The organism is Nitrosomonas limosa (assembly GCF_054188085.1).
Map to the genome: position 1 here is coordinate 1,672,474 of NZ_CM135180.1, position 115,343 is coordinate 1,787,816.

Here is a 115,343-nt window from a genome sequence, read left to right on the forward strand (position 1 = left end):
CTTCCAGCTTGGCTATCGGCCTACTTGCCAACAGTATCACGCTGACCCCCGGAACTGTATCGGCGCGTTTATCCGAGGATCGTCGTCATTTATTGGTTCATGCGCTCAGCGAAAACGATCCGGATAATCTGATTGTGGTCATTAAAGATCGCTATGAGCGTCCATTAAGGGAGATTTTCGAACAATGTTAGATTTCGCAATAACCGTGGCGCTTGGATTAGTGGCAATGGCTGTCGGCATGTGTTGCTGGCGTCTGTTGCGTGGTCCCAGCACGCCAGACCGGATTTTGGCGCTGGATACTTTATACGTGAATGCCATCGCATTATTGATGCTACTCGGCATTCATCTGGGCAGCGCATTATTTTTTGAAGCAGCCTTGTTGATCGCTCTAATGGGTTTTATCGGCACAGTCGCACTGTGCAAGTATTTATTACGCGGCGATATTATCGAGTAAGCCATGCTGGAATATTTTCTATCACTTTTGATCCTGACCGGCGCTATCTTCACTTTCATCGGTTCTCTAGGCCTTTTGCGGTTAAAGGATTTTTATATGCGCCTGCACGGACCGACTAAAGCAACAACCCTGGGAGTCGGCAGCCTTTTAATCGCATCAGCGGTGTTTTTCAGCAGCCGCGATGCCGGTATTAGCCTGCACGAAGTCCTGATTACATTATTCTTATTTATCACCGCACCGGTAAGCGCGCATTTGCTTGCGAAAGCAGCACTTCACCTGAATCTGCACTCTCACGCAAAAATACCTGTCAATTCGGCGCGCCCGGTAGAAGATAAAGATTCGGAAATTGTCGGTGCTGGCTCAGCCGCACCCGCGAAAGAAAACAGCTCAACTGATATGAGTTCGCCACATAAACCTGTCTGATTCAATCAAAATGACTGCAGATGAAAGCAGATCGGCAAGCAAGCACCCTGTTTTGTATGTAGCGCAATTTAACGCTGCAAGATAAGCCTGCCGATCAACTCATAGCGAAGGGATTTTTTCGACTGGATCGGATGGCCGGGATTTTGGCTCATCGTCAAACCAGCGGTAGAGCATCGGCATCACCACCATGGTCATCATGGTTGCGGTTGTCAAACCACAGATCACCACAATCGCAAGCGGTTTCTGAACTTCCGATCCCAATCCGGTAGCTGCGAGAAACGGCGCCAAGCCGAGCACCGTGGTAGCGGCGGTCATCATGACCGGACGGAAACGTTGCGCGCAAGCCTTTCGGACGGCATCTTCCACACTGAAGCCTTTCTCGCGCAATTCACGCACAAACGAGATCAGCACGACGCCATTCAGAATCGACGTACCCCACACGGCAATAAAACCCACCGATGCCGGAACGGACAGATACTGGCCGGTCACGAATAAACCGACCACGCCACCGACCGATGCAAACGGCAACACCAAATAAATCAGCACTGCTAGTTTGACCGAATTGAACAGCATGAACAACAGAAAAAATATCGCCGCCAAGGTAATCGGCACGATCACCCCAAGTGTCGCCATCGCACGTTGCATATTTTCGAATTGTCCACCCCAGACGAAATAATAACCGGATGGCAATTTAATTTCTTTTGCAGTCCGTTGCTGCAATTCTTCAACAAATCCGCCCATATCGCGGCCGTAAACGTTGGCGCCGACGACCACACGCCGTTTGGCGAATTCTCGCGAAATGATCGCGGGTCCGTCGACTACTTTGATGTCGGCCACCGCGCTGAGCGGTACCAGTGCGCCGCTTTGGAATGCACTACCATTTTGCGGACCGGAGTTCACCGGTCGCAATAACAAGTCCTTGATTGCTTCCACGTCATGCCGGAAATGCTCGGGAAACCGCAACAGCAACGTGAAACGGCGCTCGCCTTCAAAAACCTGCGTTACCGCTTTACCGCCGATTGCTGTCGCAATCAACTCGTTGACATCGGAAACGTTGATACCATGCCGAGCAATGGCGCGCCGGTCGATGTTGATCGTCAATTCTTGTTGCCCAGATAAGCGTTCGATGCGAATATCCCTGGCGCCCGGCGTCGATTTGACGATACGCGCGACTTGTTCGGAGAGCTTGCGTAATTGCTCCAGATCTTCGCCGAAAATCTTGATCGCCACTTGCGAACGAACACCCGTGACCATTTCGTCGACACGCTGCGCGATCGGCTGAGACAGCACGATATTCACGCCCGGTAATACGCTAAGCGCCTTGCGGATATCTTCTTCGATCTCTTCCTGAGTCCGACCCGATCCTTCCAAATCCAAATCGGCAATTGGATCGGATTCGTTTTGCGATGCCGGATCCGCAGGCGTTTCACCGCGCCCGAGTTTGGAAACCACTGATTTCACACCCGGCACGGCCGCAATCAGTTTCATCGCTTCGGTTTCCAGTTTAATGGCTTCTTCGAGAGAAATGGATGGCGCGCGAATGATCACTGGCGTGGTGGCGCCTTCTTTCATGATCGGAATAAAGGAAGTTCCCAGGAACGGAAAAATTGCAAACGCTCCTATTAAGCAGGAAATGGCGATAATCATGGTTTTTTTCTGATTATGCATCGCTAGATTGAACACGCGCAAATAAGCGCCTTTTAGCACGGCTACGATTTTGGTATCCTGCTCGCTGCCGCCTTTAAGGAGGTAATCGCTCAATACCGGGGACAACAGCAACGAAACAAACAGCGCCACCAACAGCGCAATGGCGATAGTAACCGCCAGCGGGCTGAAAGTTTTTCCTTCCATACCTTCCAGCGTCATCAGCGGCAGAAATACCAAGATAGTCACAAAGACACCGAAAATAACCGGTGTGCCCACTTCAGAAACCGCATCGACGATCACCTGAAATTTGGATTTACCGGTGTCTTTCGCTTCGCCAAGACGTTGGTAAATATTTTCCACTACAACCACAGTTGGATCAACCATCATACCCAACGCAATGGTTAGCCCCCCCAGCGACATCAAGTTGGCGGGCATGCCGTAATAATTCATCACCATGAAAGTGACCAGCGGCGTAATGATCAAGGTAAAACACACGACAATGCTGGTACGGACTGTGCCGAGAAAAATCGACAGCACCACGATCACCAGAATCAATGATTCCATTAACGTGCTTTGCACCGTCGACAAGGCGCCGTCGACCAAATCGGTGCGATCATAGAACGGTACGATTTGTAAGCCGTTTGGCAGTAAGCCGCGTTCGTTTATTTCGGTTACTTTTTCTTTGATGCGCCCGACAATCTCTTTGGCATTACCGCCGCGCAACATCATTACAATACCTGAAACAGATTCGGTATCACCGTTTTTAATACTGGCGCCTTGCCGTACCTCACCGCCAAAAGTCACTTCGGCGACATCGCGCACGTAAATCGGAACACCATCCATTTCGCGCAATACGATGTTACGGATATCGTCCAAGGTAGCGATGAGGCCGACGCCGCGGATCAGATATTGCTCGTAATGCAACGCCAGAATATTACCGCTGGCGTTGGCGTTGTTACTGGCCAAGGCGCGATCAACATCGGTCAAGGTCAAGTCGTAGTGCCGCAGCTTATTGGGGTCGGCATACACTTGATATTCCTTGACATGACCGCCGATCGAATTGATTTCCGCCACACCGCGGATCGAACGCAGCATCGGACGCACTACCCAATCTTGTATGGTGCGACGTTCCATCAACTCTTCGAATGTCAATTCACGTTTTCCATCACCCGGGTGCTCAATCGTATATTGATACACTTCGCCCAACCCCGTTGAAACCGGACCAAGAACCGGGGTAATGCCGGGAATCAGACGCGGCGTCACGTCGATAATACGCTCCATCACCAATTGGCGCGCGAAATAAACATCGGTTTGATCGGTGAAAACCAGCGTAATCAACGACAACCCGCTCTTGTTCATAGAACGCATTTCGACCAAACCCGGTAACCCGGTCATCGCGATCTCGACCGGAACCGTCACCAATCTTTCCATTTCTTCCGGACTGCGACCGATCGCTACGGTAGCGACTTGCACTTGAATATTGGTGACATCGGGAAATGCATCAACGGATAAGTTTTTCGCAGCAAAGCCACCGGCCACACAGAGAATAATTCCAATGATCAAAACCAGCAAGCGCTGGTTTAACATGGCTCTTACAATAGCGGACATGGTAATTATTCCAATTCAGCAAGCTTGCGCTCGCTATCTAAATGAAAAGCGTTTTCCAATACAATTTGATGGTGAATCGTCAATCCTGACAGCACCGGACGATAATCAGCAACCTCATGTCCGAGTTCAACAGGTATGCGCTGAAAATGATTGTCTCCGGTCGCAACAAAAACATAATCCTGATTTAACTCACGCACCACGGCTGCTTCCGGCACCACCAGGGTTTTATGCTGCGCATCGGTAATGTGCATGTTCGCCAACATATCCGGTTTTAACTTACGCTCCGGATTCTCTACCAAAACGCGCGTCATCACCGTACGTGTTAGCCGGTTAACCGTATCGGAGACAAAAATGATGATCCCGTCAAAATCGGCATCGCCGATTGCCGGCACATTGATTTCCACATGCTGATTCAACCGCACATCGCGCGCTATCTGCTCCGGCACATCGCCGACCACCCAGACATGCGACAAATCGGCAACCTGAAACAGCGGATCGGCGGGCTGCACCACTTGACCGACAATCACGTTACGGGCGATGACATAACCTTCCCGGGTTGCTTTGATATCCAGCCAAGGCAGTACTTTTCCCTTCCGCCGTAGCTCTTTCAATTCCACATCCCCCATCCCGAATAACCGCAGTTGATCGGCTGCTGCAGCCAATTCTGCCTGCGCAATCTCAGCATCGGATTGACGTCTCTCCACTTCTGCCAACGGAATGGCGTCAGCTGCCAACAGGTGGTTTGCCCGTTCCAAAGCTTTCGTAGTGACAACGACTCGAGATAACGCACGCAAAAAAGCCAATTGAGAATTCGTCAAATCCGGACTGGTAATCCGCGCCAGCGGCTGGCCAGGTTTGACATAGTCACCTAAGATAACAAATAGCTCAATGATCCGTCCGGTAACATATGAACCGATTTGCGCGGTTCTTTCTTCATCGACCTGAACCCGGCTGGGCACCAAAATCTTGTCGGTCAGATCAATCAAAAGCGGATTACCGATTTTTAACCGGCTAAGCAATTCCGGCCGCACTTCAATCGTATTGATGTCCCGCTCTTCGTCAGATTGACGGGAAACTTGTTCTTCGTCTTTTCCTCCGCAAGCGGATAGCAACAATGCCGCTAACAACGAGCCGATGATTATCGGGTTGATTTTCATTCTGGAACTAGCTCCTTAGGATAATGGGCGCGCAGGCGATCGATTTCGGCTGCTGCTGCGTGAAGATCAAAACGGGCTTGTAAAGCATCAAATAATATTCCTCTGAGTATCCGCTGCGAATCGAGAAACTCAATCAAACTGCGCTCACCGAATTTATACGCTGCTTCGGCGACTCGCACTGCATTTTCCGCTTCTTTGATCAAGCCGCCGTCAAACATCGCAACCCGTTGTACGGCAATTTGATAGGCTTGCCACGCCGCTTCGAACAATTGGCCGATTTCATAACGGCGATATTCAAGCGATTCGCGAATTCGTGCCGAATCGTGAATCGCGGTATCGATCTCACCTTTGCGGCGATACCAGATCGGAATCCTGACGCTCAAGCCGGCGGTGTTGGAGTGAAATTGTTGATCTTGATAATTGGAGTACATGACATTCACCGACGGCAGAATCGAGGCTCGCTCCTGGCTGATACGTTGATTGGCCCGTTCCTGCTCGGCTTCCAAACGCACTACATCGGGATTAACTTTGACGACTTGCTGGCGCAGGTCATCCAGCGATGGTAATTCAATCGGATCTTTGAGCGAACCTTTGACTTGAAAATTGGCGGGTAAAATTCCGGCGGTCAATTGCATCAAAAAAACCTTGGCGCGTTCTGCGTTCAGCCGCGCTGCTTCCTTGCGATTGGCCGCGCTCTGCAGCTCGGTATCGGCCCGAATCAGCTCAAAGCGGGCCACTTCGCCATGCTCCACATTGGCCGCAATACGCTGCCGGACAACGTTCAATAAATCGTAGATCGACTGCTCCAGCTCGGCTTGATCTTGCCGCAATAATAGCTCGTAAGCACGGACCCGCAGCAGCGCCGCCAGATCGGTGCTGACTTGACCCAAGCTGGCTCGGCTGGCGTCGACGATGGCTTCCGAAGCGGCGATACGGGCGTTACGCATGTACGGATTTTCGATTGGCTGAATCACCGTGACTGAGCGCTGATCATTGGAAGGTCCCGTCAATTCAACCGGCAGCCGTCGATCCATTGGTCCCATCATAAACATCACTTCGGGATTGAGATAAGCCGTGGCCGCTATGACGCCACCCTTTGCCATGCCCACTTGCGAGCGCGCCGCAAGCACCAGACCATTCGCTTGCAAGCCCATCCGCTGTATCTCCTCAATGGTATAGAGCACAACCGGCCCTTGCGGCTCACCCGCTGGCAACGGCACATCCGATTTAGGTAATTGATTTCTGAACGGCGCCATGGACGGCGCTGTTTCCCGGATGGCCGGTGATGACGACTCGGGTTGTCTTAATGAATCCGCTCCTAAAGGAAGGGGAGCCATCGGTTGTGCTAAAGTGATATTTGATGCGAGTGCTAAGATTGCACAGAATGACAAATACTTGAACGGGGAAATCTGCATAGAATCCTTTTAAATTTCGGGGAAGATTTACATTCTTTATCTGTGTCGCAATGAGTCTTTACAAGAAATGATTGGCAATCATATATGAAACTCATGGCAGGGTAATATTAAAATCGCACATAATTTAGTACTAAATCGTTGTTTTGGCGTAACAGCCGAGCTTATGAGTGCGCAAGATTAAAGCAAAAAAATCCTGAATGATTGCTGAACGGATACTTAAGCGGAAGTATTCGCGAGGATGCAATGAGAAAGGTGAAATGAATAGGCATGAAATGACAAATAGCACTTCATCATTCTGGCATACGATCCAATCTGATCAAATACTTAAATCACCGGAATGCAACGTGACCATGCGCTTCCTGCAACAGTCTCATTTTCCCCGAATGACTAGCTCATGAAGTTAGCACTTATTTCTTCAGCAGAACGAGCAGCAATGACCAAGATTCTTTCGAATTGAAGCCGAATTACGCTTTCTCGTCCGGTTTAGCGCTGAAAATGATGCTGACCTATGCGCTGACATCCCCGAATGCACTCGCTGATGAAGGCGGTGCAAGTTTTTGGTTGCCTGGACAATTCGGCAGCTTCGCCGCCAACCCGGCCCAACCCGGATGGTCGCTTGCATTGACTTACTATCATTCTTCCTTAAGTACAGGCGCGGGCAAGAGCTTTGAAATCGCAGGTAAAATCGAGACTGGTGTAACAGCACATTCCAATTGGTTATTTCTTACACCGACATATACGTTCAACAATTCCGTACTGGGAGGTCAGGCAGCAATCAGTGTAACCGGAACAGCTGGACACATGAGTAGTTCCGCCGATGCTACTTTGGTGGGACCGGGTGGGGCCGTACTGGCGCGTAATGAACGTGACACAATTGCTGGAGCAGGTGATATTTTTCCCATGGGATCGTTACGGTGGAATGAGGGCAATCACAATGTCAAAATTTACACCATGGCTGGTGCTCCAGTTGGTAATTATCAAGTGGGACATCTGGCAAACCTTGGCATCAACCATTGGTCAATCGACATCGGCAGCGGATACACTTACTACAATATACAGAGCGGCCGCGAATTTTCAATTGTCGCCGGCTTTACTCACAACTTCGAGAATCCCGGCACAAAGTACCGCAACGGCAATAACTTGCATTTTGATTGGGGCGCTTCTTGGCGACTTTAAATCGCGCATCGGGGGAATTGGCCCGCAGGTGGCTTACCAATTCAAGATAGGTAAACGGGAATATTATTTAAATCTTCGAGGCTATAAAGAATTCGGCGCCAAGAACCGGCCAGAAGGATGGAATGCCTGGGTTACACTAACAATACCCATTGAATCGCGAGACAATAGAAAATTGCAATCTACTGCAACGTCATTGACGAGATATTAGAGTTGATAACTCCACATTTTCCATTAGCTGAAATTCCTAAGGAAGCCATTTAAAAAAATATGGCTTTGTCATCGTTCAATAGCTTGTTTCCCTTAAGTTATCCGGTTTGCGTATAATGAATTTAATGATAAAGCATTTATTCTTATACGTTTGAATTCAGGCCCATGAACCATGTACGGAGTTTTTGGTGAATTTGCTCTTCTGCTACTGATGTCCGCTGCCGCGGGAGCTGTGTCATTATGGCTGCGTCAGCCGATGCTGATCGCGTACATCGTCATTGGTATCGTCGTGGGTCCCGCTGTGCTCGGTGTCGTTACAGCGCACGACCAGATCGACCTGCTGGCCCAGGTCGGCGTGGCAGTACTGTTGTTCGTTGTCGGTCTTAAACTCGAACTGCAACATATCCGCCATATCGGCCCGGTCGCGCTTGCCACCGGTTTGGGGCAGCTCGCTTTTACCATCATCATCGGCTTTCTCATTATCCTGGCGATGGGTAAGGGCTGGGTAGAGGCGCTCTATGTTGCTGTCGCGCTAACTTTCTCGAGCACCATCATCATCGTCAAGTTGCTTTCCGACAAGCGCGAGATCGACTCCCTGCACGGCCGTATTGCCGTCGGTTTCCTGATTGTTCAGGATCTCGCTGTCGTGATCGCCATGATGGTGATGAGCGCTCTGCGCAGCGATGGCGGTGAAGGATCGCTTATTGCCTTGGCCGGCTCTCTTGTCCTACGCCTTTTCATCGCAGTCGTCGGTATGTATTTGCTGATGCGCTATGTGTTACCCAAGGTTGTGGATCGTATGGCTCAGTCGCAGGAACTGCTACTCATTTTTGCCATCGCTTGGGGCACAGGACTCGCCGCACTTGGCGAATGGGCAGGGTTCTCCAAGGAGGCTGGTGCTTTTCTCGCCGGTTTTTCACTGGCGTCGACGCATTATCGAGATGCGATCAATGCCCGCTTGACTGGCATCCGTGATTTCCTGCTGCTATTTTTTTTCATCGATCTGGGTGCCAAGCTCGACTTCTCAACACTCGGCGGCGAGATCTGGCCGGCGGTGGCGCTGTCGTTGTTCGTACTAATCGGTAACCCGCTGATCGTCATGGCCATCATGGGGTATATGGGCTATCGCAAGCGTACCGGGTTTCTCTGCGGCCTGACAGTAGCACAGATCAGCGAGTTTTCGATCATCTTCATCGCTATGGGCATTTCGCTCGGTCATATCGACAACGGTGCATTGGGACTGACCACTCTAGTCGGATTGGTGACCATCGCACTGTCGACCTACATGATTCTCTATTCACATCCGCTCTACGAAAGGCTTGCCCCTTGGCTAGTTGTCTTTGAGCGTAAGCGTCCTTTTCGTGAACTGGCGATAGCAACGGAACGTCACGATCTGCATGAAGCCGATGTAATCGTGTTCGGTCTCGGACGTTATGGCAGCCGCTTGGCGCTGGGTCTGAAAGAAGCTGAACTCAAGGTGCTCGGTGTCGAATTTGATCCAGAAGTCGCGCGCAGTTTGCGGCGTCAAGGTCTACCGGTGCGATACGGCGATGGCATTGTCAGCGAATTCCTCGAGAGCCTGCCACTTAAGGATGCGCGCTGGGTAGTCAGCACCTTGCCGGATATGGCTTCGAACCGTGACCTGCTGCGCAGCCTGCGGGAACTTCATTTCGCGGGCGAAGTGGCAGTTGTTGCCCGCGATGAGTTCGACGGTGCCCCCTTGAAGAAGCTGGGTGCTCCAACCATTCTCTACCCAATGCGAAATGCCGTCGATTACGCCGTTGAAGCACTGACTGCGATCATCCGTCCCAAGGAGAACAAACCATGAAACCGCTCGCACGCATTCTTGCCGCCACAGATCTCTCTGCACCCGCTCGCCGTGCAGTGGCTCGCGCCTTCCGCCTCGCCGCATCTGGCGGCAGCGAACTACACATTCTGCACGCTTTGGAACTTGATGCCCTTGATGTGAGTCTGCGGGAAATGTTTATTGGCGATTCCTCAGCAATCAAGTCGGCGTTGACGGATGATGCTCGCGAGCATCTGGCTCGGCTGACCGCTGATCCGTCAATTCATCAAGGATTAGCCGCGTTGCCACGCGTTGTCGTTGGCAAACCGCTGACCGTGATCGCCGCCGAAGCTGATGCGCTGGATGCGAATCTGATAGTCCTGGGAGCACACGGAGAATCTTTTCTGCGTAACATCCTGCTCGGCACAACTGCAGCCCGCCTGCTGCGTAAATCAGCCCGGCACCCGGTGCTGGTGGTGAAACAAGTTCCGCATGAAACATATCGCTCCGTGCTGATTTCTGTGGATTTTTCACCCGCGTCGCTCCAGGCGATCCGCATGGCGAGGCAACTGGCACCAGATGCCGATCTTGTCCTGTTTCACGCCTTCGAACTGCCTTACGAGGGCAAACTGAGATTCGCGGGTGTCGATGAGCAAGTAATCCGTCAATATGTCAAAACCGGCTGTGAGAACTGCCGCAAGTGGCTGCACGATTTGGCAGCCGCTGCTGGATTGGCGCCGATGAAATACTCAGTACGGATCGTCCGCGGCGATCCAGCTCAGCAGATTGTCGCCATGGAACAAGAGGTTGATGCCGATCTAATTGTCGTCGGCAAACACGGCGTGCACATCACCGAAGAACTGTTGCTCGGCAGCGTAACCAATCATGTGCTGACGGAATCGCAATGCGATGTGCTCGTTATTTGCGATCCGCGCGGAGCGCCAGACCATTCGTCATAACCGTCTGATTTAATGCTCGGGTTACACTCACCATGCCGATTTTGATCCGGGCAATCTATAACGCAGTTCATTAAGGACTATTAGCAAAATGAATCAGCGGCAGATTATTTTTACGCCCGGAAAAAATCCGAAACCACCAGCCGATCAACATCGACGGCTGTTATGGCGTTCATTGCTGGAAGGTGTCCGCCGCGCCGAACCTGAAGTTGCGATGGATCTCAATCAGCATCGGGATTGTTTTCAATTGATTGCTTGGAACTACATTTATTATCAAGAACATAAGGACATCAGCAGCGAACTTGAGTGGATTGATGCATTAATCCATCAGCACGGCCCTACCGAAGCGGATATTCAAGAAGCGGAAGCTTGGCATCGCACACTGGATCGTTTCCTATATACCATTGTGGATCACGCGCCCTGCTTACTGCATTTGACTCCCGAAGCGCTGAGATCAGCTGCAAGCGAGACAACAAGATATTTCCATAATAACAATAATATTGCCAGCGAAATCCGCGAGTTGCTAAAACGGCAATTGCGCCCGCTATTAACCGATGGCGGTAAAGTTTTGCTGATCGGCCATAGTCTTGGCTCGGTCATTGCTTACGATACGCTTTGGGAGCTATCGCACCTTGAACAGCTACCAGGCAAAGTCGATTTGTTCCTGACCATCGGCAGTCCTCTGGGCATGAATTATGTTCAGAGGCGGCTGATGGGGAACAATCAACCAGGACCAAAGAAATATCCGATCAATATCCGCCGTTGGGTAAACATCGCTTCAGTGGGAGACATTACTGCGCTAGACAGGATTTTCGCCGATGATTTTGCGCCGATGCTGGCGCTGGGATTGATTGATTCAATCGAGGATCATTGCGATGGAATTTACAATTTTTACCGCAACAATGATGGGTTGAATTGCCATCGTTCCTATGGCTATCTGGTAAACCCCGCAGTCGGTACAGTCATCGCGGATTGGTGGCAGCAATCCACATGATTCTCAGCGCTGCAAACTGTAATTGCAAATGGGCAAGAAATTTTTAGTCCCGGCTCTCATCGGATTGGCGATTGCCTGGGCAATGACCGGGATCACGTCCCGGTTGTATGAATTACGTGATGCCGACCCGGATCGCGGTGCTGTTACAAAAGGCGCCGATAAATTCGGTGGCCGCTTTTCGCAGACGATCTACCTCGACCAAGGTTGGTCTGCCGCTGATAGCTTGTGGTTTTACAGCGTCACCCAAGGTTCCAATTTATTGCCTTATAGTTTTTTTCTAGCGCTTGAGCAAGCGGACTCTACGGCTTTGTTCCGCAGCAATGAAAATATGGATCGGTACGGTTATCTTCCGCAGCGGCCAACTGCCAGCAATCCGGACGGTCTCCCTGCCGGTATGGTACGTGACGGATATCAAGGCAAAGCCTATATGGGATTCACTTGCGCGGCTTGTCACACCACTCAAATCAATTTCCAGGGTACTGGAATACGTATCGATGGCGGACCGGCAAATTCCGATATGGAAACCTTCATGGTAGACCTGGCAGCCGCTCTTTACGTTACTCTGGAAAATCCTGAAAAACGGGATCGTTTTGTCGCGAATGTGTTGAAACGAGACCACTACGATAACGCCAGCGATATTTTGTCCGATCTCAAGAAATACGCCCAGCGCATTAAAACGTACACCATCATCAACTCACCGCGAGATAGCAAACGCCCGCTGACACGCTATGGTTATGCCCGGCTGGATGCATTCGGACGTATTTATAATCGTGTGTTGGAACATATTATGAGCGCGCAGCAACTACGCGAGTTGCTGGCTGACGTTCTGTCCGAGGATGAACTGGCAACAGTCCTGTCCAATATCGAACCGGTTTTGAGCAGCCAAGATCGCGATCACGTGATAGAAAAAACTCAAAATTTTTTAACCGACAAACAATTGATCCGGCTACGCAACAAAATCTATAACCCGGCCGATGCGCCTGTCAGTTACCCTTTTCTCTGGGATGTTCCGCAGCATGACTATATCCAATGGAATGGCCGGGTTGATAATAGCGGATTAGGACCCATGGCTCGCAACGCCGGGCAGGTCATTGGCGTTTTCGCGACATTGGATTGGCAGGAAAAGGACGGCTTCACTTTATCTTCGGTATTAGGCGGACAAGGATTCGGTTCTAAACATATCGACTTCCAGTCCTCAATCGATATCCGCAATCTGCGCCGGGTGGAAAATCATTTGCGCAAATTAACTTCCCCGTCATGGCCTGAGCATATCCTGCCGCACATCGACAAAACACGAATGGCTCGAGGCGCGGAAATTTATTCGGAGTACTGCGCCGTCTGCCATAGCCTTATCAATCGCACTGACCCGGAAAGGCGGATTGTCGCTCGAATGATCTCGGTTCATTCGGTTGGGACAGATTCAAAAATGGCCACAAACGCCATAGGTTTCGCCGGTTATAGCGGCATCCTAAAAAATCAGTATGTGAATGTCAGCACCGGAAATATTTTATTGCAGCAACAAGCACCCGCCGTGGCATTGCTCACTGCTGCAACCCGCAACGTCGTTACCACCCCCGATAGCGACAAATGGTTTATCCGGCGATGGCTCGAGCGATCGTTCGATTTCGCCTACACCTTTTTTGATAATGAGGTGCGATCATCTTTAAAGACTGGCAACTATACCCCCGACAGCACCGTATCCCCTTTTGCATCCGCAATGGCCTATAAGGCCCGGCCTCTGAACGGTATCTGGGCGACAGCGCCCTATTTGCATAACGGTTCTGTTCCAACGCTCTATGATTTGCTATTGCCTAAAAAGCGTCCCGGCGATCCTGATGACGGTGAATATCGGCCTGACGAATTTATGGTCGGTTCGCGTGAATTCGATCCCGAAAAAGTGGGTTTTAAGACAACGGGATATCAAGGATTTCTATTCCGCACCCATATTTGGGGCAATTATAACGAGGGCCATGAGTATGCATCCGGACGGACACCGCTACCTGACGGTTCCATGCTTCCAGCTCTGAATAAAGAACAACGATTGGATTTGATTGAGTTCCTTAAGTCGCTTTGAGAAATTTACAACATCGCGATGTTGCTTTTTTTCAGCGGGGTAAATTTTTGAACAGCGATCGCACTTTCCATTGATGCAGTAGCAACGCTAAGATCCAGTTTCCTAAAGACCATACGACTTCTGCTTGTTCGATAGTTTCTTCAACAGTGTCTTCGAGAGAAATACTTTTTCCAGCAGGAATAATTTTGAGCCGGTTATTGGCCGCAAAATCCATAATGAACTGATAATGCGTTTTGTTGATAATGCTTAACGAAGTTCGCACTCTAACAGCAATCTTGCCCTCGTAGATTACCGGTTGCGCGTAATCGGAATACTCCCAGCGCCCCTTCTCGTTATAGCTTGCAAGCGCTCCGCAAAGCCTTTCCGACCAATCACTGGGCCGGAATGTCCGGTCCTCGGAAGTGATTCCTAAAATCAGCCATTCTTCTGTCATTATTTTCATAGTCAATACACATAGCATCCAAGAAACTTGAAAGGAAACAGATTTACTTGAAATTTCCTTTTAAATACGGATATTTATTTCGGCAATATCGGTAAAATATTTATAGCGCTTAATAAGCGGAACTAAACTTGGAATTAATCAAGAAAAATAAAATCTGATAACCACCTTGCTACAAAATTGAGTGGGTGCGTTCCCCCGGTTGAGAAGAAATCTTGAAAAATAGCTAGAATGTCCCATTAAGATGTCGATTTTTTTAACTACATAGCATGTATACATCCATGAACGCGGTATTCCGAACCTTCACAAATTTCAGATTTGTCATGACCCTGACTTCCGTTACTTGGCTCAGTGCATGCGCGAATCTTCCTTATTATGCGCAAGCGATCGACGGACATCTGGAAGTTCTGCGCCGGGCGCAACCGATCAGCACTATTATCGAGAATCCGGATACCGATCAGAATTTGAAAAATTCGCTAACCAAAATTGTTCAATTGCGGAAATTTGCGAGCCATGAATTAAAATTGCCGGATAACCGGAGTTACACCAGTTATGCGAATTTAGAACGCCCCTTTGTTGTCTGGAATGTTTTCGCATCCCCGGAATTGTCGTTTCAGCTCAAAGAATGGTGCTTTCTGAAAGTCGGCTGTGTTAATTACCGCGGCTTTTTCTCTCAAGCCAAGGCGGAACGTTACGCTGAAGAACTCAGAAATGAAGGTTATGATGTCCATGTTGGCGGAGTCCGCGCCTATTCCACGTTGGGTTGGTTCAGTGACCCGGTGCTCAATACTTTCATAAGCTACTCTGAAATAAATCTCGCACGGTTGATTTTTCATGAGCTGGCGCATCAAGTTGTCTATGTGCCCGGCGATACCGTCTTTAACGAATCTTTTGCGACAGCGGTCGAACAAGAAGGCATTCAGCGCTGGTTCGCTCATAACGGCACTGTATTGCAACAATCAGCATTAAGTGCTCGTCGAGAACGGGAAACAATTTTCACCAATCTGATTTTCAAACATCGCAAACATTTGCAGGAATTATTCCAATCGGACCTCAGCGAAGCCGAAAAGCGCGCTGAAAAAGCACGGATATTCGATGAATTGCGAGCTGAATTTTCTGACTTGAAAACAAGTGATCCAGAGTTCAGCCTCTATGATTCATGGTTCTCCCAGTCATTGAATAATGCGCTGCTGGCCACGGTTTCGATTTACTCTCAATTGGTGCCGGCATTTCAGGCGATTCTTGTGCAAAACGACCGCGACATGAATAAATTTTTTGATGCGGTCACAAAAATCAGTAAACTTCCAAAAGAACAAAGAAATTCAGTTTTACAGAAAGCTTCTGAAGACCAGCGGCAATGGACGATCGTTGAACGTTAATCCCCGGCCAGTCGATACTCTATTCTGTTAGTTATTACACAACTCATTGTAGGAATCTAAATGTCTGAAACGACCCAACATGCCCCTGCCCCACCCGGGCCGGTATCATTTTGGGAGGCTTTCCGATACTGGCTTAAGCTTGGTTTCATCAGTTTCGGCGGGCCGGCCGGCCAAATCAGCCTGATGCATCAAGAGCTGGTCGAACGACGGCGTTGGATTTCTGAACAACGCTTCATGCATGCGTTGAACTATACGATGGTGCTACCCGGCCCGGAGGCTCAGCAGCTGGCGATTTATATCGGTTGGCTGATGCATGGCACTTGGGGCGGAATTGTTGCCGGCGTATTATTTGTATTACCGTCGCTGTTTATTTTGATAGCTCTGACATGGATCTACTTAATTTACAGCGAAATTCCAGCAGTTGCCGGAATTTTGTACGGCATCAAGCCAGCGGTAACTGCCATTGTCATTTTCGCAGCGTATCGTATCGGTTCCAGAGCCTTAAAGAACAATCTTCTACGCGTTATCGCAATTTCAGCTTTTGTCGCGATCTTTGTTTTTAATGTTCCCTTTCCTTACATCGTGTTGTCTGCTGGATTGATTGGCTATTTCGGTGCTCGTTTCATGCCGGATAAATTTCAGGCCGGCAAGCACGCCATCGATTCAAGCCATCGCTACGGCCCCGCAGTAATCGATAACGACACACCGGTTCCCGAACATGCTCGCTTTAAATGGAGCCGTTTTATTGCTTTTGCGATGATTGGACTCACTATCTGGTTTGCGGTAATGGCTTTGTTATCGGTTCAATATGGCTGGAACGGCACGCTGACACAAATGGGCTGGTTTTTCACCAAAGCTGCGCTAATGACGTTTGGAGGCGCTTATGCAGTTCTGCCCTATGTTTATCAAGGAGGCGTCGAGCATTACGCTTGGTTGAGCGCAACGCAAATGATCGATGGATTGGCTTTGGGTGAAACCACACCTGGCCCGCTCATCATGATCGTTGCTTTTGTGGGATTTGTCGGTGGCTGGACCAAAGCGCTTTTTGGAGCCGATCTGTTATATCTAGCAGGGATTGCCGGTGCAATGATCGCCACGCTCTTTACGTTTCTGCCTTCATTTATTTTTATCTTATTGGGCGCTCCTGCAGTCGAGGCTACCCGTCACGATGTCAAATTTACCGCGCCGCTGACAGGTATCACCGCAGCCGTGGTTGGCGTTATTGTAAATCTGGCGGTTTTTTTTGCTTACCATGTGCTCTGGCCAAACGGCTTTGGAGGACCATTTGAGTGGTTCTCAGCCGTGATTGGCGGCATCGCGTTTTACGCTTTGTTCAAATATAAAATTGGAATGGTTACGGTCATCGGCGCTTGCGCAGGCGCAGGACTGGGTTATTCCATTCTGATGACTCATTTTTTGAGTAATTAAACTCGTTGCATTCGCAATTATCTTTTCCGCATTTGCAGAATAAATTCCTGGAATATTGTGTCTCTTTTATAAGACACGCCATTGCTGCGCGATCGATGCCGGTGTATTGAGAAACTCTCAAATCTAAAGAAAACAAAATAACGTAACGTTAATTAGCAATATTTGTTATGTCACTATTAAGACAAAATGTCATTATCCATTAATACCAACTTGGGTGCGTTAAATACCTCACGGTATCTATCAGCAACCACCACGGATTTGAGTCGCTCCTTAGAGCGGCTATCATCCGGCATGCGTATTAATAGCGCCAGAGACGATGCAGCCGGTCTTGCAATTTCTGAACGAATGACCGCCCAGATACGTGGCTTGAATCAAGCTACCAGAAATGCCAATGATGGCATCTCTATGTTACAAACAGCTGATGGCGCATTGACTTCCATGACTTCCGCATTGCAACGTATCCGTGAATTATCCATCCAGGCCGCGAATTCAACCAATAGCCTTGCTGACAAGAAAGCGCTTCAGGAAGAAACCAATCAGTTAATTCAAGAACTAGAAAAGGTCTCGACAACCAGCACCTTCAACGGGGATAGTATTTTTGACTTTTCCGGAAGCAGCGTTCTCGGAGACTCTAACCAGCTGGCTGTCGTCTACGGTCTACAATACGGCTGGCTGGAAGAAGCGGAAAATATGATACAGCAGTATTTCGGAATTTCGGCGGATGGCGCTGATATGAATATCGAATTGACAACATTCACCGATGGCGCCGGTGGCACTGCGGCCCGGGTTGTTGGTTCGATACCAGGCACCTATACTGGCAAAGCAACGGACGTCAAACTCCAGATCGATATGAGCGATTTCACACCGGCCAATCTGCCAAACGGTGGTAATGCGCCATTTTACAATGATCGAATTATTGCGCATGAAATGGTACACGCCGTGATGTACCGCAGCATGAATATCGGCTCGATGTTCAATCCAACGGTTGATCAAACCTGGTTTCTGGAAGGTGCCGCCGAATTTATCCATGGCGCCGATGAGCGCTTGCAGGCTTCGATAAGCAGCGTCGGTATTGGCGGTGTTATGGCTAGAGCTGCGACTTTTGGTTCGGCAGGCGCATCGTGGGGAGGATCATCGGATGATTATTCTGCCGCTTATACAGCAGTCCGCTATCTGCATCAGGTCATTAAAGATAACGGTGGTTCGGGTATCAGAGATGTCATGGTTTATTTGAACCAGAATCAAAGCGCCACCTTAAATGATGCAATCAGCGCCGCTACCGGCGGCTTATATGCAAATGCCGATGCTTTTAATGCAGACTTTGTCGCAAATGGTGCGGCCTATATTTCAAGTATGAACCTTACAGACAGTGATACCGGAGCAATCGGCGGATCAAATGCCGATGGCGGCTCCGTTAAAACTGCCGAGAGCGTTGTCATCGATACCGGTTCGCGTGGCGGAACCAATCCGACCAGCGGATTCAATGAAATCTGGGAAGATATCGAAGCAGCAGCAGTCGGAAACAACAAGCGTCTGCAGGTCGGTGCAAATAAAGCCGAAACACTGGATATCAGCATGGGAGCGGTCAACACGGGCGCACTCAGCATCCAAGATCTGGATTTGATCAACAATGCCGGTTTTACGACTTTTAAAGTAGATCTGGCTCTCAATCACATTAACGAAGAGCGATCGAAAATCGGCGCACAATTGAACCGTTTGCAATCGGTCATTACCAACAATCAAACCAGCGTGGAATCCGCAACTGCCAGCAAATCACGAATACAAGATACCGATTATGCAGTTGAAACAACCTCACTTACAAAAACACAAATCATGCAGCAAGCTGCCACTGCGGTGCTGGCACAAGCGAATTCTTCCCCGCAAATGTTGTTAGCGCTCCTCTCTTAATCCACCGGTTTCGATTTCCGAGACCCTGATCCTGAACCTCAAAATTTTTTACACTCAATCACTTAAGCATAAAGTAGATTACTTGTCATGCTTGAACTGATACACTAATTCCAGTATCACAGATAAATTACGCATTGAATTGTTGATCGCGTACCGCTGCTATCTCTCTGATGGACGAGGAACTAATCATGACAAATTTCAATTATAAAAGACGTCAATTCCTACAATATGTAGCAGCAGGCACTTTTGCCGCAACAATCCCGGGATTGAGTTTTGCGAGACGACAGGGAAGTAACATGACGCCCAATCCTTCATTCAAGGCCGATGTAGAAATTGCATTGAATGCGCAGACTTCCGATGTTTCCATATTACCCGGTCCGCTCACGCATGTTTTTAAATACACTGGCAAACTGCTTAAAGGACCCCCATCTACGCTTAAAGAGTTGCCTGGCTATTTAGGTCCTGTTCTCAATTTTGAGCAAGGTCAGAAAGTTCGGATCTATTTCAACAATCAATTACCGGAGCCTTGCATTACGCACTGGCACGGCATGCATGTTCCCCAACCGATGGACGGACACCCGATGTATGCCATCCATCGGAACGAACAGTACTTATATGAATTCGAGGTAACCAATCCAGCCGGTACCAACTGGTATCATTCGCATACCCACGAGCTAACCGCGCCGCAAGTTTATCAAGGCTTAGCGGGACTTATCACGGTTTCCGATGAGAAAGAACGGAAATTAGGTCTGCCTAGCGGCGAATTCGATATCCCGCTGATTATTCAGGATCGCAGCTTCTCCAGCGGTAATCAGCTTCGCTACATACTAGGCATGCACCAAAGAATGCGGGGATTTCATGGAGATGTCATTCTCGTAAACGGACAGAAAGACTATTCCATTCCGGTAAAAACCAGAGCCTATCGCTTGCGCATCCTGAATGGATCAAATGCACGGATTTATAAACTCGCATGGAGTGACGGCACTCCGATCACTGCAATCGCAACCGATGGCGGATTACTGGAAAAGCCGCAAAACTTACCCTACGTGATGCTTGCCCCCGCTGAGCGCGTAGAATTGTGGATTGATTTCAGCGGCCGCAAACCAGGCTCTGACATTAGATTGCAAAGCCTGGCTTTTGGCGACTCCAATTCTCATATGGGAGGCGGCGGCATGCGAGGAGGGATGCGCCGTGGCATGGGAGGCGATGGAATGGGCATGATGGGTGCTCCCTTTGGCCAGGATGAAACAATCACCATCGCAAAATTCCAGATCGCCGAGCAGATCAGCGATTCACCGAAGTTACCGGAAACACTTATCCCCATACCGCGTTTAACGCTTCAGGACCTCACCCACCCTGACAAAGTCGTTCCAATCGCTATCGGCATGCGGCACATGTCGTTCCAGCTAAATGGCAGAACATTCGATATGTACGATTACATGGAATCCGAGCAAATTCCGGTTAATTCCATTCAAAGAATTAAGATATTTCATGATAATCGGGGAATGGGCGGTGGCATGCGCCGCGGTGGACGCGGTGGAGGCATGGGGATGATGATGTCGATGCCGCATCCCATCCATCTGCATGGCCAACAGTTTCAAATCCTATCCCGGACGCAAGCTCATCAGGATAGCGGATACGAAACTGTGAAACACGGGCTTATCAACAGCGGTTGGAAAGATACCGTTTTGGTGATGCCGGGAGAAGAAATTGAGATAATCAAACCGTTTAATGATTTCAAAGGCTTTTTTCTTTACCATTGCCACAATCTCGAACACGAGGATATGGGTATGATGCGGAATTTCTATGTTAGCTGAGAGAATTTAACGCGAGGCAAATCTAAACGAGTTCATTCAATGAAGCCAGCAATCGTTTAAAGCGAGGCTCTCCCGGAGATAGTTCGTTTGCCGCCATAAGACTGTTGCGCGCTTCCTCAACCAGGTCGGGTGCAGCGCCGTTTTTCTGGATATACGCAATAATCACATGCGCCAGATTCAATAATACCCGCACATTGGACGGCATTGCAGCACGAGCTTCACGCATCGCGCAAAGTGCTTCCTCATATTCCCCTTTGCTAACCAGTAACACGCCACGATTCATCACCAGCATCGCTTCCTGGCGCGTAGCCTCAATCAACTGGCTGCCTTCCTCTTGCATGCCAACTTGCTCGAAGATATTTGAAACATCTTTATGCAACGCCGGGTTCTCGGGATTATTTTTGATTTCGCTTTGCAGTAGCCGGATGGCTTTCTCCTTATCCCCGGCGACCAGCAATAAATGAGCCACCTCCAGCGATTCCTCGCTCGATAAAGCACGCTCATCTTGGTTAGGCAACGATTGGTCCAACTCTAAAGCGAGTTGCGCGGCTTTCCCCACGTCTCCCCTCTGATGATGAATTAATCCCGCAGCCGCCAAAGACCTGCGGCGAACGTCATCGCCATTAACATTCTTGGTGAGCTGACCCAGCACCCGCAGCGCTTCATCGGGATTATTTTTTGCATTGCATACTTTGACCAGCCCCAGATAGTTATCCGCTTTCTTCAGTACTGAATTCTCACCCAGAGCGATGCTCTTCCGGAAAGCGCGTTCGGCATTTTCCAACTTCCCAAGTTTTAGCGACAAACTCCCCAAACTTTGTTGCCGGTTCACAGAATTGGGTGACAGCTTAGCTGCACGTTCCAGTACATCATTGGCCCCTTCCAAATCATCCAGTGCTTGTAGCGTTTGCGCCAAGAGATCATGGGCTTCAATATATGCGGGATTGATTTCAATGGTCTCTTCCAACAGCGTCTTGGACTGGTTCAATTCGTTTTTCTTCAGAAAGATTCTTGCCAATGCCACTTTGGCCCAGGGCAATTCGCGCTTTGAAAGAATTTCTTCCAATAAATTTTGAGCCCGATCCAGTTCCCCGGTCATCCATAACAGATTGCATTTCGTACGCAGCAAATCAGCCGTATTCGCTTTATCGGATACCAGCTTCTGATCACATAAATTCAATGCTTCACTATAATCAGAACGTTTGATCGCCTGGTGAATTTCGGCAAAAGCTTTCTTTTTTAGGCAGATCTTTTCCAGCCGTGTGCACAAATTCATTTCTGTGACGGGCTTAATCAAATACGCATCGGGTTGGAATTCCGCCGCACCGGTGACAGCTTCTGCGGCTTTTTCCGCGGAAATCATTACCCACAAACAAGAAGGTCCAATGAGCGAAAGATACTTTGCTTCCTCAAGTACTTGTTGGCCATTTTTCCCCGCGCCTAAAACCAGATCGCACAAAACCACATCAAATCGCACCTTCTTCAGAATTGCAATCGCTTCTTCACCCGTTGCAACCATATGCATTTTTTTAACATCGGCGCCCAGATTGCGCAAAATATCGCGCAGGATTGTACGCATTTCCTGATAGTCATCGACAATCAGAATATTTTTTCCGGAGAGATTCAAGCTAACGGGAGAAAAATTGGTAGGACTTGTAATCATGCTTTCAGACCTTGAAATTTATTAAGGAAGGAACAGGAGAAAACAAGCGCCCTTCATAGGCCCCCCGTTTTCCAGCTTCAATTTTCCCGCCACGCCATGGTTCCGGTGCATTCGTGCAACCTTGGCTGAAAAATAAAAACCCAATCCAGTACTATTCTCCAAGGGATCAATGCGGTGAATGAAATTACCATAGTTATCCTGCAGCATTGAAACCGGATAACCGCACCCATTATCTTCCACGCTCAGTAACAACTGCCCCTCTTTCGCTTCGGCGACGATACGAATACGGTCTCGGGTATAACGGATTGCATTATTGATGGCATTGCCGATAACCGCATTAACCAGGTCCTCGTCAAAATACCAATGCAGCTCCGGATTTACATGGGCTTCAAGGGTAATTTCACGAAATCGCAGTAAATCGGAATATTGCGCAACAATACCGCTTATAAAATCCCTTAGACTGATATATTGCACATCCAAAGGATAGACTCTTTGTCCGAATTGATAGAGCGTCAACAATTGCACCAGGTTATTGTTAACGCGTTTTGCTTCGGCATTCACTCGTACCAGTTCGGTATGCGCGGCGAGTTTCCTGGCATCGGCATTCGCCAGCGCTTTATCCAGGCTGTTCAATAACAGACACACCGAATTTTTAGTATCATGAATCGAAGATACCAGGAAATTCATCAGATCCGGTTCAGAGGAAAAACTACCAGTGTCCGGATTGTTGTTCTCAGATACGCTCATTTTGAAATACTGTAAAACCAACGTCCTCATCATTTTTCATACGCAGCTTAACGGCAGCGCACATCGAATCTGTAGTTTTACAATCAAAATCAGAGAGTTCTATGGCAAACGATAAACCACCCCGCGCTTCCTGAGATCGTTCAAAATTTGAATGCCGCCCTGAACAACCGTTTCGGGTTGCGGATGATTCATTTCCGCGGCTACTTGATGCAACAGCATCAACCCGGACTTGACTTTATTTTCACCGATCAACTGCAGTAAACGCGCTGCTATTTTATTGATCTCAATAAACTGCACATTGAATTCCCGATCCCGGTAAACGATCAGATTCGTCTGTGATGCGCCCGCCCTATCCGGCTGAAAATCCGCAGTTATCCGGTGAACAGGAAACGAGTAACACAGTAACCACGCTAACGGCGAAACTGCCGGGATTCCGTCCAGTAAATCGCCAGCAGCATCGGCTTCAACCTCGATCAGGCTTTCATCAAAAATAGCAAGCGCCAGCTCCACCCATTCATAATGCGCCAACTCGAACAGAAAAGGCGGATCGTCAGCGCTGTTCTTTCGTTCAGACTCGAGGTATTTCAGAAACTCCCGGGGTATCTCCGGAAACAAAGGGGTTCGCGACACATGATTGGCAAAATAATCCCGGATTAATGCATACCAATGATTATCCGGCAGAATCTTCCGCAATACCGGAAAGGTATTGGCAATTAAATCCTCCACGTTGTTATAAAACAGCTCGCAGTAGATTTTCATGCGCCGTGCCTCGACGGCTTGTGGATGCGGATTTTTTTCCGGATCACGAATGTGCGCTGCAAAGGCATATTGCTGGCGCACAAAATCCGGCCGGTCAGGCGTGTTGTAAGTAACCGCCCGTTTCATTGCGCCATTTGGTTTGAAGCGAATGGATCGTTGCCACTTCACGCAACAAATCAGCGATCGGTGGAATATTGAAATCGCGCTCAAGCAAGGTTGGAATAACACCCAAACGCTGATAGGTTTTATCGAGCAATTGCCATACCGGATCGATGACGTCGGCACCATGCGTATCGACGATTAAATCTTCAGCTTCCTTAAAATGTCCGGCCACATGAATATAACGGATACGCTCAACCGGCAACCGCTGTAGAAACGCCTCGGCATCGTAGCCATGATTGACGCTATTGACATAAATATTATTCACGTCCAATAGCAAGTCACAATCAGCTTCCTGCAGCACCGCATTGATGAAATCGATTTCTTCAAGCTGCTTTCCGGGTGCGGCATAATAAGAAACATTTTCGATTGCGATACGTTGTTCAAGAATTTCCTGAACTTGCCGGATACGGTTTGCCACATAATAGATAGCTTCCGCGGTAAACGGGATTGGCAGCAAATCATACAAATGGCCGTCATCACTGCAATAACTCAAATGTTCGCTGTAAATGCGGATATGATGATCTTTCAGGAAACGTTTAAGCCGGTGCAAAAAAGCTTCATCAAGTGGCGACGGACCTCCGATTGACAATGACAAGCCATGGCAGATAAAAGGAAATTGCTCGGTTAACTCTCGAAATTTGTGACCATAGCGGCCACCGACACCGATCCAGTTTTCCGGTGCAACTTCCCAGAAATCGACGACGGATTGCGTGGCCTGATCCGCCAGCGAACTCAACATCGAACGCCGCAGACCCAGACCCGCGCCATGAACAGGAAATGATCGGCTGCTCATGGTTTGCATCACTTATTTTTTAGAAGAACCGCATTTGCCTTCGCCGCATTTACCTTCTTGTTCGGCTTTTTTACCGCCGCACTTGCCTTCCATGTTCTGCTTCATTTCAGTTTTACCGCCACATTTACCTTCGCCGCATTTACCTTCCATGTTTTGCTTGGATTCCTTGCCGCCTTCCTGCGCCGGTTTATTGGCGCTGCTGGCATCGGCCAATTGCATGTAACCGCCAGATAACTCATTCATCGCAAACGGATTGGCATTGCTATCCGCCAACAAATCGCCGGCGCCAAGACTGGTAATCAATGCGGCACTGACTGCAAGTGAAACTGGTTTAATTGATTTTTTCGCCATCTTAAATCTCCATAAAAAATTAAATTAATGACAATCGATAATAATAACGCCGGACTAACACAAAGTTCGTTCAATTCTTCAAAATCTGCAGCTTTCTCGCGCTATCGCGTTATTGTATCAATCTCCGGTATCAATACCAGCGGCATTTAAAGTACAAAACACATTTTTCTACTGACGGGCACCTTTCAAGGATAATGCTAGTTAATTCACCGAGCACGATCAGATGCAAGGCGGATGGGAGCACAAGGAACGAGACATATCAATACGATAGACGTGTTTCTGAGAACCATCCAGCACAACAAACCGTCTGCGCAAACAATTAATCGGCGCTTCCCTAACCTATCTTTCTTTTTTTGAATGCGCCTCTCTGATAAACTCAGCGCTTCGAAAATTATTATAAAAATACGCCTGCTAACTTAAGGAGTTCCGAATGTTTGACAAACCCAACCAGATTATTTTTTATCTCAATGTAACCAGTCTTGTTTTTGGTGTATTCGTCGCACTAGCAACCGATTTCGCAGTGATCGGGCTGATCTTTGCCAGCTGTGCGGCGCTGCTGATTGTCGACCAAATCAGACAAAACAAACTAGCATTTTCCATCCCGGAATTAAAAAAATTACTGACCGTACATGATACCTGCGGGAAAAAAGCCACGCTGACACAAACACAAATGACCACCGCGTGCCATAGCGACAACTCGGAGTACTGGTTCAAAAATATCCGCGCCATCGGCAGCATCAGCAATTTCCGCATCAATAACAACGAACCGGCCGAACAAAGAAAAGAAGGCGAAAACTATCAGATTTGCGTAAAGTTCCCCCCCGGACTAAAAGCTACTGACGGTACCGATTTAACCCTCACCTACGAATACGAAGGCGCTTTCACTCAAAACGAAGGGATTCTTACCCATGTCGTCGACGACGATACACGCCGCCTCCATTTGTCGGTCGCACTGCCTGCGGGACGCGCGCTGTCGACCGCCCGCTTTTTCTGCATTCATAATGGCAAAGAAGAGGCATTGTTACCACCCGTAATCTCCGGAAACACAAGAATCGAAGCCGATGTTGAAAATCCTAAAAGAGGAGCGGAATACTGCCTGCAATGGAAATGGGAAGAAGAAGGCTTGCTTAAGAAAGTCAGTTGTCTTTTCTAGATTGCCTTCCTTATCCAATTCAGTAACAAAATCAAATAAATCAGCCCAGACTGGATAAAATATCCAGTCTGCAAGAATCGCACACCGTTGCCACTACAAGCATCGATATTTAAGACCATTGAACTTACTTAAAGCTCTCGCCGCGGTCAGCAGCATGACTTTCGTATCGCGCATTCTCGGTTTCGTGCGCGACATCCTGATCGCGCGGATTTTTGGCGCGGGTATGGCAACCGATGCATTTTTCGTCGCATTCCGCATTCCGAATCTGCTGCGGCGGTTATTTGCCGAAGGCGCATTTTCGCAGGCTTTCGTTCCGATCCTCGCCGAATATAAAAATACCCGTACGCATGAAGAAACCCGCAGCTTGATCGATCACATCGCGATGCTGCTTGGCGTCGTTTTGTTTATCGTCACGGCTCTCGGTATCATCGCGGCACCGTTCATCATTTACGCCAGCGCCCCGGGATTTTCCGCAGAGCCGGAAAAATTCGATTTAACCGTGCAATTGTTGCAAATCACCTTTCCCTATATTTTGTTCATTTCGCTGGTGGCATTAGCCGGCGGTATTCTTAATACTTACGGGAAATTCAATGTACCGGCCATCACCCCGGCGCTTTTGAACTTGTCTTTCATCGGTTGCGCATTATGGCTGACACCCTTGATCGATCCGCCGGTTGTGGCGCTTGCTTGGGCGGTTTTTATCGGCGGCATTTTACAATTGGCGTTTCAAATTCCATTTTTGCTGAAACTCAGGTTAATGCCGCGTATCCATTTCCGTAACCCGGATACCGGCGCGTGGCGTGTCATCAAACTGATGGGGCCGGCCATTTTCGGCGTTTCGGTCAGCCAGCTAAGCCTGCTGATCAACACGATATTCGCCTCGCTGCTGGTAACCGGCAGCGTTTCCTGGATGTATTACGCCGACCGGTTGATGGAATTCCCTGCCGGTCTGCTCGGCGTCGCGCTCGGCACCATTTTGCTGCCGTCGCTGGCAAAACATTACAGCACCAACAGCAACGACGAATATTCCCGGCTGCTCGACTGGGGCCTGCGCATGACCATGCTGTTGACGCTACCCGCCGCACTGGCACTGGCATTGTTATCAGTACCGCTGATTACCACCCTGTTTCATCACGGCGCTTTTACCGAACATGATGTTTGGATGACGCGCGAAGCATTGGTTGCTTACAGCGTCGGCTTGCTTGGTATCATCCTGGTAAAAGTGCTCGCGCCGGGTTTCTATGCCCGCCAGAACATCAAGACGCCGGTCAAAATTGCAGTTATTACATTGGCTGCCACGCAGTTGATGAACCTTATCTTCATTCTACCGCTGCAACATGCCGGGTTGGCATTGGCGATTGGGCTCGGCGCTTGCCTGAACGCCGGATTGTTGTTTTACCAGCTACGCAAGCAAGCGATTTACCAGCCGCAACCGGGCTGGTTGGTGTTCTTTGTAAAAATACTGCTGGCGCTCGCAGTCATGGGAACCGTGCTATGGCTCACCGCAGGCAGCGACGCCGCCTGGCTAACCGGCTCGGCACTGTCCCGCGCCACGCAACTCAGCGGCGTGGTTTTAGCAGGCGCAATCAGCTATTTCGCCGCACTCTGGCTGCTCGGATTCCGCCTGAAAGATTTTACCCAGCGACAGACGTTGTAATTCTGTCAGCCAGCTTACTCACTGGTCAGATCTGAATCATTGTTACTGTTCGTTATAGTTTCCAGAAATTTCCTATCCCCTTTAACTGCAACGCAATCTATTGATTGGAGGCCGATAACACTTGCTCCCATTCCAGTAAGTATCATTGATCAAATCGAATCAGAATTCAAAATTGACTGCATCGCCACTCTCAGCGCTAACCCCACAAACACCTAAAGTGCTTGAAATCCCTTCTTGATTCGTTTAACTTCTTAAGCATCGCCAATCAAGCCGTTTTTGCCATCACAAGGGCTAGCGTTATGTTCAATTTAGGTTCCATGCTCAATCTGGGTTCGACCGATCCGGTCATCGGACGGGCGAATACGATCATATCCTGTCCGGCGGCTGAGTTATTCCGCTTTCTCGGGGACGGCCTGTTTGACAATTACCCAAAATGGTCGCCGGAAGTCAAAGAGCTGGAGCAGTTGACGCCGGGACCGGTCCGGCTCGGCACCGAAGGCCGGCAGGTGCGCGTCGATCAAGGGCGACGTTCGGAGTCGAAGTTTAAAATTTCAACCTTCGAGCCGGGGCAGCGCATTACGCTGGTTGGCGTATCCGATCCATTCCGCTGCACTTACGAGTTGCAGGAAATCAATCCGTCGCAGTCAACCAAGCTGACATTTTCGTTCGAGTTGCTGGAAATTCTGGCGATTATGCGGCCTTTCGAGGGATTGGTTCGGGTTGCTATTAAAGACGGCGCGGACCGGACAGTGCAAAACATTAAACGCTTGGTCGAAGCGAAGCCATCATGAAAACGCCCGTTCGTCCGCAACCGCTTTGGCTGATGATTTTCATTTCAATCGCTTAATGCCCAAGGAGAACTGATGACACAAGATACCTCTTCCAATATTCAGATGCCGCGCGTCGATGATCGTCCGGTATGGGATGTGGTGTTCGCGGTTTATGGTTATCCGGCATTATTGCTGGCGCACCGGCTCAAAGTGTTCGCTTTCTTGGAGGATAACCCGCGCACTCTGACAGAGATTTGCGAGGCGCTCAACATCAAACCGCGTCCCGCCGAAGCGATCCTGACCGTCGCCGCCGCGCTGGGTTTCTTGTCGCTGCGGCAGGAACGTTACGCGCTTACTGCGGTGACGGAAGAATACTTACTGCAGAAAAGCCCCAATTACTTCGGTTTTCTCTGGGATTTGATGATCGACAATTATCAAGTCTGTTCCTTTGAAAGTTTGCAAAAGGCTATTCTGACCGATTCGCCGCAGACATACGGCGGGGGCAGCATTTATCAATCGCACGAAGAACAGATTGAGTTACTGCATCGTTTCACCAGCGGCATGCACAGCATGAGCATGGCTTCAGCCCTGGTTTGGCCGGGAGTTCTGGATTTTTCCCGGCACCGCATTATGCTGGATATCGGCGGCAGTTCCGGCGCGCATTCGATCGGCGCGGCTTTGCGATTGCCTGATCTGCAGGCGATTGTTCTGGATTTTCCTCCGGTATGCGAAGTGGCCGAAGGGTATATTGTTGAATATAACCTGCAAGAGCGCATTAAAACCTGCGGCGCGAATATCTGGAATGATCATTGGCCATCCGCCGATCTGCATTTCTTCTCCAACATGTATCATGACTGGCCGCCGGAAAAATGCCATTTTTTGACCGCAAAAAGTTTCCGGTACTTGGAATGCGGCGGGCGTATCGTGATTCATGAAATGTTATGCAACGACGATAAAACCGGTCCGTTTGCTCCGGCTGCCTTCGGCATGATGATGATGGGCTGGACCGAGGGCAAGCAATATTCGGGATTCGAATTATCGGCGATGTTGCAGGAAATCGGCTTTACCGACATCCAGATTCACAAGGCATTCGGTTACTACAGCATCGTGACCGGCCGCAAACCTTGAACTGGCGCGGTTGGAAAATTAACGACCGGTGACGATCTGCCCGGCCAGATCGTTTGCCAATGCCATTAATGTTGGAGCGTTTTCCAGTCCATCCAAAAACCGTTGCGGAATCCCAGACAAACCAGCCTGCGCCCCAACCAATGCGCCGGTCAGGATAGCGCGCGCCAAATTCTGCCCGCCACCGTTGACCGCATGCAGTACCGCGGACTCAAAATCGCTACGGAAGCGGGATGCCAGATAATACGCGGCGGGCAATTGATGATAAATGGCGCACGGCATCCCGTACACCACCGAAACTTTCCACGCCGGTTCAATCGAAATCGCGGGATCGGCGGCCGCCGCCGCGATGCACGAAGGCGTCAATAACGCATCCGGCGACGCGAAGCGCCCGGCGCGCGGTGGATCGGGATCTCCCGGACGCGGCGGCTGCAGATCATCCGCCGTGACGGCATGAAACGGCAACTGCCCGGTTTTAACCAACTGCATCAGTTTGCCGGACAAGGTTTCGTCCAGCGCGTGTCCTTGCACCAGCATACCCAGTACAGCGGCATAAGCCACCGTCATCGACAGCACGGTATCGTCGATTTGTGTCAGGCGTGCGTTACCGGCAACAGCGACAGCCAATCGATTGGGTTGCAACGCGTAACGGACGGCAATTGCCAATGTGCGCTCGATCGCTTCGGTGGTGTCGGCATGTCCGCCCGTTTGCCCCCACGGTAATTGTTGTTCCACCCGGCAGCGCCAGGCATGCCGGATCGACTGGCTGGTATAGCCGCCCGGCCCGCAGACCGGTGTTCCATCGAGTAACGGAAAAAGCGCTTCGTCCAAACGGCGGCAGAAATCGGCTTCATCGTAGCCGTTGTGCTCGACGAGGGAATGCAGCATCAGTGTCAGGATGAATCCGGCTTGCGACAATTGACCGGCTCTGCAGCCGCTGTGATAGCGGTTTGGTTTGGGGTCGGTGTAAGTAGTAATCCAATCACCGTAATCGCGGCGCATTTGCGCGAGATCGTAATACCAGTGCGGACCGAGCGCCAAAGCATCGCCGATGAAAGCGCCCATGATCGCACCGGCGGCACGATCCCGGATCGCGTTGTTTATCATTGCTCTTCTCCGGTGGAATCCGGTTAATCGACTGCTAACCGGGTTTGAATCGCAGCACTAAAACAGCACAGCAGCAACCACCGCCACGGCAATCAAGCACGCTGGTTTTTATCGTTCTGAATCAGCGCGTACGCCGAATGGTTATGGATTGATTCGAAGTTTTCCGATTCGACAACATAGGCATCGACACGGTCATCGTGATTGAGCACTTCGGCAATGTCTCTGACGATATCCTCGACAAATTTGGGATTGTCATACGCTCTTTCAGTCACATACTTTTCATCGGGACGTTTCAGCAAGCCGTACAATTCGCAGGAAGCATTCATTTCGGCGATACGGATAATGTCTTCGATCCACACAAAAGTGTTGGTGCGTACCGAAATGGTTACGTGCGAACGCTGATTGTGCGCGCCGTAATCGGATATTTTTTTGGAGCAAGGACACAAGCTGGTCACTGGCACGACAACTTTCATGGTAAAGAAATATTCACCGTTCTTGATTTCCCCGATGAATGTCACTTCGTAATCCAGCAAGCTTTTTACTTTGGAAACCGGTGCGGATTTATTGATGAAATACGGAAAAGTCATTTCGATATGGCCGGAATCCGTTTCCAGCCGTTCGATCATTTCCCGCAAAATCACTTGAAATGATTCAACTGAAATTTCCCGCTCGTGGCTGTTGAGAATCTCGACGAAGCGGGACATGTGCGTGCCCTTGAAGTTATGCGGCAAATTCACATACATATTGAAAACCGCGATGGTATGCTGCACGCCATCGCTTTTATCCGCCACAACGACCGGGTGCCGAATGGCTTTGATCCCTACCCGGTCAATTGCAATACGCCGGGTATCGGGTGAGCTTTGCACATCAGCAATCGGTAAATCTATTTCCTTATTCATGTTTTATCTCCTGTGCGACGAGGCCGGATTCATTTACCGACGAATCTGATAATTCACCAATTCCGGTAAAGTTATGCGGATATTATGGCTCGCACTGATTGAATGATTCCATTCTTGTCTAATCCGCAGTCTGCCAGCATCTGTGCATGATCACCCTGATCAATGAAGATATCCGGCAAACCGAGCTGTAACACTTTGACATGAAGTCCCTGGCTGTGGAGCGATTCCGTTACCGCACTGCCAGCACCTCCCATCACGGTATTTTCTTCCACCGTTACCAGCAAATCATGCTGTGCCGCTAATGACGCCACCAGATCATCGTCCAATGGCTTGATAAAACGCATATTGGCAACGGTTGCGTTTAATTCCTCGGCGGCTTGTAAGCAAGGCGTCAACATGCTGCCAAATGCCAGTAATGCAACTTTATCGCCTTGACGCCGGATTTCACCCCGGCCAATCGGCAATGCCTGCATTTCCTTTTGAACATTAACACCCGGTCCGGTTCCGCGTGGATAACGAACCGCCGATGGAGTATCCAGTTGAAAAGCAGTATATAACATCTGCCGGCACTCGTTTTCGTCAGCCGGCGCCATCACCGTTATGTTTGGAATACAGCGTAAATAGGATAAGTCGAAACTTCCGGCATGCGTCGGCCCATCTGCGCCAACCAAACCGGCCCGATCGATCGCGAATACCACTGGCAGATTCTGAATTGCGACATCATGAATCAATTGATCATAAGCGCGTTGCAGAAATGTCGAGTAAATCGCCACCACCGGCTTCAGCCCGTCGCATGCCGCGCCCGCAGCAAAAGTAACTGCATGTTGCTCAGCAATGCCGACATCGAAATAGCGATCAGGATATTCCTGAGAAAAACGCACCAACCCCGAGCCTTCCCGCATCGCCGGTGTAATACCGACCAAACGGGTATCCTGCGCCGCCATGTCGCATAACCAGTCACCGAATATCTGAGTATATGACGGTTTGCCACCCGCCTTTGTAACAATCCCTTTTTTCGGATCGAACTTACCGACCCCGTGGTACAAAATCGGATCTTCTTCCGCCACTTTGTACCCGGCGCCTTTACGGGTCACCACGTGCAAAAATTGCGGACCGTCCAGTTCCTTGATGTTATTCAGTGTGGTAACCAGCACCTCCAGATCGTGCCCGTCGATCGGTCCGATATAATTGAATCCGAATTCCTCAAACAAAGTGCCCGGTGTCACCATGCCTTTAACATGTTCTTCAGCACGCTTGGCCAGTTCCAGCACTGGCGGTACGACCCCCAGCACTTTCTCGCCGGCACGCCTGGCAGTGGCATAGAATTTTCCCGACATCAGCTTAGCCAGATAATTATTCAGCGCACCAACCGGACGGGAAATCGACATGTCGTTGTCATTCAGAATAACCAGCAAGTTGGCATCCATCACACCGGCATTGTTGAGCGCTTCGAAAGCCATACCGGCGCTCATAGCGCCGTCACCGATAATTGCGATCGCGCGCCGATCAGTGTTGTTGAGCCGCGCGGCGACGGCCATGCCCAATGCAGCACTGATGGACGTACTGGAATGTGCGGTACCGAATGCATCATACTCACTCTCGTCTCGGCGCGGGAACCCGGCGATTCCGCCGTGCATGCGCAGTTTACTCATGCCTTCGCGCCGTCCCGTCAGAATTTTGTGCGCATAGGTTTGATGTCCGACATCCCACACCAATTGATCATAGGGCGTATTGAAAACGTAATGCAGCGCAATTGTTAATTCGACGGTCCCCAAATTAGATGATAAGTGCCCACCGGTCTGCGCTACCGAATCAATCAAAAAGTTACGTAACTCTTTGGCAAATTGCGGTAATTTTTTTTGATCCAGCTCGCGTAATTGGGATGGTGAGTTAATGGTATCTAACAGTGGATACATTCAAAGCCTGAAAATAAAAAGTGTGGAAAAAAACAATTAGAACTTACGTTTAATAATAAAATCGGCTACCTGCCGCAATCGTAACGCAGCATCCCCGAATTCATTGAGTGCCTGATGTGCATCGTGTTGGAGTTTTTCAGCCAATCCACGGGCTTGGCTGATACCCAATATACTGACATACGTTGGTTTATTGTTCACTGCATCTTTCCCTGCAGTCTTACCCAGCGTCGCTGTCGTCGCTTCGGAATCAAGTAAATCGTCAACCACTTGGAAAGCCAAACCGACACATTTGGCAAAATGATCCAATTTAGCCAATTGCTCGTCACGCAACGAACTACTGCAACGTGCCCCCAGCATCACTGCGGCACGAATCAATGCGCCCGTTTTGTGAATATGCATGAATTCCAGTTCCGGAAGGCTGAGCATCTTGCCGACGCTATCCAAATCAAATGCTTGCCCGCCCGCCATACCGCGTGAACCGGAGGCAAGCGCCAACTGTACGATCATCTCCAATTGCGTTTCCGCTGTGTCTGCGATACGTTTTTCCGCCAACAATTCAAACGCAAGGGTTTGCAGGCTATCTCCGGTCAGTAACGCAGTGGCTTCATCGAATTCAACATGACAAGTCGGCTTGCCACGGCGCAAGATATCATCATCCATGCACGGCAAGTCATCATGCACCAATGAATACGCATGAATCAATTCTACCGCCGCAGCCACCACCGTGACGCGCCCGGCATCCGCCGCCGCAAGCTCTCCGGCTGCAAACGACAGTAATGGCCTTACCCGCTTGCCGCCCCCGAGCACCGAATAGCGCATGGCTTTATGCAAACGTTCAGGAACACAGTCCGGGGCTGGCAATCTTTCTTCCAGAAAGGTTTCAATCCGCGCCTGACAGCTACTGGCCCAGTTCTGAAAATCATTGTTCATCGCTATCCGATTTTGAAAAATTTTTTAACATGCCGGATTCTAATACACGCACTTGTTGTTGCGCATCTTCAAGTTTGCTCTGACAATATTTAATTAACTCCGCACCGCGCTGATAGGCTGATAATGAAGCTTCCAACGACATTTGTCCTGCTTCCATCGCTGCCACTATTTTTTCAAGTTCAGCCGATGCTGCTTCAAAACTCTCTGGTTGAGCCGAAGCAATATGCTTCGATGATTTGGTCATAAAAAGTGAGTCAGCGAAAAACTGATACAAGCCATATTAATGGCTCTTTCATAAAAATGGGTAAAAATAACGCAATTAGCCGCATCAGGTCAATGCAATTTTTGGAAAACGCCGGGGCAAGCAATCCAAAGAATTTATTCGAAACCTGCCAAGGTTGAATAAATCATCGGATAGAAGGCATTCGTCGCGTTTATTGATCGCTCTATTTCGCTGCAATGTTGATACATCAAACTGACTATGGCAAGATACAATCCTGAGATAGCGTAAAGGGAAGCCTATAAATTTCTTTCACAAATCTTCCGGAACATTGTTTCCCTTCATTGTTTTCCTTATTTATAACCGCTAATCTCCCAACGTTTTCCAGGCAGAGATTCTTACAAGCAGAATCTTTTTATAACCACTAACATTTATTGAGACGATCTTGAACGAATCTTTTGAACAAATCGCCGTTTATTTTGAAACTGTTCCGTTATGGCCTTTTTTTATATTCGGCTTCTTGGGAGTAGTGGCGCTGATGATCGACATCGTCAACCGCAAACGTCGCGCTTATGCAATCGAAAGTTTCCGCGCCACGATCGAGGAGGAACTGGCGGATATGTACCCCGTACATAAGCGGTGGCCCAAAAATATCAATCATTACCTCACCGCCCGGCTACCAGAAATGCATCAAAATTTTGAAGTGCTGCGCGTGTTCATCCCGCAAAAAAACTTGCCTGAATACAACGCCGACTGGAACAATTTCCGGGATTTCTGCCGCAATCTCACGGATGAAAAGATTGCTGCGGCGGAACAAGCTTTGATATCCGGTCAGTCGTCAAACAATGAACCGGATCCCAAAGAAGTTTTTCATCAACTGATCGACAACTTACTGAAACACACGCATTTCAAATAGTCTTCGTGATCACACCGGGTCTACTGAATTAACTCGTTGTTTATTATTAGAGTCATCTCGTTACTAGTGAAAAGATTATCGCACACGGTCCGGTGCAACATTTTCAGGATACGCTTCACCACTTTCGATGAGTAAACACCCGATGCCGGCCAATTCCCGCATAATAATCAAACCGGTTATGTCATATGGGGATATGGGTAAATTTATCGATGTCCCGTGGCGGGTCTACGCCGATGATCCGATGTGGGTACCGCCGTTACGTCTCGAACGCCGCCTTCATTTCTCCCGTTTCAACCCTTATTTTAAACATGGCGAATGGCAAGCCTGGATCGCGTACCGGAACGGTCAACCTGTTGGCCGCATCAGCGCGCAAATCGACAAACTGCACCAGGAACGGTATGGATCGGATAGCGGTCATTTCGGCCTGCTCGAATGTATCGACGATTCCGAGATATTTGCCGCATTGATCTTAAATGCCGAAGCATGGCTCGCAGCAAGGGAAATCCGCCGGATCAGCGGTCCGTTCAATCTGTCAATCAATCAGGAATGCGGCATTCTGGTGGAAGGCTTCGACACACCGCCGGTTATCATGATGCCGCACTCTGCGCGCTGGTATAGCCGGTTACTCGAAGAGCAAGCGTATCATCCGGCAAAAGATTTGCTGGCTTACAAAGTCAACATCGATTTCGAAATACCGCCGGTCATGCAAATGATCATGAATCGCTTTGCTCCGCAAATCCGGTTAAGAACTTTGCAGCGTGACCGCTTCGACGAAGAAATTGAAATTTTACGCAGCATCTTTAACGATGCCTGGTCTGAAAACTGGGGGTTTATCCCGTTCACCCAGGAAGAATTCGCCGAACTGGGCAGTATTTTTCGTCTGCTGTTGCCGGATGATTTTATCCAGATCGCCGAAGTCGACGGTAACCCGGCGGCATTCATGGTCGGCATCCCCAATCTTAACGAAGTACTGTCGGAATTAAACGGCCGCTTGCTGCCGTTCGGCTGGCTCAAACTTATCAGTCGCATTAAAAACCGGAAAATCCGGACCGCTCGCGTGCCGCTGATGGGCGTGCGCAGGCAGTATCACAACACTCCCATCGGGATCGCATTGGCTTGCCTGGTCATCGACGCGCCTCGTCAAGCCGGGCTTGCACGCGGTTTCAAGGAAGTTGAAATGTCATGGATTTTGGAAGATAACGCTGCCATGCGTCACATCCTCGACAAAATCGGCTGCGAACAATACAAACGTTACCGCATCTATCAGAAATTATTATGAGTGACGAACCAACCGCAAGCTTTACAGCGTTCCAAAGCCACTGGCTTCCGCTGATTTCAGGTGGTGACCGATGAAATTGATCGAACGGTATATCGCACGGGAAATCATGCTGCCCTTTACTGTCGTAGCGCTCATTCTGATCGGTTTGTTTGCCAGCTTCAGCAGCGCCCGGCTGTTGGCCGGTGCGGTCACGGAAACTTTAGGCATCGCGGCGTTGATTAAACTGGTTTTTCTCAAGACGCTCATCGCGCTGGAAGTATTGATCCCCATCGCACTCTATATCTCAGTCATCGTCGGTCTGGGCAGACTCAACAAAGATCATGAATTGATTGTAATGCGCACCTTCGGTTTGAGCGGCTCGCGCCTGGTGCTCATTGTGCTGTCCGTGGCAATTCCGGTTGGTATTTTGAGCGGCACGCTGTCGTCGTATGTCCGGCCTTGGGCTTATGGCGAAAGTTACATTCTGGATGCGCAAGCGGAAGCGGAATTGAACACCAACCGCTTTCAAGCCGGCCGCTTTTACGGCAGCGAAAAATCCGGCAGGATTGTGTATGTGCGGACCAAGGACGAATTCAACAAGGAAATGCACAACATATTCCATTTCATGAGAAAGCCGGATAGCAGTGAAATCGTATTCGCCAGAAGAGCGCATCAGATTCAGCCGACAGCCCAGGAGCCCCGACCGAATATTCAATTATCCGACGGTGTGGTCTATCAATTAACCAATGCAGCCACTATCGATGACGTGATTCACTTCAACAGCATGACTTACTACATCGATAACGATACTGTCATGAACTACCGGCGCAAAGCAGCGGCAACCCGGACGCTATGGGAATCGGACCAGCCACGCGATATTGCGGAACTGCAATGGCGGATTTCCCGTCCGCTCGCTACCATTCTGCTGGCTCTGATCGCAATGGCCTTTATCCGCTTCACGCCGCGCCAGGACAAAACCGAGCGGACTTATCTGGTGGCCGCACTGATCTTCGCCGCCTACTACAATCTGAGCGGTTTGGCTAAAACCTGGGTGGAACAAGGTGTGGTCGGTAGCATCCCCGGCGTCTGGTGGCTGGAATCCTTGATGCTGCTCGCCCTGGTCGTTTATGGATGGATTGCAAGCAACAAAAAAATGTCACACCCATCATGATTTTCTATCGTTATATTATCAATCAAGTAATCGTCGGTTTTGTCATTGCCACCGCAGTGCTGTTACCGCTCTTCAGTTTTTTTGATTTATTGGATCAACTGGACGATGTCGGCAAAGGTACCTACCGCGTCAGCGATGCATTTCTCTATACCGCGATGCTGTTGCCGCGCCGGTTCATTCAAATCGCACCCTTCATCGCGTTGATCGGTACCGTGATCGCACTCGGGAAACTGGCCGTACACTCGGAATTGATTGCGATGCGGGTCGCCGGCCTATCGCCGCTACGCATCAGCCTCGCGCCACTCAGCATCGGGATCGTGCTGTTGCTGGGCGTCGCGATTCTGGAACAATTCGTAGCTCCGCAGTTGCAACAAAAAGCCATCACTTACCGCGCAAACGCATTGGAATTATCGGTTGAACTCGGCAGAAACCTCGGCATCTGGACCCGGAACGAACACAGCATTTTGCGTATCGGCCAAATCGTTCATAACACCAGAGCCGCCGACATCGAACTGCTGCAACTGGACCCGGAAGGTTTTTTACAAACGCACACGCTCGCGCAATATGCCGATATCATCGATAACGACATGTGGCAGTTGAGCAATGTCACCGTCCGCACGTTTAAAGACGGCCAGATTACTGCAACACGCACCGACACAATCAACTGGAATTCATTTGTCAAACCCGACGACATCGCCACGTTGACCAAACCGCCGGAGAGCTTATCGCCGGTTGAACTGGCCCGGCATGTGGAATTTTTACGCAGCACCGGACAAGACGCCGATTCGTATGCATTGGCATTCTGGCGCAAAATCGGCAGCGCCTTGATGACAATCGCGATGTTGCTGCTATCGATCCCGTTCGTGTTCGGATCCATCCGTACCGGCCTCAGCAACAAACTGGTATTCGCCACCCTGATCGGAATCGGGGTTTATTTGCTCGATCAAATCATCGCCAATACCGGCTTGATCCTGCGCGTTAATACCACCGTTATTGCCTTGATACCCAGTTTTGTAATGATTCTGATCGCCAGTTTCTGGCTGCGGCGGACTTTTTAGCGATAAGCTATTATTGTTGCTGGAAAACCTCTAAAATCGCAGGGTCTTGCAAGACCCGATCCATTTTCCCGGAATCGGACGGTCAAATCAGAATAACACCCTTGAGCTATCACACATGTCGACTTCAACCTACATTTATATTTTCGGTGAAGATGAAATAACCATTTGGGGACTAACCGGGCGTGAACGCTTGGCGCGGATGCTGAAACCTTACGCGCATTTAAAATTCACCGACGATGCCGAGAAAATTCCTGTCAGTGCCCAGGCACTGTTTCTGAACGCCAATTTCCTGTTTGACGCGCGGGTATTGAAAGCTTTGCTCGAACTGGATAAAAAAGTCGCGTTATACAATGACGAAGGTTGCCCCGCAGCGATCCTCACCGATGGTAACTACGCACCGCAGTTATTACGCAATCTCAACAACAACAAAGACCATAACTATAAATTCGCGTTGCTGACAATCCCGCGCATTGGTTTGAGAGATCTGAAAATCGATGTTCAGCAAAATTTGAAAAAGAAAGATCCACCGTATATTTTGCCGGTCAGCTTGGAAAACAAACCGCTGCTGGAAAAAGAACTGTTTTCCGGATCGTATAAAGGCGTTACCGATTTCGTCACCAAATGGGTCTGGCCGTTTCCGGCGTATTGGGTAACGCATTACTGCGTACGCCAGGGTTGGCAGCCGAACCATGTTACTTATGCCAGTATCGTATTGGCCGTACTGGCGGGTGTCGCATTCTGGTACGGATTGTTCGGCATCGGTTTGTTCATGGGCTGGTTCATGACTTTCCTCGACACCGTCGACGGCAAGCTGGCGCGCGTGACAGTCACGTCCAGCCGCTTGGGTGATGTATTGGATCACGGCTTAGATATCGTCCACCCGCCGCTGTGGTATGTAGCCTGGGGCATCGGCCTGGCGGGAACGCAAACGCCGCTGACCGGGTTAGGCGTTTTGATGACGTTGATGTTTCTCGGATATATCGGCGGCCGCTTGTGCGAAGGTGCTTTCCAATTCGGTTTAGCATCGTTCGATATGTTTATCTGGAAAAAACTCGACTCGTTCAACCGTCTCATCACCGCGAGGCGCAACCCGAATCTGGTATTGCTAAGCTATGGCTGGCTCACCGATCAACCCGATTTCGGATTGCTGATGGTAGTCATCTGGCATCTGGCCTCCACCGTATTCCTGCTCTGGCGCGTCGTCACCGCGTGGAAAATTAAATTGCAAGGCGGAGCCCTGACATCCTGGCTGCAGGATATCGATCCGGCACGCGACCGGGATATCTTGGCGGTCAGAATCTTCACCCGCGCACCGATCAATCTGCGAAAACCATTCCCGCTATCGTAGCTTTGATAACCGCTGAACGAATCTCATGACGCTGACCATGCGCATCGAACGGCTCAAAGCCGGGACGGCCAAAGCCGGATGCCTGCTCAATCCGATGGGCGGTCAAGTGCGCAAGCGCGCGACCGAGATCCGACAAGACCTGCATGCAATACCCGATTTGATGGTGTGCGAAGCCCAGGATGCCGCTTCTTTCGAAACCGCCATTGCGCAATTGCTGCAAGCGGACATCGATCTGCTCGTGATCGTCGCCGGCGATGGCACTACGCACGCAATTTTCGGTCATTTGTTCGCGGCCCGCGCGCCCGCCGACTGGCCGCTCATAATGATCGTGCCCGGAGGCACCACCAACATGACGCCGCTGGACTTAGGCATGCAAGGCAAGCCCGAACAAATCATTCAGCGCTTGCATGATTATCTGCGCCAACCCGCGGAGCCTCGATTGGTGCAACGCCCGGTACTGCGGATCGAACAACCAGGCATTCCGGCGATTTACGGCATGTTCTTCGCAGTCGGCCTGATTGCGCGCGGCGTTAAATTCTCGCGCAGCCCGGTCAAGCAAATCGGCATCACCGGCGGTATTTTCACCGCATTGATCATGCTGCGCTCATTGTTCGGCATGTTGTTCGGCCATCAGCAAAGCGCCTGGTCACCGGTCACCATGACCTTGACCGAAGCCAACGGCCGGATGCATCGCGGCACTTACCTGTTCGCCCTGGTCAGCGCATTGCATTGCCTGTTACTCAACATCCGCCCGTACTGGGGCAAAGAACCGGAGCCGCTGCACGTCACCTTGGTCGATCAAAGGCACAAGCGCTTGTGGCGCTCGCTGTGGCCGCTGTTATCCGGTGGAGGACAGGTGCTGCAGGAACAAGAGGGTTATTACAGTCATAATACCGCCCGCATGACGATCGAAATGGACGACGAATACATCGTCGACGGCGAATTGTACCGTTCAGAGCCGCAATCGCCGATCACCATCGCCGCCACCGAACCGGTTACATTTCTGGTGTTATAGGAACCTCATGACTCTAGCGCCTGCCACCCATGAACCATTGCCCGCCGGGTTGCTCGATACCGTTGCGGCAGAAAGCGTTCAACCGGTCTCGCCAGATTTTTCGCCGCTGGTCGATGCGCTGGTTCAGCGTTTTGGCGATTCACTCGATGCCGTCGTGCTGTACGGTTCCTGCTTGCATTCCGCGATCAGTCTGGACGAAGGTATCGTCGATCTGTACGTGATTGTCGACGACTACCGCAAAGCCTATCCCGAACGGCATTTAGCCCTTTTCAACGCCTGGCTGCCGCCGAATGTGTTTTATCTGGAAGTGCCGCATCAGGGAAAAACCCTGCGCGCCAAGTACGCAGTGATTTCCACCGGCGATTTTGAAGCTGGCGCGCGCGGGTGGTTCCATTCGTATATCTGGGCGCGCTTCGCGCAGCCGTCGCGGCTGCTGTTTGCGCGAGACAACGCCGTCCGCCAGCGGCTGTATGCGGCAATGGCGCACTCGGTGCTGACCTTTTTGCGATCCGGGGTAGCGACGCTTGAAGCCGGTAGTTACAGTGTCGAGCAATTATGGACTCGTTGCTTGTTACTGACTTACGCCGCCGAGCTGCGCGCCGAGAAAGCGGGCCGCGCCAATCATCTGGCGAATGCCAACTTGGCCGCATTCACCCGTTTCACTGCGGCCGCTCACCCGTTACTGGCTGACATGCTGGAGAAACAAGCAGACGATTGCTACCGTTGCCTGACCGATCCGAAAACGCAACGACAAGCGTTAGGGCGCTGGCGATTGCGCCGCTGGCAAGGCCGGGTTCTGTCGATCCTGCGCCTGGCGAAAGCCACCTTGACCTTCGCCAACAGCGTCGACTACGCCGCCTGGAAAATCGAACGCCACACCGGCGTGCGCGTCGAAGTCACGCCGCTGCTGCGCCGCCATCCGATCCTGTGGGGTTTGAAAGTCGCCGGCCGACTCATACGCCGCGGCGTGTTACGCTAAGGAAACACTGATTAATTCAACGAATGAGATGAAGCACGAGGCGCACGGAACGCAGCAACCGAGACATATCAACATGATAGGCGAGGATGCGAGTACCGCGTAACGAAGTGATTCGCTCGTGCAGTCAATTAATCAGCGTTTCCCTAACGGTTATCATGCATTAAACTATCCACAAAACTTTAATTGGAGAACAGTCTATGAACCCATCAATCCGTCTACTCATGCTGGTATTAATCCTGCTGCTCACCGCCTGCACCACGATGTACCTCGAAGGACTGGAAAAAGTCGGCATCCCGAAGCGCGATGTGATGGTGTACCGCGTTGAAAAAGCCCGCGACACCCAGCAGGAAACCAAGGAACAATTCAAATCGGCATTGGAACAATTCACCGCCGCCACCAATTTCCAGGGCGGTGATTTGGAAGCGACGTACAAACGGCTGAACGACGCGTATGAAGCCAGCCTCGGCAAAGCCGAAGAAGTTCGCAGTCGCATCGCCGATATCGAAAGCGTATCGGAAGCCTTATTCACCGAGTGGAAACAGGAAATCACGCAATACAGCAACGCCTCCATGCGGCAAAACAGCCAGCGCAAGCTCGAAGCCACGCAAGCGCATTACCATCAGCTCATCTCGTCGATGAAGCAGGCGGAAAGCAAAATCCAGCCGATTCTGACGGTGTTCAACGATCAAGTCATGTACCTCAAGCACAACCTCAACGCCCGCGCCATCGCATCGCTCAAAGGCGAACTCGGCAACATCAAATCCGACGTCTCGGCACTGATCGCTTCGATGGAACGTTCGATCAACGAAGCCAATGCATTCATCAACACGATGGACAGCAAGTAATCCCGTAACGCGCGTGCCCGTTCCCGGCGCGCGCTTCACATAAACCGCATCGACAAATCCACCGCTTGGATATTCTTGGTCAGACTGCCGATCGAAATCCGGTCGACACCGGTTTCCGCGACTTGCCGCACGTTTTCCAGGGTGATGTTGCCGGAGGCTTCGAGAATCACCGCTGCGCCGGCCTGTTGGCGGGTGAATGCGACAGCTTCGCTTAATTGCGCGGTTGTGAAGTTATCCAGCAACACCATGCGCGCACCGGCGGCCAGCGCTTCGCGCAATTCCTGTATGTTTTCCACTTCGATCTGCACAAACACATCCGGTGGCGCAATGGCCATCGCTTTCATTAACGCCGGTTGAATGCCGCCGGCGGCGATGATGTGGTTTTCCTTGATCAGAACTCCGTCGTACAAGCCGATGCGATGATTCACACCGCCGCCACACGTGACCGCATATTTCTGCGCCAGCCGCAATCCCGGCAGCGTTTTCCGGGTATCGACGATCACCGCGCCGGTTCCAGCGATGGCATCGACATACCGCCGCGTTTGCGTCGCCACAGCGGATAGCAGTTGCAGAAAATTCAACGCCGAACGCTCCGCCGTCAACAGCGCACGAGCATTGCCGCGGATCTTGCACAATTCCTGCCCGGCCTGCACCCCATCGCCATCCTTGGCAAACCACTCAACCACACTTGCCGGATCGAGAGAACGGAAGCACGTCTCAAACCACTGCGTGCCGCATACCACCGCAGCTTCCCGGCTGATCACAGCGGCCTGCAGGGCTCTGTCATCCGGAATCAGCGACGCCGTCAGATCACCGCTGCCGATATCCTCTTGCAATGCGCGTTGCACGTTGGTGTGAATTTCATCGTGTAAATCTTTCATGGGTAGTTGTCTTTATGGTTTTTGTTTTCATTTTCTGCATTGCGCACAATCCCAACAGCCTTTGGCCTGACTGTCTCGCTCCGTCTCGACTGTCCGGCCAAAGGCTATCCCGCATCGATGATCTCCGGTCGCTTTTAACCTGAGACCAAACGAAAACCAAGGGAGTAGGCGCGAAATTCTGGCTCTAGCCCGTAGCGGCAAGCAGAACGTGTGTAACTTGCATGGAAGTACCAAGAGCCTCCACGCACCACGCGTCGATCCCCCTGACCGGGGCCGATCGGATCAATCACCGCTTCTCGCGGATAATCGCCGTACCAATCCGCGCACCATTCCCACACATTGCCGTGCATCTCGTACAACCCCCACGCGTTCGGCGGCAACGACTTGACCGGCACGGTTTTTCCCCGGAACAAACCATTACCGCCACCGACGTAGGGATAATTACCGTCGTAATTCACTTGCTTAGGCGTGATGTCGTCGCCGAACGAAAACGGCGTTTGCGTGCCCGCGCGGCAGGCGTATTCCCATTGCGCTTCTGTCGGAAAATGCACTTGCAAATCGGGAAACAACGTATTCAAACGTTCGATGAACTGCTGCACGTCCAGCCAATTGACACTTTCCACCGGCAACCCCAGGTCTCCGATGAATTCACTGGGATTTTCATTCATCACCGCTTGCCACAACGCTTGCGTACAGGTCGTATCGGCCAGCCAGAAACCCCGCGTCAAAGTAACTGGATGAAGTATCTCGTCAGCGCTTCTTTCCACTTCATTTTCCGGCGATCCCATCAGGAAATTGCAAGGCAGAATCCAGCGGAAGCGCTGACACACGCCTTGATAGTTCAAGTCCATATACAATCCGAAACGGTCTTGCCCCCATTCGCTGGCCCAGGGCTCGGGAAAAGCGGGAGGAAATCTATTGTTATCCATGATGCTATTGTACGGAAATTTTGCCGGATGGCGCTACGCTTATCCAGCCTACTTTGCTCGCTCCGTCTCGACTGTCCGGCCAAAGACTATTCCGGAATCAACGGCCTCCGGCCGTTTCACTTGCTTGCTGTTCTTTCAACCTGGGGCCAGGCGGAAGCCAATGCGGCTGTAACGGTCGTCCGGCACGTACCTACCGCGGTAAGCAGAACGCGCGTACCTCGCGCGGCTGATCCAGGAGCCGCCACGCACCACGCGGTGCTCGCCATCACCAGGACCAACTGGATCAATAACCGCTTGCCTAGGATAATCACCAAACCAATCCGTGCACCATTCCCACACATTGCCGTGCATTTCGTACAGCCCCCACGGATTCGCCGACAACGATTTGACCGGCACGGTTTTTTCCCGGAACAAACCCTTGCTGCCGCCCGCATAGGGATAATTGCCGTCATAATTGACTTGCTCGGGCGTGATATTGTCGCCGAACGCAAACGCCGTCTGCGTGCCCGCGCGACAGGCGTATTCCCATTGCGCTTCGCTCGGCAAGCGCGCCTGCAAACCCGGAAACAACGCATTCAAACGCTCGATAAACTGTTGCACGTCCAGCCAACTGACTCTTTCCACCGGCAAACCCGGATCGCCTTTGAAATGGCTGGGATTGTCATCCATCACCGCTTGCCACAGCGCTTGCGTGCACGCCGTATCGGCCAGCCAGAAACCTTGTGTCAGCGTGACCGGATGCTGGGTTTCGTCAGAGTATCTTTGCGTTTCATTTTCCGGCGAACCCATCAGGAAACTGCCGGGCGCGATCCAGCGAAAGCGTTGCCGGATGTCGTGGACTAGCAGATCCGCAAAAAAACCAAAGGCATCTTGCCCCCACGCTGCTGCCCAAGCGGGTGGAATAAAGCGGTCAAACTGCATGCGTTGTTGGCTGGTATGCACGATCAAAGCCGGATACACCAGCCTGGCGCCGGTTTCGTTGCGCATAACCAGTGCCTGCGGAAGGCTCGGCACGGTAGATTCAAGGGATTTAGCGGCCTGCCAGTGCCACGGGAAATAAACCGGCCGCCGCCCGTTTTCTTGCGCGGCCCACAACAAAGTATCGCGGTCGACATCGAATGTCGCCAAACGGGTTGCTCCATTCGGCAACGGCGCACCGGCCGATTGCAGTTGCAATGCATAGTGCGCGTCTTGCACCAGATCCATGCGCTGTTTGGCCTTCGAAGGCAATTGTTTCATCCATTCAACCGGATCGATCCCGGCGGGCAAACCTTTGCGCGCACGCGCCGGTTCGGCTTGTACAACCGCGACCGACAACCGGTGCAGATAGTTTTCATCTGACCCGATCATCGGCGCTACCCAGCGGATATGGCGCTCGGCGAGTTGCGCCATGCGCATCCGCGACAGCGATGTGGATTCGGGCGGTGCTTGCAAGGTATTGGCCAGCTTGTTGAAGAACTGCCGCGCAGTATCGGCTTTTACTCGTTCTTCGGCGGATAAGGTAGCCGTGGTCAAATGCTGCCATAACAGCGTTTCTTCATGATGGATCGCTTGCGGCAAGCGCGCGTGCCAGTCACGCAGACATTCCAGCGTGCGTTGTTGCAACAGCGGCGGCAGTTGTTTGAATTTTTCCTGCCAGCCCGGCGCTGCCCACGGCGCAATCGCACAAGCCGTCGCGGCGGTATCCAGTTCGTGGTGGCACCAGACTTCGCCTTCGATACCGGCATCGCCGCGCCCATCGGGCAGCAAACTACGCAATTCGCGCAACAGCGCCGGTTCCACGCGCGTGGCGCAGGACATCAGCGTCAATAGCGCCGCCGCAGGCGCGGACAAAGCGGCTGGTTGATCAGATGAAACAGTGCGCGCAAGCGCCCGGCGCAGCGGCCGTAAGCAGCTATCCGGGCTTAGCCGCACGTAATCGGCCAGATGAGTCAATTGCGGTTGCAAGTGGCGCAACGAAGCGGGTGATAACACAATCGTGCGCACGCCGCGGCGTTTCAATCCGGTGAGCTTCGCTTGCCAGCACTGCCGCGGCCAAGAATGCGCAGGGGCGGTCATGCCCAGGTCGCTGACGATCAACAAAGTGCTGCCCGGATTTAATTGCGGCCAGGGAATCGATCGCGCCTCCGGCCGGTTCGTGCGCAAGCGTTGCAGCGGCTGCTGCGGTATGCCGCGCAGGCGGTAACACTGCACATTGCGGCGCAAACGGCTGTGCAATTGCCGTTGCAACCACAGCCAATCCTGCCAATACGGCGTCAACCGATCGGAAAAATCCGCGACCACCGGCAACGGATCGGGCCAGCTCAACCGTTGTTTGCGCGGCAAACGATGCATGACACGGCCTTGACTGATCTGTTGCACCAGTTGCGGCACATCCAACGCCGCGCCGCGTGTTGCCGCCACCGCCTGGCGCAAACGCGGCCACAAGCGCGTCCATGGCACGATGGGCTTTGCTTGCGGCACGGAATAACTGGCGTCCCAAGGATGCATGTCCCGCATGTCGAGCACGCCGGGGGGCGGCGTTTCCGGGGATTGCCGTTCGTTTTCCAGAGTTTCGGTGTTGGCGATCGCGGTCAAACGATACGGTGCAAATAGTAATTGCTGCTGTGTTGTTGGCGGCGTGGATACGCCGGAGAGCGGCTGGGATACCGTGCTGGAATCATCTTGAGGTTTACTTGCGGTTGTTTCGTCAAGCGGCTTTGGTACAAATCCCAATAGGGTTGCGTAGGCAGCTTGTCTCATCGCATCGTCTCCGGCCAGAGCCAGTGCGATGAGCAAATCCGCCCGGCTGCGCGCGCCTTTGAGTTGCGTTTGGATGGATGTCACGGCCGCCTAGAGCGCACTCCCCGGACTGCTGGGCTGCTTGTGATAGGCGAACGCATACACGCGCTCCAACCACTCGGCTTGTTTTGCCGGATTGTCCGGCGCCAAGCGCTCCAGCCCGCGCAGCAGATCCAGATACTCCGCCAAGCCGGGTTGCGGGCCATCGCCGGAGTTTCTTCCCCGTTCCTCGAGCAGCTTGGCCGCCGCTTCGTCGAGAATCGATTGCGTCAGCGCCGGCCGCCGGTCGTGCGGATCGCGTTGCGGATCGCGGAAATGCACGCGCGCACGCTGCTTGATCCAGGCGGCAAAATCGCTATCCGGTTCGATATTCAATACCAGACAGCGGCGCACGAATGCGGGCGGCAACTCGCGGTCTTCGTTGGTGGTGATGATGATCAACGGCCTGGTCACGGTCGCGGCATTGACTTCGTGCCCGCCCCACGGCAAGCGGAAACCGGTGTTGGCCAGCACTTCCAGCAAACTGTTGGGCAATTCGCTGTCGGCTTTGTCGATTTCGTCAAGCAACAATACCGCACCACGCTGTGCGGCCCGTTCGCTTTGTTGGACTTCACCGTTTAGCGGCATCAGCGATTGACTTGGCCGCTGCGTCGCGGCTTTCGGATGCGCCTTTAAGAAAGTCTCGGCATCGCCCCAGTTCAACGCCCACCATAGCGGGCCAGGACTAACATAATCCAACGGCTGAACCGAACCGGCGTTGCTTTCACGCGCCTGCGCATCGGCCAGCCGCGCAATCGCATCGAAACGCCACTGTAAATCCTGCGGTTCGGTGCGCGCGGTAATCACTTCGTAGACAAATGCTCGGCCCAGATACTCGGCAGCCGCACGCGCCAAGTCGCTTTTACCGGTGCCGGGCAAACCCCGTACCAGCAACGGCCTGCCGCTCGCAACCGCCAGATCGATCGCGTCTTGCGACTTGCCGTCGAGCCAATACCAGGATTCCTGCCAAGTGCCAACTGCGGGTAAATAAAATTGTTTAGCTACGGGGTGTTGGGTTTGTTCGGTGATCATGGGTTGAAAAAATAATTAATAAAAAAAGATAGCTTGAGAAAATACTTACTATGATCCTGATTTGTCACGACCAAAACGATGTATTAATCCTTCCAAATTCGATTCTTTAACATGAAGCCACGCGTCTGGATCATTCCCGCCATAAATGTAAATCCATATCAAGTTATTCAGTTTCTCACGGAAAGTATCCGCTATGGAGCGAATATGCAATGGATTGTGTTCCGCTGTTTGCGATAAATACAGCAATTGTACCGGTGAATTTCCAGGCTCATCGATGTATCCCATCAGTTCGCCGGATAAGCGTTCCATCAAATCTTCCGATTCATCCAACTTTCCCGAATAGCCTAACGACATCAATAAATCTTTGGCGATATGATTGCATACCGCAATTTCGTTCAGCTCACCCGATTCGGGGAAATAATGACCGATATTCCGGGAAAAAGGATCCTTCTGCCCATTGACATGATCCATTTGCCCCGGGGTGAATCTGGTGGTTGTTCTGCTGGCACCAATAAGCTTGAGTGCTTCGATACTTTCCACTGGCACACGAGTTAATCCTTGATCATCAATTTCACGGTTTTTTCGTACAACGATTTGCAACAAATAGCTGAATAATTCCTCACTGGCCAACTCATTGATTGCCGAACCCTTCCTGGCACGACTCAGTGCGGATAGAAATTTCGCCACGTGCAGATGGCGATCTCCTGAACCGGCTACCAGATAGTCTGCAATCGCTTCATCATCACGCAGCAAATGCGGTTCATCCTTGATGAGGTTGTCAAAAAAGCTTTCGATAACGGTTTTTAATTCGCTGCGTTGGAATTGTTCGATTAATTTTTGTTTCAGTTTAATTTGCCAAGGTTGCAAGGACGGCGAGGCTGTCTGTGTTTTAGATGGATTCGTTGGCGTGACCGTTGAAATATGAGGCGCAACGGGAACTGAAATATTTTGATGGAAGTGCTGTTTGATAAAAGCGATCAGTAACCGATGCTGCATGGCATTAGCATCTTCAGGCTTAGCAATTGTGAAATGATCGGAGCCAGGCAGCTTATAAGGCTCCGGAAAATAAACCGCACCGGAAACCGGTGGAACGACTTGCGAAAACCATCCGAACTTTTTCAAAGTGACAAATTTGTCTTCGACGATTTCTTTCCCTTGGATATCAATTCTTTTGGCACCGATCAGGTTCTTAAATTCTTTATTGAGATCGTTCAGCCACTGATTATTCTGGCTGAAGCGAAGAACATCGGCTTGGTTATGATTCATCAGTGTTGCAAGCGGGTTCAACCAGCTTGCATACTCTGAACCCAATGACGGTGAAGCAACCAAATACAGGCCTACAGTAACACCGTTGAGCTCCTGCTGGCGCGACACCAAATACTTTCGAACAACGATACCGCCCATGCTATGACAAACAAACAGCAGATTCCGGCTCGCTAACACGCCATCGAGCTTCAATCGCTCTTTAAGGTCGTCTACCACGTCGCTCAGGCTGTATGTACCACTGAAAAAATCAGTTTGGTAGGTATAAACATAAATGCCAACAGCTTCGCCACTCAATTGATCCTGCAATAATTGCGGCCAGTAGGCACCCGTTTGTTCATTCTTCCAACAATCTCTGCCATTCGACAAAAATCCGTGTACAAAAATAACCGATAAGTTGGAATCATTGATTTTTCGTATCCATTTACCCTGCATGGCAGTTACTCTATTGGGTTAATTTTCAATTCATTTTAGTACAAGTTTAAAGGCTAATTGTACCCTCCCACAAAAACTAGCTTTAGCCTCGATGGAATCACTTAGTTTTTTTATAGTAAACTGGTCACATGAGCTAACGATTACTCGGTGTTACAGGAGAAAGCGGTATGTCTGGTATAGCCGATCTGATTTTTTTCAGTGTTGCCACGATATTGGGTGTGGCCATCGTCGGGTTGATCGTTGTCTGGTTCATCCAGGATATCACGCAAAAAAAACATTCGATTCTGCGCAATTATCCGGTGATCGGGCGGCTGCGTTATTTTTTCGAGATCCAGGGCAAGTATTTCCGGCAGTATTTTTTCGCCAATGACCGCGACGAAATGCCGTTCAACCGCGCCACCCGCGGTTGGATCTACAAAAATTCCAAAAATAAAGGCAGTCTGGTCGGTTTCGGTTCGACCAACGATTTGCGCCAGCCGGGCTCGATCATTTTCGTCAATGCTGCTTTCCCGATTCAGGAAGAAGATCAGTTGCCGACGCCGTCGCTGCGGATCGGCGAGGGTTATTGCGAGCATCCATTTGAAGCCAAATCCATCATCAATATCAGCGGCATGAGTTACGGAGCAATTTCAAAACCGGCGGTGCGGGCACTGTCGCTCGGCGCGGCGCAGGCGGGTTGCTGGTTCAATACCGGCGAAGGCGGATTGTCGCCGTATCATCTGGAGGGTGATTGCGATGTGATCATGCAAATCGGTACCGCCAAATACGGCATCCGCGATGATCAAGGCAATTTCTCGCCGCAACGCGCGAAAGAATTGAGCAAGGTGGTCAAGGCGTTTGAAATCAAGTTGTCGCAAGGCGCGAAACCCGGCAAGGGCGGTTTGCTGCCCGCCGGTAAGGTACACGAGGAGATCGCCGCCATTCGCGGCATTCCGGTGCATCAGGATTCGATCAGCCCGAACCGCCACAAGGACATCAACAACATCGACGAGTTGCTCGACAAAATCCATTATATCCGCGAATTGACCGGCCGCCCGGTCGGCGTTAAAACCGCGATCGGGGGTTGGAATTTCATCAACGAATTGTGCGACAGTATCAACCGCCGCGGATTGGAATACGCGCCGGATTTTCTCACCATCGACGGCGGCGAAGGCGGCAGCGGCGCGGCGCCGCAAACTTTGATGGATCATGTCAGTTTGCCGATTGCCGAGGCGTTACCGCGGGTAGTCGATGCATTGCTGCAGGCGGATTTGAAAAAACGCATTATCGTTATTGCGGCCGGTAAGCTGGTGACATCGGCGGAAGGCGCTTGGGCATTGTGCACCGGTGCCGATTTTGTCAACACCGCCCGGGGTTTCATGTTCTCACTCGGTTGCATCCAGGCGATGCGTTGCCATTTGAATACCTGCCCCACCGGTATCACCACGCACGATGAACGGCTGCAAAACGGGCTGGTGGTGGAAGAAAAATACCTGCGCGTCGCCAACTATGCCCGGAATGTTAACAAGGAAATCAACATGATCGCGCATTCGTGCGGGCTTCGCCATGCGCGAGAATTCCGGCGCGAGCACGTGCGCATCGTTGAAACCGCCGGTAAAAGCGCGGCGCTGAATATCTTGTATCCCTACCCCGAAGCCGCGAAGAAAAAAATTCCGGATTAACCGGGCAAGTTACCAGCAATAAACCTCGCGACCACCCTGTCGATATTTAAAACCACAATCATCGCCCCGCCCCGCTGAAATACTGCATTCCAAGAATTGAGCGGAAAAAACCATCCAAATGCATACTTAAGTATTGTATAGAATAACCGATAATACATGCCTTTGAATCGATTCCAAAACTTCATACAACAGGCAACCACAAGCAATGCTTCGTTTCTTCAGCAATCAGGGCAACACCAAAACAATTGTAATAAGTGGCTTGACACTGACAACATTGATTATTCTGACGGGCCTGTCGGTTTACACCGTCATGCAACGGCAGATCGAATCCATGACGGCTACCGGTCTCAAAGCCACGCTAGAAAACACCGTAAAACTGATCGAAAATCAGATCACGCATTCGGTAGCAAATACCCGAGCCACATCCACGCGCATTTTTTTAACACAAAGTCTGGAAAAAGTTTATTCGGAGGAATCTAGATCCGAAGGCATTGCTGGATTACGCGAATCTGCGGAAAAAATCCTTACAACGCATTTCTCAAGCATCAGCATTTACGATGCTAACGATAACTTGGTGATAACGGATGGTAATGTCGCGCAGCGAGCCACGCTTCCTGTGGAGTTAAACGCCCATCCCGATGCTCACACCCTATTGTTTTGGAATCAAGGCTTTGTATTACAAAATTCGATCCGGCTGTTTAACCAAGACCGCCAATTAATCGGCCGCATTACCACGGAAGAATCATTACCGGATCTCACGCGAATCTTTACGGAAGCGCCTCTGATTGGCGAAACCGGCGATTTTTTACTGTGCGCGCCAGTAGCAAACAATAAACTCGAGATGGATTGTTTTATCCGCGCTTTTGACGGCAATCAATTTAAGCGGATACAGCGCATTATGAACAATAAGCCGTTACCGATCCATTTTGCACTGAACGGTGAAACGGGTACGAAATTTGTCAAGGATTACCGGCAAGTCGATGTGGTCGCGGCGCACTCACCCGTCGCCTACGGACTTGGCGCTGTTCTGAAAATAGATAAAGATGAGCTCAATAGCTATCTCACACATCAAGTTAAAATCATTGTTACCTTTCTGGCTTTGATTTTATTGTTTGGAATCGCAGCAATTCACTGGTTGACTTTGCCTTTCATCCAACGATCAATTAAACAGAAAGAGTCTTACTTGAACGAGCGGTTAAAGGAAAATATTTGCCTGCAGAAAATTAGAAATTGTTTGGCACAAGATCAGAGCATCGAAGAGACCTGCAAAAATATTTTAAGTTTCTTGTTGTCAGCTTTTGAAAACCAGGAAACGGTCGTCGCCAAAATCAATCTCGAAAACAATCAGATTACCACCCCGGGATATCAGGATCATTTGCCCGACTGTATCGAAGCCGCAGTAATCGCAAACGGCCAACAGTGTGGATCACTGCAAATGGCATTCGCCCACGGCGCGCCGCATGGATTGGTTTATCAGCAAAACCTGATCGGAACCATCGCTCACGATCTGGGTAGATGGTATGAACGTAAGGAAGCCGAGAAACGCATTGTTGAAATGGCGACGCACGATGCATTGACCGGTTTGCCGAATCGCCATTTGTTGCAGGATCGGGTTGAACAGGCCTTGGTTCATGATACCCGACGGCAACGGCAGATGGCAGTGCTTTTTATCGACTTGGATCATTTCAAAACGATTAATGACTCGCTCGGGCACGATATCGGGGATTTATTACTAAAAGCTGTCGCCAATCGCTTAAAATTTTGTGTCCGTACCGAAGACACAGTAGCTCGTCAGGGTGGTGACGAATTTATTGTCGTGCTCAATTCCATTGCCGAATCACTCGATGCCGCAAAGGTTGCACAAAAAATTCTGGATTCTTTGTTGCAGCCTTTTTATATTCATGGAAACGAGCTTCACATCGGCGGCAGCATCGGCATTGCGGTATTTCCTAACGATGGCGGAACCGCTGAAACGTTGCTGAGAAACAGTGATGTCGCCATGTACCATGCCAAGGAAAATGGCCGGAATAATTACCAGTTCTTCACCGATGAGCTTAACAAATCCGCGTACGAAAGACACACCTTAAGTCTGGATCTGCGATACGCGATGGAACGGAACGAGCTGTTACTGCATTACCAGCCCGTGATGGATATGCCCAATCATCAACTCTACGGACTCGAAGCATTGTTGCGTTGGAAGCATCCGGTGCATCAGTTGGTATCGCCGGATAAATTTATCAACCTGGCGGAAGAGACAGGATTGATTATTCCCATCGGCGAATGGGTATTGAAAACAGTCTGTTTGCAAATCAAAGCATGGCAAAGCCAAGGACTGTACGTGCCACGGATTGCTATTAATTTATCTGCCCGGCAATTCCGCGATAAAGATTTAATTACCAATATCTCACGAATTCTTAAGGAAACAGAGGTAGACGCGAAATATATTTCGCTGGAAATTACCGAAAGCATGCTGATTGATAACATTGATAAAGTAGTCGAAACGTTGAGCCGCCTGCATGCAATGGGACTACACATTTCCATTGACGATTTTGGAACCGGTTATTCAAGTCTCAGTTACTTGAAGAAATTCCCCATACACACGCTTAAAATTGACCGATCCTTTGTACGCGACATTGTTACGGATAAAAACGATCGAACCATCGTTGCTGCGATTATTGCAATGGCGCATAGTTTGGAATTGGATGTCATCGCGGAAGGAATCGAAATTGAAGAACAGTTGGCTTTCCTAACCGAACAAAAATGTAATCATTACCAAGGCTATTATTTCAGCAAACCGGTACCGGCACCCGAGATTGAAAGCATGCTCAAACCGGTTCTGCAAAAAACCAAGATTCGCGCCATCCACTCAGTCAAGTAATCTCCCACTTGAAATTTCGCAGCTTTCCCCCACGTAGGCATCAATTACCTACGATGGGAGAATTTCATGCGTTTTGACAAGCTTACGACTAAATTCCAACAAGCATTCGCTGATGCACAGAGTATTGCAATCGGCCAGGATAATCCGGTCATAGAACCTCAGCATCTGCTGCTGGCGCTCTTGCAGCAAGAAGATGGCAGCACTTTGTCTTTATTGCAGCGCTCCGGTGTCAACACAACGCCTTTGCAGGAAAGTATCAAGCAAAGCATCCAGCGTTTGCCGAAGGTGGAACATTCCGGCGGCGAGATTACTATTTCCCGTACTCTGAATAATTTGCTCAATTTGGCTGATAAAGAAGCGCAGAAACGCAACGATCAATTTATCGCATCCGAGATGTTTCTGTTGGCAGCATTACAAGATAAAGGCGACATCGGTGCGCTGCTGAAACAGCACGGCGCCAGTTCATCCGCTTTGGAAAAGGCGATTAATGCCGTGCGCGGCGGAGAACAGGTCAGCAGCGCGGAAGCCGAAAGCAGTCGCGAGGCGCTAAAAAAATATACATTGGATCTGACTGACCGGGCGCGCCAAGGTAAGCTGGACCCGGTTATCGGCCGTGACGATGAAATTCGGCGCGCCATTCAAGTATTACAACGCCGCACAAAAAATAATCCGGTGCTGATCGGTGAACCGGGCGTGGGTAAAACCGCCATTGTTGAGGGACTCGCACAGCGCATTATCAATGGTGAAGTGCCCGAAAGCCTTAAAGACAAACGTGTTTTGGTACTCGATATGGCGGCGCTATTGGCGGGCGCAAAATACCGAGGTGAATTTGAAGAACGTCTCAAAACTGTGCTGAAGGAACTTGCGCAAGACGAAGGAAAAACCATTGTATTCATCGATGAGCTGCATACCATGGTGGGTGCCGGAAAAGCGGAAGGCGCGATGGATGCCGGCAACATGTTGAAACCGGCGTTGGCACGCGGTGAATTGCATTGCATCGGTGCCACGACACTGGATGAGTATCGCAAATATATTGAAAAGGATGCCGCGCTGGAACGGCGATTCCAGAAGGTGCTGGTTGAAGAACCGACCGTTGAAGCTACCATCGCGATATTGCGCGGCTTGCAGGAAAAATACGAGCTACATCACGGCGTGGAAATCACCGATCCGGCTATCGTCGCAGCAGCAGAGCTTTCTCACCGCTACATTACTGACCGTTTCCTGCCAGACAAAGCCATCGATCTGATTGATGAAGCAGCCGCACGTATCAAGATGGAAATCGATTCCAAGCCTGAGGTAATGGATAAGCTTGATCGCCGCCTGATCCAGCTCAAAATCGAGCGCGAAGCAGTGAAAAAGGAAAAAGACGAGGCTTCGCAAAAACGCCTGGCGTTGATCGAAGACGAGATTCAGAAGCTGGAACGTGAATATGCCGATCTCGAAGAAGTATGGAAAATCGAGAAAGGCGCTGCGCAAGGTGCAGCCAGTATCAAGGAAGAAATCGACCGTGTGAAGGCGGAAGTGATGAAATTCCAGCGCGAAGGCAAACTAGAAAAAGTTGCCGAACTGCAGTACGGCAAGTTGCCGCAGCTCGAAGCCAAATTAAAGGAAGCCGCGCAATACGAAGCCGAAGGCGGACAAAACAAATTGCTGCGCACGCAAGTCGGCGCCGAGGAGATTGCCGAAGTTGTATCGCGAGCAACCGGCATCCCGGTATCCAAAATGATGCAAGGCGAACGGGAAAAGCTGTTGCTCATGGAACAAAAACTACACGAGCGGGTGGTCGGTCAAGACGAAGCAGTCCGGTTGGTATCGGATGCGATCCGCCGGTCACGCGCCGGTTTATCCGATCCTAACCGGCCTTACGGTTCATTCTTGTTTCTCGGCCCGACCGGTGTCGGAAAAACCGAGCTGTGCAAAGCACTCGCCGGGTTTCTGTTTGATTCCGAAGATCATTTGATCCGAGTCGACATGTCCGAATTCATGGAGAAACATTCCGTCGCACGTCTGATCGGCGCACCGCCAGGATATGTCGGTTACGAAGAAGGCGGTTATTTAACCGAACTCGTCCGCAGAAAACCGTATGCGGTCATTTTGCTCGATGAAGTCGAGAAAGCCCATCCGGATGTATTTAACGTATTGCTGCAAGTGCTCGACGATGGCCGCATGACCGATGGCCAAGGGCGCACGGTGGATTTCAAGAATACCGTAATCGTCATGACTTCGAATCTGGGATCTCAGATGATTCAGGAAATGGCTGGCAGCGAGTATCAAACGGTTAAGAATGCGGTGATGGGCGAAGTTAAAACCTACTTCCGCCCGGAATTCATTAACCGGATCGATGAAGTGGTTGTGTTCCATTCGCTGGATCAAAAGCATATCCAATCAATTGCCAGAATACAGTTACACGGTTTAGAAGCAAGATTGGCAAAACTTGAAATGAAGTTGGAGGTTAGCGACGCCGCGTTATCGGCGATTTCACAAACCGGATTTGATCCGATCTTTGGTGCGCGTCCTCTCAAACGGGCGATTCAGGCGCAAATCGAGAATCCGCTTGCTAAAGAGATTCTGGAAGGTAATTTTGTTGCAAAAGACACGATCTGGGTTGATTTAAAAAATGATGCCATCAGTTTTATCAAAAAAACATAATAGGCATTTATTTTCAATAGGTTGAATAATTATTCAAATTGTAGCGACGTTACAGGCAAGCCATTGGCTTGCCTGCGCATTTCGTGAGACTGCTTAATTAATACCAGATTCGGGTAAAATGTGTTTTTTTGACTGGGAAGTTCGTCATGATTAAAGGTAGCTTGGTTGCTATCGTCACTCCCATGGATGAAGAAGGTGGATTGGACTTGGATCGTTTCCGCTCCCTTCTTGATTTCCACATTGAACAGGGTACCGATGGCGTGGTTGTGGTTGGCACCACAGGTGAATCACCGACTGTTGACTTTGAAGAACATCATTTATTGATGCAGATAGCAGTCGATCATGTGGCAGGACGCATACCGGTAATCGCGGGGACTGGCGCCAATTCAACACGTGAAGCCATTGACTTATCGATTCATGCAAAAAACGCGGGAATTGATGCTTGCCTCTCGGTTGCCCCTTATTACAACAAACCCACCCAGGAAGGACTCTATCAACATTTTAAAGCCATCGCTGAGGCTGTTGATATTCCACAAATTTTATACAACGTACCCGGCCGGACAGTTGCCGACATTCAGAATGAAACCGCATTACGTTTGGCTCAGATTCCCAATATTATCGGGATTAAAGATGCAACCGGCGATATTGGCCGAGGCACGGAGTTACTGCAATGCGCCCCAGCAAATTTTGCGGTATACAGCGGCGACGATGCCAGCGGTTTGGCATTGCTGTTATTGGGCGCGACCGGTGTTATTTCAGTAACTGCCAATGTTGCGCCGCGACTCATGCACGATATGTGCGTAGCGGCTTTTTCAGGCGATCTCACCACTGCACGTGAAATCAATAACAAGCTGTTACGCTTGCACATTGATCTGTTTGTCGAAGCAAATCCGATCCCGGTGAAATGGGCCGTTGCGCAAATGGGATTAATTGGCCACGGAATCCGTTTGCCTCTAACGCCTTTATCCGAAAAATACCATCAACTTATTCGTCAAGCTATGGAATCGGCCAGCATCCAATAATTAAAGGGATAAGATGTCAAAAATGAAATGGCGCAAGGTAATCGTAACTACATCAGTATTGACGCTTTCATTAATCCAGACAGGTTGCAAAACGATCGACCTGTTCCCGGACACAAAAACGATTGATTATAAATCGGCCGGCCGATTACCCGCGCTGGATATTCCGCCGGATCTCATACAACCGGCGATCGACGAACGCTATTCGATCCCGGAGCTGAGTTCATCCGGCAGCACTACTTTCTCGTCGTATAGCAGTGAACGCGGTGGACAGCAAAACACCGGCATGTCCGGTTTATTACCGTCATCGGTACAAAATGTTCATATCGAACGATCCGGAACGCAACGCTGGCTGGTCATCCCGCAATCCCCTGAGGTGGTGTGGCCGGTTGTAAAGGAATTCTGGCAAGAATTGGGTTTTTTAATCAAAATTGAAATCCCGGAGGCCGGCATTATGGAAACCGATTGGGCTGAGAATCGCGCAAAAATTCCTCAGGATTTTCTCCGGACTTTTATTTCCACTTTTCTGGATAGCATATATTCAACCGCTGAACGAGATAAATTCCGTACCCGCCTCGAACGCAACGAAAACGGCAATACTGAAATTTATATCAGTCATCGTGGCATGACCGAAACTTTGGAGGGCAATCTAAACCGGTCAGTCTGGCAGCCTCGCCCCGCGGATCCTGATCTGGAAGCGGAAATGTTATCGCGTTTGATGATGCGTTTTGGCGTGGAAGAACAAAAAGCAAAAATGGAATTAACGACGGGTAGAAGCAGCACCTATGAGCGCGCTTTTATCGACAAAGACGAAACTTCGCTGCTTGTTTATGAAGCATTCGACAGATCGTGGCGGCGCGTCGGTTTAGCGTTGGATCGCATCGGTTTCACCGTTGAAGATCGCAACCGTGAAGAAGGTATTTATTATGTACGCTTCGTCAATCTGGACAAAGACAGTAAGAAAAAAGGCGACGATGAAGGGATTCTCTCAAATATTATGTTTTGGAGAAGCGGTGATAAAGATGATTCCAAAGCGGCAAAATATCGCATCTATGTACACAATGCCGGAACCAATTCAAGCAAGATCACGCTGTCGAATGACGACGGATCCGCGGTAAATTCCGTCACAACCAGCCGGATATTGAAGTTATTGCACGAGCAACTTAAATAAATAACCTTACAAGGCTTTATCTTTAGTAAAATCGGGGTTGCTGGAAAACAAAAAAACCGCCTTGAAGGCGGTTTTTTTGTGATGAGCCATTTAATTGACTATCAATTAGTGCCCTGGTTTGCTTGTTCCACCGTATGGACGAGGATCCGCTCCTTCTTTCAAGCAGTTGCCATTGGCGTCGATCCCATGAGGACAATCGACATCTTCGCCACGAAGGGCTCTTTCATAATTTGCTTTTTCGGTTTCAGGTAATGCTTGATTTTTTGCACCACCACAAGCAGATAATGTCAAGGCAAACAATGCAGCAGCCAGAAGTGAATATTTCATTATAAATTTTCCTTATAAAAGTTCTTAAAAGAGTTTTGCAGTATATAACGAATTTTAACAATCACTCAAGTCCAATCATAAGCTTAAGGGAAAGTTCCTCGGAAAATACTGCGCTCAAGGATTACATCACCAAGATAAGTATTATCTATTTAATGCTTTCCTTTTTTATGCAAAACCATTCTTAACTGATTGCACTTCTGGTTAAAAATGGAATTTCAAGATTTTGATTGATATCAAAGCAACTAAGCAATCCAGGCTTAAACTACCAATCAAATCGTCACAAACGCTCTAAAGAGAGAATTTGTGACTTTTTAGGGAAAAACTATTAAACAGAACTTCACCGAACGCCCTTAAAAACCCTAGGACCTTTCAAGTCTGTTCATCCTGTTTATTTCAATTCTTCAGGCTCAGAATCTCTTGGTGCATAAGCTGACGGAGGCGGTTTATCCATTGGATAACCATCCAGACTCTTTTTGCCCTCACATGCACTTAATGTCAAAATCGCGAATGCAATCGCTACAAGTGAAAATCTCAAAATTTAATCTCCATATTCTTTATTTGATATGCGCTAATAGCTTAATCGAACTTTTCGGATTACACAAATTTAACACGTCTGCGCATCATTCATTGAACAAAGCGACGATTATCATCAAATCCAATCAGAACTAATTTTTCAGCTTAATGTATCCATTTTCATACCATTCATAAAGAATTTTCGCGGTTTCTTGATCGATGATTTTAACTGGCATCAATTCATGATCATCCGCCAGTTTTACCAAAATCCGATAGGCTTCGTCGCCTGCACTGATACTCTCGCCGTTGATAAAAAACTGATTGCGCCCGCATAACATTCTGCTCTTCAGATCAAGTGCCAAACCGTTCTCACAAACCGATTGAATAAAATCCCGAAACGATATCGGCTCTGCTGGCTGTTCAAAAAAAACATGAGATTTCGGTTCGGAGAGATAAATACCCAGGAAATCTTCGACATCGTTGCGATTCCATTTGATTTTTTGCAATATGGTCTGAACTTGCGACAACATCGCTGAACTCAAAATGGATGGGTGAGATTGCAATTGCAAATCAGGATCCGCATACCGGCCTGCTGCTGACACGCGATCTTGCAAAAAAACCAAAAACTGTGTCATCAGCTCCTCATAACTGGGCGCGCGGAAACCAATTGAATAGGTCATGCAATCGTCTTCCGCTATCCCATTATGCGCGTATTTGGGAGGCAAGTAGAGCATATCGCCTGGCGCCAGTATCCATTCTTGTTCCGGATAAAAGTTTTTTAAAATGCGCAGCGGCGCATCCTCAATGAAAGCATCATCGGACTGAGCCGATATCTGCCAACGTCTTGATCCAAGGCCTTGGAGCAAAAAAACATCATAAGAATCGAAATGCGGCCCGATTCCACCTCCCTTAGGCGCATAACTCACCATCAAATCATCCAGCCGCGCATGTGGAATAAAACGAAACCTGGACAACAATTCCCGGGCCGACGGAAGAAAATGATTAACATCCTGAACCAACAGCGTCCACTGTTTTTTCGGTAATCTTTCAAAATCTTGATCAACCAATGGTCCATGTTTCAGTTGCCAACGTCCATTTTTCTGAACAACCAGTCGAGATTGCGCGTCCTCGGAACACGCAAGCGAGACCAACTCATCTCGCGTCAGCAAACCCTTAAAGCCGGGCAGCGCATTTCTGATCAACAAAGGCTGCTTTTGCCAGTAATCACGCAAAAAAGCTTTCGGGGTCAAATCTCCGAGCGTAATCATTTCAATCATTCAGTAATTCAACCTCTCAGTTCGGGTAAAGGCTTCGATCGCAATATAAATTGCAAAGCCAATCCATTATTACACCAACGCTCACCACGTGGAGATGGCCCATCTTTAAATACATGCCCTTGATGCCCGCCACAGCGGGCACAATGATATTCCATACGCATAAAAATCAATGAATAGTCATGTTTGGTTCCGACATGTCCCGCTATCGGTTGCGTAAAGCTAGGCCATCCGGTGCCGCTGTCATATTTATGTTTGCTCTCAAATAATGGCAAATAACACGCAGCGCAAATATAAGTCCCTTCCCGATACTCGGTATTTAACGCGCTGCTGCCTGGTTCCTCGGTGTGTTCCTCGAACAGCACTTGAAACGCTTCAGGCGATATGAGTTCACGCCATTCATGATAAGGTTTTTTCAATGACCGAAGTGTCCCAGTCACGTGATCTCCCGCCATTACTTGAAGCGGCAACCATGTCAGAACTGACGGCAAGACAATAATCTGACGAAGAAATACCCGTCGTTCCATTGCAAGACGCTCCTTGATAGTTGATACAAGAAAGCATAATTCTACCGTATCCGGATTCAATCCATTTTACTGGAACGACTTCATCAAATGCGCCAGCAAAAACACCCGAGTTAGCATTACTCGCCGTGCAGATTTATTGACAAATCCTGTATCATCACACTTTTAGATAATTTTCCCAGTTCACATGAAGATCACTTTTCTGGAATTTGAGCAGAATATTGCAGAATTTGAATCAAAAATTGAAGAATTACGATTTGCGCAAGATGATTCGGCACTCGATATTTCAGCAGAAATCGCTCGTTTACAGGCCAAGAGTCTTTCTCTAACAAAAAATGTGTACGCCAAGCTGACACCCTGGCAAATTTCGCAAGTCGCACGACACCCGCAACGTCCCTATACGCTCGACTATATCGAGCACTTATTCACCGATTTCGAGGAACTGCATGGGGACCGCAATTTCGCTGATGATCATGCCATTGTCGGTGGCTTGGCAAGATTCAACGGTCAGACTGTCATGGTGATCGGCCATCAAAAAGGGCGGGACACACGGGAAAAAATTTATCGCAACTTTGGCATGCCGAAGCCGGAGGGTTATCGTAAAGCGCTTCGCTTAATGCGCTTGGCTGAGAAATTTTCTATTCCGTTGATTACCTTTATCGATACTCCGGGTGCTTATCCGGGCATCGATGCCGAAGAACGCGGACAATCGGAAGCCATTGGCAAGAATCTTTATGTACTGGCAGAATTGCGAGTGCCTGTGATATGTATCATTATCGGTGAAGGCGGTTCCGGTGGTGCTTTGGCAGTCGCAGTCGGTGATGTTATCCACATGCTGCAATACGCCACGTACTCGGTAATATCTCCTGAAGGTTGTGCTTCGATCTTATGGAAAAGCGCCGACAAAGCGCCGGATGCCGCAGAAATCATGGGTATTACCGCCGACCGTCTAAAGTCGGTGAATTTAATCGACAGCATTATCAGCGAACCCATCGGCGGCGCGCATCGTGACTATCCGGCGATCATGCAATCCGTCAAAAGTGTTTTACAAGAATCCCTCCGCAAACTTCAAGATCAATCCATTGAAACACTGTTGGAAAAACGTCTGGATCGACTAATGACCTATGGCGCATTCAAGGAAGTCAAAATCGACTAGCTTGCTGTGTCATGTTCAAGAAGCATTACATACACATATCAGACCCAATGACCGGTTAGCCATCGCTTTGAGCGGCGGTGTCGATTCCGTTGTCTTGCTCCATGTACTTTCTAAGCTTTCCGCAGAAATCCCTTTGTCGCTTACTGCGGTTCACGTCAATCACGGCATCAGCCGGAATGCGTTGCTCTGGAGCCAATTTTGCAGCGATCTCTGCCGCAGCTATGGCATCCCGATTGATATCGCCAATCTAAATCTAAAAAAAGAACCCGGCGTCAGCCTTGAAGCGCTTGCCCGGGATGAACGCTATCGGATTTTCAGTCGCACCCAAGCCGATCACGTGGTCTTAGCCCATCATCTGGATGATCAGGCTGAAACGCTACTGCTGCAATTACTCCGTGGCGCAGGTATCAAGGGGCTAAGCGGCATGCCCTGGATCAGAAGACAGCCTGACGTTGCCGCACCGCAGTTATTGCGGCCATTTTTAGAAGTCACGCGGGATCAGATTGAAGCTTATGCGCGGCAACATCGACTGAATTGGATTTATGATGAAAGCAATGACAGCGTTACTTACAATCGAAATTTCCTGCGCCACGAAATCCTGCCGGTACTAAAAAAACGCTACCCCGGTTATGGCAAAACCTTGCTGCGCACCAGCCGCCACTTATCCGAAGCTTCGCAATTACTCGACGAACTAGCGGAAATCGACAGCGCGAATTGCCTGGCAGCGGGAAAACTGGCAATCGACAAGATGCGCTTACTCAGTTTTTCCCGCGCAAAAAATCTGCTGCGCTATACGCTGAGCCAGCAAAACCTGCCGCTACCCAGTGCGGTAAAACTGGAAGACATATTGAAACAGCTATTATCGTCGAGTGCGGATAGTCAAATCCATATTCGTTTCGGTGATGCCGCCATTCGCTGCTTTAAAGGACTGGTTCACATCTTTCCCGAAGAAGTTACTCTGCAAGCACCACGGCCTTCGCAATTCATCTGGCAAGGCCAGTTACCGATGATTCTGACACACCTGGGTGGTACCGTCCGCTTGACTGAAACCGAATCGCAAGGCATCGATCCGCAGAAAATCTTAAACCAGTCAGTCTCATTACGGACTCGTCAAGGCGGTGAGCATTTCAAGCCGGCATGCAACCGCCCCACCCGGCGTTTGAAAAATCTGCTGCAGGAGGCATCAATTCCGCCATGGCAGCGCCGTACCATGCCATTGCTGTTCTGTAATGATCAACTGATTTGGGTACCGGGAATCGGTATCGAATGTAATTTTCAAGTAAAATCGGGTGAAACTGGAATTTTACCTATCTGGAATTCCTAGTAAAAATAGTATATTACTAACAATCAAATGTATTCACTTCGCCACAATCTAGGATATTCAACATGATTTTAATTACCGGAGGCGCCGGATTCATTGGCAGTAATTTTGTACTCGACTGGCTGGCGCAAACCGCCGAGCCCATCGTCAATCTCGATATACTGACGTATGCTGGCAATTTACAAAATTTATCGTCGGCGTCCGGAAACTCGAAGCACATTTTTGTGCAAGGCGATATCGGCGATACGCAACTGGTAGCGCAACTCTTGGCGACGCACCAGCCCCGCGCGATCATCAACATGGCGGCGGAAAGTCATGTCGACCGTTCGATTCACGGCCCGGAAGATTTTATTCAAACCAATATCCTCGGCACCTTTCGCTTGCTGGAATCGGTCCGTGCTTATTGGTCAGCGTTGGAACCAAGCGCTCGTAACAATTTCCGTTTTCTGCACGTTTCTACCGATGAAGTCTATGGCACGCTGGGAAAAGACGCTCCGGCATTTACCGAAACGCATTGTTATCAACCCAATAGTCCCTATTCGGCGAGTAAAGCCTCCAGCGACCACTTGGTGCGCGCCTATCACCATACCTACGGATTGCCGGTACTGACCACCAACTGTTCCAATAACTATGGTCCGTTTCAGTTCCCGGAAAAATTGATCCCATTAATGATTGTGAATGCCTTGGCAGGAAAGCCGCTACCTGTTTATGGTGATGGCTTGCAAATTCGCGATTGGTTGTACGTTATCGATCATTGCCGGGCAATCTGCCGTGTGCTGGAAGCCGGGATTCCAGGAGAAACTTATAACATTGGTGGATGGAACGAAAAAGCAAATATCGAAATCGTCAACACCATTTGCACACTGCTGGAAGAATTTTACCCAGGCTCCGATTTCAAGCGTTTGATCACTTATGTCAAAGACCGGCCGGGACACGACCGGCGCTATGCGATCAACGCGCAAAAAATTGAACGCGAACTCCATTGGAAACCGTCTGAAACCTTCGATACCGGTATTCGTAAAACTGTCGAATGGTACCTGAACAATCCGCAATGGATTAAAGATGTTCAGACCGGCGCGTATCGCTCCTGGCTGGAAAAAAACTATAACGGTCGTCAGTAGCATGAAGATTTTGCTGTTCGGCAAAAGTGGTCAAGTCGGCTGGGAATTACAGCGCAGTCTGGCACCGTTAGGTAAGCTCGTTGCGCTTAATTCCAGCAGTACGGATTTATGCGGCGATTTCCGCGATCTTTCCGGGATTCAGGACTCCATTAGAAGCGTCAAACCCGGCATTATCGTCAATGCTGCCGCTTATACCGCAGTCGATAAAGCCGAGCAGGAGCCGGTATTGGCAAGGACGTTGAATGCTGAAGCGCCCGGGCTGCTGGCACAAGAAGCCAAACGATTAAACGCCTGGCTCATTCATTATTCAACCGATTATGTGTTCAACGGCAACGGTGACCAGCCGTTTGTTGAAAGCGACGATCCAGCACCGTTGAATGTTTATGGCCAGACCAAGCTGGAAGGTGAGCAAAATATCCAGGCATCGGGCTGCTCACACATGATTTTCCGTACCAGTTGGGTCTATGCTGCTTTCGGCAGCAATTTTATTAAAACCATCCTGCGGCTGGCGCAACAGCGCGATTCACTCAACATCGTCAACGACCAAATCGGGACACCGACCGGTGCGGAATTGATTGCGGATATCACGGCTTATGCGCTGCTGATGCTGAAGCAGCAATCGTTCACCGGCGGTATTTATCATTTGACGGCAAAAGGATACACCTCGTGGTTTGAATATGCCCAACTCATCCTGACGCAAGCAATGGCTGCAAATTATCCTTTGAAAACGCAACCCATCAATTTACAACCGATACCCAGCGGTGAATTCCCGCTCCCCGCCAAGCGTCCGTTGAACTCGCGCTTGAACACCCGCAAGCTGGAGCAGGCACTGGGTGTGCAACTGCCCGATTGGCAAACCGGCGTTCAACGGACACTGACGGAAATTCTCAGCAAATCGGATCCTTTAGCACGCTGATCACTTGAGTGACCAAGCCCCGTTTTCCAGCAGAAAGTTCATCGCAATCTGACCGAAGCGTTTGGAAAATACATCCGCAAATCCCTCACGCGGTGAAAAATCGACCAGCGTTTCCGCTTCGATCACCTCGCGAGCGACATATTCGGCGCTACCGAGTGCATCGGCAAGCCCCAAATCGATACTGCGTTTCCCTGTCCAGACAATACCGCTGTATAACTCCGGTGCATCCTTTAATCGCTCTCCCCGTCCGGCTTTTACCACTTGAATGAATTGTTCATGAACTTCGTGCAGCAATGTCGCCGCATGTGCTTTTTGTACCGGATCCAATGGCGAGAAAGGATCAAGGAAGCCTTTGTTTTCACCGGATGTCAGCAAGCGCCGCTCAATGCCCAGTTTGTCCAGTGTCCCGGCAAATCCGAAGCCATCCATAAGCACACCGATCGATCCGATCAGACTCGCTTTATCGACATAGATTTTATCCGCTGCCGAAGCTACATAATAACCACCCGATGCGCAGAAATCGCCAACCACCGCATAAATCGGGATTTCAGGGTATTTAACGCGCAAGCGGCGGATTTCATCGTTGATATACCCCGCTTGCACCGGACTTCCCCCGGGGCTGTTAATACGCAAGATCACACCCTTGGTACTCTTATCCTCAAAAGCCGAACGTAAGCTCGAGTTGATCTTATCGGCGCTGTTCATACTATTGGGAACAATCATCCCTTGCACGTCGATAACCGCCGTATGCTTTTCCGCGATCCGCACTTTGCCGTCTTCGATCCAACCCATCCCAACAAACAGCAAAATGAATAGATAACCGAACGTCAATAACTTAAAAAATATCCCCCATCTGCGAGCCCGCTGCTGTTCCCGCAACGATGCCAGCGCGAGATTCTCCAATAGATCTTTTTCCCAATTTTCTTTCTTAACTTCCGGTTCAGCCATATTAATAATTCCAATAACCTTTCTCAGAAAAACCGATTAACCCATTAAAATTCTTGAACAAGCGAATCATTTCATTGCTCAATGATTTTCATTCTATACCATTTCCAATTATATCGATCGATCAATCAAACCAATCCCAGGAAAACTATTTGTTATCCCAGGTTATTTCTTGGTTGAACATTTCCTCTTCAAGTCGGGTCAAGCGAAGGTAACTTGCTTTATCACCCATATCTAGGGTAGCGTAAAGAAGAATGTCGGATAAAATACTGAAATTGATCGAGTAGAATATGCGATCATCATTAAAAATTTAAACTATGTTACGCAAAATTCTTATCGCCAACCGTGGCGAGATTGCGGTGCGTATCATCCGCGCCTGCGCCGAAATGGGCATCCGTTCGGTGGCTATCTATTCCGAAGCAGACCGCTTTGCCTTGCATGTTAAAAAAGCGGACGAATCGTATTGCATCGGCAGCGAGCCGATGGCGTGTTATCTGAATATCCATGCATTGGTCGATCTGGCATTGGCAACCGGCTGCGACGCGGTGCATCCGGGCTACGGCTTTTTATCCGAGAACGCGCAATTCGCCCGTGCTTGCAAAGAACGCGGCTTGATCTTCATCGGCCCCGAGCCGGAAGTGATCCATCGCATGGGTGATAAAACCGAAGCGCGCAACGCGATGATCGCCGCAGGCATTCCGGTCACGCCGGGATCGGATGGCAACCTGTATTCAGTTGACGAAGCTTTGCAAGTCGCGGAAAAAATCGGTTATCCGGTAATGCTGAAAGCAACTTCCGGCGGCGGCGGTCGCGGCATCCGCCGCTGCGACAACGCCGAAGAATTACGGCGCAATTACGACCGGGTGATTTCCGAAGCGACCAAAGCTTTCGGTAGCGCCAACGTGTTTCTGGAAAAATGCATCGTCAATCCGAAACACATCGAAGTGCAAGTGCTGGCCGATCATCACGGCAATGTGATTCATCTGTACGAACGCGATTGCTCGATTCAGCGCCGCAATCAGAAGCTCATCGAAATTGCGCCTTCCCCGCAACTGGACGAAGCACAACGCCAGTACATCGGCGGCCTGGCGGTAATCGCAGCGAAATCGGTCGGTTACACCAATGCAGGCACGGTAGAATTTTTGCTCGACGACAGTGGGCGGTTTTATTTCATGGAAATGAATACGCGCGTGCAGGTCGAGCACACCATCACCGAAACCATCACCGGCGTCGATATCGTCGAAGAACAAATCCGTGTTGCCGCCGGTTTACCGCTGCGATTCAAGCAGGAAGAAATCGTGCGGCGCGGTTATGCGATTCAATTCCGCGTCAACGCCGAAGACCCGAAAAACAATTTTCTGCCGAGTTTTGGCCGCATTTCGCGTTATTACGCGCCGGGCGGCCCCGGCGTGCGCACCGACACCGCGATTTATACTGGTTACGAAATTCCGCCATTTTATGATTCGATGGTAGCCAAAGTCATTGTCAGCGCGTTGACCTGGGAAGATGTCATCAAACGCGGCCAGCGCACTCTGCGCGACATGGGCTTGTTTGGCATCAAAACGACGATTCCGTATTATTTGAAGATTCTGAAACACCCGCAATTCCGCACCGGCAAATTCAACACCGGTTTTGTCGAGCAAAACCCGAATCTGATCAATTATTCCGATAAACCCCGGCCGGAAGTGCTGGCAAGCGTCATTGCCGCGGTGGTTGCGTCTCATACCGGCTTATAACGCGCGAAATATTGGATAGCGAAGGAAAACTCATGCAAAAAGTTCATATCACCGATGTCATCTTGCGCGACGCGCACCAATCCTTGATCGCCACGCGCATGCGCACCGAAGACATGCTGCCAGCCTGCGCGATGCTCGACGCAATCGGCTATTGGTCGCTGGAATGCTGGGGCGGCGCAACGTTTGACGCGTGCTTGCGCTTTTTGAAAGAAGATCCGTGGGAACGCCTGAGCAAACTCAAAGCCGCGTTGCCGAACACGCCGCTGCAAATGTTGCTGCGCGGGCAAAACCTGCTCGGTTACCGGCATTATTCCGACGATGTTGTACGCGCTTTTATCAACCGCGCCGCCGTCAACGGCATGGACGTATTCCGCATTTTCGATGCGCTTAACGATATACGCAATCTCAGAACCGCGATCGAAGCGGCCAAGGAAGCCGGCAAGCACGCACAAGGCACGATTTGCTACACCACCAGTCCGGTGCACGATATCAACAGCTTTGTGTCCCTTGCCAAGGATCTGGCGGCTTTAGGCTGTGATTCGATCGCCATCAAGGACATGGCCGGATTGTTAACACCGTATGCTACCAGCGAATTGGTCAAGGCCTTGAAAGATACGATTGATGTACCGATTCATCTGCACTCGCACGCCACCGCCGGACTCTCGGAGATGTGTCAGCTCAAAGCGATCGAAGCCGGGTGCCGTCATATCGACACAGCGTTGTCATCCTGGTCCGGCGGCACCAGCCATCCGCCGACCGAAAGCCTGGTGATGGCGCTGCAAGGCACGGAATACGATACCGGCTTGGACCCGCAAAAACTGCAGGAAGTGAACGATTACTTCGCGCAAGTGCGCAAAAAATACCACCGTTTCGAAAGCGAATTCACTGGCGTCGACACCCGAGTGCACGTATTCCAGGTACCCGGCGGCATGATTTCGAATCTCGCCAACCAATTGCAGGAACGCAATGCGCTGGATCGCATCAACGAAGTTTATGCGGAAATCCCGCGCGTGCGCAAAGACCTGGGTTATCCACCGCTGGTCACGCCGACTTCGCAAATCGTCGGCACGCAAGCGGTGCTGAACGTACTCACCGGCAAGCGTTACGAAACCATCACCAACGAAGTCAAACGCTACCTGCAAGGCGGCTACGGTAAAGCGCCCGCGCCGATTGATACCAAACTGCAAAAACGCGCGATCGGCAAGGAGGAGATGATCGACTGCCGCCCCGCAGATCTGCTGAAACCGGAATTCGACAACCTGCGCCGCGAAATCGGTCATTTAGCGTTAAACGATGAAGACGTGCTGAGCTATGCGATGTTCCCTGAAGTCGGCAAGCAATTCCTGGAACTGCGCTCGACCGGTCACTTGGTACCCGAACCGTTAGAGATAGCCACGGCAGCGGCGGATGGTTTGCAAAAAGCACCAACCGAATTCAACGTGGCGTTACACGGCGAATCGTATCATGTCAAAGTCACCGGTACCGGCCCCAAGAACGATACATTGCGGCATTTTTATTTCATGGTCGACGGCATGCCGGAAGAAATCGTCGTCGAAACGCTCGATGAAATCGTGCTCGACGGTGGCACTCAAGGCGCGGTCAAAAGCACCATCGGCAGCAAACGCCGCCGTCCCACTGCCGAAGGCGATGTCGTCGTCAGCATGCCGTGCAACATCCTCGACGTGCTCGTCAAAGTCGATCAGAAAGTCACCGCCGGACAACCGGTGCTGATTACCGAAGCGATGAAAATGGAAACCGAAATCACCGCCCCGATCAGCGGCACCGTCAAAGCCGTGCACGTGATCAAAGGCGAATCGGTGAATCCGAATGAGGTGTTGATTGAGATTGTGGCGGGGTAATGACCGGCTTTATTGGAGTGAAGAGAATCACGCTTTCATCGTCGAAATTCCGGAACTACCCGGTTATATGGCGGACAGAAGAAACCTGTCAGCTAGGGAACATATCAGATCGATCCCGGAATTTAAAGGTAAGTTGATGTTTGCGCATCTGGAATGTCAACATAATGAAATCAACCCCCAGTGTTTAATCGCTATGAGGTGGCACGAATGAAAATATGGGAAAAATGCAAAATTCCATGTGAGATTCAACAATAGTTACCCCGATGATGGATGATTTTTTCGAAACCAATGTTGCACAATTAAACCGTGAATTTCCTTCGATCAAAGAAATTGGTATTGCGAGCAAGAATTTCCTGTATCACCAGGGCGATTCAAGCGTTTATGTTTATTGGATCAAAAGTGGAATCGTAAAATTATCATATCTGACAGCACAGGGAACCGAGATCACCACTGCATTACTCAAAAAAGGAGAAGTAATCGGTTATTTATCCAGCAATACCGAACCTCAAGCAATGGAAGAAACCGCACAAGCGATCGGAGATGTTCAATGCTATCGTATATCCCATAACGATTTTAAGGTTCTGCTACTGCAACATCCGCAACTGTTATGGCCTGTTTTTGAGCAAACTTATGCACGAAAGCAAAAGACCGAACGCAAACTCAGAACCATTTTAACGCAACCAGTCGAGATACGTCTTGCAACAACGCTTTTAGAATTAGCTGAAATGTTTGGAATTCAGTGCTCGCATGGCTATGCATTGGAAATCCATTTAACGCAGCAAGATGTAGCGGATCTGATCGGCGCTAGTCGTTCCGTCGTCAGTACCCATCTGAATAATTTCAGAAACAGCGGCATACTTGACTATACTCGTGATCAGATCTGCATCAACGATGTCGCACTCATTAACGCTTACCACCAGATGTAACGCCCATTCCCGCAATCCTGTTATGTAGCTAACAGACGTCACTGCTATGCTGTATTAATGTGCTGTATAGGACAACCGCAGGGGTTGACCATTATTAATACAGGAGCATTGACATGAAATTAATCTCACCGCGAATTCATGGTTATTTGGATATTGTCACCGTACTTTTATTTTTACTGGCGCCGACGCTATTTGGACTGAATCAGCTACCAGCCTGGCTTGCTTATAGTCTTGCAGTCGTTCACTTGATAGTTACTTTGACATCCGACTTCCCTTTCGGGATCATCAAAATTATCCCTTTCCCAATCCATGGATGGATCGAACGTATCGTCGGGCCAACTCTGGTTGCGATACCATTTATTTTAGATTTTTCTTCAGATGAAATTGCGCGCAATTTTTATATTGCCGCCGGGATTGTCATTATTGCAGTTGGGCTATTAACGGATTATCGGAACAATAAAATCCAATAATCTAGGGATCTGCCGGACTAAAACAATTGTAGCGAGTCAAGCGGAAGATCAAGTTCAGGTTTTCTTGATTTTGAGGTGCATAGTTTGGCTATGCAACGAAAAACTGATGAAAAATGGTGCATCATCCCTTTGGCGTAGTTGATTAGCTTTAGATCCGGCGAGCTATAGTCAAATCTGGTGTACGGAGAATCAAGCGGCTTGCTGTTTTTGATCTCCTTTTTGTTTAACGCCGTTAACGAACTTGATGCCCTGCACAACGTCCGCTAACAATTTATAACCTCTCAGCCGGAACCATTTCTTCTGCGCCGTTTCCATCAGTTTAAACGCCATCGTCAAGGTTGTTGTCCGACTTCCACAGTTTTTGGTTCTGGCTGTTCTCAGTCGGACAGTTGCAAAAACTGATTCGACTGGATTGGTTGTTCTAATGTGCTGCCAGTTTTCTGCAGGATAATCATAGAAGGCCAGCATGGAATCTTTATCCTTTGCCAGGCATTCCATCGCTTTTGGATATTTCGGACTGAACCGTTCAACACAGTGATCAAACGCTTTATAAGCCTTTTCCCGTGTTTCCGCCTGCCAGATGTTATGCAATGCTTCCTTGACCTTGGGTTGCATGGCTTTGGGCAGCTTTTCCATTACATTTACGGTTTTATGCACCCAGCAGCGCTGTTGACCGGTATCCGGCCAGCATTGAGCTACAGCTTTCCAGAATCCCAATGCGCCGTCACCGACAGCCAATCTGGGAGCGTCTTTGAGGCCACGTTGTTTCAAGTCCATCAATACTTCAGTCCAGCTTGCTTCAGACTCACGATAACCGTCAGACAACGCCAGCAATTCTTCACGTCCCGTTTCATCAGAGCCGATAATCACCAGAAAACATAACCGGTCATCCATTCTCACCGTACTGTAGATACCATCAGCCCAGACGTAAACATACCGTTTGCCAGTCAGATCACGGCGAATCCAGTTTTGATAATCCTGTTCCCAGTTCTGCTTTAAACGGCCAATCGTTGCAGACGACAATCCGGGCGCATCTGCTCCCAGCAGGTGCTTTAACGTCTCTGTGAAATCTCCTGTTGAAACACCTCTCAGATACAACCAGGGCAAAAATTCCTCAATACTGCGCGTTCGTTTCAAGTAGGGAGGAATCAGATTGCTGTTAAATTTGATGCCGGAACCGCTGCGATCGCGTACTTTCGGCACTTTGATCCCAATATCACCAAGACCGGTTTGAATCGAGCGCTCCGGTAGATAACCATTTCTGACTACTACCGATTTTCCTTCGTCAGTTTTTAAACCGCCATGTTGCTTGAGAAAAACAGCCACTTCCGCTTCAATAGCGGTGGCCAGCATCTTACGCGCGCCTTCTCGCAGCACTTCCTGTAACGGATCATTTTGTTCTGGTTTATTCAGATTAAAAACATTACTATCTGTCATGCGGTGTTTTCCTCGTTTTGTTGATTGATCTGCCGAGATCCTCTACAACAGGTTACACCGCTTCCTTCTCCCTTGTCATACACCAGAAATAATCATAGCTCGAGATCCGGCAGACACCTAGGGAAATGCTGATTAATTGACTATACGAGCGAATCACTTCGTTGCGCGGTACTCACTCCCTTGCCTATCTTATTGATATGTCTCGGTTGCTGTGTGCCGTGCGCCTCGTGCTTCATCTCGTTCGCCGAATTAATCAACGTTTCCCTAGCGGGATAAAAAGGTAATCTTCTTGATAAACGCCTCGGCGCCGCCTTGGGTATTGTTGGTATTGGCCTGAAAAGCAATGCCTGTAATCGGCGGTGTTTTATCGTGCTTGAAAGTGGCGCGGAATTTTTCATCGACTTCGAAGTCGGTGGTAATCACTTTACCCGGCTGATCGCCGGAAGCTACGCAAAAATAACGCCCGCCCTTTTTCCATAGCTTGCCCACATACATCCGATCCACTTCGTCGGCCTTGCCAATAAATGGACTCAGAAAATAGGGCGCTTCATAGATGCCGAAAGGCAAACCGCTTGAAAGCTTTTCGGTTCCAAAGGACAACATCACGGCAATGGGGACGCTGTTTATTCCCTCATTCCAATTGGCGCCCTGCGGTGACTTGTTGACGCCCCAAACGATTTCCACCCGCTTAACATTATGAATAAAATTCTGCTGCTTCAACTGCAAGCCAAAGAATCCGGCCATCTCGCCGTCGGCGCTGATCACCAAGGCATCATTTTCAAATCGGGGGTTCAGCTTTTTGGCATCCAACTGTAGCTCGAATCCTCGTTCTTCCAACCAGGAAACGGCATTGCCATTCGACTTGCCGGAAAAATCAATGACATGAACAACTTTTTCTTCCGCTACGGCAAACGATGCCCAGCCCCACAATAAAAGAACGCCGAGTAAAAAAAGTTGATTTGGGAAGTGCTGATTCATTCGCCGCGCAAGCAGATGAGCACACCAACAGCAACAGGATCTCAATTGTTTGGTTTCATTGGTAAAAACGAGGGCGTAATTGTATGACTTTTGCCTTCATCTGCACAAGTCCATTACGGTAAAACGCGTACCGTTACGACGGATTCGGGCAGAGAATAGGACAAATGTACTAGAAAAATCGGGAGCGATTTGCTATTGCGCCCGCATAATCCGATAATTAACATCGCCAATGGAGGAAGTAGGCCAAAAAAAGAGTAAAAGTTAACAACCACTTGTAACGGCAACAATAAATTTATCACACCCGGTCCGACAACCGAGATGCACCGATTAACCTAATAATAAAACATGGAGATTCTATGAATAAATTCAAATCAACGATTATTGCTGCAGCAATAACCACCGTATTCGCTGCACCTGCCAGCGCGGCGGTCACCATTTTTTCCGATAATTTCGATAGCTATTCGCCATTGACACTCAACTGGACACCGCCCGTTGCAAGCGGATGGACAGTTACCGCCGGCACGGTTGATTTAATCGGAACCGGTTTTAACGATATCTTACCTGGCAACGGAAACTATATCGATCTGGATGGCAGCACCAGCAATAGCGGCGTTTTTGCCAACAGCGTCAATCTAACCGGCGGCGTTACCTATACCTTGTCATTTGGTCTGGCCGGCAGCCAGCGCGGTTCGACTGAAACCGCCAATGTCAATTTCGGCACTGCCAGCACTTCAGTTACGCTAGGCAGTAGTGCCGGGCTGACAGCGTATGACTTGAACTTCACGCCGGCGGCTTCCGGTATTTATAGCTTCAGTTTTGAGAATCTGGGTGGAGACAACATTGGGTTACTGCTCGATAACGTATCGGTATCCGCGGTGCCGGAACCGGAAACCTACGCCATGCTGCTCGCCGGCTTAGGAATGCTCGGTTTTATGCTGCGCAGAAAAGCAACCATTTAATTCAGTTTCGTAATACAGCCGGGGAATCCGCTTAGTCGGTGTTGATTCCCCGGAACCATCCAGAAGTTAAAGCTTTCTTCCACTACGACGCAATCTTATCCAACCGGTATTGGCCGAGAATCGCTTTGTGCGTTTCATTTCTCAACAGTTCCGAAATGTTATCCGCGCTGACCGGCTTACTGAACAGATAACCCTGCACGATTTCACAGCCAAGGTTTTGCAAGATATCCAGTTGTTCCGGTTTCTCAACGCCTTCGGCGATGATGCCATAGCCGAGCTTTTGCCCCATCTTAACCATGGAGCCGACTAAAGTCAGCGTTTTCTCGTCCGCCAGCATATCGTCAATGAAATATTTATCGATTTTCAAATAATCGGCCATCAGATGTTTAAGCGAGGCAAACGAGGAGTAACCGGATCCAAAATCGTCGATGGAGAGCAACACACCCAGATCTTTTATGTCTTGAAAAACAGCAAGATTGCGCGGATCGGTCTGTACAATGCCCTCCGTTACTTCCAGCTCCAATTCAGCCGGCGCAATTCCCACTTCATCGATAATGCGCTTAACCAGGCGGACAAATCCTTTATCCAGAAACAGGCTCGGGGAAATATTAACCGCCACGCGAAGCGATTGAAAACCTTGCGCCTTCCATGCGATCAATTGATTGCACGCAGTTCGCAACACCCATTCGGTCAGCGGTTTAATCATGCCGATCCTTTCCGCGGTGGCGATAAAATCTCCCGGCGGGATTTGGCCTAATTGCGGGTGCAGCCAACGAGACAAAGCCTCGACCCCGAAAATTTCACCGCTTTTGATGTTAATCTGGGGTTGATAAGCGAGCGATAGCTGCTGTTTTTCGATAGCTTCTCTCAGGCTCTGCTCAATTTGAAAACGATACTCCGCCTTCTCGGTGAGCTCGGCCTGATAAAACGCGTAATGATTTTTGCCATTGGCCTTCGCGGTATAAAGCGAAATATCCGCTGCTTTCAGCAAAGCCGATGAGTCTGTCGCATCATCAGGAAAATAGGCGATACCGATACTACAGGCTGGCATCAGTTTTCTGGAATATACTTCGATCGGCTGAGAAATCGCTTCAAGACAACGCTTAGCCACATTAGCGGCATAATCTTCTTCCACTTCTTCGATCAAAATGCAGAATTCATCACCACCCAACCGCGCGACAAAATCGGATTCACGGCAAGTATTCAGCAAACGCTGCGCGATCGCTTTCAGCAGCACGTCGCCGGCATCGTGCCCCAAGCTGTCGTTGACACTCTTGAAGTCATCCAGATCAATGTAGAGCAGTCCATAATGGCGGCTATGCCGGACAGAAGTTTTGGTGATTTCTTCCAGATGTTGAATAAAGGAAGCACGGCTGGCTAAGCCGGTCAGTTCATCGGTATAAGCCAGCCGGTGTATGCGTTTTTGCGCTTGATCACGTTCCATGACGATACCCGTGAGCCTGGCGGCGGCAACCAGATCTTTCAATTCCTGCTCGTCTGGCAGTGCAGGATAATCGTAATACATGCCAAACGCGCCCAATACTTTTCCACTGGAACTTTTGACCGGCTCCGACCAGCAACAGCGCATGCCATGCGGCAGCGCATATTGCTTGATTTTTGCCCATTTGGGATCAGTGTCAATGTTCTCCACCAGTACGCGCTGACCGGTAAACGTCGAGGTGCCGCAAGAGCCGACACTCGGTCCGTTTTCCAAACCGTGCACGGCTTCACGATAGGCTTGCGGCAAACTCGGCGCGCCGCCGTGCATAAGTTTATTGCCGCTCAGTTCCAGCATCGAGCAACGCATTCCCGGGTGCCGCGCTTCGTACATTAATGCAATGGCATCATAGATATCGGCGGCGGGGCGTCCGACCGCGATCATTTCCAGAATATCGGCCTGTTTACTATCGTAAGCTTCGGCTTTTTTACGCTCAGTGATATCGACATGCGTTCCAACCAAACGAACCGGTTTACCGTCGGTATCACGAATTACCAGAAATGCGCGGGAGAGCACAAAAACCTCATGCCCATCCTTGTGGCGCATGCGCATTTCCACTTCAAAGGAATCTTTGCGGCCATCAATGTAATCGCGCACCTTTCCCAGCACGATCTCTTTGTCATTCGGATGAACCAGGCTTGCCCAGGTACTCAAATTATTGGCCAGCTCGCTTTCTTCAAAACCCAGCATGCTTTTCCAGCGCGGCGAATAATACACTTCATCCGTTTCCAGATCCCAATCCCAGAGCCCGTCGTTCGCCCCGCGCATTGCCAGAGAAAACCGTTCTTCACTCACATAAAGTTCATGGGTTTGTTTCTCTGTCATCAACCTGACAGCAGCCAATTCGGAACGTAATTCCCGGATTTCTTCAAGAAGCTGAGGCTTCGTTCGATTGGCATCCCCCATAATTCCCTCTTAATTAGTGTTAATCGGCATAACCTTCAATCCGCCGCGGTTGCCCGCTTGAATGATGATTGAGTTCTCCGGCCATGAATATCGATTCAATCATCCATTCCTACGGCTCTTCTTATTTTTTTTCGAGATTCTTTTTGCAATTTTGTCAGCGCCAATCAATTTCTCGTTACCCAGCTTTTCGATAAATCCTGCTTTATCAAGCGGCGAAACCAGAATCGCTTTATCCTCACCGTAGGTGATTTCCAAGCGGTCAAACGACAAGGCCGGGCTCGTTATGGCGCTTTGTGTTTCTTGAATGGATATTATCGATTGGATCGGAATGACCCAAGAGAACGGGCCACTGATTATTTTGAGATTTTCCTCATCGGTAATGTACCGGGTCGATACCAGTATCCATAACGGAAAACCGACACCGGCAACAATGATGATCGCAGCCATCACATAATTGGAAGTCCCGCCTATCTTCAGCATGACCGACATCCCCATCAGACAAGCAATCATTGAAAGTATGAAACAACCCAATAGCCACTTGTCGATTTTAGAGTTAAAAACATGCATGATTAATGGTTATGGAATTCCAAAATTATGTCAACTAAGTTGATATCATTCACTAAGTACGATTCACACAAGAGAAATTTCCGATCATCAGCGCTTCGAAATGCAGTCACAAAACTACTTTCGACTGCATTTGGATAACTGACAACCGTCTACTCCTGATCATTGATCTGGACACACACACGGAAACGAATTAATAGATTAACCGCAACTTACCAAAAAACCAAGCATTCGATAACACCGCGCGCATACAAAAAAAGACCGTTTTCACGTATAATTCGGTCTTCAATAGCCAGGGCTTTTTAGCGATTGATCCTGGGCCTTTTTTTCAAATCATGTCAGTTTCCAAGGAGTTTTTGTGTCACAACGACCGCACGCCATCCTCGCTCTTGCCGATGGAACAATTTTTCGTGGCGTGTCTATTGGGGTTGAAGGCATCAATACCGGTGAAGTGGCATTCAATACGGCAATGACCGGCTATCAGGAGATCTTAACCGATCCTTCTTATTGCCAGCAGATCATCACCCTGACCTATCCGCATATCGGCAACACCGGCACCAATTGGGAAGATTACGAGTCCGGTAATATTAACAAAGTATACGCGGCGGGCCTGGTAATTCGCGATTTGCCGCTCGTCGCAAGCAATTTCCGGAAAACCCACACATTATCGGAATTTCTTGTGCAACAAAATGTGGTTGCGATCGCGGAAATTGACACGCGGAAATTGACACGTATTTTGCGGGAAAAAGGCGCGCAATCCGGCTGCATCATGGCTGGATCGATTGACGAAGAACGTGCGCTCCAAGCCGCGAGAGCATTTTCCGGGTTAGCCGGAATGGATCTTGCCAAAGTGGTCAGTTGCCGCCAGGCCTATACTTGGAATGAGGGTGAATGGTCGCTCGAATCCGGCTTCCGGCCACAGGAGAATGCTAGATTTCATGTTGCCGCCTATGATTTCGGCATTAAGCACACCATTTTGCGAAAATTGGCGCAACGCGGCTGCAAAGTAACGGTTTTGCCAGCGCAAACATCCGCTGAAGAAATTCTTAAACTTCAACCTGATGGTGTTTTTCTTTCGAATGGCCCTGGCGATCCGGAACCTTGCGATTACGCCATCTCCGCAACACAAACCTTGTTGCAGAAAAATATTCCGATTTTTGGGATTTGCCTTGGTCATCAATTGCTTGGCCTTGCCAGCGGCGCACGCACCATCAAGATGAAATTCGGACATCACGGCGCCAATCATCCGGTTCAGGACGTCGCCACCGGAAAAGTGATCATCACTAGCCAGAATCACGGCTTCGCCGTCGATGCGAGTACCTTGCCTGCCAATGTCCGCATTACCCATGTGTCGCTTTTTGATCGCAGCCTGCAAGGATTCGAACTGACCGACAAGCCGGCTTTTTGCTTTCAAGGGCATCCGGAAGCCAGTCCGGGTCCGCATGAAGCCGATTATTTGTTCGATAAATTCATCGCCATGATGCAACAATACCAAAATAATCTTCACAACCGCCTTTAACAACATCCACTATTTAGTATGCCTAAACGTACCGACATTCAATCCATACTCATCATCGGTGCCGGTCCTATCATTATTGGCCAAGCATGCGAATTCGATTATTCCGGTGTGCAAGCCTGTAAAGCGCTGCGTGAAGAAGGCTATCGCATCATTCTGGTGAATTCGAACCCTGCGACCATCATGACCGACCCGGAAATGGCGGATGCGACCTATATCGAACCGATCACCTGGACAATGCTGGAAAAAATCATTGCGATCGAACGTCCGCAAGCGTTACTACCGACCATGGGCGGACAAACGGCATTGAACTGCGCATTGGATCTGGTCAAACATGGCGTGCTGGAAAAGTACGGTGTCGAACTCATCGGCGCCTCGCGCGAAGCCATCGACATGGCCGAAGACCGGGAAAAATTTAAACAGGCGATGACACGCATCGGTTTGAATTCCGCCCGATCCGCCGTGGCGCACAGCATGGAAGAAGCGCAGCAAGTACAAGCGATGCTGGGATACCCGGTGATTATCCGCCCTTCATTTACGATGGGCGGCAGCGGTGGCGGCATTGCATACAATCGTGAAGAATTTCTGGATATCTGCGAACGCGGCCTAAAAACTTCTCCGACCAAAGAATTGCTGATCGAAGAATCCGTGATTGGTTGGAAAGAATTTGAAATGGAAGTCGTACGGGACAAAAATGACAATTGCATCATTATCTGTTCCATCGAGAATCTTGATCCAATGGGTGTTCATACCGGCGATTCGATCACCGTCGCACCGGCGCAAACGTTAACAGACAAAGAATATCAATTGATGCGCAATGCTTCGATTGCGGTGCTGCGCGAAATCGGCGTGGAAACCGGCGGTTCCAATGTACAGTTTGCGATAAATCCGGAGAACGGCCGCATGTTGGTCATCGAAATGAACCCGCGAGTATCGCGCTCTTCCGCGCTGGCATCGAAAGCGACCGGTTTCCCGATTGCCAAAATCGCCGCTAAGCTCGCCGTCGGCTACACGCTGAACGAGCTGGGCAATGACATTACCGGCGGCGTCACCCCAGCTTCGTTCGAACCAACCATTGATTATGTCGTCACCAAAGTGCCGCGCTTCGCGTTTGAAAAATTCCCGCAAACCAACGATCGTTTGACTACACAAATGAAGTCAGTCGGGGAAGTCATGGCGATTGGCCGGACTTTTCAAGAGTCGCTGCAGAAAGCCTTGCGCGGGCTGGAAACCGGAGTCGACGGTCTGGACGAAAAAACCGATAATCTGGAAACGATACGTTCCGAACTGGCCAACCCCGGACCCGATAGGATCTGGTATATCGCCGATGCGTTCCGTTGCCAATTGTCACTGGATGAAATCCATCAGTTGACGCATATTGATCCCTGGTTTTTGGCGCAAATCGAAAACCTGGTCCAGCAAGAGCAAGCATTGACTATTACCCAGCTGCAGCACCTGGATCGGCAAAACTTGTGCAAACTCAAACGCAGCGGCTTCTCCGATCGTCGTCTGGCAAAATTGTTGAAAACCGACCAAACGGCTGTTCGCACATTCCGCCATCAACACAATTTGCACCCGGTTTATAAACGCGTCGACACTTGCGCGGCTGAATTTGCGACCAGCACCGCCTATATGTATTCCACCTACGAAGACGAGTGCGAATCCAATCCGACCAACAATAAGAAAATCATGGTATTGGGTGGCGGCCCTAATCGCATCGGGCAAGGCATCGAATTTGACTATTGTTGTGTCCATGCGGCGCTGGCGTTACGCGAAGACGGTTTTGAAACCATCATGGTTAATTGCAACCCGGAGACGGTTTCAACCGATTACGATACCTCGGATCGCTTGTACTTTGAGCCGTTGACGCTTGAGGATGTACTCGAAATCGTCGCTGTTGAAAAACCCGATGGAGTTATCGTGCAGTATGGCGGTCAGACCCCTTTAAAACTAGCGCGAGACTTGGAAGCTAACGGTGTCAAGATTATTGGTACCAGCCCGGATATGATTGATTGCGCCGAAGACCGCGAACGCTTCCAGAAAATGTTGCAGCAGCTAGGGCTGCGGCAACCGCCGAACCGCACTGCGCGCAATCCGGAAGAAGCATTGATTGCTGCCGAGGAAATCGGCTACCCGCTGGTAGTCCGCCCCAGCTATGTTCTGGGCGGAAGAGCCATGGAAATTGTCCATGAGAAAGCGGATCTGGAGCGGTATATGCGTGAAGCGGTAAAAGTTTCCAACGATTCGCCGGTATTGCTGGATCATTTCCTGACGAATGCTACGGAAGTGGATGTCGATGCCATCTATGATGGTAAAACCGTGCTCATCGGCGGAATCATGGAGCATATCGAACAAGCCGGCGTACACTCCGGTGATTCCGCTTGTTCATTGCCAACCTTCAATCTGTCTGCCGGAATGCTGGATGAGCTGCGCCGCGAAACGGCTGAAATGGCGCGTGCATTGAATGTACTGGGATTAATGAATGTGCAATTTGCCATCCAGGATGATACGGTTTATGTGCTCGAGGTAAACCCCAGAGCATCGCGCACGGTCCCCTTTATCTCCAAGGCAACCGGTTTGCAGCTTGCCAAAATCGCAGCGCGTTGCATGGTCGGCAAATCACTGACCAGCCAAGGAGTGACCAAGGAAATCATTCCTCAATATTTCTCGGTTAAAGAGGCTGTTTTTCCTTTTATCAAACTCCCCGGCGTTGATACGATCCTGGGTCCGGAAATGAAGTCAACCGGAGAAGTAATGGGCATGGGAGCAACTTTTGCGGAAGCATTCGTCAAATCCCAGCTCGCTACCGATGTACGTCTGCCGACCTCTGGAAAGATTTTTATCAGTGTGCGGCAATCCGACAAGCAACACGCCATCGAAATTGCAAGAAGCCTTGCGGAACTCGGTTTCACCCTTTATGCTACGCGAGGTACTGCCGCAGTGATCACAGAAGCTGGAATCAGCGTCAATGTCATCAATAAAGTTGCAGAAGGCCGACCACACATTGTTGACATGATAAAAAACGGCGAAATCAACCTGATTATCAATACTGTGAAAAATCAGCGCAGCGCCATACGGGATTCTTATTCAATCCGCCATGCTGCGCTTCAAGCGAAAGTGACCTACTACACAACGCTAGCCGGTGCGCGCGCTGCTTGCGTAGGTATTACCGACAAGCGTGAATTGCAGACCTATAATCTGCAAAAATTGCATGTCCAGCTTAAATCATCAGGGCAAATGTGATCAGCTTCAGTACAGATTAATCAACAGGATGAACATAAAAGGCACGAAATTACGATGAGTACTATCCCATTAACGGTCGCAGGCGCGGAAGCATTGCGCAAGGAACTGCATGAGATGAAAACGATACATCGTCCTGCAGTCATTGCTGCAATCGCTGAAGCGCGCTCACATGGTGATCTTTCGGAAAATGCCGAATACGATGCTGCCAAGGAAAAACAGAGTTTTATTGAAGGACGCATCGCTGAACTGGAAAGCAAACTCTCCAGTGCTCAAATCATCAATCCGGCACTTATCAATGCAGACGGTGCTTGTGTTTTCGGTGCTACCGTCGAATTGGAAGATTTGCAAAACGGTGAAATTGTCACTTATCAAATCGTCGGAGACGACGAAGCGGATATCAAGTTCGGGAAAATTTCTATCAGTTCACCCATTTCACGGGCTTTAATCGGAAAATATGCTGGCGATATCGCAGAAGTACAAGCTCCAAGCGGTATCCGCGAATATGAAATACTCGATGTCAAGTACATCTGAGTCTCCAAAAATTTTTTAGGGAAGCGCTGATTAAATGACTGCACGAGCGAATGCATCGTTGCACGGCACTCGATCCCTCGTCTATCTGATTGATATGTCTCGGTTACTGCGTTCCGTGCGCCTCGTGCTTCATCTCGTTCGCCGAATGAACCAGCGCTTCCTTAGTTCTGAAAATCCCGCTTTCTGCGCACCGGCGCACGTTTTTTCTTGAAAGGCGCGCGTTCAGTTTTCTTTTCTGTTTCTTCCGGCTTGGGGCGATAAATAACCAGAGTCTTTCCCACGTGCTGCACTGGCGCAGCGTTTGTTAAAGCGCAAATCTCTTCGAGAACAGTATTTCTGGCTACGCGATCATCCATCTGAACCTTGATTTTTATTAACGCGTGGCTTGTTAATGCCCGCTCAATTTCTCCAATAACATTCGCGGATAACCCGGATTTTCCTATCATCACAACCGGATTCAGTGCATGGGCCTGTGCTTTTAGTGCCTGGCGATGGGTAACGGTAAGAGTTAGCATAAATCCTTTTAATTCATTAAACTTCTGGATCAGGGTCCAGTTCTATGATTTTTGCTGCAGAGGCTTGCTGCGCCGGTTCAAACCATGTTAGATGCTGATGCAATTTTACCACTTCTCCGACAATGATTAATGTCGGTGGCGTCAACTTGGTTGCCTCTGCCAGAGCCGGAAGGGTTCGCAGTGTGCCAGCGATAGTTTTCTGTTTCTGTGTGGTACCTTGCTGGATAATTGCAGCAGGTGTGGACTCGGGCAGACCGTGCATTATCAGTTGCTGGCAGAGCACTGGCAAACCCAGCATTCCCATATAAATCACAACGGTTTGATTGAGCCGCGCAAGCTGCTGCCAATCCAAGTCGATTGTACCGTCTTTAAGATGACCAGTAACAAAAATGCACGATTGCGCATAATCCCGATGCGTCAGCGGGATACCGGCGTATGCCGCAACCCCTGAGGCTGCCGTAATCCCAGGCACCACTTGGAAGGGGATATGATGTGACGCCAAGGTTTCGATCTCTTCGCCACCACGACCGAAAATAAATGGATCACCACCTTTCAAACGCAGTACCCGCTTACCTTCTTGAGCCAAACGAACCAGCAGTTGATTAATAGATTCCTGTTGGAGCGTATGCCGGTTCCGTTCCTTACCTGCATAAATACGCGCTGCGTCGCGACGCACCATATTGAGAATTTCTGGGGAAACCAGTCGATCATAAACCACTACATCCGCTTGTTGCATCAAGCGCATAGCACGGAATGTCAGCAAATCAGAATTACCCGGCCCTGCTCCGACCAAATAGACTTCACCCTGGGGCAAATTATCTTCTTCCTGATTCAGGGATTGCAACAAATATTCCTCCGCCGTTTTATCTTTCCCAGCCAGCACCAGTTCCGTCAATCGCCCTTGTAAAACCCTTTCCCAGAATTGACGGCGCTTACCCGGTTGCGTAATCTTCTGTTTAACATACTTACGAAATCTTCCCGCCATTGCAGCAAGCCGCCCATATGCAACCGGCACGACAGTTTCCAGTTGCGCACGTAACAGTCTTGCCAGCACAGGCGACTTTCCACCGCTAGATATAGCAATCAATAGCGGAGAACGATCTATAATCGATGGCATAATAACAGTGCATAACTCGGGGTTATCCACGACGTTGACCGGTATCCGAAGCTGTTGACAATCTTCTGATACCCTCCGGTTCAACGCTTGATCGTCGGTCGCTGCAATAACCAATACCTGACCGCATAGATATTCGGCTTGAAAGGGTTCCGCCCGATGGTCAATATCACCACGTGCCGCCAGCTCAATTAATGCGCTACTGATCGCAGGAGCTACCACGGACACCCGCGCCCCCGCCTGCAGCAACAACATCACCTTGCGCTCGGCAACATCACCGCCACCAACAACCAAGCAAGCTTTATTATTGATGTCATAAAAAATTGGCAGGAATTCCATTTATCGAAGTATATTCGCTCTGAAAGATATCTCTAAAAATAAAAAAGGGAAGTTCCGATCAATTCTAAGCCATCAGCGGCTTACGAGTCGATCAGAACTTCCCTGCGGTGTTTCTAATTTCACATACGCTTACAATGAGCAGTGAATTGCCGTGAGGCTAATTAAAATTATTCTACAGGCTTGATTCCAATTTCAGAATGTCTTCGAGCCGTATGTTGATTCCTGTTCCCTTGAACACGGTCCCCAATTTTTTCTTGTTCAAATGCTCGAGATTGAGGTTATACACTTCTTGGGAAAGCGGAAAATATTTCACTTCCGTAACCAACTCCGTCGCATTTTTCATATAGAAATTAACAAATTCATTGACTTCCGGTTTATCAGCCGATTTTGCATTGATGTAGATAAATATTGGGCGCGATAGCGGCTTATAGCTATTATCCTCTACCGTTGCAGACGAGGGTATTACACCGCCATTGCCGCTATCAACAGCAACCGCATGGATCTTGTTGCTATTCTCAATGTAGTACGCAAAGCCAAAAAATCCGAGCGCATAGATGTCGCTCGCAACGCCCTGAACCAGCACATTATCATCTTCTGAAGCGGTATAGTCGCCACGGCTTGATTTTGCTTTACCAACGATTGCTTCGGTAAAATATTCAAAGGTTCCGGAATCCGCGCCCGGTCCATAGAGTTTGATTCTTTTGTCAGGCCAAGCTGGATTGATCTGATTCCAGTTGGTTACTTTCCCTTGCGCAGCGGGTTCCCAGATTTTTTTCAATTCATCAACGGTAATGGTTTTACTCCAAGTATTCTGGGGATTTACAACGACTGTTAATGCATCGAAAGCAATGGGCATTTCGATAAATTGCACGCCTTCCTGTTTACAAGCTTCCATTTCAAGCTCGGTTATCGGACGGGAAGCATTTACAATATCGATTTCGTTACGGCAAAACTTCTTAAAACCACCGCCGGTTCCCGAAATACCGACAGTAACTCGAATCGAACCACGCTTAGAGATTTGGAAATCTTCCGCGACAGCTTCTGTTATCGGAAAAACAGTACTTGAGCCATCAATCTTCACAATCGGTGTAGCATTGATCTTGGTGGCGTAAGTAGCCGCCACTAACAGCACGACTGCGGAAAAAGTCCTAAGACTCAAAACATTAATCATTATTACTTGCTCCATAAAAAAGAATTGAACAATCTACCCAGACGATGCGCTATCGTATTTCAGAATTGTTACAATATTATGACATTCAATAGCTTTGTTATAATTTTGAACGATCAAGAATCTTGCAAGAAACGATTGCTCACATAAACCTGAACCAGGTTTAACATACACCATTCAAGGGATGCAGGCCGTTTCGATAACTCCCGCAATGCGTTCAGACCAATAATTGACTTTCTGCTTGGATTTTCCTTCAACCATCACGCGAATGAGCGGTTCTGTCCCCGAAGCACGGATTAATAAACGTCCTTCATCACCCAAGTCGGCTTCCGCTTCTTTTTTTACAGCGTTCACCACTTTATTGGCATTGAGATTGAACGATTTGTGAACTTTTACATTGATGAGGCGCTGTGGAAATAAAGTGACTCCGCGCATAAATTCGGCCAGAGTCTTGTGAGTATCGCGAAGCGCATAAAGCACTTGCAATGCCGAGATAATGCCATCCCCTGTCGTATGTTTATCCTTGCAAAGAATATGCCCCGAACTTTCTCCGCCCAGTTGCCATTTTTTTTCTTGCAGCAATTCATGAACATATCGATCGCCCACGTTTGCTCTAAGAAACGGTATGTGCAATTTCTTAAATTGATTTTCAATTGCCAAGTTGGTCATTAATGTACCCACCACCCCTCCGCAGAGCACATTCTTCTGCATCCGGTGCTTGGCGATGATATAAAGTAATTGATCACCATCATAGAGCCTGCCCAATTTATCCACCATCATGACACGGTCGCCATCACCATCCAGGGCAACACCGAGATCCGCACGATGCTGTATGACAGCTTTCTGCAGCGTTGCACAATGTGTAGCGCCACATTCGAGGTTAATATTCAGACCATTGGGTTGCACACCGATTGCAACGACATCGGCGCCAAGCTCGTGCATGACGTGTCCGGCAATATGATATGCAGCTCCATGCGCACAATCGACAACAATACGCAGTCCGCGCAGATCCAAATGATAGGGAAAAGTGCTCTTGCAAAATTCAATATAGCGTCCGGCCGCGTCATCGATTCTTTGTACTTTGCCCAGTTGAATCGAAGACTTGGTCTCAATCGGCGAGTTTAATTCAGCCTCTATTTTGTGTTCCATTTCATCCGGAAGCTTGCTGCCGGATGCTGAGAAAAACTTCACGCCATTATCTTCAAAGAGATTATGTGAAGCGGAGATGACGATGCCTGCCTGCAACCTTAACGCACGAATCAGGTAAGCAATGGCCGGAGTCGGCATTGGACCCGACAAAATAACATCCACTCCCGCGGCACATAGTCCGGCTTCCAGGGCGGATTCAAGCATATAACCGGACACTCTCGTATCTTTTCCGATCAGAACTGTCGGGCGCTTCCCCTCCATTAAATGCCAATCCGCCGCTGCTAAAACTTTCCCGGCTGAATAGCCTAGGTGAAGAATAAAATCGGGGGTAATGGGAAACTTACCTACTCGGCCTCGTATGCCGTCAGTTCCGAAATATTTCTTAGTCAATTTGATGAATATTTTTGCTAGTTGAAAAAAAATAGCTGTAGATGTTAATAGTTTGCGCCATTTTGCTGAATCATCGCACGATAGACTGCGAGTGCATCTTTACTTGCTTTAACATCATGCACACGCACAATTCTGGCACCTTTAATGACTGCAAGCAAGGCTGCGGCAACACTTTCGTGCAGCCGCTGATGCACTTCATTACCAGTGATCGCACCCAGCATGGATTTACGCGATAAACCTGCTAATACAGGAACTTCCAGCTCTGCAAATTTATCCAGTTGATTCAATAATGTCAGATTATGCTGGAGCGTCTTACCAAAACCGAACCCGGGATCGATCACCAAACGATCTTTCGAAATACCCCACTTCTCCGCAAGCTGGATACGTTGCTGCAAAAAAGTTTTTACTTCAGTCACAATATCCTGATATTGCGGATTGACCTGCATATTTTGCGGCGTACCTTGCATATGCATCAGACAAATCTTCACATGCGTATGTGAAGCTACAGCGTCCAGTGCATGCGGGTTACGAAGTGCATGCACATCATTTATCATCTGAGCACCTGCTGCGATCGCATGTTTCATCACTTCGGGTTTAGAAGTATCAACCGAAATTGGCACACCTGAATCAACAAGCGCTTCTACCACAGGTATTATGCGTTTTAATTCTTCATCAACAGAAACCTGCTGACTCCCTGGACGGGTGGATTCGCCGCCGATATCAAGAATATCTACACCTTCTGATATTAGCCGGTTGGCATGGGCTATGGCTTGCTGTGTAGAAAAAAAAAGTCCGCCATCCGAAAAGGAATCGGGCGTTATGTTGACAACCCCCATTATCAATGGTCGGTCTGTTGAACTAAGCTGATTGAGCAAAGACATCACGGCAGCAGGTTACAGAACAATTAAAAATAAAAACGGGATACGTTGTTACAATCGTATCCCGTGCCGAACAAGCTATCAACGGTTAATCAGCTTCTTTAACAACTTCATGCGGTGTTGCCGGTTCGTTGCTTTGTTGCCCTTCGCTTTCAGCTGCCGAAGTCTCACCATCCGTTGTTGAAGACATGGATTGAGGCGGTTTCGGCGGACGCGGAGTGCGACCATCCATAATATCCTTGATCTGATCGCTATCGATGGTTTCCCATTCCAACAGAGCCTTGGCCATCACTTCGATTTTGTCTCTATTTTCCTCGATCAGCTTTCGTGCCAATGCATATTGTTCATCAATGATACGACGAACTTCCGCATCGACTTTCTGCATCGTTGATTCGCTGACGTTCTTATGCGTGGTCACTGAACGACCCAAGAAAACCTCGCCTTCATTCTCACCATAAACCATTGGCCCCAGTGCATCCGACATACCCCAACGAGTAACCATTTGCCGGGCCATATCAGTTGCGCGTTCAAAATCATTCGATGCGCCCGTGGTCATCTGATGCATGAACACCTCTTCGGCAATGCGACCAGCAAGCATCATCGAGATCATTTGTAAAATTTGTTCACGCTCCATCCCGAAGCGATCTTCCTTAGGAAGGGTAAACGTGATCCCCAGAGCGCGACCACGAGGAATAATGGTAACTTTATGCACCGGATCGTTTTTAGGCAGCAGATAACCGACCACTGCATGCCCGGACTCATGATAGGCAGTATTTCTACGTTCATGCTCAGGCATTACCGCAGAGCGGCGCTCGGCCCCCAGGAAAATTTTATCTTTCGCACGCTCAAAATCTTCCATGTCGACCAGACGCTTGTTACTTCTCGCAGCAAACAGCGCCGCTTCATTAACCAGATTGGCTAAATCCGCACCAGACATGCCAGGTGTGCCGCGCGCCAAGACTTCCGCTTTCACATCCGGTGCAAGCGGTACCTTGCGCATATGAACTTGTAAAATTTGCTCACGGCCCCGGATATCAGGGAGCGGAACTGTCACTTGCCGGTCAAAACGGCCGGGGCGCAACAATGCCGGATCCAATACGTCCGGACGATTGGTTGCCGCAATCACAATAACACCCATCGCGCCTTCGAAACCATCCATTTCAACCAGTAATTGGTTAAGTGTTTGCTCGCGTTCGTCATTTCCACCACCTAAACCGGCACCTCGTTGACGACCGACTGCATCAATTTCATCGATAAAAATGATGCAAGGTGCGTGCTTTTTCGCTTGCTCAAACATATCACGCACGCGCGATGCACCAACACCAACAAACATTTCAACAAAATCGGATCCTGAGATACTGAAGAATGGCACACCTGCTTCACCGGCAATTGCTCTTGCAAGCAGGGTTTTACCGGTACCAGGACTACCCACCATCAATACGCCGCGAGGAATACGTCCACCGAGTTTTTGGAACTTAGTGGGATCACGCAAAAATTCCACCAGTTCAGCGACTTCTTCCTTGGCTTCCTCACAACCGGCAACATCATTGAAAGTAATAGTATTCGCCGATTTGTCAAGCATACGAGCCTTGCTTTTCCCAAATGAGAATGCACCACCGTTCCGACCGCCACCTTGCATTTGGCGCATGAAAAAGATCCACACAGCGATCAGCAACAGCATTGGAAACCATGAAATGAAAATGCTCATCAACATGGATGGCTCTTCTTCAGGTTTAGCTTCAACAATTACACCCGCCTTAAGTAAATCACTCACCATCCAGGGATCGGAAGGCGCATAAGTCGTGAAACGCCTGCCGTCCGACTTTGTGCCTCTTAAAGTGCGGCCTTCAATAACAACTTTTGCAATTCTTCCTTGGTTCAATTCAGAAATGAACTGAGAATATTCCATTGGTACTTGCGCCGGCTGACGAACGCTGAATTGATTAAATACAGTCATCAACACCAGTGCAATTACCAGCCATATGGCCATATTTTTAATTAGATTATTCAAGATAGCTCCTTGGTTTGCACCTAAAAATCATTGATTGGTCATTCTAACTCTATTCAAAATAATATAACAGAAAACTTATTAAGTCCGACAAATCCATTTCCACGTAATGATACTACTACTTAATGTTGCTGTTATCTCTGGGGAGATCCACTCATTTTATGCTGACAATTAATTCTACCGCTTCCCTGCACCAAGCAAATACAATTCATTACTTCGATCACGAGAGGCTTTCGGTTTGCGTATCATCACACTTTTAAATCCCATCCGCATTTCACGAAGAAATTGATCAAAATCCCTGCCCTGAAAAACTTTGACTAAGAAATTTCCGCTATAGTTCAGTTGCTCCAGAGCAAAGGCCAAAGCCAACTCTGCCAGATACATACTTCGCGCCTGATCGCTAACGATGATGCCACTCATATTAGGCGCCATGTCAGAAATGATCAGATCCGGTTGATGTCCGTCAAGCCGTTTCCTCAACTCACTTAACGGAATCTCTTCCGTAAAATCGCCTTGAATAAACTCCACACCGGGTAGTGGCGGCATTTCAAGAATATCCAACGCTATCACTTTGCCTTTAGAGCCTACCCTCTGACTGGCAACCTGGGACCAGCTACCTGGCGCAGCGCCTAAATCAACCACAATCATTCCGGATTTCAGAATATGATCTCGCTCGATAATCTCCAATAATTTGTATGCCGCACGCGACCGATAACCCTCTTTTCTTGCTTGCTTGACAAAAAAATCACTGACATGCTCTTTCATCCAGGCTTTGCTGGTTTTAGTACGCTTCATCCGGAAAAACTAATTTACCTGGGTTCAAGATTGAGAAATCTGTTGGATACCTTTGTCGCCCGTTTTAATCTAACAGCATTACCCTGAAAATAAAAAAGCACTTTGTTAAGAACACAAGTGCTTTTTTGGTGGGTCTGGTTGGACTCGAACCAACGACCAAGGGATTATGAGTCCCCTGCTCTAACCGACTGAGCTACAGACCCTGCTTACATCTTAATTATTACCGGTATCCAGAAAACTGCGTAACCGTTCCGAGCGGGCCGGGTGACGCAATTTGCGTAATGCTTTTGCTTCGATCTGACGGATACGCTCACGCGTGACATCAAACTGTTTACCGACTTCTTCCAACGTATGATCGGTATTCATTTCAATACCGAAACGCATGCGCAGCACCTTGGCTTCACGCGGTGTCAATGAATCCAGAATATCCTTGGTGACCCCACGCAGGCTTGCATATACAGCAGCATCAGCCGGTGCCATCGTTGCAGCATCTTCAATAAAATCACCCAAGTGTGAATCTTCATCGTCACCGATCGGTGTTTCCATCGAAATGGGTTCTTTCGAGATTTTAAGAATTTTCCGGATCTTTTCTTCCGGCATTTCCATTTTCTGCGCCAATACTGCGGGTTCCGGCTCTTGCCCAGTTTCCTGCAAAATCTGACGTGAAATACGATTCATTTTGTTGATAGTTTCAATCATATGAACCGGTATCCGGATCGTCCGCGCTTGATCGGCAATCGAGCGAGTAATCGCTTGGCGTATCCACCATGTCGCATATGTTGAAAATTTGTAACCACGGCGGTATTCGAATTTATCAACCGCTTTCATCAGACCAATATTGCCTTCTTGAATGAGATCCAAGAATTGCAAACCACGGTTGGTATATTTTTTAGCAATCGAGATAACCAAACGCAAATTCGCTTCCGTCATTTCGCGCTTGGCTCGGCGTGCTTTGGCTTCGCCGGTCGACATTTTGCGGTTGATTTCCTTAAGATCCTTAATCGGAATACCAATTTTGTCTTTCAATGCCAGCAAATTTTGCTGCTCTTCAAGAATCGCCGGTTTATAGTGCTCGAGTGACTGACTATAAGGCTTCCCAGCATTGATTTCCTGAACTATCCAATCAAGATTGGTTTCATTTCCAGGGAAAGTTTTGATGAAATGGTTTCGTGGCATCTTCGCTTTGGATACGCACAAATCCATAATTTTGCGCTCGTAGTTCCGCACATCGCTAACCAACTCGCGTTGTGTATCACATAGCTTTTCAACCATTTTTGCTGAAAAGCGGATGCCCATCAATTCGGATGAAATTTTTTCCTGCAAGTCCAGATACGCTTGCTGATAAGAACCTTCCTTATCAAGTAATACCTGCATCTCATGGTAGATATCGCGAATAACTGCAAATCGTTCCAATGCATCCGCTTTTAACTTTAACAGATCAGCGCTGGCAATTGCAGAGCCATCGCCTTCCTCATCTTCATCTTCGTCACCGAGATCGTTTGAAGCTAGTTCTTGATCGAGTGACTCTTCGGAAAATTCTTCATTTATGATTTCTTGGGCATTTGCGTCCAGCAGACCATCGACTACCTCATCAATGCGGATAACATCTTTCTCGACTTCCGTTGCCAGATCAACAATCTTCCCAATAATAGGAGGGCAAGCTGAAATTGCTTGAATCATGTGGCGTAAACCGCCTTCAATGCGTTTTGCAATTTCGATCTCGCTCTCACGGGTCAGCAGGCCAACCGAACCCATTTCACGCATATACATGCGAACCGGATCAGTTGTACGGCCAAACTCGGAATCAACAGTGGAAAGCGCCGCTTCGGCCTCCTCTGCGACATCTTCATCGGCAACAGTCGTTGCCGCATCCGACATCAATAATGTTTCGGCATCCGGCGCTTCATCATGCACCGATATACCCATATCATTGATCATGCTGATGATGCCTTCAATTTGCTCAGCATCGAGCATATCATCAGGCAAATGATCATTTATTTCTGCGTAAGTCAGATAGCCGCGTTCTTTACCCAAGCCTATCAGCATTTTCAGACGCATACGGCGTGCTTCGATATCCTGCGGTTGAGGATTACCGCTCTCGATAGCAGAAACAGCCCCCATTTCGTCTAATTGATCGATCGCAGCACTTACTTTATTTTTCTTGGGCGTTCTTCCTCTGGTTTTCTTACCATCATTTGATTCCGCATTAAAATCGGACATCGTTGTTTGAGAAACACGATCTCCTTCTAGCTCTGCGCTATCGGAAATAGCCATGTCAGCAGCAACAGTGCCGCTGGCAACTTTTTCCAAGGATTGCTTGCTTGCTATTGCTTTTGTTTTTTTCTCAGATTTCGTCGCTAATTTCTCGGACTCTTCCTTACCTATTGTTTCTTTCTCAGGTTTTTTTTCTTTCTTGGTTGCTAAATTCTTAACAGCTTCTTTATTTTTTGACTCGACCGCTTTTTTTGGCATATTGGATTTCCAATACAATAATTTATTAAATAAGACGCTTAAAGTCTGGAATTGTATCAAAATTCGACACTACATAACACTATGTAACTTCTATTGGCTCTTAACCAATTGTTGCAATTCTTTTTTTTCTTCGTCGCTCAACATATGCAGCGACTTGCTCTGCAATTCGGTAATACGTTCCTTATACTGCATCAGTCGCAATTTTTTCAGAATATCCGAAAATTCGGATTCGACACCGGTTGAATGATTCCATTCCAAGGTTTCGCACTCGATATTTTCCAGTAGTGTCCTAAAGGGACTATCTTGAAAATAGCCGACTATTGAAAATACCGAATCTTTCTCAGTTAAATGCGGATGTGCGTCGAAAAAATCAAATAATGCTTCCAACGCAGCAATCTCTTCATTTTTTGCATTTGATTTGACCAATAATTCCCGATCAAGTTTAGTGACAAAACTCGGATCATCCAATAATATCCGGATCAAGCGCCGGTACAATGTAACCGTCTGCCTTTTCACATTATTTCCAATCTTTTTGACTCCAGAAACACGCTTGATCTGCAGTAAAGAGTCTAATTCCTTGTCAGCGATATCACTCAATTCCGCCAGACGCCTTTTCAGAATTAATGACAGTGCCGGTGCCGAAATTCGCTGCAAAAGTGGTTTTGCATCCTTAACCAGTTTCGCACGGCCTTCGCTGGTTTGCAGTTTTAGTCCGGAACATAATTCTTTGAAAAAAAACTCTGATAACGGGACTGCTTGCGTGATTTGCTTCTCGAAAGACTCTTTCCCATTTTGGTTCACGTAACTATCGGGATCCGCGCCTTCCGGCAAAAATAGAAATCCCAGGTATTTTCCATCTGTCAGCAACTCCAAACTGTTTTCCAGTGCTCGCCATGCTGCTTTTCTACCCGCCTTATCACCATCAAAACAAAAAATAATGTTGTCCGTTTGACGTAGCAGCCTTTGGACATGAATACCGGTAGTGGCCGTTCCCAAGGTAGCCACTACATTGTCGATGCCATGTTGCGAAAGCGCGATCACATCCATGTACCCTTCCACAACAATTACGCAATTTGCTTCGCGGATAGCGCGACGTGCTGAAAATAAGTTATAGAGTTCCTGTCCCTTTGCAAACAGGGCCGTTTCCGGAGAGTTCAAATATTTAGGTTCTCCCTGCGCGATGACTCTTCCGCCAAACCCAATGATTCGTCCTTTCTGGTTAAGAATCGGAAACATAATCCGATCTCTGAAACGGTCGTATTGTTTGGCATCATCGTTAATAACGATCAAGCCGGCGTGCGCCAGTACCTTTTTAGTATTTTCAGAGGCGTAGTCAGGAAAAACAGCTTCAAGATTCTGCCAAGCCGAAGGTGCGTAACCAATCGCAAAGCGCGCTGCAGTTTTTCCCGATATACCGCGTTTTTTGAGATAAGCAATTGCCTGTTCGGACAATTTAAGCTGCTCACGATAATAATGGGTCGCAACTTGCATTGCATGCATCAACGCTTCTGCAGATATTTCGTCATTTCCATAATCTTGATTAAAGTCAGGATTCTGCGAGGAATCAATTGATGAATGGTTTTTTGATGCGAGATTGCCCGGTAGCACAGGCACTTCCATTCCGGCGTAACCTGCTAAACTCTGTACTGCCTCCACAAAACTCAATCCGTTGTATTCCATTAGAAAACTGATTACATTGCCATGCGCACCACAACCGAAGCAATGATAAAACTGCTTGGTTTGACTGACGGTAAAAGAAGGGGTTTTCTCGTTATGAAATGGACAGCATGCAACAAAATTAGCACCTGCTTTTTTCAGAGGAACATGACGATCAATCGTATCAACAATATCAACCCGATTGAGCAAATCATGAATAAAAGACTGTGGAATCATTTACTAGAAGCCATTAAAACTCTCAGCGCCTAGTATAAATAAATCAGGGGAACTGCGTTTGCTTAATAATTATAAAATGGTTATACGAATTTGGATTTAATAAGCATTGATACTTTCGCCATATCCGCCCGCCCGGTGAGTTTCGGTTTTAAGATAGCCATGACTCTACCCATATCCTGCATCCCCGAAGCGCCCGTTTCTGCAATTGCCGCAATCACCAGATTATCAATTTCCGAATCAGTGAATGGCTGAGGCATATACGCACTTAAAAAAGCAACTTCGGCTTTCTCGATTTCTGCCAAATCCGAGCGTTTGGCTGATTCATACTGTTCAATCGAATCTTTCCGTTGCTTTAGCATTTTCTCGATTACAGTAATCACTGCTCCATCATCCAAGGTAATGCGTTCATCAACTTCACGTTGCTTAATTGCTGCTTGCAGTAAACGAATCGTATCCCGCTGCTTCGTATTGCCTGTTCGCATCGCCGCTTTCAAATCATCGGCAATTCTTTCCTTCAAACTCATATCTTGTTTTAATGTAAGCAGGTTACTACTGAATCATTGGTTAGCATAACAACAGAACAGCACAACCCCTTATGAGTATGCTTTGTTTGGCAGTTTTTATTCTGTTCTTGCTTATATAACTTAATAAAGTTTAGGTGGTAGCAATTGACTACGCAGGCGCTTATAGTTTCTTTTAACAGCCGCTGCCAGTTTTCTTTTACGTTCCGCAGTCGGTTTTTCATAAAACTCACGTGCTCGCAATTCTGTCAAAATCCCTGTTTTCTCTATAGAGCGTTTAAAACGACGCATAGCTACTTCGAATGGCTCATTTTCCTTAACTTTAATCGTTGTCATAAATAGGCACTACCCTCACATTGCAGATTAATTGATATTTAACTTCACACACTCGTTGTGGCTGTCAGATGCTAAGCACAACAAAAGTCGGCAAGTATAACACTGTGAATTTGGTTATAAAAGACTTATTTTCACCACCAGGATGGCAACGACAAAATAATGCAACAAAGTATCTTATGTACGAAAAAGATAAGAAGAACTAATCAGTTAAATCCTTGGATAAGCGCCAGCTTTCGTATCAATTGTGGCAGAGAATTCTGTAATGATATTGTGTTGCAAATTTTTCTGAATTAAGGGAATAAACGCCCTAAGAAGGATTATATCTCTTGATAAGCGTAAACAAACTGGTGGCGAATCAGGGATTTGAACCCCGGACCAACGGATTATGATTCCGCTGCTCTAACCACTGAGCTAATTCGCCACATGCAAAACACAAGCCGGGCATTTTGCCTCTGGGATAATGTCTTGTCAAGACTGAGAAACTGGTCAAGCTGTGGCGCTACCGGGACTCCATCGAACCCAAATCACACCAAACAGCCATAAAATCTCAACTCAACATACACTCACTCGCTACTGAACATTGCAGCTTTCTTTGTGTAGTTCAGAAATTTTTTCATCGATTTAAAAGTGGCAATCTAGAGGACCGTTGATTAATTCGATGGGCGAGATGACGCACGATTCGCACGAAACGCAGCAACCGAGACACATCAACAAGATAAGCGAGAGAACGAATAACGCGCAACCATGTGATACGCTCACTCATATAGTCAATTAATCGGAGCTACCTAGCAAAGTTATTGTTTGTTTTAAACCTTCAACCGCAAAGCGGTTGTATAATCCGACTCATGAAATTCGATCTGATAATCATTGGCGGCGGGCTTGTTGGAGCCGGATTGGCGGCAGCATTAAAAGATTGCAACCTCAAAATTGCTGTTATTGAACCGCACCCTGCCACGGCGATACCTCGGGATGAAAGCTGGGATAGCCGGGTTTACGCAATCAGTCCGGGCAGTGCAGCTTTTTTGCGCTCATTGGGTGCTTGGTCGCTTATAGAAAACGATCGTATTGCACCCGTCCATGAAATGTCAGTTTTCGGAGACGATAGCACGGCGTGCATTAATTTCAGCGCCTATGAGATCGGCATTCCGGAATTGGCTTTCATTGTTGAAAACCGCCAACTGCAAACAGCAGTATGGGAAGTGCTTCAATCTGCTAACGACAATATTCAAATCTTTTGCCCTGCAAAATGTACCGCGATCAAATGGCTGGAATCGCATGTCGAAGTTCAGCTGGAAGATGGCAAACTGCTGGAAGCGGCACTGTTGGTAGGAGCCGACGGGGTAAATTCATGGGTGCGCCGGCAAGCTGAAATTGATGTAAAGAAACATACCTATCATCAAATCGGCGTGGTTGCCAATTTCAGCACCGAACAAGCACATCGTCAAATCGCACACCAATGGTTTCGCCGGGATGGAATACTCGCCTTGCTGCCGCTTCCCGACAAGCGGGTATCAATGGTTTGGTCAACCGGCGAAGATCATGCCGATTTTCTGATGCATTTATCAGCGGAAGAACTGTGCCGGCGTGTAGAAGAAGCATCCTCGCACATACTGGGAAAGCTGCAACTGATTACACCCCCAGTCGGATTTCCATTAAATTTTGTGCACGTGGAGAAATTGACCAAACCTCGGTTGGTATTGATTGGCGATGCTGCTCATGGCATCCATCCATTAGCCGGGCAAGGTGTTAATTTGGGCTTGCGTGACACACGGGAACTGGCCACACTACTCAAAGCACATAGCCATAACGATTGCGGGAATTTGATGCTATTAAGACGTTACGAACTGGCGCGAAAAGAAGATATTCTGGCATTGGAATTAGTAACCGATGGTTTACAAAAGCTGTTCAACAATGCCAACCCGACCATAGCGCGCCTGCGCAATCTTGGACTCGAGATCACCGACCGGCTTCCACTGATTAAAAATCGACTGATGCAACACGCCCTGAACTAATCATTATTTTATAACTGGAGTTATTATGGCAACGCGCTTGAGGCTTTTCATTTCTTTACTGATTTTAGGTGCTTTTTCGACAATTGCTTGTGCCGATGAAGAAGCTTTGAGAAAAGCGATTGAACCGCATTTTGCCGGTCAAAAAATAGACAGCATCAAGAAAACTCCTTTCATGGGCTTATACGAAGTCGTGGTAGGCGATGAAGTTTTCTATACCGACGATAAAGCCGACTACTTTTTCTTTGGTCACGTCATTGACACTAAAACCCGAGTCAGCATGACGAATGAGCGCATCCAGGAAATCAAAGCCGCTCGACGCGTTCCATTCGACAGCTTACCGCTGCAATACGCGATCAAAGCAGTCAAAGGCGACGGCAGCCGGAAATTAGCAGTCTATACCGACCCCAACTGCCCTTATTGCAAGCAATTGGAAAAAGAATTATTGAACATTACCAATGTAACCGTCTATAACTTGCTATACCCGGTGCTGCGAGGTTCGATGGAGTTGTCAGCGAAAATCTGGTGTTCCAGTAATCAACTCAAAGCGTGGGAAGATTTCATGTTAAAAAGCGTCGCGCCATCGTCGAAAGATTGTGAAACACCACTTGAGACCCTGGTCCAGTCAGGTCGAGAAAATAAAGTATCCGGCACACCGACCCTTATTTTTGCAGATGGCTCGATTGTCGGCGGTATGATCCCGGCAGCGGCGATTGAAGAAAAATTGAATAGCGCTGCTAAGAACAAATAATTATACAAACAGAAACTTAAAGGCTTATCGATTATTCCGGCAAGCCTTTTTATTGCCGTGACATTAGGGGAAACTGATAGTCACGCGGCAGCAACACCCACATTTTTCCCGGTTGCTTCATTTTGCCTGCCTGATTGCCGGCTTCATGCCCGAAACCCCAAAAGAAATCCGCACGTACGCCGCCCTTGATCGCACCCCCCACGTCCTGAGCAACCATGAGCCGGTTCAACGGCTTGTTAGTATTTGGCCAGGTCGTCGACAAAAATACCGGCGCCCCTTGCGGAATGGATTGCGGATCAATCGCGATACTGCGGCCAGCAGTCAAAGGCACACCCAGTGCGCCAATCGGCCCCGACAAATCGGATGGCAGCTCACGGAAAAATACATAACGCGCATTTTGCTGTAACAGCTCCGGCAGTTTTTTCGGATTTTGCTGCCCCCACTGTTTAATACCTTGCATGGAGGCTTTCTCGAGCGGCAATTCACCACGTTCCACCAACAGCTTGCCGATTGAATTGTAAGGATAGCCATTTTGATCGGCAAAGCCGACTTTCATGACTTCGCCATTATCGAATACGATTCGGCCCGAGCCTTGCACATGCAGAAAAAATAACTCAACCTCGTCTTCGACCCATAACAATTCGTAACCATCCAGCAGCTTCGGGTTATTCATGATGTCGGCGCGGGAATAAAAAGGAACTACCTTGCGTCCATCCAAACGGCCACGCAAGCGTAAATCCTTCAACTCCGGATAGGCGGCACCCAAGTCGATCGTCAGCAGATCATCGGGCGCGGCATAAATAGGGAAGCGATAACGGTTGGAAGGTTTGCGGCTGCCTTTGAGCAAGGGTTCGTAATATCCGGTTACCAATCCCTCTTGAGTGTTATCGGTATTGATAATTTGATAAGGCGTAAAATGGGTTTCAAAAAATTTCCTCACCACCGCGTTATCGGGTTGCTTAAGCAACGATGCCTGCTGGCATGACGCTTTCCATGCCGGTTGCTTACTCAAAGCCAGGCAGCTTTTCTGAAAGGCTTGCCAAGCCGGCAACAGATCGTCTTCCTGCCAGCCGCTTAGCGCGGACCAAGCCACTTTCTTTTGAATGGATTTGGTAAACGGCTTATCCGGAGGCAGCGCGGGTGTCACCACTTCCGCCGGTTTACTGGGCGCTACCACAGGACTCACGGACTCAGTCGCACAACCGGCCAACAACGAACACAGCAAAATAACAAAACTTAATTGGTTTTTCATCGGTTTTTGGTTAAAGTAGAAATCTCTTAAATTTTGATAACAAAGTTAAAAAATGTGGTTACTCATCGTTGAAGCGGCAGTTGCATTGGGTCTTTTTCTTTTCATTATCTGGTGGACCATGTTCTCCGGCAAAAAAAAGAAAAAGGATGATGACCGCAACGTATAAATAACAGCGCTCAAATCCGCCAGCACAACACTTGAAGCAAATATCTCTCGCCAGCCATTAAACTACACCGGATTCTCGATATCAATAAACTGATGGCGGATACCGAATTTTTGCGCGATATGATCGCCCACCGCTTGCACACCGTAGCGCTCGGTTGCGTGATGGCCAGCGGCAATGAATGCGACGCCGGATTCGCGGGCAATGTGCACATATTGCTCGGAAATTTCACCGGTCAAATAAACATCGACTCCTTGCTGAATCGCCAATTCGAAATAGCTCTGAGCAGCACCGGTGCACCACGCAATCTGCCGTACCGGTTTTTCCGGATTACCGATAATCATCGGTTTACGCAATAAAGTCCGGGAAATTTTATGGCTGAATACATTCAGCGTAACAGGTTGCGGCAATTCCCCGACAATCCCGACTTCCTGTTCACCGAAACGTCCGGTCTCTATCAGGCCTAATTTTTTTCCTAAAAGCACGTTATTGCCTAAATGCGGATGCGCATCCAGCGGCAAATGATAAGCGAATAAATTGATTTGCTGATTCAGCAGCAATGCGATGCGGCGGCTTTTCATTCCGGTAATGCGCATGTCTTCGCCACGCCAGAAATAACCGTGATGCACCAGAATCGCATCCGCCTTGGCTGCAATCGCGGCTTGCAGCAGATCCAGCGAAGCCGTTACACCGCTGATGATCGTTTGAATGTCGCCGCGCCCTTCCACTTGCAAGCCATTTGGGCAATAATCATGAAAGCGGGTAATATCCAGCAACTGATTCAAATGATTTTCCAGTTCATCCCGATGCATTGACGCTCTCCTTGGCGCATAAACTACTTTGCAGTAAATTAATTTTGGAGTAACCACACTGATGTACAGACTTTGGTTAATTTTTGCACAAACTGCAACAATTTTTTTGGCTATTTTCTTTGTCGTATCGACGTTGCGGCCTGATTTGCTGTCATGGCGGCCGCGCGGAGAAATCGTCACGATAACGGAATCGGCGCCCGCTCTGGAAACACCGAGACCGGATAGCTACTCCAATGCAGCAGAAGCCGCCATGCCGTCAGTCGTCAATATTTTCACCAGCAAGGAAATTAAAGAACCGTCTCATCCCCTGTTGAACGATCCATTGTTCCGCCGATACTTTGGCGATCAATTCGAATCACGGACACGACGCACATCCAGTCTGGGCTCCGGTGTCATCGTCAGCGATAATGGTTATATTTTGACCAATCACCACGTCATCGAAGCATCCGATGAAGTCGAAATTGCATTGTTCGATGGCCGCAAAGCCAAAGCGAAATTAATCGGTTCGGATCCGGAAACCGATCTGGCAGTTCTAAAAACCGATTTACAAAATCTGCCGGCAATCACGTTCGGACAATCGCAGCACGTCAAAGTGGGAGACGTCGTACTGGCCGTCGGCAATCCATTCGGCGTCGGCCAGAGCGTTACCATGGGCATTGTCAGTGCTTTAAGCAGAAGCCGGGTCGGCATCAATACGTTTGAAGACTTTATCCAAACCGATGCCGCCATCAACCCGGGTAATTCCGGCGGCGCGCTGACCGATACATCGGGTAACTTGATTGGCATCAACACCGCCATCTATTCGCGCAGCGGCGGATCCCTCGGCATCGGCTTTGCAATCCCGGTCCACAATGCCAAGCAGATCATGGATCAAATCATACAATCCGGTAGCGTCACGCGCGGCTGGCTCGGCGTCAGCATGCAAGACATGACGCAAGAGTTGGCGGAGTCTTTCGGTCTGGCACAACCGGTTGGATCACTGATCGCCAGCATCCTCAAAGATGGTCCGGCCGATAATGCCGGACTTAAAGCCGGCGATATCCTGATCGCAGTCGAAGGAAAACCGGTGAATAACGCATCGGAGCTGCTCAAAATTGTTGCCGCCCTGGCCCCCGGTGAAACGGTCACGGTCACGGTTATTCGCAACAAACAGGAAAAATCCATCCCGATCAAAGTGGGTGTCCGGCCTAAGCAAAAATAACGCTATTCAAAAAATCAAAACAAGAAACCTCACAACGCTATGAAAAATCTACTACCGGCAACCGGCTTTCTGTCTGTCATCGCGCAATGGTTCAGCGCCAATATTCTGGCGCTTGGCCGAGAAATGCGGCTGTCTTATTTACCGCCCTTGATGGTTTACGTTGCCGCGGGTATTTCCGGTCTGACCGGTATCGTCGGCACCTTCTACGTCAAGGAAAAGCTGGGATTATCCGCAGAATTTCTGGCCATGCTCGGATTCTGGATGATGCTGCCCTGGGCTCTAAAAATGCCGATGGGTCATTTGGTCGATTTGATCTGGCGTTGGAAAGGCTTGCTGGTATATCTCGGCGCCAGTCTGATCATGTTGAGCCTGCTGATCATGATCGGCTTGCTGGGGCACACAGAAGCCATGGCGGCCATCGCTTCCGTCGAAACCTGGTATGTCACCTCCGCGCTGCTGGCACCCATCGGTTATGTGTTACAGGATGTCGTAGCCGATGCCATGACCGTGGAAGCAGTGCCGCGAGTCGATGAAAATGGCAATAAACTGGATTTGGAAAAACGCAAACTGATGCATGTCACCATGCAAACTTTAGGACGCGTCGCTATCATCGGCGGCGGCGTGCTGGTCTCTGTCGCCAATGTCTTTTTGCTGCGCGATGCTGGAACATTACCGGAAGCCGAAAAAGAAGCGGTATATTTGCTTGTTTACGAACTGGCGTTGATCATTCCGCTGATCTCCATTTTGGGTGTCGTGTTCGCATCCTGGCTGCACCGGCGCGAGCGTAAACGCTTTTTGGCACTCGGCCATAGCCGGCAGGAGGTTGATAAGCTGCTCAGCATTCATTCCGAATCACCTTCAGTCAATTGGTGGATTCTCGGCGGCGGGCTGGCTTTTACTATCATTTCGCTGAGTGTCGGTTTAAGCCGCATTCCCGCTGGAGAGGAAATTATTTTCGTCATTTCCCTAGCGATCATCCTGTTTCTGATGTGGCGCCTGACCGGGGAACTTGAACCAGAAGCCCGCAATGTGCTGGTCGGCACCGCAGTCATGATTTTTATTTTCCGCGCCATTCCAGGTCCCGGCGCCGGTTCTACCTGGTGGATGATCGACGAATTGGGATTTGATCAGCAGTTTCTGGCCGTCTTGTCGCTCGTCGGTGCAACGCTGACTTTGTTTGGCATGTTCATTTTCCGCCGCTTCATGGCGGAGCGATCGATCGCCTACATCATCGGTTTCCTGACTATTGTGGGTACATTTCTGTCGCTGCCGATCATCGGCATGTATTTTGGTTTGCACGAATGGACCGCAGCGATGACCGGCGGTGTGGTCGATGCCCGGTTTATCGTGTTGATCGATACTGCGTTGGAATCGCCGCTGGGACAAATCGCAATGATCCCGATGCTGGCATGGATCGCCAATTCCGCGCCGGAAAAACTCAAAGCCACTTTCTTCGCCGTCATGGCTTCATTTACCAATCTGGCGTTATCGGCTTCGCAACTGGGCACGAAATATCTGAATCAGATCTACGAAGTCAAAAGGGAAGTTAAAGATATGGCAACCGGTCAAATTACCGTCCCCGCCGATTACAGCGAACTCGGGCATTTATTGATTACGGTGACCATCATCGGTTTTGTGATACCGCTGATTACGATTCTGATCGTGAAGCATTCGCGCTTTCGTAACGCTTGAAGATTTGTGGGCAACCGGATAATTGTGATTCTTTTCGTCAGTAAAGCTGAGCGTAATTTTCACCCGGATCAATCGCATCCGCAAGGATCGTCTTCCCGATCCGCATCGCTCCAGGCCAGCTTGCGGTAATCGAAACCGTTTTCCAGCACGGGTTTGATGATATCGAAATATGGTGAGATGTCGAAGTCGCGCGGTGTAAATAAACTATGGTGACGGATATGATAGATTTCCGCATAACAATCGGAATGTTTGGGATCCTTTGACCAAGCACGCTTAATCTCCGGCAGGATCGGATAACGTACCGATTCGAATGCTTGTGCAATCAACGTTGAACAAATCGCACGCGTCGGATCGCCACTACCGAGCGCCAGCAGGCGTCTGCGGAATCTGGTCGGCACCGGCGCTGTTGGCAACAAGTAGCGCAACAGGTCGAAGATATGCTTAAGATCGTATTGGTGGCCCATGCGCGAAATCGCAAAATCAACGACCCGCTTGCGATCGTCATTGCTGAGTCCGACCGGCCGGCAAATGCGCGTGTGCATTTGCGCATAATGCGCCAAGGTGATGGCGCGCACGCCTTCTTTCAAATCCGCTTCAATCAGTACTTTTGGCAATTCCCACGGCGCACCGTGCGGCAAAACATTACCGATATACAGCGCGGCATGCGACCAGGTCGATTGGGTCAAATATTTAATGGCAACACTGATGCGGGTATCGCCTTCGACCAGCAGTACGTCGCCCGGTTGAAGCGTTGCCGCCAATTGTTCCTGGTTGACCGTCGCTACCTGAACGCTCTGCCGGACCGGTTTGGTTAAAAACCGTGCAAGACGGCTTCCTGCGAATTCTGTCACTTGCCCCATGCCATTCCTTTATGCGGCGTCAAATTTCGAATACAAAATCCCGATAAAATTCTATTATATGTATTCACCATTCTTTGTGTGACAATAATCTATCTTCGTGAACGATGATCGAACACGCTTCCCACCTATTCGCATTGGCAATCTCAGCAACAGTCGTGACTGTTTGTGTGATACTGCACTATGAAACACTCCGTTTTCTGAGTCGCGCAGTAGGCATCCATGTGCACAAACGTATCGGTGTACTGGTTGTGATGCTCAGTCTCTTAATGGCCCATGTATTAGAAATTATGATTTTTGCGGTGGGTTACATGCTGATGCAGCATGGCGCCGGATTGGGTCATATCACCGGCATGGATGAAGGAAACCTTTTCGATTTTATTTACTTCTCCTCGGTCGTTTACACCACCGTTGGATTCGGCGACTTACTGCCTGTCGGCGCCATCCGCATGTTGAGCGCAGCGGAAGGCCTGGCTGGCCTCGCGCTGATTACCTGGTCGGCGTCTTTTACCTTTTTGGCAATGCAACGGCTATGGCCGCATTTACTATCGCAATCGAAGCGGAATTCCGAGGATTGAAGCGATCCAATGGCCGGTTGCAAAGCAACCAGCCATCAGATTGAGCGCAACCGGTTATTTCAAACCGGACAGATCTTGCTGATACTTGGACTTACACTGTTCGCCCTTACCACCGAGATCCAGCACCCCTGCCGTTCGCATACATTCATTATACTCAAACAGGATTTCATTTCTTTTTTGCGCAACCTTTTGAGCAGCTTCTACAGCTGCCGACAATTGCTTCATTTGTTGCGTTATGTTCCGCAAGCCGCTATCCGAAGCCGCACCGAGTCCCTCGATGCTTTCTTTGGTGTCATCCAGTTTTTTCAATGATTCTTGATTGACTTTTCTGACTTGCTCGGTGAGCGCCTGGTTGACCCGGTTGGAAACATTTCTCAATTCTTCGACATTCTGCTGCGTAATGCCGGCCAATTTGGTCTGGTAGTTATTAAGTTCCGCTTGCACAAAGGTGTTGATGCTATCTTTAAAGTTATCCAGGGAACCGTCGAGTTCTTCCTTGAAAGCTTGCATTTTCTTTTCAACCAGCACTTTGACATCGTCGTCCAGTTTTCTCACGATGGTCTCGGAAATCTTATCGACCGGCGGACGCGAATCGATAATTTCTGTTTTGGCCGCCGCCAGGTCGGATTTGAGATCGTCAGCCAGCGTTTTTTGTTTGCCGTCAATTTGCGCCAGCGCATTTTTCTCATTTTCCGCCACCAGCCAGGAAATCAATATCAACTCCTTCTTCTTATCCGGCTTGATGCCATGAATCATTTCATCCAATACGCTCGCGGCCGCTTCTTTATCCACGATACCTTTGGCATGCGTCAAACTGGCGGAATCCAGAAATTCCTGCAAATTTCCCCGAATCTCGCCCACATTGGTATGCGCCCGGGCGGATACCATCGACTGGCGGTAAAACTCATACGGCAAATAGACAAACACGACCAGCGCGCAAATTACCGAAGCGACAGCCTTCCATCTTTTGTGCTGAATATAGAAACTCAGTCCGAAAAACACTAGAAATAACAGAAAAAGCGGCATGATGATTTGCGCCAGCTCCAGCCAGCCTTTTTCCATCAGCGATTCAATCGATAGAAATTTCAACATGTTGCCAATAAACTCGTTCATCAATGACTCCCCATTTGATATGACGAAAATATACCATTACACAAAAAAACCGGATGGCTGATAATTTATCATGGTATGCCGGGTTGATTGAATAAACTTTGCATTTTGAGACAGCACGCAAACGCGGGTATGATCGCTACCTGACTTTGAATTTACTTGAAATCGGAAAACAGCATGCCGACAGCTTATATTTCTCATCCGGATTGCCTCAAGCACAACATGGGATCGTTCCATCCGGAATGCCCGCAGCGCTTGATCGCCATCGAAAATGAACTGAAAACCACCGGATTGCTGGCGCAATTGCAATGCTACGAGGCGCCGCTGGCTACGGACGAACAATTGGCGCGCGTGCATGCTCCGGATTATATCGAAAGCATCCGGCAAGCCTCGCCTGCTGCCGGATTAGTCGCACTGGATGCCGACACCGCGATGAATCCGTTTTCATTGAACGCTGCGTTGCGCGCTGCGGGAGCCGTCATTTTAGCGACCGATCTGGTGCTGAACGGTCAAGTTAAAAACGCTTTTTGCGCCATCCGCCCGCCCGGCCATCACGCTGAATCGGACCGCGCCATGGGCTTTTGTCTGTTCAACAATATCGCAACCGGCGTAGCGCACGCCCTCGCCCAGCATCATCTGCAGCGCGTTGCGATTCTGGATTTCGACGTGCACCACGGCAACGGCAGCGAGGAAATTTTCCGCAACAACCCGCAGGTCATGCTGTGTTCGACGTTCCAGCATCCCTTTTACCCCTACAGCGGCGCAAACAGCACCACCGAACGCATGATCAACGTGCCGCTGCCACGCGGCAGCAACGGCGCAATTTTCCGCCAGGCGGTAATCGACCACTGGCTGCCGGCGCTCGACCGCTTTCAACCTGAGATGATCTTTGTCTCAGCCGGTTTCGACGCGCACAAGGATGATGACATGGCGCAACTGAATCTGGAAGACAGTGATTATGGTTGGATCACCCAGCAAATCCGCGGCATTGCCGCGAAATACTCACAAAACCGTATCGTCTCGGCGTTGGAAGGCGGATACGAGTTGGAATCGCTGGGACGCTGCGTAGCGGCGCATATTCGGATACTGGCAGCGGATTAAGATGTAATTAACCAGGTTTATCATCCGGTTGTTTGGATGACAGCGAGTGATATAAACTGCCGCTTTGCAATTCTGCACGCCAGCTACTGGCGAAAAATTACCGCTATTTTAATTATTTTTCACGGGCCCACGTATCAATGAAGTTTTTTGCTCTAATCCTGTCAATAATGATTTCCGGCTTGGCAAACGCTGTCGAGCCGGCATCGCCCGGAATATCCGATACCCTGGATGAGCGGGTGAAACCCTGCATTATCTGCCATCGAGACGCCGACCAGATAGACCGGGATGCTTATTTCCCGCGTATTGCGGGCAAGCCGGCCGGTTATCTCTATAATCAGTTGCGTAATTTCCGGGATGGGCGGCGTTTTTATCAGCCGATGGCCATTTTGCTCGAAAACCTGTCAGATGAGTACATGCGCGAAATCGCAGAGTATTTTGCCTCCCAGCCCTACACTTATCCGCAGCCGGTAGTCCCCGCTCTGTCATCAACCGAAACAAAATCCGTGGAAACGCTGGTGTATTCCGGCGATCCCGAACGCGATTTGCCGGCATGCAGCGCTTGTCATGGCGAAGCGCTGATGGGCATGCAACCCGCTATTCCCGGTCTGCTGGGCTTGCCGCATGCTTATCTGGCCGCACAGTTCGGCGGCTGGCGCAACGGCGGAATCATGCGTGGCCAGATCCCCGACTGCATGTCGGAAATCGCCAAAAAACTGACTCAGGAAGAAGTCAATGCGCTGGCGCTGTGGCTGCCCGGCCTGCCGGTATCGGGACAACCCGCCGGAGCGGACGCGCTTGCCCCGGAACTGGCGCAGCGTTGCCAGACAATTTTGGCCGGGAAGGAGGTATCACGATGAGAAATTCAAGCGCAGCAGGATTTACGGGCAAATGGCGAACCATCGTTGTTGCAGGTGGTTTGCTGTTTCTGGCGCAAACTGCATCGGCTCAGACGCTGGCCGATTCCGATGCGGAACAGGTCCGGCGCGGAGAGTATCTTACCCGGGCAGGCAACTGCATGGGATGCCATACCGCGCGGGGAGGAGAACCTTATGCGGGCGGACGCAAGCTGAATACGCCTTTCGGTGAATTCATCACATCGAATCTCACACCGGATAACGAAACCGGGATCGGACGCTGGAACAGCGAAGATTTCTGGCAGGCGCTACATCACGGAAAATCGAAGGATGGCCGCTATTTGTACCCGGTATTCCCGTATACCGAATATACCAAGGTTACCAGGCCAGACGCCGATGACATTTTCGCCTATTTGCGTTCGCTGCCACCTGTGGTACAGACCAATCCACCCCATAAAATACGTTCACCTTACGATAGTCAGACGCTCCTGTATCTTTGGCGGAAATGGTATTTCAAGGAAGGCGCCTATCAACCGAATAAATCGAAAAGCGATGAATGGAACCGCGGTAATTATCTGGTCCAGGGACTCGGGCACTGTAACGCTTGCCATACGCCTCGTAATGTATGGGGAGCCAGTCAGGACGAACAATTGACCGGCGGTAAAATCATGGGCAGCTACTGGTATGCACCCTCTTTGATTTCCCCGCTGGAAGCCGGCGTGGGTGAATGGTCGATCGAGGATATTGTCGAGCTGCTGTCCACCGGGATAAACGGCCATGCCGTAACTTCCGGATCGATGGCAACGATCGTCCGGCAAAGTCTGCAGTATCTGTCGGACGATGATATCCGCTCGATAGCGGTTTACCTTCAATCCCTGGGCGAAAAGAAAGAACCAGCCAAAGCACCTCAAAAAGCCCGGAAAATGCCGGAACGGGTGCGCCAATATCTAGCGCTCGGGCAAGCAGTCTATGAAAAACACTGTCAGGATTGTCACGGCCAATCCGGGGAAGGCAAGCCAAAAATATATCCCCCGCTGGCCGGAAACCGGAATGTGACCATGAATCCCCCGCTGAACACAATCCGCAGCGTGCTGTATGGCGGGTATCCGCCTGCCACGGCAGGTAATCCGAGACCCTATGGCATGCCACCCTATCAGCATTTCATCCGCGATGATGAAATTGCCCAGGTGGTGTCTTACATTAGGAATGCATGGGGCAATCTCGGCAGTCTGGTAAGCCCGGAAGATGTCGATAACAGCCGGGGAAACGAATTCTGAGTTGCTCCGGTTTTTCCGGGGATTTTTTAGTTTGAATCTCAGTTTAGGCAGATTAACTTGAACGTCATGCTCGCGAAGGCGGGCATCCATAGGATATTAAATTACTGGATTCCCGCATTCGCGGGAATGACGGCAAATCCGGTTCGCTCTCTGATTTTACCGATAATGATTCAATCACTAAAAAATATACGGTAGATTTGCGGCTTCAAAGCGTAACCCAACATTCACATTGTTTGAAATTGATTTAGATGAGTTACACGATATTTACGTATCAACAACCATCTTGCTTGGTGAGTATTCTATTGCTTGAGCTTTAGCAGCGATTTTCCTTGGGCTAAGTGTTATCAACTATGTGCACGATAATTGGCATGTGATCACTATGCGCAATCCAGTGAGCGGGAGTACCAACTTCCAAGGAGGCTCTTTCTAATAGAGACTCTGACAGAAACGCATAATCAATATGATATGGCTTGTCTGAACGCCGATACATGAAGAAAGTAGGTGTATTCTCCTTGCCTTGGTCCTCGCTTCGCTCAAAATGGTAAAGACTTCTTAAGCCGATTTCCTGTAGCTGCCGCACAACATCGCTATGATTCCACCAGCGATCCCAAACATCCCAGCAGGTGTTACTGTTGAGATCGCCGATCAGAATGGATTCTGGTTGCTCAAGAAAACGCTGATGTCGTTGCAGATACTTCCAGAGCTGACCAATATAACGAAAGGTCGGAGAATTTGCCTGCCGGGTCCAGGTTGCCAGCAACGAAATTCGATTGGCTACGATGCAAGGAAGAAACAGTTCAAGCGGGCCAGGATCAAGATTCACTGGTTCCAGAGATACATCCGGTTTTGCTAAAACCCCCAATCCCCGGTTCTTATTGCTACCAACCCATAGATGGTTTTGCGCCCATTTACGGTATGAAATATCCGGGCACCTTGTGGGATCTTCACATTCTTGAATAATGCAGATGTCAGGATTAAGCGTGGAAACTATGTCTAGCTTCTTCCTTAAAGCACCATTACAGTTCCAGCTCACGATTTTCATAATTGCCAATCTGAGTTAGATTTCGCCTAGTTCACTGGAAGTTACTTTTACGTGATAATCAAACCTCAACAACAATCCCCTGCAACTCCTGAAATAATAACCGAAAACTCTTCGGCGGTTTTTCCGCCGATTTTTCTTTTTGCGCATTGCGGATCAGCAAGCGCAAACGCTGCAAGTCGGCCTGCGGGTATTGTTTGGCAAATTCGGTGAGTGCGTGTTCATCGCTTAACAAGCGTTCACGCCAGCGTTCGAGCAGATGCAGCCGTGCGGTTTGGTGCTTGGAAGTTTGTTGCCAGGAGTCGAGTTTTTGCTGGATCGGCGATGCGTCGACTTCGCGCATCAAGCGCCCGATGTATTGCAGCTGCCGGCGGCGCGCGCCATGCTTGTTCATGGAACGCGCCAGCAGAATGGCGTCGACCAGAATTTCCGGCAAATCAAACTCGGTCAGTTTTTTCGGATCTAATTCCACCAATTGCTCGCCAATGTCCTGCAAGGCATGCATGTCTTTTTTGCGGCGCGTTTTACTCAGCGCGATTTCTTCGTTGTCGTCGTATTCCGGTTCTTTTTGCACGGTAACCTGTGTAATGCGGGGTCAAGAAGCTGTTATCATAGCGCTTTCTTAAGGGCATCTCTAAAAATTCATATTTTGTTACAATACTTCGTTGATCGGAAAAAATATTTCTTTACATATCAATTATATGCTGCAAAAATATTTTTTCTCTCGCCTCGTCTTGTTTAAAACTCTGATTTTTTAGAAACGCCCTTACTTTTGAAAATCGCTTAATTTTTGCACCGCTAGCATCTCATGAATAACTTACCCGATTCCGATCTCCGTTTCTCCTATCCGATTAGCACGTTACAGCAAATCGCCGGTGATATCCTGAAGCATGCCGAAAAAGGCGGCGCCACATCGTGTGAAACCAATGTTTCCGATGGTTTTGGCCAAACCGTCACGGTGCGGCAAAATGAAGTGGAAACGATTGAATATAATCGCGACAAAGGTTTGTCGGTTACCGTTTACATCGGGCAAAAACGCGGCCATGCCAGCACTTCGGATTTTTCGGCGCAAGCAATCAGCGACACCGTCGCTGCAGCGTTGTCGATCGCCCGCTACACCGCAGATGATGATTGCGCCGGATTGGCGGATGCCGAATTACTGGCGAAAGACTACCCCAATCTCGATCTGTATTTTCCGTGGCAAATCAGTGTCGAGGAGGCCATCGAACTCGCCAAGCGATGCGAACAATCGGGATTTTCCGCCGATAAGCTTGTCGCCAATTCGGAAGGCGCCACCGTTTCCGTCAGCGAATCGCAATTTGTATATGCCAATAGCCTGGGCTTTATGGGCGGTTACCCGTTATCGCGCCACAGCATCAGTTGTGCAATGATTGCCGAGCAAGGCGAGAGCAAACAACGCGATTACTGGTACAGCGTGGTTCGCGATGCGGCGGATCTGGAAACCGTCGAAAGCATCGGACAAAGGGCCGGAGAACGAAGCGCAGCACGCCTAGGAGCAAGAAAAATCGACACGTGCGAAGTGCCGGTTCTGTTTGAAGCACCCATCGCATCGGGTTTGATCGGACATTTCGCTTCCGCAATATCCGGTAACAACTTGTACCGGAAATCTTCTTTCCTGATCGACAGTATCGGTCAGCAAGTTTTTGCGCCGGACATTCAAATTCTGGAGTTGCCGCATGTACACAAAGGACTGGCGAGCGGTCCGTTTGACGATGATGGCGTCGCTACCCTCGACCGTCACGTCGTAGAGAATGGCATCGTGCAAGGTTATTTCCTCGGCAGTTACTCCGCGCGTAAACTCGGGATGCGCACCACCGGCAACGCCGGCGGTACGCACAACTTGATCATGAAAAATGGTACGCCTTTGTCTTTCCAGGATC

The 115,343-nt window shown here is 49.3% G+C and carries 92 protein-coding genes, 2 tRNA genes and 2 pseudogenes (2 of these 96 only partly in view); 50 read left to right on the forward strand and 46 right to left on the reverse strand.

What is annotated here, in order from left to right; all coding sequences use genetic code 11:
- From ACV7NC_RS07670 to ACV7NC_RS07680, 3 genes and pseudogenes are all read left to right on the forward strand, one after another.
- Positions 1-191, forward strand: partial view of a Na+/H+ antiporter subunit E gene (locus tag ACV7NC_RS07670; protein ID WP_458151937.1) — the final stretch only. It extends 310 nt beyond the left edge of the window; only the last 191 of its 501 coding nucleotides appear in the window; its start codon lies beyond the left edge, outside the window; its stop codon occupies positions 189-191.
- A complete protein-coding gene (locus ACV7NC_RS07675; RefSeq protein WP_458151938.1) occupies positions 185-454 on the forward strand; it encodes a K+/H+ antiporter subunit F in 270 nt (89 codons plus the stop codon). The genes ACV7NC_RS07670 and ACV7NC_RS07675 overlap by 7 nt, the downstream gene beginning before the upstream one ends.
- A gap of 3 nt (positions 455-457) precedes the next feature.
- Positions 458-760, forward strand: a pseudogene (locus ACV7NC_RS07680) (Na+/H+ antiporter subunit G); the annotation flags it as partial.
- Between the two features lie 216 nt (positions 761-976).
- Here ACV7NC_RS07680 and ACV7NC_RS07685 read toward each other — a convergent pair.
- Genes ACV7NC_RS07685 through ACV7NC_RS07695 form a run of 3 tightly spaced genes read right to left on the reverse strand, consistent with a single transcriptional unit; the run spans position 977 to position 6,626 of the window.
- On the reverse strand, positions 977-4,132 hold the full coding sequence (locus ACV7NC_RS07685; RefSeq protein ID WP_458151939.1) for an efflux RND transporter permease subunit: 3,156 nt from the start codon (positions 4,130-4,132) through the stop codon (positions 977-979).
- Positions 4,133-4,137: 5 nt separating this feature from the next.
- Complete coding sequence (locus ACV7NC_RS07690; RefSeq protein ID WP_458151940.1) at positions 4,138-5,289, reverse strand: efflux RND transporter periplasmic adaptor subunit; 1,152 nt, start codon at positions 5,287-5,289, stop codon at positions 4,138-4,140.
- On the reverse strand, positions 5,286-6,626 hold the full coding sequence (locus ACV7NC_RS07695; RefSeq protein WP_458151941.1) for a TolC family protein: 1,341 nt from the start codon (positions 6,624-6,626) through the stop codon (positions 5,286-5,288). Before ACV7NC_RS07695 ends, ACV7NC_RS07690 begins: the two co-directional genes overlap by 4 nt.
- A gap of 576 nt (positions 6,627-7,202) precedes the next feature.
- Between ACV7NC_RS07695 and ACV7NC_RS07700 the strand changes: the two are divergent.
- The 5 genes and pseudogenes from ACV7NC_RS07700 (at position 7,203) to ACV7NC_RS07720 (ending at position 13,897) form a co-directional block, all read left to right on the forward strand.
- Positions 7,203-8,088, forward strand: a pseudogene (locus ACV7NC_RS07700) (SphA family protein).
- Positions 8,089-8,259: 171 nt separating this feature from the next.
- Positions 8,260-9,915, forward strand: a complete 1,656-nt coding sequence (locus ACV7NC_RS07705) for a cation:proton antiporter (protein ID WP_458151942.1) — start codon at positions 8,260-8,262, stop codon at positions 9,913-9,915.
- Complete coding sequence (locus ACV7NC_RS07710) at positions 9,912-10,832, forward strand: universal stress protein (RefSeq protein ID WP_458151943.1); 921 nt, start codon at positions 9,912-9,914, stop codon at positions 10,830-10,832. The genes ACV7NC_RS07705 and ACV7NC_RS07710 overlap by 4 nt, the downstream gene beginning before the upstream one ends.
- A gap of 88 nt (positions 10,833-10,920) precedes the next feature.
- Positions 10,921-11,823: a hypothetical protein gene (locus tag ACV7NC_RS07715; RefSeq protein WP_458151944.1), complete on the forward strand. Its 903-nt coding sequence runs from the start codon at positions 10,921-10,923 to the stop codon at positions 11,821-11,823.
- Positions 11,824-11,851: 28 nt separating this feature from the next.
- Entirely contained in the window at positions 11,852-13,897 is a 2,046-nt protein-coding gene (locus ACV7NC_RS07720; protein ID WP_458151945.1) for a di-heme-cytochrome C peroxidase, read from the forward strand.
- A gap of 31 nt (positions 13,898-13,928) precedes the next feature.
- Here the strand turns inward: ACV7NC_RS07720 and ACV7NC_RS07725 are convergent, their stop codons facing one another.
- Positions 13,929-14,339 carry a DUF3579 domain-containing protein gene (locus ACV7NC_RS07725; RefSeq protein ID WP_458151946.1) on the reverse strand — a complete coding sequence of 137 codons (411 nt, stop codon included), beginning with the start codon at positions 14,337-14,339 and terminating at the stop codon, positions 13,929-13,931.
- A 320-nt stretch (positions 14,340-14,659) separates the two neighbouring features.
- Here ACV7NC_RS07725 and ACV7NC_RS07730 point away from each other — a divergent pair, with 320 nt between their 5' ends.
- From ACV7NC_RS07730 to ACV7NC_RS07745, 4 genes are all read left to right on the forward strand, one after another.
- Positions 14,660-15,715, forward strand: a complete 1,056-nt coding sequence (locus ACV7NC_RS07730) for an aminopeptidase (protein ID WP_458151947.1) — start codon at positions 14,660-14,662, stop codon at positions 15,713-15,715.
- 60 nt (positions 15,716-15,775) lie between these two features.
- Positions 15,776-17,143: a chromate efflux transporter gene (gene chrA, locus ACV7NC_RS07735; RefSeq protein WP_458151948.1), complete on the forward strand. Its 1,368-nt coding sequence runs from the start codon at positions 15,776-15,778 to the stop codon at positions 17,141-17,143.
- A 186-nt stretch (positions 17,144-17,329) separates the two neighbouring features.
- The gene (locus tag ACV7NC_RS07740) at positions 17,330-19,051 is read left to right on the forward strand and encodes a flagellinolysin (RefSeq protein WP_458151949.1); all 1,722 of its coding nucleotides are present in this window, start codon (positions 17,330-17,332) and stop codon (positions 19,049-19,051) included.
- A 188-nt stretch (positions 19,052-19,239) separates the two neighbouring features.
- Positions 19,240-20,868, forward strand: a complete 1,629-nt coding sequence (locus ACV7NC_RS07745; protein WP_458151950.1) for a multicopper oxidase family protein — start codon at positions 19,240-19,242, stop codon at positions 20,866-20,868.
- 22 nt (positions 20,869-20,890) lie between these two features.
- Here ACV7NC_RS07745 and ACV7NC_RS07750 read toward each other — a convergent pair whose 3' ends face one another.
- From ACV7NC_RS07750 to ACV7NC_RS07770, 5 genes are all read right to left on the reverse strand, one after another.
- The gene (locus tag ACV7NC_RS07750) at positions 20,891-22,531 is read right to left on the reverse strand and encodes a response regulator (protein WP_458151951.1); all 1,641 of its coding nucleotides are present in this window, start codon (positions 22,529-22,531) and stop codon (positions 20,891-20,893) included.
- 21 nt (positions 22,532-22,552) lie between these two features.
- Positions 22,553-23,278, reverse strand: coding sequence for a sensor histidine kinase (locus ACV7NC_RS07755; protein ID WP_458151952.1), 726 nt, complete (start codon positions 23,276-23,278; stop codon positions 22,553-22,555).
- 99 nt (positions 23,279-23,377) lie between these two features.
- On the reverse strand, positions 23,378-24,163 hold the full coding sequence (locus ACV7NC_RS07760; RefSeq protein WP_458151953.1) for an HvfC family RiPP maturation protein: 786 nt from the start codon (positions 24,161-24,163) through the stop codon (positions 23,378-23,380).
- Positions 24,132-24,992, reverse strand: coding sequence for an HvfB family MNIO-type RiPP peptide maturase (locus ACV7NC_RS07765; RefSeq protein WP_458151954.1), 861 nt, complete (start codon positions 24,990-24,992; stop codon positions 24,132-24,134). Before ACV7NC_RS07765 ends, ACV7NC_RS07760 begins: the two co-directional genes overlap by 32 nt.
- A 12-nt stretch (positions 24,993-25,004) precedes the next feature.
- The gene (locus ACV7NC_RS07770; protein ID WP_458151955.1) at positions 25,005-25,343 is read right to left on the reverse strand and encodes an HvfA family oxazolone/thioamide-modified RiPP metallophore; all 339 of its coding nucleotides are present in this window, start codon (positions 25,341-25,343) and stop codon (positions 25,005-25,007) included.
- Between the two features lie 430 nt (positions 25,344-25,773).
- Between ACV7NC_RS07770 and ACV7NC_RS07775 the strand changes: the two genes are divergently transcribed.
- The 4 genes from ACV7NC_RS07775 to ACV7NC_RS07790 all read left to right on the forward strand — a co-directional run bounded on the left by ACV7NC_RS07775 (position 25,774) and on the right by ACV7NC_RS07790 (position 30,051).
- The gene (locus tag ACV7NC_RS07775) at positions 25,774-26,496 is read left to right on the forward strand and encodes a hypothetical protein (protein ID WP_458151956.1); all 723 of its coding nucleotides are present in this window, start codon (positions 25,774-25,776) and stop codon (positions 26,494-26,496) included.
- Between the two features lie 118 nt (positions 26,497-26,614).
- On the forward strand, positions 26,615-28,153 hold the full coding sequence (murJ, locus tag ACV7NC_RS07780; RefSeq protein WP_458151957.1) for a murein biosynthesis integral membrane protein MurJ: 1,539 nt from the start codon (positions 26,615-26,617) through the stop codon (positions 28,151-28,153).
- Between the two features lie 299 nt (positions 28,154-28,452).
- Positions 28,453-28,944 carry an SRPBCC family protein gene (locus tag ACV7NC_RS07785; RefSeq protein ID WP_458151958.1) on the forward strand — a complete coding sequence of 164 codons (492 nt, stop codon included), beginning with the start codon at positions 28,453-28,455 and terminating at the stop codon, positions 28,942-28,944.
- Between the two features lie 72 nt (positions 28,945-29,016).
- Complete coding sequence (locus tag ACV7NC_RS07790; protein ID WP_458151959.1) at positions 29,017-30,051, forward strand: methyltransferase; 1,035 nt, start codon at positions 29,017-29,019, stop codon at positions 30,049-30,051.
- Positions 30,052-30,069: 18 nt separating this feature from the next.
- Here the strand turns inward: ACV7NC_RS07790 and ACV7NC_RS07795 are convergent, their stop codons facing one another.
- From ACV7NC_RS07795 to ACV7NC_RS07815, 5 genes are all read right to left on the reverse strand, one after another.
- On the reverse strand, positions 30,070-31,155 hold the full coding sequence (locus ACV7NC_RS07795) for an ADP-ribosylglycohydrolase family protein (protein WP_458151960.1): 1,086 nt from the start codon (positions 31,153-31,155) through the stop codon (positions 30,070-30,072).
- Between the two features lie 92 nt (positions 31,156-31,247).
- Entirely contained in the window at positions 31,248-32,054 is an 807-nt protein-coding gene (gene folE2, locus ACV7NC_RS07800; RefSeq protein WP_458151961.1) for a GTP cyclohydrolase FolE2, read from the reverse strand.
- A 71-nt stretch (positions 32,055-32,125) separates the two neighbouring features.
- Positions 32,126-33,970 (reverse strand): 1-deoxy-D-xylulose-5-phosphate synthase, encoded by a 1,845-nt coding sequence (gene dxs / locus ACV7NC_RS07805; protein WP_458151962.1) that lies wholly within the window; start codon positions 33,968-33,970, stop codon positions 32,126-32,128.
- Between the two features lie 36 nt (positions 33,971-34,006).
- Positions 34,007-34,900, reverse strand: a complete 894-nt coding sequence (locus ACV7NC_RS07810; protein ID WP_458151963.1) for a polyprenyl synthetase family protein — start codon at positions 34,898-34,900, stop codon at positions 34,007-34,009.
- Positions 34,890-35,144: an exodeoxyribonuclease VII small subunit gene (locus tag ACV7NC_RS07815; RefSeq protein WP_458151964.1), complete on the reverse strand. Its 255-nt coding sequence runs from the start codon at positions 35,142-35,144 to the stop codon at positions 34,890-34,892. The genes ACV7NC_RS07810 and ACV7NC_RS07815 overlap by 11 nt, the downstream gene beginning before the upstream one ends.
- 421 nt (positions 35,145-35,565) lie before the next feature.
- On the opposite strand from ACV7NC_RS07815, the gene ACV7NC_RS07820 reads away from it, so the two are divergent.
- From ACV7NC_RS07820 to ACV7NC_RS07855, 8 genes are all read left to right on the forward strand, one after another.
- Positions 35,566-36,036 (forward strand): hypothetical protein, encoded by a 471-nt coding sequence (locus ACV7NC_RS07820; RefSeq protein WP_458151965.1) that lies wholly within the window; start codon positions 35,566-35,568, stop codon positions 36,034-36,036.
- A gap of 127 nt (positions 36,037-36,163) precedes the next feature.
- Complete coding sequence (locus tag ACV7NC_RS07825; protein WP_458151966.1) at positions 36,164-37,315, forward strand: N-acetyltransferase; 1,152 nt, start codon at positions 36,164-36,166, stop codon at positions 37,313-37,315.
- Positions 37,316-37,385: 70 nt separating this feature from the next.
- Positions 37,386-38,465: an LPS export ABC transporter permease LptF gene (lptF, locus tag ACV7NC_RS07830; protein WP_458151967.1), complete on the forward strand. Its 1,080-nt coding sequence runs from the start codon at positions 37,386-37,388 to the stop codon at positions 38,463-38,465.
- Positions 38,384-39,523 (forward strand): LPS export ABC transporter permease LptG, encoded by a 1,140-nt coding sequence (gene lptG / locus ACV7NC_RS07835; protein WP_458151968.1) that lies wholly within the window; start codon positions 38,384-38,386, stop codon positions 39,521-39,523. The genes lptF and lptG overlap by 82 nt, the downstream gene beginning before the upstream one ends.
- A 115-nt stretch (positions 39,524-39,638) precedes the next feature.
- On the forward strand, positions 39,639-40,871 hold the full coding sequence (locus ACV7NC_RS07840) for a CDP-alcohol phosphatidyltransferase family protein (RefSeq protein ID WP_458151969.1): 1,233 nt from the start codon (positions 39,639-39,641) through the stop codon (positions 40,869-40,871).
- Positions 40,872-40,896: 25 nt separating this feature from the next.
- Positions 40,897-41,886 (forward strand): diacylglycerol/lipid kinase family protein, encoded by a 990-nt coding sequence (locus tag ACV7NC_RS07845; RefSeq protein WP_458151970.1) that lies wholly within the window; start codon positions 40,897-40,899, stop codon positions 41,884-41,886.
- Between the two features lie 7 nt (positions 41,887-41,893).
- Positions 41,894-42,865 carry a hypothetical protein gene (locus ACV7NC_RS07850; RefSeq protein ID WP_458151971.1) on the forward strand — a complete coding sequence of 324 codons (972 nt, stop codon included), beginning with the start codon at positions 41,894-41,896 and terminating at the stop codon, positions 42,863-42,865.
- Between the two features lie 197 nt (positions 42,866-43,062).
- Positions 43,063-43,710: a DUF2959 domain-containing protein gene (locus ACV7NC_RS07855; protein WP_458151972.1), complete on the forward strand. Its 648-nt coding sequence runs from the start codon at positions 43,063-43,065 to the stop codon at positions 43,708-43,710.
- A gap of 35 nt (positions 43,711-43,745) precedes the next feature.
- Here ACV7NC_RS07855 and nadC read toward each other — a convergent pair whose 3' ends face one another.
- The 5 genes from nadC to ACV7NC_RS07880 all read right to left on the reverse strand — a co-directional run bounded on the left by nadC (position 43,746) and on the right by ACV7NC_RS07880 (position 51,070).
- Entirely contained in the window at positions 43,746-44,591 is an 846-nt protein-coding gene (nadC, locus tag ACV7NC_RS07860) for a carboxylating nicotinate-nucleotide diphosphorylase (protein ID WP_458151973.1), read from the reverse strand.
- Between the two features lie 134 nt (positions 44,592-44,725).
- Positions 44,726-45,520 carry a formylglycine-generating enzyme family protein gene (locus tag ACV7NC_RS07865; RefSeq protein WP_458151974.1) on the reverse strand — a complete coding sequence of 265 codons (795 nt, stop codon included), beginning with the start codon at positions 45,518-45,520 and terminating at the stop codon, positions 44,726-44,728.
- Between the two features lie 135 nt (positions 45,521-45,655).
- Positions 45,656-48,346: a formylglycine-generating enzyme family protein gene (locus tag ACV7NC_RS07870; protein WP_458151975.1), complete on the reverse strand. Its 2,691-nt coding sequence runs from the start codon at positions 48,344-48,346 to the stop codon at positions 45,656-45,658.
- Between the two features lie 6 nt (positions 48,347-48,352).
- Positions 48,353-49,372, reverse strand: coding sequence for an AAA family ATPase (locus ACV7NC_RS07875; protein WP_458151976.1), 1,020 nt, complete (start codon positions 49,370-49,372; stop codon positions 48,353-48,355).
- Between the two features lie 48 nt (positions 49,373-49,420).
- The gene (locus ACV7NC_RS07880; protein ID WP_458151977.1) at positions 49,421-51,070 is read right to left on the reverse strand and encodes an esterase/lipase family protein; all 1,650 of its coding nucleotides are present in this window, start codon (positions 51,068-51,070) and stop codon (positions 49,421-49,423) included.
- Positions 51,071-51,237: 167 nt separating this feature from the next.
- Between ACV7NC_RS07880 and ACV7NC_RS07885 the strand changes: the two genes are divergently transcribed.
- The 5 genes from ACV7NC_RS07885 (at position 51,238) to bamC (ending at position 60,448) form a co-directional block, all read left to right on the forward strand.
- Positions 51,238-52,731 (forward strand): FMN-binding glutamate synthase family protein, encoded by a 1,494-nt coding sequence (locus tag ACV7NC_RS07885; RefSeq protein WP_458151978.1) that lies wholly within the window; start codon positions 51,238-51,240, stop codon positions 52,729-52,731.
- Positions 52,732-52,990: 259 nt separating this feature from the next.
- The gene (locus tag ACV7NC_RS07890; protein WP_458151979.1) at positions 52,991-55,609 is read left to right on the forward strand and encodes a putative bifunctional diguanylate cyclase/phosphodiesterase; all 2,619 of its coding nucleotides are present in this window, start codon (positions 52,991-52,993) and stop codon (positions 55,607-55,609) included.
- Positions 55,610-55,675: 66 nt separating this feature from the next.
- Positions 55,676-58,258, forward strand: a complete 2,583-nt coding sequence (gene clpB, locus ACV7NC_RS07895) for an ATP-dependent chaperone ClpB (RefSeq protein ID WP_458151980.1) — start codon at positions 55,676-55,678, stop codon at positions 58,256-58,258.
- Positions 58,259-58,404: 146 nt separating this feature from the next.
- Entirely contained in the window at positions 58,405-59,280 is an 876-nt protein-coding gene (dapA, locus tag ACV7NC_RS07900; protein ID WP_458151981.1) for a 4-hydroxy-tetrahydrodipicolinate synthase, read from the forward strand.
- Positions 59,281-59,293: 13 nt separating this feature from the next.
- Positions 59,294-60,448 carry an outer membrane protein assembly factor BamC gene (bamC, locus tag ACV7NC_RS07905; protein ID WP_458151982.1) on the forward strand — a complete coding sequence of 385 codons (1,155 nt, stop codon included), beginning with the start codon at positions 59,294-59,296 and terminating at the stop codon, positions 60,446-60,448.
- Positions 60,449-60,553: 105 nt separating this feature from the next.
- Here bamC and ACV7NC_RS07910 read toward each other — a convergent pair whose 3' ends face one another.
- The 3 genes from ACV7NC_RS07910 to msrB all read right to left on the reverse strand — a co-directional run bounded on the left by ACV7NC_RS07910 (position 60,554) and on the right by msrB (position 63,089).
- Positions 60,554-60,775, reverse strand: a complete 222-nt coding sequence (locus ACV7NC_RS07910; RefSeq protein ID WP_458151983.1) for a hypothetical protein — start codon at positions 60,773-60,775, stop codon at positions 60,554-60,556.
- Positions 60,776-61,440: 665 nt separating this feature from the next.
- Entirely contained in the window at positions 61,441-62,556 is a 1,116-nt protein-coding gene (locus ACV7NC_RS07915) for a JmjC domain-containing protein (RefSeq protein WP_458154875.1), read from the reverse strand.
- Positions 62,557-62,573: 17 nt separating this feature from the next.
- The gene (gene msrB, locus ACV7NC_RS07920; RefSeq protein ID WP_458151984.1) at positions 62,574-63,089 is read right to left on the reverse strand and encodes a peptide-methionine (R)-S-oxide reductase MsrB; all 516 of its coding nucleotides are present in this window, start codon (positions 63,087-63,089) and stop codon (positions 62,574-62,576) included.
- Positions 63,090-63,273: 184 nt separating this feature from the next.
- Here msrB and ACV7NC_RS07925 point away from each other — a divergent pair, with 184 nt between their 5' ends.
- The 4 genes from ACV7NC_RS07925 to rfbD all read left to right on the forward strand — a co-directional run bounded on the left by ACV7NC_RS07925 (position 63,274) and on the right by rfbD (position 67,600).
- Positions 63,274-64,242, forward strand: a complete 969-nt coding sequence (locus ACV7NC_RS07925; RefSeq protein WP_458151985.1) for an acetyl-CoA carboxylase carboxyltransferase subunit alpha — start codon at positions 63,274-63,276, stop codon at positions 64,240-64,242.
- Positions 64,211-65,566, forward strand: a complete 1,356-nt coding sequence (gene tilS, locus ACV7NC_RS07930) for a tRNA lysidine(34) synthetase TilS (protein WP_458151986.1) — start codon at positions 64,211-64,213, stop codon at positions 65,564-65,566. The genes ACV7NC_RS07925 and tilS overlap by 32 nt, the downstream gene beginning before the upstream one ends.
- 62 nt (positions 65,567-65,628) lie before the next feature.
- A complete protein-coding gene (gene rfbB / locus ACV7NC_RS07935) occupies positions 65,629-66,684 on the forward strand; it encodes a dTDP-glucose 4,6-dehydratase (protein ID WP_458151987.1) in 1,056 nt (351 codons plus the stop codon).
- Position 66,685: 1 nt separating this feature from the next.
- Positions 66,686-67,600, forward strand: coding sequence for a dTDP-4-dehydrorhamnose reductase (gene rfbD, locus ACV7NC_RS07940; RefSeq protein WP_458151988.1), 915 nt, complete (start codon positions 66,686-66,688; stop codon positions 67,598-67,600).
- Here rfbD and ACV7NC_RS07945 read toward each other — a convergent pair whose 3' ends face one another.
- The gene (locus ACV7NC_RS07945) at positions 67,601-68,548 is read right to left on the reverse strand and encodes a S49 family peptidase (RefSeq protein ID WP_458151989.1); all 948 of its coding nucleotides are present in this window, start codon (positions 68,546-68,548) and stop codon (positions 67,601-67,603) included.
- 314 nt (positions 68,549-68,862) lie between these two features.
- Between ACV7NC_RS07945 and ACV7NC_RS07950 the strand changes: the two genes are divergently transcribed.
- The 4 genes from ACV7NC_RS07950 to ACV7NC_RS07965 all read left to right on the forward strand — a co-directional run bounded on the left by ACV7NC_RS07950 (position 68,863) and on the right by ACV7NC_RS07965 (position 73,536).
- Positions 68,863-70,281, forward strand: coding sequence for an acetyl-CoA carboxylase biotin carboxylase subunit (locus ACV7NC_RS07950; RefSeq protein ID WP_458151990.1), 1,419 nt, complete (start codon positions 68,863-68,865; stop codon positions 70,279-70,281).
- A gap of 32 nt (positions 70,282-70,313) precedes the next feature.
- Positions 70,314-72,140, forward strand: a complete 1,827-nt coding sequence (oadA, locus tag ACV7NC_RS07955; protein WP_458151991.1) for a sodium-extruding oxaloacetate decarboxylase subunit alpha — start codon at positions 70,314-70,316, stop codon at positions 72,138-72,140.
- Positions 72,141-72,403: 263 nt separating this feature from the next.
- Complete coding sequence (locus tag ACV7NC_RS07960) at positions 72,404-73,066, forward strand: Crp/Fnr family transcriptional regulator (RefSeq protein ID WP_458151992.1); 663 nt, start codon at positions 72,404-72,406, stop codon at positions 73,064-73,066.
- Between the two features lie 113 nt (positions 73,067-73,179).
- The gene (locus ACV7NC_RS07965) at positions 73,180-73,536 is read left to right on the forward strand and encodes an SPW repeat domain-containing protein (protein WP_458151993.1); all 357 of its coding nucleotides are present in this window, start codon (positions 73,180-73,182) and stop codon (positions 73,534-73,536) included.
- Positions 73,537-73,725: 189 nt separating this feature from the next.
- Here ACV7NC_RS07965 and ACV7NC_RS07970 read toward each other — a convergent pair whose 3' ends face one another.
- Both ACV7NC_RS07970 and ACV7NC_RS07975 read right to left on the reverse strand, forming a co-directional pair.
- Positions 73,726-74,973, reverse strand: a complete 1,248-nt coding sequence (locus tag ACV7NC_RS07970) for an IS256 family transposase (RefSeq protein ID WP_458151994.1) — start codon at positions 74,971-74,973, stop codon at positions 73,726-73,728.
- Positions 74,974-75,237: 264 nt separating this feature from the next.
- Positions 75,238-75,951, reverse strand: a complete 714-nt coding sequence (locus tag ACV7NC_RS07975) for a hypothetical protein (protein ID WP_458151995.1) — start codon at positions 75,949-75,951, stop codon at positions 75,238-75,240.
- A 356-nt stretch (positions 75,952-76,307) separates the two neighbouring features.
- Between ACV7NC_RS07975 and ACV7NC_RS07980 the strand changes: the two genes are divergently transcribed.
- A complete protein-coding gene (locus ACV7NC_RS07980) occupies positions 76,308-76,910 on the forward strand; it encodes a PEP-CTERM sorting domain-containing protein (protein ID WP_458151996.1) in 603 nt (200 codons plus the stop codon).
- Positions 76,911-76,992: 82 nt separating this feature from the next.
- Here ACV7NC_RS07980 and ACV7NC_RS07985 read toward each other — a convergent pair whose 3' ends face one another.
- Positions 76,993-79,314 carry a bifunctional diguanylate cyclase/phosphodiesterase gene (locus tag ACV7NC_RS07985; protein ID WP_458151997.1) on the reverse strand — a complete coding sequence of 774 codons (2,322 nt, stop codon included), beginning with the start codon at positions 79,312-79,314 and terminating at the stop codon, positions 76,993-76,995.
- 99 nt (positions 79,315-79,413) lie between these two features.
- Entirely contained in the window at positions 79,414-79,881 is a 468-nt protein-coding gene (locus ACV7NC_RS07990; protein ID WP_458151998.1) for a PH domain-containing protein, read from the reverse strand.
- A gap of 355 nt (positions 79,882-80,236) precedes the next feature.
- Between ACV7NC_RS07990 and carA the strand changes: the two genes are divergently transcribed.
- Genes carA through greA form a run of 3 tightly spaced genes read left to right on the forward strand, consistent with a single transcriptional unit; the run spans position 80,237 to position 85,168 of the window.
- Positions 80,237-81,397: a glutamine-hydrolyzing carbamoyl-phosphate synthase small subunit gene (gene carA / locus ACV7NC_RS07995; RefSeq protein ID WP_458151999.1), complete on the forward strand. Its 1,161-nt coding sequence runs from the start codon at positions 80,237-80,239 to the stop codon at positions 81,395-81,397.
- 18 nt (positions 81,398-81,415) lie between these two features.
- Positions 81,416-84,637 carry a carbamoyl-phosphate synthase large subunit gene (gene carB, locus ACV7NC_RS08000; protein ID WP_458152000.1) on the forward strand — a complete coding sequence of 1,074 codons (3,222 nt, stop codon included), beginning with the start codon at positions 81,416-81,418 and terminating at the stop codon, positions 84,635-84,637.
- A 54-nt stretch (positions 84,638-84,691) separates the two neighbouring features.
- Positions 84,692-85,168 carry a transcription elongation factor GreA gene (greA, locus tag ACV7NC_RS08005; protein WP_458152001.1) on the forward strand — a complete coding sequence of 159 codons (477 nt, stop codon included), beginning with the start codon at positions 84,692-84,694 and terminating at the stop codon, positions 85,166-85,168.
- A 161-nt stretch (positions 85,169-85,329) separates the two neighbouring features.
- On the opposite strand, the gene yhbY is transcribed toward greA, so the two are convergent.
- From yhbY to ACV7NC_RS08070, 13 genes are all read right to left on the reverse strand, one after another.
- Complete coding sequence (gene yhbY / locus ACV7NC_RS08010) at positions 85,330-85,683, reverse strand: ribosome assembly RNA-binding protein YhbY (RefSeq protein ID WP_458152002.1); 354 nt, start codon at positions 85,681-85,683, stop codon at positions 85,330-85,332.
- A 16-nt stretch (positions 85,684-85,699) separates the two neighbouring features.
- The gene (cysG, locus tag ACV7NC_RS08015; protein WP_458152003.1) at positions 85,700-87,136 is read right to left on the reverse strand and encodes a siroheme synthase CysG; all 1,437 of its coding nucleotides are present in this window, start codon (positions 87,134-87,136) and stop codon (positions 85,700-85,702) included.
- A 172-nt stretch (positions 87,137-87,308) separates the two neighbouring features.
- Positions 87,309-88,307, reverse strand: coding sequence for a PstS family phosphate ABC transporter substrate-binding protein (locus ACV7NC_RS08020; RefSeq protein WP_458152004.1), 999 nt, complete (start codon positions 88,305-88,307; stop codon positions 87,309-87,311).
- A gap of 174 nt (positions 88,308-88,481) precedes the next feature.
- Positions 88,482-89,843: a phosphoglucosamine mutase gene (gene glmM, locus ACV7NC_RS08025; protein WP_458152005.1), complete on the reverse strand. Its 1,362-nt coding sequence runs from the start codon at positions 89,841-89,843 to the stop codon at positions 88,482-88,484.
- 44 nt (positions 89,844-89,887) lie between these two features.
- Positions 89,888-90,724, reverse strand: a complete 837-nt coding sequence (folP, locus tag ACV7NC_RS08030) for a dihydropteroate synthase (RefSeq protein WP_458152006.1) — start codon at positions 90,722-90,724, stop codon at positions 89,888-89,890.
- A gap of 85 nt (positions 90,725-90,809) precedes the next feature.
- On the reverse strand, positions 90,810-92,732 hold the full coding sequence (gene ftsH, locus ACV7NC_RS08035; protein ID WP_458152007.1) for an ATP-dependent zinc metalloprotease FtsH: 1,923 nt from the start codon (positions 92,730-92,732) through the stop codon (positions 90,810-90,812).
- Positions 92,733-92,906: 174 nt separating this feature from the next.
- Positions 92,907-93,524, reverse strand: a complete 618-nt coding sequence (locus tag ACV7NC_RS08040) for an RlmE family RNA methyltransferase (RefSeq protein ID WP_458152008.1) — start codon at positions 93,522-93,524, stop codon at positions 92,907-92,909.
- 126 nt (positions 93,525-93,650) lie between these two features.
- Positions 93,651-93,727 (reverse strand) — tRNA-Ile (locus ACV7NC_RS08045).
- A 10-nt stretch (positions 93,728-93,737) separates the two neighbouring features.
- Positions 93,738-95,744 (reverse strand): RNA polymerase sigma factor RpoD, encoded by a 2,007-nt coding sequence (gene rpoD / locus ACV7NC_RS08050; RefSeq protein WP_458154877.1) that lies wholly within the window; start codon positions 95,742-95,744, stop codon positions 93,738-93,740.
- Between the two features lie 342 nt (positions 95,745-96,086).
- On the reverse strand, positions 96,087-97,889 hold the full coding sequence (dnaG, locus tag ACV7NC_RS08055) for a DNA primase (protein WP_458152009.1): 1,803 nt from the start codon (positions 97,887-97,889) through the stop codon (positions 96,087-96,089).
- An 80-nt stretch (positions 97,890-97,969) separates the two neighbouring features.
- Positions 97,970-98,413, reverse strand: a complete 444-nt coding sequence (locus ACV7NC_RS08060) for a GatB/YqeY domain-containing protein (RefSeq protein WP_458152010.1) — start codon at positions 98,411-98,413, stop codon at positions 97,970-97,972.
- Between the two features lie 120 nt (positions 98,414-98,533).
- The gene (rpsU, locus tag ACV7NC_RS08065; protein WP_013648785.1) at positions 98,534-98,746 is read right to left on the reverse strand and encodes a 30S ribosomal protein S21; all 213 of its coding nucleotides are present in this window, start codon (positions 98,744-98,746) and stop codon (positions 98,534-98,536) included.
- A gap of 345 nt (positions 98,747-99,091) precedes the next feature.
- A tRNA-Met gene (locus ACV7NC_RS08070) sits at positions 99,092-99,167 on the reverse strand.
- 424 nt (positions 99,168-99,591) lie between these two features.
- Between ACV7NC_RS08070 and ACV7NC_RS08075 the strand changes: the two genes are divergently transcribed.
- Together ACV7NC_RS08075 and ACV7NC_RS08080 are read left to right on the forward strand one after the other, a co-directional pair.
- Entirely contained in the window at positions 99,592-100,758 is a 1,167-nt protein-coding gene (locus ACV7NC_RS08075) for a UbiH/UbiF family hydroxylase (RefSeq protein WP_458152011.1), read from the forward strand.
- A 25-nt stretch (positions 100,759-100,783) separates the two neighbouring features.
- Positions 100,784-101,506, forward strand: coding sequence for a DsbC family protein (locus ACV7NC_RS08080; protein WP_458152012.1), 723 nt, complete (start codon positions 100,784-100,786; stop codon positions 101,504-101,506).
- Positions 101,507-101,555: 49 nt separating this feature from the next.
- Here the strand turns inward: ACV7NC_RS08080 and mltA are convergent, their stop codons facing one another.
- Together mltA and ACV7NC_RS08090 are read right to left on the reverse strand one after the other, a co-directional pair.
- The gene (mltA, locus tag ACV7NC_RS08085; RefSeq protein ID WP_458152013.1) at positions 101,556-102,758 is read right to left on the reverse strand and encodes a murein transglycosylase A; all 1,203 of its coding nucleotides are present in this window, start codon (positions 102,756-102,758) and stop codon (positions 101,556-101,558) included.
- Between the two features lie 228 nt (positions 102,759-102,986).
- A complete protein-coding gene (locus ACV7NC_RS08090; protein WP_458152014.1) occupies positions 102,987-103,733 on the reverse strand; it encodes a Nif3-like dinuclear metal center hexameric protein in 747 nt (248 codons plus the stop codon).
- 61 nt (positions 103,734-103,794) lie between these two features.
- Here ACV7NC_RS08090 and ACV7NC_RS08095 point away from each other — a divergent pair, with 61 nt between their 5' ends.
- A complete protein-coding gene (locus ACV7NC_RS08095) occupies positions 103,795-104,934 on the forward strand; it encodes a Do family serine endopeptidase (protein WP_458152015.1) in 1,140 nt (379 codons plus the stop codon).
- Between the two features lie 39 nt (positions 104,935-104,973).
- Positions 104,974-106,626 carry a hypothetical protein gene (locus tag ACV7NC_RS08100; protein ID WP_458152016.1) on the forward strand — a complete coding sequence of 551 codons (1,653 nt, stop codon included), beginning with the start codon at positions 104,974-104,976 and terminating at the stop codon, positions 106,624-106,626.
- Between the two features lie 68 nt (positions 106,627-106,694).
- On the opposite strand, the gene ACV7NC_RS08105 is transcribed toward ACV7NC_RS08100, so the two are convergent.
- The gene (locus ACV7NC_RS08105) at positions 106,695-107,486 is read right to left on the reverse strand and encodes a YiiX/YebB-like N1pC/P60 family cysteine hydrolase (RefSeq protein ID WP_458152017.1); all 792 of its coding nucleotides are present in this window, start codon (positions 107,484-107,486) and stop codon (positions 106,695-106,697) included.
- A 104-nt stretch (positions 107,487-107,590) separates the two neighbouring features.
- Here ACV7NC_RS08105 and ACV7NC_RS08110 point away from each other — a divergent pair, with 104 nt between their 5' ends.
- The gene (locus ACV7NC_RS08110; RefSeq protein ID WP_458152018.1) at positions 107,591-108,061 is read left to right on the forward strand and encodes a potassium channel family protein; all 471 of its coding nucleotides are present in this window, start codon (positions 107,591-107,593) and stop codon (positions 108,059-108,061) included.
- Between the two features lie 54 nt (positions 108,062-108,115).
- Here the strand turns inward: ACV7NC_RS08110 and ACV7NC_RS08115 are convergent, their stop codons facing one another.
- Positions 108,116-109,174 (reverse strand): hypothetical protein, encoded by a 1,059-nt coding sequence (locus ACV7NC_RS08115; RefSeq protein ID WP_458152019.1) that lies wholly within the window; start codon positions 109,172-109,174, stop codon positions 108,116-108,118.
- 174 nt (positions 109,175-109,348) lie between these two features.
- Between ACV7NC_RS08115 and ACV7NC_RS08120 the strand changes: the two genes are divergently transcribed.
- The 3 genes from ACV7NC_RS08120 to ACV7NC_RS08130 all read left to right on the forward strand — a co-directional run bounded on the left by ACV7NC_RS08120 (position 109,349) and on the right by ACV7NC_RS08130 (position 112,403).
- Positions 109,349-110,272: a histone deacetylase family protein gene (locus ACV7NC_RS08120; RefSeq protein ID WP_458152020.1), complete on the forward strand. Its 924-nt coding sequence runs from the start codon at positions 109,349-109,351 to the stop codon at positions 110,270-110,272.
- 167 nt (positions 110,273-110,439) lie between these two features.
- A complete protein-coding gene (locus ACV7NC_RS08125) occupies positions 110,440-111,129 on the forward strand; it encodes a c-type cytochrome (RefSeq protein WP_458152021.1) in 690 nt (229 codons plus the stop codon).
- Positions 111,126-112,403 (forward strand): c-type cytochrome, encoded by a 1,278-nt coding sequence (locus ACV7NC_RS08130; RefSeq protein ID WP_458152022.1) that lies wholly within the window; start codon positions 111,126-111,128, stop codon positions 112,401-112,403. The genes ACV7NC_RS08125 and ACV7NC_RS08130 overlap by 4 nt, the downstream gene beginning before the upstream one ends.
- Before the next feature lie 334 nt (positions 112,404-112,737).
- Here the strand turns inward: ACV7NC_RS08130 and ACV7NC_RS08135 are convergent, their stop codons facing one another.
- Positions 112,738-113,445 (reverse strand): endonuclease/exonuclease/phosphatase family protein, encoded by a 708-nt coding sequence (locus tag ACV7NC_RS08135; RefSeq protein WP_458152023.1) that lies wholly within the window; start codon positions 113,443-113,445, stop codon positions 112,738-112,740.
- 58 nt (positions 113,446-113,503) lie between these two features.
- A complete protein-coding gene (gene yjgA / locus ACV7NC_RS08140; protein ID WP_458152024.1) occupies positions 113,504-114,016 on the reverse strand; it encodes a ribosome biogenesis factor YjgA in 513 nt (170 codons plus the stop codon).
- A gap of 234 nt (positions 114,017-114,250) precedes the next feature.
- On the opposite strand from yjgA, the gene pmbA reads away from it, so the two are divergent.
- On the forward strand, positions 114,251-115,343 hold the 5' portion of the coding sequence (gene pmbA / locus ACV7NC_RS08145) for a metalloprotease PmbA (protein ID WP_458152025.1). 266 nt of this gene lie beyond the right edge of the window; 1,093 of the gene's 1,359 nt are visible here — the first part of the coding sequence; its start codon is at positions 114,251-114,253; its stop codon lies off the right edge, out of view.

Excerpts from the sequence above, each read along its gene's own strand:
- ACV7NC_RS07770 (WP_458151955.1), bottom strand. The coding sequence starts at position 25,343 with ATGGCGAAAAAATCAATTAAACCAGTTTCACTTGCAGTCAGTGCCGCA.
- ACV7NC_RS07690 (WP_458151940.1), bottom strand. The coding sequence starts at position 5,289 with ATGAAAATCAACCCGATAATCATCGGCTCGTTGTTAGCGGCATTGTTG.
- tilS (WP_458151986.1), top strand. The coding sequence starts at position 64,211 with ATGGCGCATTCAAGGAAGTCAAAATCGACTAGCTTGCTGTGTCATGTT.
- ACV7NC_RS07675 (WP_458151938.1), top strand. The coding sequence starts at position 185 with ATGTTAGATTTCGCAATAACCGTGGCGCTTGGATTAGTGGCAATGGCT.
- ACV7NC_RS07915 (WP_458154875.1), bottom strand. The coding sequence starts at position 62,556 with ATGATTACGCTCGGAGATTTGACCCCGAAAGCTTTTTTGCGTGATTAC.
- ACV7NC_RS08135 (WP_458152023.1), bottom strand. The coding sequence starts at position 113,445 with ATGAAAATCGTGAGCTGGAACTGTAATGGTGCTTTAAGGAAGAAGCTA.
- ACV7NC_RS07775 (WP_458151956.1), top strand. The coding sequence starts at position 25,774 with ATGTTTGACAAACCCAACCAGATTATTTTTTATCTCAATGTAACCAGT.
- ACV7NC_RS07685 (WP_458151939.1), bottom strand. The coding sequence starts at position 4,132 with ATGTCCGCTATTGTAAGAGCCATGTTAAACCAGCGCTTGCTGGTTTTG.
- dnaG (WP_458152009.1), bottom strand. The coding sequence starts at position 97,889 with ATGATTCCACAGTCTTTTATTCATGATTTGCTCAATCGGGTTGATATT.
- ACV7NC_RS07865 (WP_458151974.1), bottom strand. The coding sequence starts at position 45,520 with ATGGATAACAATAGATTTCCTCCCGCTTTTCCCGAGCCCTGGGCCAGC.
- ACV7NC_RS08075 (WP_458152011.1), top strand. The coding sequence starts at position 99,592 with ATGAAATTCGATCTGATAATCATTGGCGGCGGGCTTGTTGGAGCCGGA.
- ACV7NC_RS07810 (WP_458151963.1), bottom strand. The coding sequence starts at position 34,900 with ATGAACAATGATTTTCAGAACTGGGCCAGTAGCTGTCAGGCGCGGATT.
- msrB (WP_458151984.1), bottom strand. The coding sequence starts at position 63,089 with ATGGAACGACGGGTATTTCTTCGTCAGATTATTGTCTTGCCGTCAGTT.
- ACV7NC_RS08130 (WP_458152022.1), top strand. The coding sequence starts at position 111,126 with ATGAGAAATTCAAGCGCAGCAGGATTTACGGGCAAATGGCGAACCATC.
- ACV7NC_RS07875 (WP_458151976.1), bottom strand. The coding sequence starts at position 49,372 with ATGATCACCGAACAAACCCAACACCCCGTAGCTAAACAATTTTATTTA.
- ACV7NC_RS08020 (WP_458152004.1), bottom strand. The coding sequence starts at position 88,307 with ATGATTAATGTTTTGAGTCTTAGGACTTTTTCCGCAGTCGTGCTGTTA.
- ACV7NC_RS08115 (WP_458152019.1), bottom strand. The coding sequence starts at position 109,174 with ATGAACGAGTTTATTGGCAACATGTTGAAATTTCTATCGATTGAATCG.
- ACV7NC_RS07740 (WP_458151949.1), top strand. The coding sequence starts at position 17,330 with ATGTCATTATCCATTAATACCAACTTGGGTGCGTTAAATACCTCACGG.
- ACV7NC_RS07840 (WP_458151969.1), top strand. The coding sequence starts at position 39,639 with ATGTCGACTTCAACCTACATTTATATTTTCGGTGAAGATGAAATAACC.
- ACV7NC_RS08060 (WP_458152010.1), bottom strand. The coding sequence starts at position 98,413 with ATGAGTTTGAAGGAAAGAATTGCCGATGATTTGAAAGCGGCGATGCGA.
- ACV7NC_RS08080 (WP_458152012.1), top strand. The coding sequence starts at position 100,784 with ATGGCAACGCGCTTGAGGCTTTTCATTTCTTTACTGATTTTAGGTGCT.
- ACV7NC_RS07825 (WP_458151966.1), top strand. The coding sequence starts at position 36,164 with ATGAGTAAACACCCGATGCCGGCCAATTCCCGCATAATAATCAAACCG.
- rfbD (WP_458151988.1), top strand. The coding sequence starts at position 66,686 with ATGAAGATTTTGCTGTTCGGCAAAAGTGGTCAAGTCGGCTGGGAATTA.
- ACV7NC_RS07695 (WP_458151941.1), bottom strand. The coding sequence starts at position 6,626 with ATGGCTCCCCTTCCTTTAGGAGCGGATTCATTAAGACAACCCGAGTCG.
- ACV7NC_RS07965 (WP_458151993.1), top strand. The coding sequence starts at position 73,180 with ATGAAATTAATCTCACCGCGAATTCATGGTTATTTGGATATTGTCACC.
- ACV7NC_RS08090 (WP_458152014.1), bottom strand. The coding sequence starts at position 103,733 with ATGCATCGGGATGAACTGGAAAATCATTTGAATCAGTTGCTGGATATT.
- ACV7NC_RS07985 (WP_458151997.1), bottom strand. The coding sequence starts at position 79,314 with ATGGGGGATGCCAATCGAACGAAGCCTCAGCTTCTTGAAGAAATCCGG.
- rfbB (WP_458151987.1), top strand. The coding sequence starts at position 65,629 with ATGATTTTAATTACCGGAGGCGCCGGATTCATTGGCAGTAATTTTGTA.
- cysG (WP_458152003.1), bottom strand. The coding sequence starts at position 87,136 with ATGGAATTCCTGCCAATTTTTTATGACATCAATAATAAAGCTTGCTTG.
- ACV7NC_RS07785 (WP_458151958.1), top strand. The coding sequence starts at position 28,453 with ATGTTCAATTTAGGTTCCATGCTCAATCTGGGTTCGACCGATCCGGTC.
- ACV7NC_RS07725 (WP_458151946.1), bottom strand. The coding sequence starts at position 14,339 with ATGAAAATAATGACAGAAGAATGGCTGATTTTAGGAATCACTTCCGAG.
- lptF (WP_458151967.1), top strand. The coding sequence starts at position 37,386 with ATGAAATTGATCGAACGGTATATCGCACGGGAAATCATGCTGCCCTTT.
- dxs (WP_458151962.1), bottom strand. The coding sequence starts at position 33,970 with ATGTATCCACTGTTAGATACCATTAACTCACCATCCCAATTACGCGAG.
- ACV7NC_RS08100 (WP_458152016.1), top strand. The coding sequence starts at position 104,974 with ATGAAAAATCTACTACCGGCAACCGGCTTTCTGTCTGTCATCGCGCAA.
- ACV7NC_RS08125 (WP_458152021.1), top strand. The coding sequence starts at position 110,440 with ATGATTTCCGGCTTGGCAAACGCTGTCGAGCCGGCATCGCCCGGAATA.
- nadC (WP_458151973.1), bottom strand. The coding sequence starts at position 44,591 with ATGAAAGATTTACACGATGAAATTCACACCAACGTGCAACGCGCATTG.
- ACV7NC_RS07710 (WP_458151943.1), top strand. The coding sequence starts at position 9,912 with ATGAAACCGCTCGCACGCATTCTTGCCGCCACAGATCTCTCTGCACCC.
- rpsU (WP_013648785.1), bottom strand. The coding sequence starts at position 98,746 with ATGACAACGATTAAAGTTAAGGAAAATGAGCCATTCGAAGTAGCTATG.
- ACV7NC_RS07975 (WP_458151995.1), bottom strand. The coding sequence starts at position 75,951 with ATGAATCAGCACTTCCCAAATCAACTTTTTTTACTCGGCGTTCTTTTA.
- mltA (WP_458152013.1), bottom strand. The coding sequence starts at position 102,758 with ATGAAAAACCAATTAAGTTTTGTTATTTTGCTGTGTTCGTTGTTGGCC.
- ACV7NC_RS08110 (WP_458152018.1), top strand. The coding sequence starts at position 107,591 with ATGATCGAACACGCTTCCCACCTATTCGCATTGGCAATCTCAGCAACA.
- ACV7NC_RS07880 (WP_458151977.1), bottom strand. The coding sequence starts at position 51,070 with ATGCAGGGTAAATGGATACGAAAAATCAATGATTCCAACTTATCGGTT.
- ACV7NC_RS07990 (WP_458151998.1), bottom strand. The coding sequence starts at position 79,881 with ATGCATGTTTTTAACTCTAAAATCGACAAGTGGCTATTGGGTTGTTTC.
- ACV7NC_RS07885 (WP_458151978.1), top strand. The coding sequence starts at position 51,238 with ATGTCTGGTATAGCCGATCTGATTTTTTTCAGTGTTGCCACGATATTG.
- ACV7NC_RS07750 (WP_458151951.1), bottom strand. The coding sequence starts at position 22,531 with ATGATTACAAGTCCTACCAATTTTTCTCCCGTTAGCTTGAATCTCTCC.
- ACV7NC_RS07925 (WP_458151985.1), top strand. The coding sequence starts at position 63,274 with ATGAAGATCACTTTTCTGGAATTTGAGCAGAATATTGCAGAATTTGAA.
- ACV7NC_RS07815 (WP_458151964.1), bottom strand. The coding sequence starts at position 35,144 with ATGACCAAATCATCGAAGCATATTGCTTCGGCTCAACCAGAGAGTTTT.
- chrA (WP_458151948.1), top strand. The coding sequence starts at position 15,776 with ATGTCTGAAACGACCCAACATGCCCCTGCCCCACCCGGGCCGGTATCA.
- ACV7NC_RS07970 (WP_458151994.1), bottom strand. The coding sequence starts at position 74,973 with ATGACAGATAGTAATGTTTTTAATCTGAATAAACCAGAACAAAATGAT.
- ACV7NC_RS07980 (WP_458151996.1), top strand. The coding sequence starts at position 76,308 with ATGAATAAATTCAAATCAACGATTATTGCTGCAGCAATAACCACCGTA.
- oadA (WP_458151991.1), top strand. The coding sequence starts at position 70,314 with ATGCAAAAAGTTCATATCACCGATGTCATCTTGCGCGACGCGCACCAA.
- clpB (WP_458151980.1), top strand. The coding sequence starts at position 55,676 with ATGCGTTTTGACAAGCTTACGACTAAATTCCAACAAGCATTCGCTGAT.
- ACV7NC_RS07720 (WP_458151945.1), top strand. The coding sequence starts at position 11,852 with ATGGGCAAGAAATTTTTAGTCCCGGCTCTCATCGGATTGGCGATTGCC.
- folE2 (WP_458151961.1), bottom strand. The coding sequence starts at position 32,054 with ATGAATAAGGAAATAGATTTACCGATTGCTGATGTGCAAAGCTCACCC.
- greA (WP_458152001.1), top strand. The coding sequence starts at position 84,692 with ATGAGTACTATCCCATTAACGGTCGCAGGCGCGGAAGCATTGCGCAAG.
- ACV7NC_RS08120 (WP_458152020.1), top strand. The coding sequence starts at position 109,349 with ATGCCGACAGCTTATATTTCTCATCCGGATTGCCTCAAGCACAACATG.
- ACV7NC_RS07845 (WP_458151970.1), top strand. The coding sequence starts at position 40,897 with ATGACGCTGACCATGCGCATCGAACGGCTCAAAGCCGGGACGGCCAAA.
- ACV7NC_RS07795 (WP_458151960.1), bottom strand. The coding sequence starts at position 31,155 with ATGATAAACAACGCGATCCGGGATCGTGCCGCCGGTGCGATCATGGGC.
- folP (WP_458152006.1), bottom strand. The coding sequence starts at position 90,724 with ATGTCTTTGCTCAATCAGCTTAGTTCAACAGACCGACCATTGATAATG.
- carB (WP_458152000.1), top strand. The coding sequence starts at position 81,416 with ATGCCTAAACGTACCGACATTCAATCCATACTCATCATCGGTGCCGGT.
- ACV7NC_RS07755 (WP_458151952.1), bottom strand. The coding sequence starts at position 23,278 with ATGAGCGTATCTGAGAACAACAATCCGGACACTGGTAGTTTTTCCTCT.
- ACV7NC_RS07790 (WP_458151959.1), top strand. The coding sequence starts at position 29,017 with ATGACACAAGATACCTCTTCCAATATTCAGATGCCGCGCGTCGATGAT.
- ACV7NC_RS07855 (WP_458151972.1), top strand. The coding sequence starts at position 43,063 with ATGAACCCATCAATCCGTCTACTCATGCTGGTATTAATCCTGCTGCTC.
- ACV7NC_RS07765 (WP_458151954.1), bottom strand. The coding sequence starts at position 24,992 with ATGAGCAGCCGATCATTTCCTGTTCATGGCGCGGGTCTGGGTCTGCGG.
- ACV7NC_RS07715 (WP_458151944.1), top strand. The coding sequence starts at position 10,921 with ATGAATCAGCGGCAGATTATTTTTACGCCCGGAAAAAATCCGAAACCA.
- dapA (WP_458151981.1), top strand. The coding sequence starts at position 58,405 with ATGATTAAAGGTAGCTTGGTTGCTATCGTCACTCCCATGGATGAAGAA.
- ACV7NC_RS08095 (WP_458152015.1), top strand. The coding sequence starts at position 103,795 with ATGTACAGACTTTGGTTAATTTTTGCACAAACTGCAACAATTTTTTTG.
- rpoD (WP_458154877.1), bottom strand. The coding sequence starts at position 95,744 with ATGTCCGATTTTAATGCGGAATCAAATGATGGTAAGAAAACCAGAGGA.
- ACV7NC_RS08040 (WP_458152008.1), bottom strand. The coding sequence starts at position 93,524 with ATGAAGCGTACTAAAACCAGCAAAGCCTGGATGAAAGAGCATGTCAGT.
- ACV7NC_RS07705 (WP_458151942.1), top strand. The coding sequence starts at position 8,260 with ATGTACGGAGTTTTTGGTGAATTTGCTCTTCTGCTACTGATGTCCGCT.
- ACV7NC_RS08105 (WP_458152017.1), bottom strand. The coding sequence starts at position 107,486 with ATGGGGCAAGTGACAGAATTCGCAGGAAGCCGTCTTGCACGGTTTTTA.
- yhbY (WP_458152002.1), bottom strand. The coding sequence starts at position 85,683 with ATGCTAACTCTTACCGTTACCCATCGCCAGGCACTAAAAGCACAGGCC.
- ACV7NC_RS07730 (WP_458151947.1), top strand. The coding sequence starts at position 14,660 with ATGACCCTGACTTCCGTTACTTGGCTCAGTGCATGCGCGAATCTTCCT.
- ACV7NC_RS07910 (WP_458151983.1), bottom strand. The coding sequence starts at position 60,775 with ATGAAATATTCACTTCTGGCTGCTGCATTGTTTGCCTTGACATTATCT.
- ACV7NC_RS07760 (WP_458151953.1), bottom strand. The coding sequence starts at position 24,163 with ATGAAACGGGCGGTTACTTACAACACGCCTGACCGGCCGGATTTTGTG.
- ACV7NC_RS07950 (WP_458151990.1), top strand. The coding sequence starts at position 68,863 with ATGTTACGCAAAATTCTTATCGCCAACCGTGGCGAGATTGCGGTGCGT.
- bamC (WP_458151982.1), top strand. The coding sequence starts at position 59,294 with ATGTCAAAAATGAAATGGCGCAAGGTAATCGTAACTACATCAGTATTG.
- ACV7NC_RS07850 (WP_458151971.1), top strand. The coding sequence starts at position 41,894 with ATGACTCTAGCGCCTGCCACCCATGAACCATTGCCCGCCGGGTTGCTC.
- ACV7NC_RS07945 (WP_458151989.1), bottom strand. The coding sequence starts at position 68,548 with ATGGCTGAACCGGAAGTTAAGAAAGAAAATTGGGAAAAAGATCTATTG.
- ACV7NC_RS07745 (WP_458151950.1), top strand. The coding sequence starts at position 19,240 with ATGACAAATTTCAATTATAAAAGACGTCAATTCCTACAATATGTAGCA.
- ACV7NC_RS07960 (WP_458151992.1), top strand. The coding sequence starts at position 72,404 with ATGATGGATGATTTTTTCGAAACCAATGTTGCACAATTAAACCGTGAA.